Here is a 113,543-nt window from a genome sequence, read left to right on the forward strand (position 1 = left end):
TACTTCTTCTTCAGGTCTGCCGCGAGCTTGTCGCGCGCGGCGCCGGTCACCCGGCTGCCCTTCTTCAGAGTCTCGGCCACCCGTGCCTCCTCATGGGAAGTGCGCTCTGGACTCTCATGATCACCCCTACCGGGCTTCCTGGCCACCCATTCGGCAAGGTCCATAGGACAAGGATCAGCCTCAAAACAATGATCAACACAAATGGAATGATTAATTCCGATGCCTGGCCTTGTCGTGACGCACCGCAATCGGCGATAAAACCGCAGCTCAACGGGGTCGAAAGGAAACGGTTCCGGCACAGGAGGGGTTCAGCGCCGAAATCCATGGCGGACACACCGGGGTACCAGGCGATCTCACACAGATGGTGGATCACGGATCGGCCGAATGATCCATCCGCAGGGGATCAGCCGTTCGAGCGCTCCAGGGTGACGGGAACGGCAGGTCGGGCCCTGCCCGGTGACCTGGGCCACCGGGCAGGGCCCGACCTGCCGGGATTGCGCCGGACGCCGGCCGGGGCGTCGGCAGGGCGTCCGCTCAGGCCAGGGCGACCAGGTCCGCGTACCCCGCGCCCCACAGGTCCTCGACGCCGTCCGGCAGCAGGATGATCCGCTCGGGCTGGAGCGCCTGGACCGCGCCCTCGTCGTGGGTGACGAGGACGACCGCGCCGCTGTAGGTGCGCAACGCGCCGAGGATCTCCTCGCGGCTGGCCGGGTCGAGGTTGTTGGTGGGCTCGTCGAGCAGCAGCACGTTGGCGGAGGAGACCACGAGGGTGGCCAGGGCCAGCCGGGTCTTCTCGCCGCCGGAGAGCACGCCGGCCGGCTTGTCGACGTCGTCGCCGGAGAACAGGAAGGAGCCGAGGACCTTGCGCACCTGGACCAGGTCCATGTCGGGCGCGGCGGAGCGCATGTTCTCCAGTACCGTGCGCTCCGCGTCGAGGGTCTCGTGCTCCTGGGCGTAGTAGCCGAGCTTGAGGCCGTGGCCCTCGACGATCCGGCCGGTGTCGGGCTTCTCGACGCCTGCGAGCAGCCGGAGCAGGGTGGTCTTGCCCGCGCCGTTCAGCCCCAGGATCACGACCCTGGAGCCCTTGTCGATGGCGAGGTCGACGTCGGTGAAGATCTCCAGCGATCCGTAGGACTTGGACAGCCCCTCGGCGGTGAGGGGGGTCTTGCCGCAGGGCGCGGGATCGGGGAAGCGCAGCTTGGCGACCTTGTCGGACTGGCGTACGTCGTCGAGGCCGGCCAGCAGCCGCTCGGCGCGCCGGGCCATGTTCTGCGCGGCGACGGTCTTGGTGGCCTTGGCGCGCATCTTGTCGGCCTGCGCGTTCAGCGCGGCGGCCTTCTTCTCGGCGTTCTGCCGCTCGCGCCTGCGGCGCTTCTCGTCGGCCTCGCGCTGCTGCTGGTAGAGCTTCCAGCTCATGTTGTAGATGTCGATCACGGAGCGGTTGGCGTCCAGGTAGAAGACCTTGTTGACCACGGTCTCCACGAGGTCGACATCGTGCGAGATCACGATGAAGCCGCCGCGGTAGCTCTTCAGGTAGTCGCGCAGCCAGACGATCGAGTCGGCGTCGAGGTGGTTGGTGGGCTCGTCGAGCAGCAGGGTGTCGGCGTCCGAGAAGAGGATCCTGGCCAGCTCGATGCGGCGGCGCTGGCCGCCGGAGAGGGTGTGGAGCGGCTGGCCCAGCACCCGGTCGGGCAGGTTCAGCGCGGCGGCGATGGTGGCGGCCTCGGCCTCTGCGGCGTACCCGCCCTTGGTGAGGAACTCCGTCTCCTGGCGCTCGTACTGCCTGAGCGCCTTCTCCCGGGTGGCGCCCTTGCCGCTGGCGATGCGCTGCTCGTTCTCCCGCATCTTGCGGATCAGGAGGTCGAGGCCGCGGGCGGACAGCACCCGGTCACGGGCCAGCACGTCCAGGTCGCCGGTGCGCGGGTCCTGGGGGAGGTAGCCGACCTGGCCGCTGCGGCTGACGGTGCCGGAGGCGGGGATGCCCTCGCCGGCGAGCACCTTGGTGAGGGTGGTCTTGCCGGCGCCGTTACGGCCGACGAGGCCGATGCGGTCGCCCTTGGCGACGCGGAACGTGGCGGACTCGATGAGGATGCGGGCACCGGCGCGCAGCTCGATACCGGAGGCGGTGATCACGGACAGACTCCAGGGCGGGGGCGGTGAGGGGACGGCGGACGTGACGTGTCGGGCGGTGCCGCGCGCGGCTCGCCACCCGAGCGCGAGGGCGCGAAGGGCGGCGGCGACGGGCGTGCGTCACGCCGTCTAATGCGCAAGGAGAATGGCCATGCCCTGAATTCTAACGGCACCGCGCAACCGGTTCTCCTCCCTGGCCCACCGGCCGTCCGTGCCCGGGGCCCACCTCGCCCCCGCCGGTGCCCGCCGACCCGTCCCGAGAAGCTCCGCCCCTGGTCACCGCCGTCGCGTTCACCCGTTCGGCGCACTGAGGACGCCGCCGGGCACGGCGCGCACCACGATGAAGGGGCAGATGAAGGGGCAGATGAAGCGCCAGGCGTCGACAGGCCGCGCAGCCGGGCCCGCGGGCACCGCCCCGCGTGGTCGGCGGGTGCCACGCGGCCGCCGAAGGAGGCAGGGACATGACGGACACCAGGACGGGCAAGGGCGTACGGGCGAGCGTCTGCCCGACGCTGCTGTACACGGACGCGCGGGCGGCCATCCAGGAGCTCACGGAGGGCCTGGGGTTCACCGAGGTGAACGTCTACGAGGACGGCGGCGGCACGGTGATGCACGCCGAGCTGGCCCAGGGCAACGGCGCCGTGATGCTCGGCACCAGGGGCCGCGGCGGCACCTACGACCAGACGATGCAGGCCGCGGGCCCCGCGGGCGTGTACGTGGCCGTGGAGGACGTCGACGCCCACCACCGGCGGGCCGAGGAGCACGGGGTGGAGATCCTGATGCCCCCGACGGAGCGGGAGTACGGCTCGCGCGAGTACCGGGCCAGGGATCTGGAGGGCAACGTGTGGAGCTTCGGCACGTACAGCCCGGCGCTCTCCTGAGGGCGCGGGCGGCGGGCCACCGGGGCCGAGGCCCGGCCGGTGCTGCGCTCCGGGCCCGCTCCCGTGCGGCGCGCGCCGCACGGGAGCGGTCGGGGCCACCGTGCTACGCGCCCCCGCGGTGCACCTGGAAGGCCGCGCGGCGCACCACCTTGGCGAGCGCCGGGTCCGGGTGGGCGGCGGCCAGGGCGACCAGCACCTGCACGGTGCGCGGGTGGCCGATGGCCCGTACGTCTTCGAGCAGCGCCGGCACGGTGCCCTGGACAGCGGACTCCAGGTGCCGGACGAGCAGGCCGGCCTCGCCGTGGTCGGAGACGGCCGCGGCGGTGTCCACCCAGAGCCAGGTGGCCTCCTCGCGCGTGAGCGCGGTGTGGGCCTCCTCCGGGTCCACGCCGTCGTGCTCGGCGAGCCACAGCAGCGCGTAGGGCCGCAGCGAGGTCTCGTCCAGGACCGCTCTGACGTCCGGTTCGGCGGGCGCGCCGACGACGCGCAGCGCCTCGAAGGCGAGGCCGCGCAGCAGTGCGTCCTCACCGCGGGCCGCGGTCAGCAGCTCGGTGACGGCGCTGCCGACGGGGCGGGCGGCGAGCCAGGCACGGTACTCGGCGCGGGCGGCATTGGGCCGCAGTTGGGCGCAGCCGCGCAGCATGTCCTCGGCGGACTGCTCGATGTTGCCCGCCGGACTCTGGGCCGCCACGCAGATCTGCTCCAGCTTGACCCAGACCGCCCAGCTACCCAGCGGGGTGAGCGTGACCTGTTCGTCGGCGCGGGTGAGGGCGCCGACGCCGGCGAGCGCGTCCAGTGCCCACCCGAGCAGCGGTTCGAGCGGCGCGTCCGGGTCGCCGACCGGCTGGGGCTGGGGGCCGTAGGGGATCTCGCAGCGCTCGGTGCGCAGTTCGGTGACGCGCTTCTGGAGCAGGTCGAGCAGTTGCGACACGGGAACGGGGCCGGCGGAGAGCTGGAGCAGCGAGAGCAACTGCGGCATCGCCTCGATGACCTCGGCCACCGTGGCGGGCGCCAGGCCGTCGGGCGCGGTGCCGGTCAGCGACCAGGCGTCGAAGAGGGCGACCCAGCCGCGCAGGACGGCGCTGTCGTCCCGGTCCCAGGCGCGCAGCCGCCAGCCGGGGCGGGCGGTGTCCGCGTGCACCTCGACGAGGCCGGCGAGGCGTGCGGTGTCCCAGTCGGCGCGGGCCTGCTGGGGCGTCAGTCCCAGGTCGGCGGCGGCCCGTTCCGCGGTGGCGGCGGAGAGTACGCCGGACCCGTCCGGAGTGGCATCACCCCGGCCCGGGCCGAGTGCCCCGTCGGCCCAGTGCGCGATACGCACGGCGCCCGCGAGACCGCGCCGCGCCATGCGGGCCAGTTCCGCGGGCGCCGGGGTGCCTTCCGGGGGCGGGGGCGCGGGGCGCCTGGAGCGCCCGTCGGTCACTGCCCGGGAAGCGGTGGCCAGCGGTCGTGAGCGGACGAGTCGGAGTCTGGAGTCGCGCGGGGTACGGGACGTCACGGGAGCAGTCTTCCTGTTGACGGTCCGAATTCCCAAACGGAATGACCAAGACCGAAGGACAACCCGCTGGTGAAGGGGGTCACAGGCGACCAACACCACGGCTAAGCGGAAGGGACTGCGAGGGAGCCGTCCGGGCGGTGGCCGTGGGGCGGGAGGCACCGGGCGGGACCGGACGGTGCCGACGGGACGCCGGTTTCCGCGTCAACGGCAGGCCGAAACCCGTCACTCGCACCGGGCTTGCCGGGGTGCCGGTCGGCGGGGTAGCGGGCCGGGCCCGGTGCGCGCCGGTCCGGCCCACGGGCACCCCGCCGAGGAGCCCTGCCCGCGGGGTCGCCACTCCGAGGAGCCCTGCCCGCGGGGTCGCCACGCCGAGGAACCCGGCCCGAGGAACCGGAACCGGAGGCGCCCCGAGGAACCCGACCCGGGGGGCGCCACGCTGGGAACCGGACCGCCCCCGGACCCGGCCCGCACGTCCGCGTCAGTCGGGCAGTGCCGCGGTGAGATCGACCTCGATGAGCTGCCCGAGGAAGCCGAGCCGGGCGACTCCCAGCAGCGTGCTCGCCGTGCCGAACGCCGGCCCCACGGCCGAACCGGTCAGGCGCCGCCAGGCGGCGCCCAGCACCGCCGCATCGCCGCTGACCACGTAGATCACCGAGCGCACGACATGCTCCGGCCGGGCGCCCACCGCGTTAAGGGCGGTGACGGCGTTGGCCGCCACCTGGTCGATCTGGGCGTCGAGATCGCCCGGCCCCACCAGCGCCCCCGTGCGGTCCAGCGGGCACTGCCCCGCCAGGTACGCCGTCCGGCCCGCCTCCACCACGGTGATGTGGTGATACCCCGGAGTCGGATGGAGCTGGGCGGGGTTGATCCGTGTGATCCGAGCGGGTTCGCCTCGCGTGGTCTCGGCGCGCATGGCGCGAGTCTGACGGTCCGGCCCGCGCGGTGCACCGGGTTTTCAGCCCGGCCCGCCCCGGCACCGGGCACGCGGGTGCGCGAGACGGTCCGCGGGCCCGGCCACGCGTCCGTGAGGGCCTTCGGCCACCCTCTTCGGACCTCCGCGCTGCCCCGCCGGTCTCCGCTGGTCTCCACGCAGCAGCGCCAGGGTCCCTCGTTCAGGACCGGGCCGGATCGGGGGGCGGGGTGCGGTGCGTGCGGCTGCGAGGGGGAGGAGGGAGTCGCCGCGGGGCGTCGGGGACCGACGACAACGCCCCAGGCGCGCGTGCCAGGGCCCGCGAGCCCAGCGCGGTCCGAACGAAACCCCTTAGGTCAGCGGGACGAGGAAGCGCCGCAGCGCCTCCTCGTAGGCCGCCGGGTCGGCGTTCCACAGCGCGCCGTGCGGTGCGTCGCGCACGGTGTGCAGGCTGACCAGCGAGGGCAGGCGGTCGGCCAGCCGCAGTGAGGGTGCCCAGGGCGCGATGGTGTCGTCCGGACCGTGCAGCAGGAGGGACGGCACCCTGACCGCGTCGGGGGCGATGACCGGCGCTGCCCGGTCGGACGCGTGCGCCCCGCGGCCCTGGGCGGCGCGCACGGCCAGCGGCAGCAGGAGTCGCGGAGTACCGCGGGCCGCGGCGAGGGCGCGCACGGTGGCCGCCCAGTCGAGTACCGGCGAGTCGAGGACGAGGCCGACGATGCGGTCCCGCAGCGGGGAGCGGGCGGCGGTGTGCAGGGCCATGGTGGCGCCGGTGGACCAGCCGTACAGGATGACCCGCTCGGCGCCGTGCCGCACCGCGTGGCCGAGTGTCGCGTCCACGTCCCGCCACTCGGTCTCGCCGAGGTGGTTCAGCCCGTCCGGTGAGCGGGGCGCGCCGGGGTCGCCGCGGTAGGCGGGGATGAGCACGGGGAACTTGCGGCGGTGCAGGAGGTCGAGCAGGGCCAGGGGGTGTTCGCGGGTGGTGCCGAGGCCGTGCACGGCGATCACCCAGGTGTCGCGGGCCGCGGGCACGAACCAGGCGGGCAGCGGACCGAGTTCGCCGGGGATGTGGGTGTCCTCGTACTCCAGGCCGAGCGCCGAGCGCGGATCGCCGGTGTGCACCTGCGGGGTGAGCCAGACCTTCGCACCGGGTTCCAGGGAGCCCCGGGTGATGCGTTCGAGGCGGCGCACCACCGTGTCGGGGGTGTGCGGGGCGTTCTCGTCGACGGGGCCGACGACCGCGTGGGCGCCCGCCGCCGAGGCGTCGACGAGTCCGTGGACACCGGGGCGGGCGGAGGCGAGGTCGCGGGTGAGGGTGATCCGGTCGGCGGTGACGGAGTGCACGGTCAACCGGGGCTCGGTGGGCAGCGGGCGGTCGGGGCGGATCCGCAGGGCGGCGTCGCCCGCCAGGCGCCCCGCGGCGACCGCGGCCGCGCCCGCGCCCAGCACGGCGGTGACGGCGGCGGCAGCGGCCCGGGCGGCGGGCGCGGCACCCGCCGCACGCGGGCGCACGGCCCGCGCCGAGGACAGCGCCCCTGCGAGGGCGTGCGTGGTGGCGGCCCGGGACGTCCTCACCGGTGCCGAGGTCGATGTTCTTGCGGTGCGCACCGCTCCAGTGTCCGCGCCCGGACCCGCGGGGGCCAGCCGAATGCCGCGGCGGATCCGCGCACCGGGCACACGGCCCGCGCTCCCGGCCCGTGGCACGCGGGCCGTGCGGCCGCCGTCCGGCCCGGGCACGGGTCAGGGTGCCGCGCGACGGTGCTCGCGTCCCCGGGCGCACCCGGCCCCGCCGGACCCCGCGTGCGCGTCGCCGGACCCGCGGCACCAGTCCTCACCGCGACCTCATCCCTCGTGCGGCATCAGCCCTTCCGCTGGCCGTAGCCGCGCAGCTTCTCCTGGACGGCGCCCAGTTGCTCCGTGGTCAGCAGGCTCGGCGCCCGGTCCGGCAGGGCGCTCGCGGTGAGCCAGACACGGCACATCCATTCGAGCTGGGCGGTGCGGTCGTATGCCTGCTCCAGGGTGCTGCCGTAGGTGACGGTGCCGTGGTTCTGCAGCAGGCACCCCGAACGGTCCTCCAGTGCCCTGAGCATGTTCCCGGCCAGCTCGTCGGAGCCGTAGAGCGCGTACGGAGCGACCCGGACGGGACCGCCGAGCGCCGCGGACATGTAGTGGACGAGCGGCAGTTCGGGGACGAGGGTGGAGACGGCGGTGGCGTGCACCGCGTGCGTGTGCACCACGGCCGCCGCGGAGGTGGTGCGGTAGACGGCGAGGTGCATCGGCAGCTCGCTGGTGGGCGTGAGGGTGCCGAGCACCTGCCGGCCTTCCAGGTCGACGCCCACGGCGTCCTGCGGGGTCAGCCGGTCGTAGGCGACACCGCTCGGGGTGACGAGGACGGTGTCCCCGACGCGCACCGAGACATTGCCCGAGGTGCCGACGACCAGCCCGTCGGCGACGGTCCTGCGGGCCGCCGCGACGAGCTCGTCCCACGCACGGGCCAGCGCCTCGCCCGCCGCCGCCCCGGCCGCCGGGTCCGCTCCGCCACCGGTGCCGTCTGCCGGATCCTGCGTTCCCGGCCGCTGATCAGCCATCTCTGTCATGTCGTTGATCCTGCCACCGCGGGCCACCCGCGATACATACGTTCCGCAATGCTCTGCGCACGGTTTCCCGGTCGCCGGTCGGTGCCGGGCCCGCGGAACCCGCGGAACCCGAATCCGTGAGGAGCGCAACGAGTGCAGAACTCACACAGGAAGCGGACCCGGAGGAACCGAATGGGCCGAAAGAGCCGAATGGGCCGAGATGCCCGAGAGGCCCGGCAAGGAAACACTGCCCCGGGGCTGCGCACCGATATACGGGAACCCGGGAACCCGGGAACGGGGAATGGGAAACGGCGGAACGGGAAACGGGGAACGGTCGGTGGGTGAGGAGGAGAGGCGGACCAGGGCGCCGCGGCGACGGTCGAATTCACCCCGGATGCCCGGCCGCGTCCGAGCAGTACGAGCGGAAGCCGGCGATAGTCTTCCCATCATCCGACGAACACACCGCCATCGGGGGACCTATGGCTTGTGACCACCGTCCACTGCCGCGCCGCACCCGGTTTCTGACGGCGTCCGCCGCCGTCCTCGCCGCAGGTAGCCTGTCGCTCGCGCCGGCCGAGGCATCGGCCGCCGCCCGGCCCAGGGGACACGACGTCTCCTCCCACCAGGGTTCCGTCGGCTGGCCCACCGCCAGGGCCAACGGCGCACGGTTCACCTATGTCAAGGCGACCGAGGCCACCTCCTACACGAATTCCTATTTCACCCGGCAGTTCAACGGCGCGCGCAGTGCCGGAATGCTGCACGGCGCCTATCATTTCGCGCTGCCCGACCGGAGTTCGGGAAAATCCCAGGCCGCCTACTTCGTCCGGCACGGCGGGCGGTGGCGGGCGGACGGCTGGACGCTGCCGCCCGCACTCGACATCGAGCGCGATCCCTACAGCACGCGCACCTGCTACGGCCTGAGCAGATCCGGCATGGTGTCCTGGATCAGGTCCTTCAGCGACGAGGTGAACCGCAGGACGGGCCGCCGTCCCGTCATCTACACCAGCACCCGGTGGTGGAACACCTGCACCGGCGGCAGCAGGGCCTTCGCGGCGCAGCATCCGCTCTGGGTGGCCCGGTACGCGGCGTCGGCCGGGGCGCTGCCCGCGGGGTGGGCGTACTGGACCTTCTGGCAGTACGCGGACGGCGGGAGCCTGCCGGGTGACCAGGACCTCTTCAACGGCTCGATGACCCAGTTGAGGCGCCTGGCCCGCGGCTGATGGCTGTCCCGTAGTCCCCAGCGGGTTCCCGACGCCGGCCACGGCCCCTCGCCGCGTTGCCGGGACCGCCCATGTACGACCCGGTACGAGGACGACCCTCCGCCCTGCGATCGACCGCATCCGACGCCGCTCGCCGATCCACCGGGGATCACGGGGCAGCCCTCAGGACGGAAGCACCGTGAGGTCACTCCCCGGACCTGCACAGTTCATCTTCCGTTCACCCAGGTTGCCTACGGTCGACGCGCCCGTGACCCACAACAGAAGCCTGGGTAAATGGACCACTTCACGCTTCTCCTCGGGATCGTGATCGTTACCGCTCTCGCGTTCGACTTCACCAACGGTTTCCACGACACCGCCAACTCCATGGCCACCACCATCTCCACCGGTGCGCTCAAGCCCATGACGGCCGTGGCCATGGCCGCCGGGCTCGACCTGGTGGGGGCCTTCCTGTCCGTCGAGGTCGCCAAGACGATCTCCGGCGGCATCGTGCACGAGGAGGGCATCAGGACAGAGGTGATCTTCGCCGCGCTGGTCGGCGCGATCCTGTGGAACCTGCTGACCTGGCTCTTCAGCCTGCCGTCGAGTTCCTCCCACGCCCTGTTCGGCGGGTTGATCGGCGCCGCCGTGATGTCCGCGGGCTGGTCCGCCGTCAACGGCTCCACGGTCGTCACCAAGGTCCTGCTCCCGGCCGCCGCCGCGCCGGTGGTGGCGGGCCTCGGCGCGATGCTCGCCACCCGCGTCACCTACGCCGTCGGCCGGCGGGCGACCGGGGCCGGCTCCGATGCCGGCTCCCGGGCGGCGGCCGGCGCGACCTCCAAGGGCTACCGTGCCGGGCAGATCGCCTCGGCGGCGCTCGTGGCGCTGGCGCACGGCACCAACGACGCCCAGAAGACCATGGGCATCGTCACGCTCGCGCTGGTCACCCAGGGTGTCCTCGCGCCCGGCTCGGCACCGCCCACCTGGGTGATCGTCGCCGCCGGCCTGGCCATCGCGTGCGGCACCTACCTCGGCGGCTGGCGGATCATCCGCACGCTGGGCCGGGGCCTGACGGAACTGGCTCCCCAGCAGGGCTTCGCCGCGCAGACCAGCGCGGCGACCGCCATCCTCGCCTCCTCGCACCTCGGCTTCTCGCTCTCCACGACCCAGGTCTGCTCGGGTGCCGTGCTCGGCTCCGGCCTGGGCCGCAAGGGCGGTGTGGTGCACTGGTCGACGGCGACCCGGATGCTGGCCGCCTGGTGCCTGACCCTGCCCGCCGCGGGCCTGGTCGGCGCGGGCGCCGAGTTCCTCACCCGGCAGGGTGCCTGGGGCATCACCGTCACCGGTGCCCTGCTGGTCACCGGCGCGGTCGTCATCTACGCGCTGTCACGCCGCGAGCCGGTGGACCGCACCAACGTCAACGCCCCGCAGACCGGGGGCGACGCGGCGGCCACGGCACCCCGCACGGCCGCCGCCGTCACCGCGCCGCCGCCGGGCGGCCCGCTGCCGGCCGCGCTGTCCGGTCCTGCGCCCGAGCCCACCGCCGGTGCCCCGTTCACCCCCGCCGACGTCCCGTCACTCGCCACCGTGCCGGCCCCACAGGCCGAGCCCTCCAAACCCGCCGCGGTCTAGCCACCCGAACGACGCCGACGAGCACGACGGCACACCGACATACCGGCATACCGACAGAACCGCACCGGCAGACAGGAAACCAGGCACGCCATGCATATCGACTGGGCAGCACTCGGCTCCGTCTTCGGGGTCAGCCTCATGGTCACCGTGGCCCTCGTGGGCCTGTTCGCCCTCGGTATCGCCGGACTCTCCAAGGGCGAGTCGGCCACCGCCCAAGGCGGTACCGCGGCCCTCGCCGTCACGGGCGCGTACGCGTGTTTCGCGCTCTGCACGGCGGCCGTGGCCTACGGGATCTGGCTCATCGTCTCCTGACCGGACCGGCGCTCCTCGCGGGCACGGGGCGGCCGCCGCCCCGTGCCCTTCGCGCGTGTGCGGCTGCGCACACTCTCCAGCCCCTGGTCAACGGCTGGTTGACGGGGCCTGCGGGGCATGGTGGACTGCCGGGGCCAAGTACGGCGGCAGGAGAGGAAGCCGGTGCGAATCCGGCGCGGTCCCGCCACTGTCACCGGGGAGCGCTCCCCCGTATCGGACGTCACGGCCCACTGGGGCCTCCCGGGCACGGGGGGGCACGGGGGGAGGGGCTGGAAGGCCGAGGGAGCGCGGATCCGGGAGCCAGGAGACTCTCGCCGTCGTTCCGTCGAGCCAGGGCGCGGACCCTGAGTGAGGACACAGACCGATGCCGGGACGGCACATGGCCGTTTTCCGACGCGGGGTCATATCCCCCGCACTGCCGGGCGCCGTCGGCGCCACCGCAGGCCTTCTGGGCGACCTGCTCTTCTCCGACCCGCGCCGCGGGCACCCCGTCGCGGCCTTCGGCCGCGCCGCGGGCGCCGCGGAGCGGTTGCTGTGGCGCGACCACCGCGGCCGGGGCGCCCTGCACACCGCCCTGTGCGTGGGCGGCGCGGTGGGCCTGGCCCAACTCGCCGTCCACGCGGTGCGCCGCTCCCCCACCGCCTACGCCGCCCTGACCGCCGCCGCCACCTGGGCGGTGGTGGGCGGCACGTCACTGGGCCGCGAGGCTCGCGTGATCGGCGCCGCGCTGGCGGCCGGTGACGTCGAGCGGGCACGCGAGCGGCTGCCGCACCTGTGCGGGCGCGACCCCGAGGCGCTCAACGCCCCGCAGATGGCGCGCGCCGTGGTGGAGTCCGTCGCCGAGAACACCTCCGACGCCGTGGTGGGCGCCCTGCTGTGGGGCGCCGTGGCGGGTGTGCCGGGTCTGGTGGGCTTCAGGGCCGTCAACACGCTCGACGCCATGGTCGGCCACAAGTCGCCGCGCTACCGGCGCTTCGGCTGGTCCGCGGCCCGGCTCGACGATGTCGCGGGCTGGCCGGGCGCCCGGCTGACGGCGGCGCTCGCCGCGGCGCTGGGCGGCCGCCCGGCAGCGGCGGTGCGGGCGTGGCGGGCCGACGCGGGGCGGCACCCGAGCCCCAACGCGGGAGTGGTGGAGGCCTCGTTCGCCGGGGCCCTGGGAGTGCGGCTCGGCGGTGCGCTGTCCTACGGCGGACGCACGGAGCTGCGGCCCGTGCTGGGCGAGCGTGGCCGGGAGGTGGCCGTGGCCGATGTCGAGCGTGCGGTGCGGCTGTCCCGGCGGGTGAGCTGGGGAGCGCTGGCGGTGCTGGTCGTGGGGCGGCTCGCCCTGACGCGGGCGTGCCGGGCGCAGCGGCCGGCCGCGGGCGGCTCGGGCGTCCGGCCGTGGACGGTGCGGGAGGGTGCCGCATGAGCCACGGACTGCTGGTGGCCGGCACCACCTCCGATGCCGGCAAGAGCGTTGTCACCGCCGGGATCTGCCGGTGGCTGGTGCGCAAGGGCGTCAGTGTGGCGCCGTTCAAGGCGCAGAACATGTCGCTGAACTCCTTCGTCACGAACGAGGGCGCCGAGATCGGCCGTGCGCAGGCGATGCAGGCCCAGGCCGCGCGGGTGGAGCCGAGCGTGCTGATGAACCCCGTGCTGCTGAAGCCGGGCGGCGACCAGCTCAGCCAGGTGGTGCTGATGGGCCACCCGGTCGGCGAGCTGAGTGCGCGCGGGTACCACGGCGGGCGCCAGGAGCAGTTGCTCGGCACCGTGCTGAACTGCCTGGAGGAGCTGCGCGCCGCGCACGACGTGGTGATCTGCGAGGGGGCGGGGTCGCCCGCCGAGATCAACCTGCGGCGCACGGACATCGTGAACATGGGCCTGGCCCGTGCCGCGGGGCTGCCCGTCCTGGTCGTCGGCGACATCGACCGCGGCGGCGTCTTCGCGTCCTTCTTCGGCACCCTCGCCCTCCTGGACAAGGCGGACCAGTCGCTGCTGGCCGGTTTCCTGGTCAACAAGTTCCGCGGCGACGTGACCCTGCTCGACCCGGGCCTGGCCACGCTGCGTGGCCTCACCGGGCGGGCCACCTACGGGGTGCTGCCGTTCCAGCACGGCCTCGGCATCGACGAGGAGGACGGGCTGCGCATCTCGCTGCGCGGCACCGTGCGGGAGAGTTCGTCGGCCGGGCCGGTCGGCGCGGACGTGCTGCGGATCGCGGTCTGCGCGGTGCCGCTGATGTCCAACTTCACCGATGTGGACGCGCTGGCGGCGGAACCCGGCGTCGTCGTCCGGTTCGTGGACCGGGCGGAGGAGATGGCCGACGCGGACCTGGTGATCGTGCCGGGCACCCGCGGGACCGTCGGCGCACTGCGCTGGCTCGAACGCCGCGGGCTCGCGAAGGCGCTGGTGCGGCGGGCCGCCGAGGGCCGTCCCGTGCTCGGGATATGCGGCGGTTTCCAGTTGCTGGGCGAGCACATCGACGACACCGACCGCGTCGAGTCCCGCGAGGGCTCCGCCGACGGCCTCGGCCTGCTGCCCGTACGGGTGCGCTTCGTCCGGGAGAAGACCCTCGCACGCCCGCGGGGGCAGGCCCTCGGCGAGCAGGTGGACGGCTACGAGATCCACCACGGGGTCGCCGACGTGCAGGGTGGTGAGCCGTTCCTCGACGGCTGCCGGGTCGGCTCCGTGTGGGGGACGCACTGGCACGGCTCCCTGGAGTCGGACGGATTCCGGCGGGCGTTCCTGCGGGCCGTCGCGGACACCGCGGGACGGCGTTTCGTACCGGCTCCCGACACCTCGTTCGCGGCGCTGCGCGAGGAGCAGCTCGACCGGCTCGGCGACCTGATCGAGGAGCACGCCGACACCGACGCCCTGTGGCGGCTCATCGAGTCGGGCCCGCCGACGCGGCTGCCGTTCGTCCCGCCGGGAGCCCCGTGAGGACACCTGCGCGTGCGCGGGTCCTGACGAGCCCACCGCCGAGCGCGGGGCGCCCCGCGGGACCGCCCCCGGCAGCAGCCGGGGACGGCGGGAGCACCGGGCCCGGCGCAACCACCGGGAGACAAGGACGAGCCCTGCCCGTGAAACCGAACAACAGCACTTCCGCGACTGCCACACGAAGGAGCGAGCCCCGGTGAGCCCCCCCTATCCCTTCACCGCCCTCGTCGGACAGGACGGGCTCCGGCTCGCCCTGCTCCTGAACGCCCTGTCTCCGGACGTGGGCGGGGTCCTCGTCCGCGGCGAGAAGGGCACCGCGAAGAGCACCGCGGTCCGGGCGCTGGCGGCGGTGCTGCCCCAGGTACGGGTCGTCACCGGCTGCCGGTTCAGTTGCGACCCCGACGCGCCCGACCCGCGCTGCCCGGACGGCCCGCACGCGTCCGCCCCGGGCGCGGCGCGGCCCACCAGGATGGTGGAGCTGCCGGTCGGCGCCTCGGAGGACCGGGTCGTCGGCTCGCTGGACATCGAGCGGGCGCTGGCGGAGGGCGTGAAGGCCTTCGAGCCGGGCCTGCTCGCGGACGCGCACCGCGGCATCCTCTACGTGGACGAGGTCAACCTGCTGCACGACCACGTCATCGACCTGCTGCTCGACGCCGCCGCGATGGGCTCCTCGTACGTGGAGCGCGAGGGCGTCTCCGTGCGGCACGCGGCGCGGTTCCTGCTGGTCGGCACCATGAACCCGGAAGAGGGCGAGTTGCGCCCGCAGCTACTGGACCGGTTCGGCCTCACCGTGGAGGTCAGCGCCTCCAGGGAGCCTGACGAGCGCGCCGAGGTGGTGCGGCGCCGGCTCGCCTACGACGCGCAGCCGGCGGCCTTCGCGGCGCGCTGGGCGGACGAGGAGAAGCAGCTTCGCGAGCGGATAGCGGTGGCGCGCGCGCTGCTGCCGCAGGTCGTGCTCGGTGACGCCGTGCTGCGGCAGATCACGGCGACCTGCGCGGCCTTCGAGGTCGACGGGATGCGCGCGGACATCGTGATGGCCCGTACGGCAACGGCCCTGGCCGCCTGGGCGGGCCGTACCGAGGTGCTCCAGGAGGACGTGCGCACGGCGGCGCTGCTGGCGCTGCCGCACCGCCGTCGCCGCAACCCCTTCGACGCTCCCGGACTCGACGAGGACAAGCTCGACGAGACGCTGGAGCGGTACGGGCAGCAGGACGAACCCCGGGCGGAGCAGGAACAGGAGCCGCAGGGCCCCGCCGACGACGCCGGGCAGCCCGGTGACGGGGGCACGGACGACGACCCGGATCCGGGCGGGCCCGGCGGCGGGGGCGCGCCCCCCGCGGACGGCGGCCCCGCGGACGGCGGCCCGCCGCCTGCGCCGGCCGGCCAGGCCCCGTCGGAGCCGGCCGCGCAGCCGCCCGACTCCGACGCCCCCGGCGTCCCCGCGCAGTCCCCGCCGCCGGCCTCCGGCGGTGTGGAACAACCCCCGGTCCAGGCCGCAAAGCCGTTCCGCACCAGGCTGCTGACCGTCCCGGGTCTGGGCGAGGGCGCGGCGGGCCGGCGGTCGCGGGCGATCACCGAGCAGGGCCGCACCACCGGTGCGCGGCAGCCGCGCGGCGCGCTGACGAAGCTGCACCTGGCCGCCACCGTGCGCGCCGCGGCACCGCACCAGCGGGCCAGGGGCCGCTCGGGCGCCGGTCTCGTGGTGCGCCGGGCGGATCTTCGGCAGGCGGTCCGCGAGGGCCGCGAGGGCAATCTCGTGCTGTTCGTGGTCGACGCCTCGGGGTCGATGGCGGCGCGGCGCAGGATGGGCGCCGTGAAGGGCGCGGTGCTCTCGCTGCTGCTCGACGCCTACCAACGGCGGGACAAGGTGGGACTGGTGACGTTCCGTGGTGCGGCGGCGGACGTGGCGCTGCCGCCGACCTCCTCCGTGGACGCCGCCGCGGCCCGGCTGGACGCCCTGCCGACCGGCGGCCGCACTCCGCTCGCGGCCGGTCTGCTGCGCGCTCACGAGGTGCTGCGGGTGGAGCGGCTGCGGGACCCGGCGCGCCGGCCGCTGCTCGTCGTCGTCACGGACGGGCGGGCCACCGGAGGCACGGACCCGGTGGGCCGGGCGGGCCGGGCGGCGGGGCTGTTCGCCTCGGACGGCACGGCGTCCGTGGTGGTGGACTGCGAGACGGGGCCGGTGCGGCTCGGTCTCGCCGGCCGCCTGGCCGGCCGGCTCGGCGCCACCACCGTCACGCTGGAGGAGCTGCGCGCCGACGTACTGGCCGGGCTGGTCAGGGACGTCCGCGGGGCGGCGCGCACCACGGGCGGCACGGCGCCGCAGCCCCCGCACACGGCGGGCGGCAGCGGGCCGCAACCGCCGCTCACCCCGGGCGCCGTCGGCGCCGCGGGTCGTCTGCGTACCGACAGGAGGGCCGCATAGTGCCGCAGGGACAGCCTGCCGTCGTCCCGGACGACGGCCTCACCACGCGTCAGCGACGCAACCGTCCGCTGGTGCTGGTGCACACCGGCCCGGGCAAGGGCAAGTCGACCGCCGCGTTCGGGCTCGCGCTGCGCGCCTGGAACCAGGGCTGGCCGGTCGGGGTCTTCCAGTTCGTCAAGTCGGCGAAGTGGCGGGTCGGCGAGGAGAACGCCCTGCGGGTGCTGGGCGCCTCCGGGGAGGGCGGCTCGGTCGCCTGGCACAAGATGGGCGAGGGCTGGTCGTGGATCCAGCGTCCGGCCGGCGCCGACGAGTCGGGCCAGGAGAGCAACGAGGCCAAGGCCCGGGAGGGCTGGGAGCAGGTCAAGCGCGACCTGGCGGCCGAGACGTACCGGCTGTACGTGCTCGACGAGTTCACCTATCCGATGCACTGGGGCTGGATCGACACCGACGAGGTGGTCTCGGTGCTCCGGGAGCGGCCCGGCATGCAGCACGTGGTGATCACCGGCCGGAACGCCCCGGAGCCGCTGCGGGACCACGCCGACCTGGTGACCGAGATGGCCAAGGTGCGGCATCCCATGGACAGCGGCCAGAAGGGGCAGAGGGGCATCGAGTGGTGAGCGGCCTCCCGATGGCGCCCGTGGCACGGGCGGTGGCGCGGTGACGGCGGTGCCGCGGCTGGTCATCGCCGCGCCCGCCTCGGGCAGTGGCAAGACCACGGTCGCCACCGGCCTGATGGCGGCCTTCGCGGAGAGCGGCCTCGCCGTCTCCCCGCACAAGGTCGGCCCCGACTACATCGACCCGGGCTACCACGCGCTGGCCACCGGCCGCCCGGGCCGCAACCTGGACGCGTTCCTGTGCGGCACGGAGCTGGTCGCGCCGCTGTTCGCGCACGGCGCCGCGGGGTGCGACCTCGCGGTCGTCGAGGGCGTGATGGGCCTGTTCGACGGTGCGTCCGGGCGCGGTGAGCTGGCCTCCACGGCACAGGTCGCGGCCCTCCTGGAGGCGCCGGTGGTGCTCGTCGTGGACGCCTCCGCGCAGTCCCGCTCGGTGGCCGCGCTGGTGCACGGCTTCGCGTCCTGGGACCCCGGTGTGCGGATCGGGGGCGTGATCCTCAACAAGGTGGGCTCGGACCGGCACGAGGCGCTGCTGAGGGAGGCGCTCGACGCGTCCGGGGTGCCGGTGCTCGGCGCGTTGCGGCGCGCCGAGCAGGTGCGCACCCCCTCCCGGCACCTCGGCCTGGTGCCGGCGGCCGAGCGGCGTGCGGAGGCGCTCGAGGCGGTGCGGGCCATGGCCGGGCAGGTACGGGCCGGCTGCGACCTGCCCGCCCTGCTGGCCCTGGCCAGGAGCGCCGGCGATACCGCGGCCGACGCCTGGGACCCGGGCGCGGCGCTCGCCGCGGCCGGCGCGGCGCCGGGCGCCCGGCGGACCCGGCGCCCGCGGATCGCGGTGGCAGGCGGTCCGGCCTTCACGTTCTCCTACGCCGAGCACGTCGAGATGCTGACGGCGGCGGGTGCGGAGGTGGTGTTCTTCGATCCGCTGCGGGACGAGCAGTTGCCCGACGACGCGGACGGCCTGGTGATCGGCGGCGGCTTCCCGGAGGTGTACGCGCCGGAGCTGTCGGCGAACGAGCCGCTGCGCAAGGCCGTCGGTGCGCTCGCGCTGTCCGGGGCGCCGGTGGCGGCCGAGTGCGCGGGCCTGCTGTATCTGGCGCGGTCCCTGGACGGTGCGCCGATGTGCGGGGTGCTGGACGCCGACGCCCGGATGACACCGCGGCTGACGCTGGGGTACCGGGAGGCGGTGGCCGTCTCGGCGAGCACGCTGGTGGCCGCGGGCACCCGGATGCGCGGGCACGAGTTCCACCGCACGGTCCTCGAACCGGGCGCCGGCCAACGGCCCGCATGGGGTCTCGGCGGCGGCGAGCGGCGCGTCGAGGGCTTCGTCCAGCAGGGGGTGCACGCCAGCTATCTGCACACCCACTGGGCCGCCCGGCCCGAGGTGGTGCGGCGCCTCGTCGACAGTTGCGGGCGCTCGTGACCGGCCGGTGCGCGGCGCCGGCGCCCTCAGCCGGCGGCCGCGCCGATCACCACCCACATCAGCGCCGCCCCGGCGACCGTGCACAGCAGGGTCGAGCGTGCGGGGTGGCGGTGGCTGGCCTCCGGCAGGATCTCGGCGGCCGCGATGTACAGCAGCACGCCTCCGAAGAACCCCAGGTAGCAGCCGAGTGCCTGCTCCGGGATGCTGAACAGCAGCGTGGACGCGGCGCCCAGGACGGGTGCCAGCGCGTCCGCGAACAGCATCGCCACGGCACTGCGGCGCGCGTTGCCGTAGGCCCGCGTCACGGTGTACGTGTTGAAGCCGTCCGCGAAGTCGTGGGTGACGACGGCGAGTGCCACCGTCAGGCCCATGGCCTCGTCCACCTGGAAGGACGCACCGATCGCGACACCGTCGGCGATGCTGTGCCCGACCATCGCCGCGGCGGCGCCGATGCCCACCTGCGGCACCTGGTCGGGCCGGTGCGCGCCGTGCTCCGCCTGCCGCATGGCGAGCAGCCGTTCGACGACGTGTGCGACGAGGAAGCCCGTGACGAACAGCAGCAGGGCGGCCGGTACGCCGAAGACGTGCTCTCCCGCGCCCTCAAGGGCCTCCGGCAGCAGGTCGAAACCGACCACGCCGAGCATCAGGCCGCCGGCGAAGCCGAGCACGAGGTGGCGCCGGTCGGCGACGTACTGGGCCGTCCAGCCGCCGACCAGCGTCATGAGGAAGCAACCCAGTGCCACGAGCACGACCATGGTCCTTTGGTAGCCGATCGGTCCGCGCCGTGCACACGCGGGGTGCCCGAAGGGCCGCTGGTCGTCGGGGTGGGCGCCGCGACGGGCGTGTCGGGGGAGGAGGTGCTCGCTCTGGTGACCGGTGTGCTCGCGGCGGCGGGGCTGCCGCTCGCCGCGGTCGCCGAGTTGGCGACCGTCCAGGCGCGTGCGGCGGAGCCGGGGCTGCGTGCGGCGGCGGCGTTCCTCGGTGTGCCGCTCGCGGCGTATCCGGCCGGGGCGCTGGCGCGCGTGCGGGTGCCCAACCCGTCGGCCGCGGTGCGGACGGCGGTCGGCACCGCGTCGGTCGCGGAGGCCGCCGCGCTGCTGCGGGGCGGCCGGCTGCTGGTGCCCAAGAGCACTTCGGCGCGCCACCCGGCGAGGGCGACCTGTGCGGTGGCCCGCCTGCCGGTCCCCGCGCCCCGGGAGGACCGGACGGGCCGGCGGGACCGGCGGGACCTGGCCGGCCGGCGGGAGGAGGGCCTGTGAGCGGGGGCCACGACCTGCGGCACCACGGCGACGCGGAGGTGCGCGACGGCGCTTTCGTCGACCTGGCCGTGAACGTCAGGACCGGCACTCCCCCGCCGTGGCTGCGCGCCCGGCTCGCCGCGTCGCTCACCGGGCTCGCGGCGTATCCGGACGACCGTGCCGCGCGGGCGGCGGTCGCGGCCAGGCACGGCGTTCCGGCCGACCGGGTGCTGCTGACGGCCGGTGCCGCTGAGGCGTTCGTGCTGCTGGCACGGGCGCTGAAGGTGGCCAGGCCCGTGGTGGTGCATCCGCAGTTCACCGAGCCGGAGGCGGCGCTGCTGGACGCCGGGCACAGCGTCGGCAGGGTGCTCCTCGACGAACGCGACGGCTTCCGGCTGCGGCCCGCGGCGGTGCCCGAGGACGCGGATCTGGTCCTCGTCGGCAATCCGACCAATCCGACGTCCGTGCTGCACCCGGCCGCGGATGTCACCGCACTCGCGAGGCCCGGCCGGCTGCTGGTGGTGGACGAGGCGTTCATGGACGCGGTGCCGGGCGAGCCGGAGTCGCTTGCGGGGCGCACCGATGTGCCGGGGCTCGTGGTACTGCGCAGCCTGACCAAGACATGGGGCCTGGCGGGGCTGCGGATCGGCTACGTCCTGGCGGCCCCGGAGACCGTGGCGGCCCTGGCGCACGCCCAGCCACTGTGGCCGGTCTCCACGCCCGCGCTCGCCGCCGCCCTGGCCTGTGTGGAGCCGCACGCGCTCGCGGAGGCCGAGCGCGCTGCGGGTACGGCAGCGGTGGACCGGAACCACCTGGTCGCCGGGCTCACCCGGCTGGCCGAGGCGGCCGGCGGCGCCGCGCGCGGGCCGCGGGTGGTCGGGCCGGCCCGGGGCCCGTTCGTGCTGGTGCGGCTGGCCGGTGCGGAGGCGGTGCGGGCCCGGCTGCGGGAGCGGGGCTTCGCGGTGCGCCGCGGCGACACCTTCCCCGGGCTCGGGCCCGAGTGGCTGCGGATCGCGGTACGGGACCGGGCCACCACGGACCGGTTCCTGGCCGCGCTGGCCGAGGTGCTCTGAGCGCCGGGGCCCGGGTCCGTGGCGGCGCACCGCCGCCACGGGCCTGCACTGCCCTGCCGCACGCGCCCCGCGCTCCCGACCACCGCGGGTGGGACCCGCCTCCGACGGGCCTGCGGCGGGGCGCTCCCGCCCGTGCCGCGCCGCCGTCCGGGCCCCACCGCGTCCGCCCGCCGCACCGCCCCCCGCACAACCCCCGCACCGCCCGCCGAGCGGTGCCGTCAGCCGACCGCGCGGCCGTTCAGCACGATCTGCCGCGGGTCCGCGAGCACCCGTACGTCGGCCCGCGGGTCCGTGTCGTAGACGACCAGGTCGGCGGGGGCGCCCTCGTCGAGTCCCGGGCGGCCGAGCCAGGCGCGGGCGCCCCAGGTGGCGGCGGAGAGGGCCGCTACGGGCGGCAGGCCGGCGCGCACCAGCTCCAGCACCTCGCCCGCCACCAGGCCGTGCGCCAGCCCGCCCCCCGCGTCGGTGCCCGCGTAGACGGCGATCCCGGCGTCGTGGGCGGCCCGCACGGTGGCGTAGCGGCGCCTGTGGAGCCGGCGCATATGGTCCGACCAGCGCGGGTACCTGCCCTCGGCGCCGGCGGCGAGATCGGGGAAGGTGGCGATGTTGACCAGCGTCGGCACGATGGCGACGCCCCGCTCCGCGAAGAGCGGGATGGTCTCCTCGGTGAGCCCGGTGGCGTGCTCGACGCAGTCGATGCCGGCCTCCACCAGGTCGCGCAGGGACTCCTCGGCGAAGCAGTGCGCGGTGACCCGGGCGCCGAGGCGGTGTGCCTCGGCGATGGCCGCCCGAGCCGCGTCGCGCGGCCAGCACGCGGTGAGGTCGCCCTCGGCGCGGTCGATCCAGTCGCCGACGAGCTTGACCCAGCCGTCGCCGCGGCGCGCCTCCCGGGCGACGTAGGCCACGAGGTCGGGCGGCTCGATCTCGTGGGCGTAGTTGCGGATGTAGCGGCGGGTGCGGGCGATGTGCCGTCCGGCACGGATGATCTTCGGCAGGTCGTCGCGGTCGTCGATCCAGCGGGTGTCGGACGGGGAGCCGGCGTCGCGCAGCAGCAGGGCGCCCACGTCGCGCTCCGTGCGGGCCTGGCGCTCCGCGGTCTCGGCGGACACCGGGCCGTGGGCGTCCAGGCCGACGTGGCAGTGCGCGTCCACGAGGCCGGGCAGCACCCAGCCGGTGACGGTGCGCACGTCGCGGGCGGTGGCCGGCCTGTCGTAGGTGATCCGCCCGCCGACCACCCACAGTTCGTCCCGTACGTCGTCGGGCCCGGCGAGGACGCCGCCCTTCACGTGCACCACCGCGCCGTCGTGGGACGGCCCGCGGGGCGTCGGCCGGGTGCCGGGGAGCGCCTGGTGGTCCGGGAGAGCCTGATCCGTCATGCCCGCAGCTTAGGAGGCGCCGCCCGGGGGCCGGGCCGCGGAGGGGGCCTACGCTCTGACCGGCGGCCGGGCCGCGGAGCGGAGCGTGTCGCACCGGGCCGTGCCCACCGCCCGAGCCGCACCGACAGACCCGGAGGCATACCTGTGACGCATCCCTTCCTCGATCTGGCTCCCTGCACGGCGGCGCAGTTCGCCGGTGTGGAGCGGCGCCTCGCCCGGTTGCTGGCGACCGCGCACGACGTCGTGATCATGCAGGGCGAGGCGCTGCTGCCGCTGGAGGGCTGCATCCGCGGCGCCGCGGGGCCCGGCACCACCGCGCTGAACGTGATCACCGGCCCCTACGGGCAGACGTTCGGCGGCTGGCTGCGGGACTGCGGGGCGACGGTGGTGGACCTCGCCGTGCCGTTCCACACGGCGGTGACCCCGGAGCAGGTCGCCGAGGCGCTGGCCGCCCGCCCCGAGATCGACTTCGTGTCCCTGGTGCACGCCGAGGCGGCCACCGGCAACACCAACCCGGTCGCGGAGATCGGCGAGGTGGTGCGGGCGCACGGCGCGCTGTTCATGGTGGACGCCGTGGCGTCCGTGGCCGCCGAACCGCTGCTGCCGGACGTCTGGGGCGTGGACCTGTGCGTGGTCGGCGCGCAGAAGGCGATGGGCGGCCCCGCCGGGGTCTCCGCGGCGGTGGTGAGCGAGCGGGCCTGGCAGCGGATGGCCGCCAATCCCCGCGCGCCCCGCCACTCGTACCTGTCGCTGCTCGACTGGAAGGAGCGGTGGATCGACGCAGGGCGTGCGGCGCTGCCGCACGCCCCGGCGCAGCTTGAGATGCTCGCGCTGGACGCCTGCCTGGACCGCATCGAGCAGGACGGTCCCGACGCGGTGATGGCACGGCATGCCACCGCGGCGGCCGCCACCCGGGCCGGTGCGGTCGCGCTCGGCGGTGGTCTCGCACCGTTCGTGCACGAGGCGCGCGCCGCGGCCCCTGTGGCCACCACGCTGCGGGTCCCCGCTGGTCACGACGCCGCGCGGCTGGTGGCGGCGGCACTGGCCATCGATCCGGCGCTGCCGCTGGTGGCGGGCGGTGGCGCCCTTGCGCGGGAGATGATCAGGGTCAACCACTACGGTCCGAACGCGGGCCGCGGCCCGGTACTCGCCGCTCTCACCGCGCTCGGCGAGGCGCTGGCCGAATCCGGCGCCCCGGTGGACCTCGCCGGCGCCCGGGAAGCGGTGGCGCGGTCCTGGACGGGCTGAGCGCCGCGGTGCCGCACGGGCCCGGTGGAACGTGCGGCACCCCTGCCCGGAGTGGGGCGCAAGGCCCACCGCGACCACAAGGGATTACCCTCCCGCCGCTTGCGCCACGCGCGTTCCCATGGCTCCGACCCAGCTTCGACACGGCCTCTTCACGGTTCTTTATCGTGAATTTGACATGACCCGTACGGTCGAATTAAAGAATACGTTTCATCGCAGCTTCCCGTATTCTTCTGCCCCGTTTCCGCGATGCTAAACACCCCTCTTCTCAGTGCCCGGGTCATGCAATTCTGGTTGATCTCCGTTGCGTTACGCACATGTGACCAACCCCACACCACGCCCGGTTCCTCCCGAAAATACCGGGCAAAACACCCGCCTCACATGCTCGCCGAGCGGGCCTCGCGCACGCGCGATAGCATAAAAGCGGCTAGTGCGTAACCCCTCCTCGCGATGCATTTTTAGAAATTGCTCGGTAAATTCAATAACCATGACCGCCGCACAAGCAGACCTGCAAGCGCAATTCCTGGAAATGCCAGAGGGCGTGCGGCTCGACTCTCCGCGGGTAGCGGACGGAGCCACTCTCTGGCGGATCGCCAGGGATTCCAGGACCCTTGACCTCAACTCTCCGTACAGCTACCTGCTGTGGTGCCGTGACTTCGCCGGCACATCCGTCGTGGGGCGCGGCCCCGACGGTGAGCCGGTCGGCTTCATCACCGGCTACATCCGGCCGGAACGGCCCCGCACCCTGGTCGTGTGGCAGGTGGCCGTGGACGACAGCCACCGCGGCAGGGGCCTCGCCGCCGCGCTGCTGGACGGCCTGACCGCACGGGTCTCCGCCGATCGTGGCCTGATCGGACTGGAGACGACCGTCACGCCCGGCAACGTCCCCTCGGAACGGCTGTTTACCTCGTTCGCCAAGCGGCACTCGGTGCCATTGGAGCGCGAGGTCCTCTTCCCCGCAGGTGTGTTCCCGGAGGGTGACCACCATGACCCCGAGGTGCTGTACCGCATCGGCCCCCTGGACTTCTGAGCCCGCGCGTCCCCCACGCCGGGCCCCCTGCACCGAGAACCTCCCTGACACCCCTCACATCCCAGATCCCAGGAGCATGCTGTGACCATCACCCAGCCGGACCTGAGTGTCTTCGAGACCCTGGAGTCGGAGGTGCGCAGCTACTGCCGCGGCTGGCCCACCGTCTTCGACCGCGCACAGGGCAGCCGCCTGTACGACGAGGACGGCCACGAGTACCTGGACTTCTTCGCCGGAGCCGGATCGCTCAACTACGGCCACAACAACGCCGTGCTCAAACGCGCCCTCATCGACTACCTGGAGCGCGACGGGATCACCCACGGCCTGGACATGTCCACCACCGCGAAGCGCGCCTTCCTGGAGTCCTTCCAGAGCATCGTGCTGCGCCCCCGCGACCTGCCCTACAAGGTCATGTTCCCGGGCCCGACGGGCACCAACGCCGTCGAGTCGGCCCTGAAGCTGGCCCGCAAGGTCAAGGGCCGCGAGGCGATCGTCTCGTTCACCAACGCCTTCCACGGCATGTCGCTGGGCTCCCTCGCGGTCACCGGCAACGCCTTCAAGCGGGCGGGCGCCGGCATTCCGCTGGTGCACGGCACACCCATGCCGTTCGACCACTACCTGGACGGCCGGGTGCCGGACTTCCTGTGGTTCGAACGACTGCTCGAAGACCAGGGTTCCGGACTGAACCAGCCCGCCGCCGTGATCGTGGAGACGGTGCAGGGCGAGGGCGGCATCAACGTCGCGCGTCCCGAGTGGCTGCGCGGCCTCGCGGAGCTGTGCGCACGCCGCGACATGCTGCTCATCGTCGACGACATCCAGATGGGCTGCGGCCGTACGGGTGCCTTCTTCTCCTTCGAGGAGGCGGGCATCACCCCCGACATCGTCACCGTCTCGAAGTCGATCAGCGGCTACGGGCTGCCGATGTCGCTGTGCCTGTTCAAGCCGGAGCTGGACGTCTGGGAGCCCGGCGAGCACAACGGCACCTTCCGCGGCAACAACCCGGCCTTCGTCACCGCCTCCGCGGCCCTGGAGACCTACTGGACCGACGGCTTCGCCATGGAGAAGCAGACCCTCTCCCGCGGCCAGCAGGTCGCCGAGGCGCTGGGCACGATCCAGGACGAGCACCGCGGGGAGATCAAGGAGCACCGCGGCCGGGGCCTGGTGTGGGGTATGGAGTTCCACGACAAGCAGCGCGCGGGAGCGGTCGCGCGGCGCGCCTTCGAGCTGGGGCTGCTGGTCGAGACGTCGGGCCCGGAGAGCGAGGTCGTCAAGCTCCTCCCGGCCCTCACGATCACCCCCGAAGAACTGGACGAGGGGCTGCGCACCCTCGCCCGTGCGGTGCGCGAGACGGGCTGACCCGGCCGCGCGCCCGACCACGTCGAAACCACGTTCCGAAACCGGCCACCTAGATGGCAGAGCACAGAGAGAAGGCGTAGAGCCACCGTGATCGTCCGATCTTTCAAGGACATCGAGGGAACCGACCGGCACATCAAGTCGAAGTCGGGCACCTGGGAGAGCAAGCGGATCGTGCTGGCGAAGGAGAAGGTCGGCTTCTCCCTCCACGAGACCATCCTCTACGCGGGTACGGAGACGTCGATGTGGTACGCGAACCACATCGAGGCCGTGCTCTGCGTGGAGGGTGAGGCCGAGCTGACCAACGACGAGACCGGCGAGAAGCACTGGATCACACCCGGGACGATGTACCTGCTGGACGGCCACGAGCGGCACACCATGCGGCCCAAGACGGACTTCCGGTGCGTCTGCGTCTTCAACCCGCCTGTGACCGGACGGGAGGACCACGACGAGAACGGTGTGTACCCACTGCTCACGGAGGAGGCCTGAGCGATGACCGTCACCCCCGAGAAGACCAACGACCTGTACCCGAGCCGCGGCGCGACGGAGGTCTCCACCCCGCGCCAGGACCCGGTCGTCTGGAGCGATCCGGACGCCCCGGGCCCGATCGGCGCCCAGGACCTCCACTCCTACGAGCGTGACGGTTTCCTGGCCGTCGAGGAGCTCATCACCCCGGACGAGGTGGCCACCTACCGCGCCGAACTCGACCGCCTGGTGTCCGACCCCAGGATCCGCGCCGACGAGCGCTCCATCGTGGAGCCGAAGTCCCGGGAGATCCGGTCCGTCTTCGAGGTGCACAGGATCAGCGAGGTGTTCGCGGAGCTGGTGCGCGACGAGCGGGTGGTGGGGCGCGCCCGGCAGATCCTCGGCTCGGACGTGTACGTCCACCAGTCGCGGATCAACGTGAAGCCGGGCTTCGGCGCATCCGGGTTCTACTGGCACTCGGACTTCGAGACCTGGCACGCGGAGGACGGCCTGCCGCGCATGCGCGCCGTGTCCGTGTCGATCGCGCTCACCGAGAACCACGACACCAACGGCGGGCTCATGATCATGCCCGGCTCGCACCGGACGTTCCTCGGCTGCGCCGGCGAGACGCCGAAGGACAACTACAAGAAGTCGCTCCAGATGCAGGACGCGGGCACCCCGTCCAACGAGGCGCTGACCGGCTTCGCCGAGAAGCACGGCATCAAGCTCTTCACCGGCAAGGCGGGCTCGGCGACCTGGTTCGACTGCAACTGCATGCACGGGTCCGGCGACAACATCACGCCGTTCCCGCGCAGCAACGTCTTCATCGTCTTCAACAGCGTGGAGAACGAGGCGGTCGAGCCCTTCGCCGCCCCCGTCCGCCGTCCCGACTTCATCGGGGCGCGCGACTTCACGCCGGTGCGGTGACGCCGGTGCGGTTACACCGATCGGCGGCGCCGGCCGGTGGCGCCCCTTCCACACGGCCGCGCGAAGGCCCGGCGTCCTCGGGATGCCGGGCCTTCGCCGTGCGCGCCCCGCACGGCGGCGGGCGTCAGAGGGCGGGGTAGTCCGTGTAGCCCCGTGCGTCGCCGCCGTAGAAGGTGCCGCGGTCCGGGGTGTTGAACGGGCCGCCGCCGCGCAGCCGCTCGGGCAGGTCCGGATTGGCGAGGAAGAGCGCGCCGAAGGTCACGACGTCCGCCGTGCCGTCCTCGACGAGCAGGAGCGCGTCGGGTCCTGTGGGCTCGCCGCCCGTGAACGGGTTGAGCAGCAGGGCGCCGGAGAACAGGCCGCGCAGCTTCCGGGTGAGGCCGCGGCCGGCCGCGCTGGTCTCGGCGATGTGCAGGTAGGCGAGGCCGAGCTGGTCCAGCTCCTTCACCAGCGCGGTGTACGCGGGCTCGGGCTCCGGTTCGTCGATGTCGTTGAAGGTGCCGCCGGGCGTCACGCGCACGCCCGTGCGGTGGCCGCCGATCGCGGCGGCCACCGCCTTGGCGGTCTCCGCGGCGAACCGGACGCGCCCCTCCACCGAGCCGCCCCACTCGTCCGAGCGCCGGTTGGAGCCGGGGGCCAGGAACTGGTGGATGAGGTAGCCGTTGCCGCCGTGCAGTTCCACGCCGTCGAAGCCGGCGTCGACGGCGTTGCGGGCCGCGGCGGCGAAGTCGGCGATGGTCCCGCGGACCTCGGCACCGGTCAGCTCCCGCGGCGTGACGAAGTCCTTCGGGCCCTGCGGAGTGAAGACCTGCCCCTTGGCGGCGATCGGCGAGGCGCCGACGTTCACCAGTCCCTCGGGCAGCAGCACCGGGTGTCCGATGCGGCCTGAGTGCATCAACTGCGCGAAGATCCGTCCACCGCGCGCGTGCACCGCGTCGGTGACCCGCCGCCAGCCCGCGACCTGCTCCGCCCCGTGCAGACCGGGGGTGTTCGGGTACCCCTGGCCCACCGGCGAGGGCTGGATCCCCTCCGTGACGATCAGGCCGGCACCGGCCCGCTGGCCGTAGTACACGGCCGCCAGCTCCGTGGGCACCCCGTCCCCGCCCGCTCTGCTGCGGGTCATCGGTGCCATGGCGACACGGTTGGCGAGGGTCAGGCCCCCGAGGTCGACGGGATCGAACGCAGTGGTCATCGGGCACTCCCGGGGGACTCTTCTGTGATCGGCCGGTCAGCAGAACGTCACCGAGTACCGCGGTCATTCCGGCGGCGGGCCCCTGGGCGGATGTGGAAACACCGCGTTCACGTTGTCCGCGGCCGCCCGTGCGCAGGGGGCCCGTTCAAACCCGCGAAGGTGACCCGGCAGGGGGCCGGGGACCCGTCAGGAGGCCAGGGCGTCCAGGAGGCGGTCGACGTCACGGGCGGAGTTGTAGAGGTGGAAGGAGGCCCGCAGGTTGCCCGCGCGGTCGGAGACCTCTGTGCCCGCACCGCTCAGGTCCGCCTGGCGGTGCCCCAGGCCCGGCACCGAGACGATCGGTGAGCCGGGGGCGGGCAGGCTCTGGTGGCCGAGACGGGCGAGACCGGCCCGGAAGCGGTCGGCGAGGCCCAGGTCGTGGCTGCGCACGGCCTCGGTGCCCAGTTCCTCGAGCAGGGCCAGCGAGTGGCGGGCCCCCGCGTAGGCGAAGAGGCTGGGGCTCTCGTCGAACCGGCGTGCGGAGTGGGCGAGTTCCCGCACCGGGCCGTAACAGCTCTCCCAGGGGTGTTCGCCGGCCACCCAGCCCGCGAAGACGGGGGTGAGTCCGCCGTGGTCCTCGGGGACCACCAGGAAGGCCACCCCGCGCGGGCACAGGAGCCATTTGAAGGCGACGGCCGCCACGTAGTCGTACTCCTTCGCGTCCAGCGGCAGCCAGCCCGCGGCCTGCGAGGCGTCGACGAACGTACGCGCGCCGTGCGCGCGGGCGGCCTCGCGGAGGGCGGGCAGGTCGGCGATCCGGCCGTCCGCGGACTGCGCGGCGCTGACCGCCACGAGGGCGGTGCCGGGACGGACGGCCTCGGCGACGTCCTCCAGGGCAACGGTGCGCACCTTGAGGTCGGGGCGCATGTGGAAGGCGGTCACCACCGAGCTGAAGTCGTTGTCGACGGTGACGACTTCCGCGCCCTGCGGCAGGGCGGCGGCGATGAGGCCCGCGTAGACGGCGACGGAGGCACCGGCGGCGACCCGGGTGGCCGGGACGGACACCAGCCGGGCGAAGGAGGCACGGGCCCGCTCCACGTCCTGGTACAGCTCGTCGGAGGGCTCGCCCCTGGCCACGGTCTGCGCGGCGCGGTGCATGGCCTCGACGGTACGGGCCGGGAGGAGGCCGGTGCTCGCGGTGTTCAGGTAGGTGGTGCTGGGCGTGAACTCGGCGGGGGCGAGGCTCTGCGCGAAGGGCTCCATGACTCCACTGTGGGGCCTGGGCGCGCGCTGGTCCATCGACTGTCCGTGCGCAGCGGCGCAAGAGCGCGGCGCGCGCTTTCCACGCCGCCGGGTGAGGACCGCCACCGTGCACCGGCTCCCCTGGCCTCGGCGGGGCTCAGGACGCGGGGCGGGTGGGCGGGCGCACCGGCGCGCGGGGCCCTTCCGCGCCGGCCCGTCCTGGCGGGTGGGCACCCGGACGGGCGCCCACCCGGACGGGTCACCGCTCCAGGCGTCCGTCGAAGCGCCGCGGCAGCCCCAGCGGGTTGTCGTCGCGCAGCTCCGGCGGGAGCAGGGCCTCCGGCGTGCCCTGGTACGTCACGGGCCGCAGCCAGCGCTCGATGGCCGTCGCGCCCACGGAGGTGGACGTCGAGGTGGTGGCCGGGTACGGCCCGCCGTGGTGCTGGGCCGGCGCCACCGCCACGCCCGTCGGCCAGCCGTCCACCAGCACGCGCCCGGCCAGCGGCGTCAGCTCCGCGAGCAGCTCGGCACCGCGGCCGTCCTCGCCCGCCGCTTCGCCGGCCGACAGGTGCACGGTCGCCGTGAGGTTGCCGGGCAGCCGGGACAGCACCGCCGCGGCCTCGGCGTCGTCCTCGTAGCGGGCGAGGACCGTGACGGGGCCGAAGCACTCCTCCAGCAGCAGGTCGTGCGCGCCGGGCTCGGCGAGCCGGGCGGCGGGCACGGTCAGGAAGCCGGCGCTGACGGTGTGCTCGCCACCCGCGCCCGGCGTCACCGGTGCCTCCACGCCGGGCAGCGCCGCGCGCTCGGCGACCCCGGCGACGAAGTTGTCCCGCATCCGGTGGTCGAGCAGCACCCCGGCCTCGGTGTCGCTGACCGCGTCGGTGAGCGCCTTGACCAGCCGGTCGCCCCCGGCCCCGGACGGCGCGAGCACGAGCCCCGGCTTGACGCAGAACTGCCCGACGCCCAGCGTCATGGAGCCCGCGAGCCCGGCGCCGATCTGCTCGGCGCGCTCCGCGGCCGCGGACTCGGTGACCACCACGGGGTTCAGCGAGCCCAGCTCGCCGTGGAAGGGGATCGGCACGGGCCTGGCGGCCGCCGCGTCGAAGAGCGCACGGCCGCCGCGCACCGAGCCGGTGAAGCCGGCGCCGGCCACCAGGGGGTGCGTGACCAGTTCGACGCCCGCCTGGAAGCCGTGCACCAGGCCGACCACGCCCGCCGGTACGCCGTGCTGCTCCGCGGCGCGCCGCAGCAGTGCGGCGACCAGCTCGGACAGGGCCGGGTGGTCCGGGTGGGCCTTGACGACCACGGGGCAGCCCGCGGCGAGCGCGCTCGCGGTGTCACCGCCGGCCACCGAGAAGGCGAACGGGAAGTTCGAGGCCGAGTAGACGGCGATGACCCCGAGCGGGACCTTGTAGCGGCGCAGGTCGGGGATCGGCGGGGTGGCGGTGGCGTCCGGGTGGTTGATCACCACGCCCAGGAACTCGCCCTCGTCGACGACGTCGGCGAAGGCCCGCAACTGATAGGTGGTGCGGGCCAGCTCACCGGTCAGCCGGGCGGGACCGAGTGCCGTCTCGGCGTCCGCTGCCTCCACGAGCTGGTCCTTTGCGCCGTCGAGCACATCGGCGGCGGTCCGCAGGAAGGCCGCGCGCACCGCCCGGTCGGCGAGGGCGCCGCGCGCGGCGTGCGCCGCGCGGACGGCCTGGTCGACCTCCTGGGCCGTGGCCTCCACCGCAACCTGCTCGCGCTGCTTCCCGGTTCGGGGGTCGACACTCCAGACTGCTGCTGCCACCGCGGATTCCTCCAGATGTATGCGACTCATCAGGGCGGCTTGTTCAGCCTCGTTCGATATACTGAACGCTGTCTCTGATGATGAATCTGCTTCTGGAGACTATATCTTCCAGTTATCTTCCAGTTCCAGGCGAACGAAGGGGTCAAGGACGATGGCGGCAGTCGAGGCGGGCGGTGGGGCGCAGGTCAAGTCCGCGGTGCGGACGGTTGAACTGCTGGAGTACTTCGCGGGCCGCCCCGGGATGCACTCACTGGCCGCCGTCCAGGAGGCCGTCGGGTACCCGAAGTCCTCCCTGTACATGCTGCTGCGCACCCTGGTCGACCTCGGCTGGGTCGAGACGGACGCCACGGGCACACGGTACGGCATCGGGGTGCGCGCCCTGCTCGTCGGCACCTCCTACATCGACGGTGACGAGGTCGTGGCGGCGGCGCGGCCCACGCTCGACCGGCTCTCCGACGACACCACGGAGACCATCCACCTGGCCCGGCTCGACGGCACGAACGTCGTCTACCTCGCCACCCGCCAGTCCCAGCACTACCTGCGGCCCTTCACCCGGGTGGGCCGCCGGCTGCCCGCCCACTCCACCTCGCTCGGCAAGGCTCTGCTCGCCACGCACTCCGACGAACAGGTGCGCAAGATGCTGCCGGAGACGCTGCCCGCGCTCACCGAGCACACCACCACCGACCGCGAGAAGCTCATCGAGGAGCTGCACCAGGTGCGCGAGCAGGGCTTCGCGGTGGACCGCGAGGAGAACACGCTCGGGCTGCGCTGCTTCGGCGTCGCCATCCCGTACCGCACGCCCGCCAGGGACGCCATCAGTTGCTCGGTACCGGTGGCGCGGCTCACCCCGGCGCACGAGCAGATGGTCAAGGACGCCCTCTTCGACGCCCGCGACCGGCTGACGCTGGCGACCAGGAGGCTCTGACCGGCCCGGTGCCCCGGGCCGGCTCGCACCGCACCGGGCGCCCGCCGCACCCGCCGGCGCCGGACGCCCCGCCGGCGCGGCCTGCGTCAGCCCCGCGGGGACGCCCCGCGGCCTGCGTCAGCCCCGCGGGGCGTCCGGTCGCCCGGTACGCCTGCGCGGTGTGCCGCGCCACCCGGCGGACCGGGCCTCACCCCCGCTGCTCGTCCCACTCGGCCCGGGCCTTGTCGAGCTGGTCGGCGAGGGTGTCCAGGAAGTCCTTCGCGGACTCCCGGCCGAGCAGCACCTTCTGCAGGTTGGGCTCGTTGTCGGCCTTGCTGACGGTGTTCCAGTCGGGCAGGTAGTAGGGCAACTGGACGATCCTGGTGCTGCCGTCGCCCAGTGCGTCGGCGGCGAGGGCGGTGGCCTCGGACTCCCGTACCCAGGAGTCGCCCACGGCCTCGGTGTTGGCCGGGATCGCTCCCGCGGCCCGGTTCCACCTGCTGTTGGCGGCGTGCGAGAGGGCGAACTCGATGAACGTCCAGGCCGCCGCCTTGTTTTTACTCGACCGGAAGAGGCCGAGCCCGTCGACGGGGTTGGAGACCTGCACCCGGGTGCCGTCGGCCAGCGCGGGGTTGGGCAGGCCGCGGAACCTGCGGGGCCCCAGCGCCTTCAGATGCTCCTGGTAGGAGCCCAGGTTGTGGCTCAGCATGCCGATCCGGCCGCTGTCCCACTGGGCGACCATCTTCCTGAAGTCGTTGTTGACGTCGGCCTCGGGCGTGTCCTTCCCGTACAGCCCGAGGTACTTCTCCAGCGCGGCGACGTTGCGCGGGTCGTTGACGGTGGTCGTCGTCGCCCCGCCCGCGGAGGTCTTCCAGAACGAGGTGATGCCGGACTGGCCGTACATCGCGTCCAGCGCCGGCGCGATGGAGCCCTCGCCGCCGCGCAGGGTGAACCCGAACCGGTTGCGGGCCCCGTCGGTGAGCCTGTCGGCGGCCGCGTAGAACCTGTCCCAGGTGGTGGGCGCCGCAAGGCCCGCGGCCCTGAACAGGTCGGTGCGGTACCAGAGCGTGCCGTTGTTCGCGGAGGTCGGCACCGTGTAGAGGCGGTCGCCGCCGCCCGCCGACCGGACGCTGTCGAGCATGCTCCCGTTCAGCTTGCCGTCCAGGGGGCTGCCTTCGAGGCGCTCGTCCAGCGGTTCAAGCGCGCCCTGCGCCGCGATCCCGGCCAGCATCGCCGTCTGCACCCCTCCCACGTCCGGCAGTCCGCCGCCCTGGATGGCGGTGTCGTACTTGGACTGCGCGCTCTCGGCCGGGATGCCGACGTACTTCACGTGGATGTCGGGGTGCGCCTTCTCGAAGCGGGCGATGATCTCCTTCCAGACGTCGGTGCGGACCCCGCCGTTGTTGTCCCAGAAGGTGATCTCGCCCTTCCCCGTTCCCTCGGCGCCCCGGTCGCCGCCGGCGCCGCTGCCGTCGTCGCCGCAGGCGGTGGCGGTCAGCGCCAGGACCGCGGCCAGGGCGGCGGCCAGGGCGGCGCGGCTCCCGTGCCGGCCGCGCGGCGTGGGCGCCGGCCCCGGGCCGCCGCGGGTGATGCGGTGTGTGGTGCCCGTTCTGGTCATGAGCTCTCCTCTTCAGCGGTGTCGCCGTGCGGATGGGAACGCCGGGCGGGCCGGACGGGCGGGCGGTGGCGGACCCGGCGGGCGGTGGGGCGGGTCAGGCGCCCGGCGGCTGCCGCCGGGCCCAGGCCGCGCCCAGCTCGGCGTAGCCGCTGAGCCGGTCGGCGGCGGCCGCGACCAGGCCGTCGATGCCGCGCACGACGCGCCGGGGGCCGCGCGCGCCCGGCGCCGAGTACCAGGCGTCCGGCGGCAGCGGCACGGGATCGGGCGCCCGTCGAACCGCTTCAACGACCCGCATGAAGGCACCCGTCGTGTGCACGTCGGCCAGGAGGGCGGCGCGGCCCGCCAGATGGTCGACCAGGTTCTCCAGCAGGTCCGTGCGCCCGTGCAGGCGCTCCTCGGGCGGCCGCCCGGCGCGCTCCACACGGACCCGGTCCTGCTTGTACCAGAAGGTGAGGCGCCCACGGCTGCCGTGCACCGTCACATAGGGCTCCCCGGGCTCGGCGGCGCACAGCGTGGCGGCGACGGCAACCCGGCTGCCCCGGGTGGTGGTGACGCGCACCCACGAGGTGTCGTCCGATTCGATGTCGTGCGCCCGGAACAGCTCGGTCTCCACCCGCGCGACGTCGGCGGCGTGCACCGCGCCGTCCAGCGCGAGTGCCGTGGCCACGGCGTGCGCCAGCGGGTTGGTCAGCGCCCCGTCGACCACGTCCACGCCGTCGAGCCGGCGCCGGCCGGCCCAGGGCGCACGGCGGAAGTACGCCTCCTCGCGCACCCAGGCGCCGGCCGCCCCGATGCCCAGCGGTTCGCCGATCGCCCCGTCCGCGACCAGGGCCCGGATCGCCGGCAGGGCCGCTGACCCCAGCGACTGGAAGCCGATCTGGCAGGCCACCCGGGCCCCGGCCACCGCCTCGGTGAGCGTCCTGAACTGCGCGTAGGACGGGGCGGGCGGCTTTTCGAGGAGCAGGTGCACACCGTGTTCCACCGCGGTCAGGGCCAGTTCGGTGTGGGTGTGGATGGGGGTGCAGACGACGGCGGCGACGGGCGCGGTGGCGGCCAGCAGCGTCCGCAGGTCGGCGGACTGCGCCGGTGCGCCGAACCCGTCGGTCTCGGCCTCCGTCAGCGGGGTCAGCTCGCAGATGCCGACCAGCCGCACCCTGCCCAGGTCCTGCAACCGCCGGATGTTCTCCAGATGGCTGCGGCCGTGCCCGCGGGCGCCCACCAGGACCACCGGTACCGGCTGTCCCGACGGCTCCCCGCGGCCCGGCACGGGCTGCCCGCCACCGGGACCCCGTTTGGCGCTCACCCCTTCACCGCCCCGGCGCTGAAGCCCGTGACCAGCCACTTCTGGATGAAGGCGAAGACGACCACCACCGGCACCGCGGCGATCACCCCGCCCGCCGCCAGCGCCCCGAGGTCGACGCTGTCCGCACCCATCAGGGTGTTCAGGCCGACCGGGATGGTCTGCTTGTCCTGGTCGCTGAGGAACATCAGGGCGAACAGGAAGTGGTTCCAACTGTGCACGAAGGCGAAGGAGCCCACGGCGACCAGCCCGGGCCGCAGCAGCGGCAGCACCACGGCGCAGAAGGCCCGCAGGCGCCCGCAGCCGTCGACCCAGGCGGCCTCCTCCAGCGCGTACGGCACGTTCTTCACGAAACCGCTGAGCAGCATCATGGACAGCGGCAGTTGGAACACCGTCTCGGCGACCACGACGCTGCCCAGGGAGTTGATCATCCGCAGGTGGGCGAAGATCTGGAAGAGCGGCACCAGCATCAGCGCGCCCGGGATGAACTGCGAGCACAGCAGCGCGAGGGTGAAGCCGCGTTTGGCACGGAAGTCGAAGCGTGCGAGGGCATAGCCGCCGGCGAGTGCCACGAGGGTGGTCATCAGCAGCGAGCAGGCGCCGACGGCCACGCTGTTGCCGAAGTAGGTGCCGAAGCTCCGCTCGGTCCACACCTTCGCGAAGTGCTCGGACGTCAGCGGCCACGGCACCAGCGAGGTGGAGCCCGCCGGGCGCAGCGCGAAGAGCAGCATCCAGTAGAACGGGACGAGGGTGAACAGCAGGTAGAGGGCGAGCGGGAGGTAGAGCCCCCAGCGGGGCAGGTCGCCCGCCGAGCGCCGGGGGCGGAGCGCGCCCGCCGGGTGCGCGGGCCGGCCGGAGACGACCGGCCCGGCCGGCCCCGTCCCTGTCGGCCCTGCGGGTCTCGCGGGTCTCGACGGCCTGCTCATCGGGCCTCGCCCCCGAACTTGCTCAGCCGCAGGTACACCAGCGAGCCGAAGAGCAGGATCACGAAGGCCACCGTGGTCAGCGCGGAGGCGTAGCCGAAGTCGTGCGAGTCCACGGCGATGGAGGCGATCCGCAGCGGCAGGGTGGTGGTCTCGCCCGCCGGGCCGCCGCCGGTGAGGGTGTAGAGCAGGTCGACGTTGTTGAACTCCCAGACCGCGCGCAGCAGCGTGGACAGGATGATGGCGTCCTTGAGGTGCGGCAGCGTGATGTGGAGGAAGCGCCGCAGCCGGCCGGCGCCGTCCACCTCGGCCGCCTCGTAGAGGTCCCTGGGCACGGATTGGAGGTCGGCGAGGATGAGGATGGCGAAGAACGGCACCCCGCGCCAGAGCTCGGCGACCACCACCGCCGGGAAGACGGTGCCGGTGTCCGAGAGCCAGGAGGTGCCGTAGGAGCCCATGCCGAGGTCGGCCAGATAGCGGGTGACACCGGTCTGGGAGTTGTAGAGCAGCAGCCAGATGGTGGAGGTGAGCACACCGGAGACGGCCCAGGGCGAGAAGACCAGGGCGCGCGCCGGCGCCCTGCCCACGAAGCTCTGGTGGACCAGCAGGGCGAGCCCGAGGCCGAGGAGCAGTTGGAGCGCCACCTGCGCGGCGACCCACCGGAGGCTGAAGCCCAGCGTGGGGAGGAACTGCGGATCGCCGGTGAGGGCGGTGACGAAGTTGCCGAGGCCCGCGAAGCCGTTCCGCCAGGGCTTGGTGGGGTTGTGGTGCCGCAGGCTGTAGTAGAAGACGCTGAGCACCGGGTAGGCGATGAAGCCCAGCATCAGCAGCCCGGCCGGCGCGATCAGCAGGTACGGCAGGCGGCGCGGCACCGCTCCGGTGCGGCTTCGCCGGGCACGGGCCGGTGGGGGCTTGGGCACCGGGGACTTCCGTGGCACGGCGGCGGCGTGGGCCATGACTGCTCTCCGTTCTCGGATCGTCGGAACAGGGCGGTGCATGACGTGCGGTGAAGCGCTTCAACGGGGCCGGTGACACGGCCCGGCCCCGTGGCGGCCTTACGCCCGGGGCCTGCGGGTGGGCCGACGGGCTCCGTTCAGCCCGCGTACGGGTCGGGCACCGTCCCGGGCCTGGCCAGGAAGGCGAAGTCGCAGCCGGTGTCGGCCTGCGTGATCTGCTCGTTGTACAGCGCTCCGTACCCGCGTTCGAAGCGCTCGGGCGGCGGGGTCCAGGCTGCCGCGCGCCGGGCCAGCTCCTCCTCCGGCACCTCCAGCGTCAGGCTCCGCCCGGCCACGTCCAGCGTGATCGGGTCTCCGGTGCGCACCAGCGCCAGCGGGCCGCCGACGTGCGACTCCGGCGCCACGTGCAGCACACAGGTGCCGTACGAGGTGCCGCTCATCCGGGCGTCGGAGATCCGCACCATGTCTCGTACGCCCTCTTTGAGCAGGTAGTTTGGGAGCGGCAGCATGCCGTACTCGGGCATGCCGGGCCCGCCCTTGGGGCCGGAGCCGCGCAGCACGAGGACGTGGTCCGGGGTGATGCCGAGGGCCGGGTCGTCGATGGTGCGCTGGAGGGTCCTGTAGTCGTCGAAGACGACCGCGGGCCCGGTGTGCCTCAGCAGCGCCGGGTCGGCGGCGATGTGCTTGATGACGGCGCCGTCGGGGCAGAGGTTGCCGCGCAGCACGGCCACCCCGCCCTCTTCCGCGACCGGGTCGGCACGGGTGCGGATCACGTCGTCGTCGTGCACGAGGGCGCCCGCGAGCTGGTCCCCGAAGCGGTCGTGGGCGACGGTGGGCCGCTCCAGGTGCAGCAGGTCGGTGATCCGCGACAGGAAGCCCGGCAGGCCGCCGGCGAAGTGGAAGTCCTCCATGAGGTACGGGCCGCCGCCGGGCCTGACGTTGGCGAGCACCGGTACCGTGCGGGCGATCCTGTCGAAGTCGTCCAGCGTGAGCGGCACCCCCGCCCGCCCCGCCATGGCGATCAGGTGGATCACCGCGTTGGTGGAGCCGCCGAGGCCGAGCACACAGGTCACCGCGTCCTCGAAGGCCTCCCGGGTGAGCAGCGCGGAGAGCCTCAGGTCCGCGCGTATCAGGTCGACGACGCGCAACCCGGAGGCCGCCGCCATCCGCTCGTGCCCGGAGTCCACGGCCGGGATCGAGGAGGCGCCGGGCAGGGTGACGCCGAGGGCCTCCGCGGCGGCGGTGAGCGTGGAGGCGGTGCCCATGGTCATGCAGTGGCCGGGCGAGCGCGCCAGACCGCTCTCCAGCTCGGCCAGCTCGCAGTCGCCGATCGCGCCGGCCCTGTGTTCGTCCCAGTACTTCCACATGTCCGTGCCCGAGCCCAGCACCTCGCCGCGCCAGTGCCCCGGCAGCATCGGCCCGGCCGGCACGAACACGGTCGGCAGGTCGACGGAGGCGGCACCCATCAGCAGCGCGGGCGTGGACTTGTCGCAGCCGCCCAGGAGCACCGCGCCGTCGACGGGATAGGAGCGCAGCAGTTCCTCGGTCTCCATCGCGAGCAGGTTGCGGTAGAGCATCGGGGTCGGCTTCTGGAACGTCTCGGAGAGCGTGGCGACGGGGAACTCCAGCGGGAAGCCGCCGGCCTGCCACACACCGCGCTTGACGGCCTGCGCGCGGTCGCGCAGATGGACGTGGCAGGGGTTGATGTCCGACCAGGTGTTGAGGATCGCGACGACCGGCTTGCCGAGGTGCTCCTCGGGGAGGTAGCCGAGCTGGCGGGTGCGGGCGCGGTGGCTGAAGGAGCGCAGCCCCGAGGAGATCCCGCTGCCGTACCACTGGTGGCTGCGCAGTTGCCCGGAGCCGCGCGGGGCGGGGCCGGACGCGGACTGCCCGGCGTCGGCGCCCGGTCCCTTGCGGGTGTGCGGGCTCATCGCGACCACCCCGCGGCCAGCGCGGCGACCTCGGCGCGCCGGTCCTGCGGCAGGGTGCTGCTCGGCGGCCTCACGTCGCGCCGGCACAGGCCGAGCGAGGCCAGTGCCTCCTTGACCACGGTGACGTTGTGCGCGGAGCCGTCGGCGGCGCGCAGTTCCTCGAAGCGGCGGATCCGCTCCCAGACGCGCATGGCGGCCGGGTGGTCACCGCGGCGGAGCGCTTCGATCAGCGCCAGTGAGATGTGCGGCGCGACGTTCACCAGACCGGAGGTGAAGCCCGTCGCGCCCGCCGAGAAGTAGGAGGGCGCGTACGGCTCGGCGAGCCCGGCCACCCAGACGAACCGCTCCAGGCCCGCGTCCCGTGCGAAGCCCGCGAAGCGGACCGCGTCCGGCACGGCGTACTTCACTCCGATGACGTTGGGGCAGGCGTCGGCGAGTTCGGCGAGGCGGGCGCCGGGGAGCCGCGGGTTGCGCACGTAGGGCACGACGCCGAGTTCGGGGACGGCGGCCGCGACGGCGCGGTGGTAGTCGACCCAGCCCTCGGCGGAGACGTAGGGGTGGACGGGCTGGTGGACCATCACCATCGCGGCGCCGGTGTCGCGGGCGTGCCGGGCGTCGGCCACGGCGGTCGGCACGTCGTGGCCGACGCCGACCAGGATCGTGGCCTCCTCGCCCGCCTCCTCGGCCGTCAGCTCGGTGACGGCGCGCCGCTCCTCGGGGCTGAGGGCGTAGAACTCGCCGGTGTTGCCGTTCGGCGTGAGGGTGCGGACGCCGCCGTCGAGCAGGCGGCGCAGCAGGCTCCGGTGCACGGCCCGGTCGAGCGAGCCGTCCGCGGCGAACGGGGTCACGGGGATCGCCACGACGTCGGCGAGTGCGGCCCGCTGGGCTGCGAAGGTCATGCGAGGATCCCTCCTTCTGCGGCGCCCGCCGTCGTGCGGGCGCCCGGGACGCCGGTGGTGCCCGACGCACCGGTGGTGCCGGGAGTACCCGCGGTACCGGCGGGCGCGGCGGAGGCCCGCGGGTAGGCGCGCGCCACGAAGGACGCGATGTGGCAGTGCAGGGCGCCTGCCGCGCCCTGCGCGTCCCCGGCGAGCGCGAGCCGCAGGATCTCCCGGTGCTCGGCCGCCTCCCGGTCCCAGGACGGCTGGGCGGCCCAGGCGACGGCGGAGACCAGCGCGGCCTGGTCGCGCACCTCGTCGAGCATCCGGGCGAGCAGCGGATTGCCGCACGGCGTGTACAGGGCGCGGTGGAAGGCCCGGTTGGCCAGGGAGCGCTCCGCGGTGTCCCCCGCGCCGTCGGCGCTCTCCAGCGCCTCGCGCGCGGCCTCCAGCGACGCGCCTCGGCACACCGTGCGGCGCAGCGCCTCCGGCTCGAGCAGCAATCGGACGTCGTACACCTCGCGGGCCATGTCGGCGTCCACCCGGCGCACGGTGACGCCCTTGTACTGGCTCATCACCACCAGCCCGGTGCCGGCGAGCGTCTTCAGCGCCTCGCGCACCGGGGTCTTGGAGACCCCGAACTGCGCGGCCAGCTCGCTCTCCACGAGCGCCTGGCCCGGGCTCAGCAGCCCGGTGAGGATGCGGTGCTTGATCCCCTCCAGCACGAACTGCGTGCGCGAGGGGATCGGGGTCGGCACGGAGTTCATGGCCCCTCGGATCCCACCTGTCGCGTCTCATATATGACGTACGAAGTACGACGCGGTCGAAGGTAGGAGGGTCGCACCCGTTCGTCAATGGAACGTGCGCCGGGGCGTTTCGGCACCCGGTGCCGGTCCGGCCGGAAGTGGTGGGCCCGGCCGGACCTGAGGTGGCGTTCGCCGTGCGCGCCGGTGCGCGGTGCGCGGGTGTCAGTGCGGGAAGGGGCAGCCCCCGCCGCCGCCCGGTGCCGCGGCGCCCCCTCCCCCGCCTGGCGTGGGGGGCGCGGCGGGGTGCGGGGGCCGCGGCAGTGGGCGGCCCTCCGTGTCATGGGTGGCGAAGTACGTTTCGGCCGGTTTCCGGCGCCGTGCGTCGAGCACCATCCAGGTCCCCAGGACCAGTTGGACCGGAGCACGCACCACGTCCTCGCACCGGTCCCGGACCCTGAGGAAACCGCGGACCGTACGCGCCGCCGCGGACGGGAGCGGTCGCTCGCGGGGCACCAGCAGGCAGGGGGCGCGGTGCGGCAGCGAGCGAGTGTGCGAGACGGCGGTGTCCAGCGTGAAGCGGGCCAGCACCTCGCGGGTCACCGCGCGCATCACCAGCGGTGCGAGCCGCCAGGCGGGGCAGGGCCGGTTGGCGGCGACCCCGAAGGGGATGTGGTGGGCGTCCTTCGCTGACAGGGTCTCCCAGCGCTCGGGCGCGAAGGTGTCCGGGTCGGTGTATCCGGTGCTGTGGTAGTCGGGGTAGCTGAAGCAGAGCACCGACCCGGCCGGGATGGCCCTGCCTGCGCCGAGATCGATGTCGCCGGTGGTGATGCGGTGCGCGACGCCGAAGAGCGGGTAGAGGCGCAGCGTCTCGTTCATGACGTGGTCGAGGTAGCGCTCGTCCGCGGGGTCGTCCGCCAGCCGCCGCTGCACCTCGTGGTGTTCGGCAAGGACGAGCAGCAGGTGCGCCATGGCCTCGGACATCTGGACCACGGCGGTGTTGAAGAAGGTGCCCTGGAGGTAGTGGGCGCGCTGCCGCGTCGACAGGCCGCCCGGCAGCGCGTGCGGCACCTCCCCGGCCGCCACCCGGCGCACCAGGTAGCGGGTGAGGCGGGCACGCCGGTGCATACGCCGGGGGCGGGTGCACTTCAGGGCGCTGACGACGTCGTCGGCGTTGCCGGTGATCAGGTCCCGGGCCGCGGGCGGGCAGGGCTCCTTGAAGACCAGTTCGTAGAAGAACGACGCCCAGACGGGCATCATCAGATCGCGCAGCCTGACCAGCGTGGGCCGGGTCCTGGACAGTTCGTCGAGCGCCGCGGCGGCGCACCGGCCCGCGGCGCGGGTGAGGTCGCCACTGGCGCCGGCGAGCACGGCCTGGGTGCAGCGGGCCACTTCGGCGTAGCGCTCCCCGGCCTCCAGGTGCTCCTGGTGGACTTCGGGTCCGGGTGAGAGCCAGTACCAGAACAGGTCCGAGAGGGCGGCACCCCTGCTGCGGCCGTTCGCCGCGGGATGGCTGTAGATCTCCTCGAAGCGCTCGGGACCGATCTCGGCGTTCGGGAGGGTGATGCCCTCGTCGCCGTTGACCTTGGCGAAGATCTTCATCCGCAGGGCGACCACGGACCGCGGCAGCCACAGCGGGCTGGACAGGACGAGGCCGGCGGCGGCGAGCCTGGCGGCCGTGCGGTGCGCGGTGCGGTGCCCGGCGGCCTTCGCGATGCCGTGCGCGGTGCTCTTCGCCGTGCCGTGCGCGCTGCCGTTCACCATGGAGAGCCTCCGGTCCCGGCCGGGCGTCCGCGGGTGACGACCATGTCGCGGGTGAGGTCGGCCGGTGACCGTCCGCCGCAGAGCGCCAGGGTGTGGTCGAACTCGGTGTGCAGCAGATCGAGCACCTGCCGCACGCCCTTCTCGCCGTCGGCCGCGAGGCCCCACAGCACGGGCCGCCCGACGCCGACCGCGGTGGCGCCGAGGGCCAGCGCGAGGGCCGCGTCGGACCCCCTGCGCACCCCGCCGTCGAGCAGTACGGGGATGCGCCCGGCGACGGCGTCGGCGATCCTGGGCAGGGCCTCGACGGTGGCGGGCGCGGCGTCGAGCTGGCGGCCGCCGTGGTTGGAGACGATCAGCCCGTCGACGCCCTCGGCCACCGCGAGCCGGGCGTCCTCGGGATGCAGCACGCCCTTGAGCAGCACCGGCAGGGCGGTCATGGAGCGCAGCCGGCGCAGATCGTCCCAGGACGAGGCCGGGGACATCGCGATGGCGCGCAGGCCGCCCGGTCCCGTGCCGGGCAGGTCGCGCATGTTCTCGGCGGCGAGGCCGGCGGGCAGGTCGTGGAAGCCGTGGCGCTCGTCGCGCTCGCGGCGGCCGAAGACCGGCGAGTCGACGGTGACGACCAGCGCGGAACAGCCCGCCTTCTCCGCGCGCCGCACGAGGGCCTCGGTGACCTCCGGCTCCGGTTGCAGGTAGAGCTGGAACCAGACCGCGGCGTCGGGCCGTTCCGACCGGGCGGCGTCGACCACCGCCGCGACGGGCGTGGTGGCGGCCATACCGGTGGTCAGGATGGTGCCGGCCGCCGCGGTGGCGCGTGCGACGGCCCGTTCGCCCTGCGGATGGGCGAGCCGGTGGAAGGCGGTGGGCGAGACGATCACCGGCATGGCGGCCCGGTCCCCGAAGAGGGCGACCGTGGTGTCTCTGCGCTCCGCGCCCCGCAGTATCCGGGGCAGCAGCGCCAGCCGGGCGAAGGCCCGCTCGTTCTCGCCGAGCGCCCTCTCGTCGCCGGCCCCACCCGCGTAGTAGTCGTAGTGCGCCGGGTCGAGGGAGCGCCGTGCCCGCAACCGCAGTGCGCGGAGCGGCGACGTCACGCCGGGCTCACCGCCCCTTCCAGCTCACCGTCGAGGAAGGCGCGCAGCGGCTCACGGTGCACCTCCTCGCTGTCCCACTCGTTCTCCAGGTTCTCGGTGAGGTGGTGCTCGCCGATCAGCTCTCCGGCACGGAAGTGCCGTACGACCGGGTGCAGGTAGCGGCCGTCGAGGCCCGCCTCCTGCTGGGAGTTGCGGGTCAGCGTCACCTCGAACGGGTTGACCTGGTCGTGGTCGGCGCCGTACTCCAGGGTGACGGTGAAGTAGCCGGCGGCGTCTCCGAAGACACCCCGGCCGACCGCCGTGTGCAGGTGGTCGACGGGGACCTCCTCGTGGTAGCGGAGGGTGCCGTCAGCGGCGAGCACCAGCGCGTCGCCGATGAAGCCGAACTGCTGCCACAGCGCCGAGCTGCGGTTGACCCGCTCGATGACCGCGTCGGCCGCGGCCGACGCGGTGGCCGGCAGTTCCCTGGCGGGCCAGGGCCGCTCGTGGTAGCGGGTCTCCAGGATGCGGTGCAGCGCCTTCACACCGTAGCGGAACCCGTGGATGAACCCGCTGGTGGACTTCTTGAAGTCCCGCACCTGCGTGATGGTGCCCGCGAAGTACAGGTCGGGTACGTTCGTGGACTCCCAGGCGTCGGTCTGGGCCGGGAACCTGTTCTTTATCGCCAGTTCCGGCCTGCATTCCTCGGCGAATACGGAGGCGTCGAACCTGAAACCGGTCGCGATGATGACCCGGTCGTACGGTATCTCCTTGAGTACCTCGTCCACCCGGTCGAAGCTCACGGTGACGCGGTAGCCGCCGCCCGGCTGCTTCCTGATCGACCTGACATGCCCGTCGAGCAGCGCGTTCTGCGACTTCAACTGGTAGGTGTCGAGGAAGTTGTTGTTGACCGCCCGCAGATGGCCCACGAAATGCGTCTGCCAGGCCAGCCGCAGCGATCCAGGACCGGCCATGTGGATGACCGCCGCGGTCTCCACCAGATTGTCCGCCGTTTCGAACGCGGAATTTCCGCGGCCGACGATGAGTACCCGTTTCCCCGTGAATTCCGCCGGGTCGACGGACACCTCGGTGTAGTTCTCCGCGTCCTCGATGCCCTCAATGTCCGGCACATAGGGCTTGGTGACGCCCGCGGCCATGACGATGCGCCGGGCGCGGAAGGTCCGGCCGTCCTCGGCACGGGCCACGAAGTGGTCGGGACGGGTGATTTCGGTGATCCGGGTGTGGTAGGCGATGTCGATGCCGTGGCGGTCGACAAAGTCGGCCAGATAGCCGACGAAGTCGTCGGCGGCCGGGAAGTAGCGCGGCGTGACCTTGGTGAAGAGCGGTTCGTTCTCCTCGCTCAGCAGCGAGTTCCAGTCCATGCGCAGGTTCAGCTCGGGGTCGTCCCAGCCTGTGTGCACCTTGTTGGACGAGATCAGCGTCCGATGCCGCGGAAACCGTGTGAAGAAGGTGCCCGGCACCGCCCCCGATTCGACGATCCGATAGCTCCTCCCGGCTTTCTGCAGAAAATACCCCATCTGCACTCCGGCCGGGCCCGCACCCACCACAAGATAATCAAGAAGGTCGTTATCCGACATATAACTCTCCCTGTCGACCGTTATCCTCAGCAAACCCAGGAAAGACCTGACGACACGTTACTTTAGGATTCAATGACGAACCAGTACCACATCCATGTGATATAGATCACATGCAACCGCGTGAAGTGCTCGGGCTATCGTTGCCCTCGAAAATGCGGAGTGGCGGCAGCCGCCTCCCACCTGCGCAATGCGATTTTTCGCTGAATTCGGCCACCGTGCGCCACCGCCCTCTTTTCCGGTGCCGCCCAGGCCCGGGTCCGGACGTGTGCGGCGCCCCATCGGAAGCGGACGGAACGTGGACAACGACACGACACACGCGGACACCGGCGCGGCCCCGGTCTTCCCCCAGGCCCTCGTCGACGCCCTGCGCGCCGCACCCGACGCCCCCGCCTTCGAGTACGAGGGCCGGTCCGTGAGCCGGGCCGCGCTGCTCGACCTCGTCGTGGCGGGCGTCCACGGGTTGCGCGCCGCGGGGCTCGGACGCGGGCGGACGGTGGCCCTGCGCACCGGCGTCACCCCGCAGGGCTTCGCCCTGCAGATCGCCGGGCACCTGCTCGGCTGCCGGGTGATCGGCCTGCGCGCCGGCATGGCGCCCGCACAGCTCGCCCACGTGCTGGCCGGCGGGGTGCACGCCGTGGTCACCGACACCGCGCCCGGCGAGGATCCGGACCTGGTCGAGGCCGCCGCCTCGATCCCCCTGCTGCACACCGGCCATGGCCCCCTCTCCCTTGGCGGGGCGCCCGCCTCGTACCGGCAGTCACCCGAGTCACTGGTCGCACACGGCCGGCCCGAAGACATCGCGCTGGTCACGCTCACCAGCGGGAGCACCGGCACGCCCAAGGGCGTGGAGCGCACCTACGCCTCGTACACCGCGGAGTGGCCCTGGCGGCCCGCCGGGTGGACGCCGCAGGTCAAGGCGCTCGCCACGCACTACCAGCGGTTCCTGCTCTTCGGTACGCTCACGAGCGCGGTGATGTTCAAACACCTGGGCTTCTGCCTCAACAGCGGCGGCACCGCGGTGATCCCGCCGGTGCCGTTCGCCTTCCCCCAGGTCCTGGCCGACCACCGCCCCACCGCGATGCTCATGACCGTGCCCCGGCTGCACCATCTGCTCGACACGCTGCGCGCCGAGGGCGCGGAGAAGGTCGACACCAGCAGTCTGCGGGCCCTGCACGTCGCCGGCTCCCCGCTCACCCCGCACCGGTTCGCCGAGGCCGTGGAGCGGCTGGGACCGGTGGTGTACCAGGGCTACGGCCAGACCGAGGCGGGCCTGCTCACCGTGCTCACCCCCGACGACATCGCCGAACGGGGCGCGGCGGTACTGGACTCGGTGGGCCGGGCCTGGGCCGACGTACGGATCAAGGTGCTGGACGGTTCGGGCGCCCCGGTCCCCACCGGCGCCACCGGCGAGATCTGGGTGCACAGCCCCGGGGCCCTCACCCGCTACGTCGACGACGAGCGGGAGACCCGCGAGGTGCTGTCCGAGGACGGCTGGGTCCGCACCCGCGACCTCGGACACCTGGACGCGGACGGCTTCCTGCGGCTGACCGGCCGCACCCGGGACGTGGTCATCGTCAACGCCGTCCTGTACTACACGGGCCCCGTGGAACGGGTGCTCGCGGGACACCCCGACGTCGACACCGCCCATGTGGTGACCGCGCCCGACGAGCGCACCGGCGAGGCGGCACACGCCTTCGTCGTACCGGCGGGCGAGCGCCGCCCGGACACCGCCGCCCTGCGCACCCTGGTCGCCGAAGCCCTGGGCGAGTCGAGCGTGCCGGCCACCATCACCGTCGTGCCCGAGGTGCCGGTGGCCCCGAGCGGCAAGCCGGACAGGCGCGCACTGCTGGAGAAGTACGGGCCCGGCGGCCGACTCGGCGGGCCCGGGAACGACTAGTGCCTCCCCGGCCGCGTCCGGGGCTGCCGGCGCCTGGCCACCGCAGCCCCGGACGCGGCGGCCAGGCGCGCACCGGCAGGCACCGGCAGGCACCGGCAGGCGGGAGTCGACCGGCCTGCGCGCGGTGCAGGGCACGCCACGGCCCCGCCCTGCACCGCGCGGGCGGGCCACGTCGCGCGCGGGCGCGGGTGCGAGCCGGTGGGAGCGGGCCCCGGCAGCCGGACGTGCCCCGGCCGTGCCCGAAGCGGTCCCGCGCCCGGCCCTGCCCGGAACGGCCCGCCGGGTCCGGCCCGCCCGGCGCGGGTCAGCGCGGCGGGGACCAGCGCGGGTCGCGGCCGCTGAGGCCGATGACGCGGTCCAGGAGCGGCGCGTCGTCCGGCACGGGCACGGTCCGGCCGAACATGCCGCCGCGGGACGGGTCGTCGGCGGCCGGTGCGAGCAGCGCGTGCGCCGCGCCCAGGGCGGCCTCGTCGGGCACGTAGTCCTGCCCGGTGGCGCGGGCGAGGTCCCAGCCGTGCACGACGAGTTCGTCGCAGACGACGAGGCCGCCGACCGCGCCGGGCAGGTCCACGCCGCCCGCACGGGTCTGCCCCGCCCATGCCTTCGGGTCGAGCCAGGTGTCGGCCAGCTCGTCGAGCGCCTTCGGCAGCGTGGCGCGCCAGTCGGGGCCCACGTCCGGCACTGCGGCTTCCGGCGGGGTGTCGGTGAGGGGGCCGAGCTCCTTGCGTCCGGCGGCCCGGAAGGCCAGGGACAGGCCGGCGAGGTGGCCGAGCAGGTTGCGCACCGCCATCCGCGGGCATGGTGTGGGGTCGGCCAACTGCCGGTCGGTCACACGCTCCGCCAGCTCGGCCAGCAGGAGGGCCTGCGGCCGCAGGTCGACGGTGGGCACCTGGTCCCTCGTGCCGTCGGTCATGGTGTGCTCCTTGTCGGGTGGTCCCTGAGAACGTTCTCCACGGTTACGACCGCCGCCGCACGCCGAACTCATCGGCACGCCGGCACCGACCCGCCCGGGCGTGCAGCGCCGCACCGGCCCGGGCACCGTTTCTAGGGCACCTTGCCGATCCTCCAAGCAGGTCCTTAGACCCACGATGACGTGCCATGACATGGTCACTGACGCGTGTCCTGCGGGACCGCGACGCGGGGTTGTACCTGGCCGGGGTGGTGGTCTCCGGCTTCGGCACGTCGGCGATGTTCCTGGCGGGCGGGGTCTGGGTGAAGGAGCTGACCGGGTCCGACGGACTCGCGGCCCTGGTCACGTTCGCGGTGTGGGCACCGAGCCTCGCCGGGCCGCTGCTGGGCGTCCTCGCCGACCGCACCCGCCGCAGACCGCTGCTGGTCGTGCTGAACCTCTGCCTCGCCGCCCTGCTGCTCTCGCTGTTCACCGTCGACTCCGCCGGCCGCCTGTGGATCCTGTTCACGGTGCTGCTGGTGTACGGCGCGAGCGCGGTGGTGGCGGACGCCGCGGAGTCCGCCCTGGTGGTGGCGGCCGTCGACAAGGAGCTGCTGGGCGACTTCAACGGGCTGCGGATGGCCGCCCAGGAAGGCATGAAGCTGGTGGCGCCACTGGCCGGTGCGGGACTGCTCGCGGCGTACGGCGGCCCGTCGGTCGCCCTGCTCGACGCGGTCACGTTCGCGGCCGCCGCCGGGCTCTACCTGCTGCTGCGGGTGCAGGAGGAGCCTCCGCGGCCGCGGACGGCCACCTGGTGGGCGGGGACCGCCGCCGGCGCCCGCCACCTCTGGAGCCGTCCGGCGCTGCGGGGACTGGTCCTCGCCGGCGGCACGACCATGCTGCTGGCCTCGCTCGGCAGCGCGACCCTCTACGCGGTGATCGACGCCATCGGCCGCCCGCCCGAGTTCGCCGGTGTGCTCTACGCCGTGCAGGGCGTCGGGTCCGTGGTGGCGGGGGCGGCGTCGGGGCCGCTGCTGCGGCGGCTCGGCGGACGGCGCTTCGGTGCGTACGGGATCGCGCTGACCGCGGTGGCGACTGCGGCCCGCGCGCTGCCGTCCGAGGCGGTGACGCTGATCAGCAACGGGGCGATCGGGCTCGGGCTGCCGTGTGTGCTGATCGCGGCCTTCACGGCGGTCCAGCGGGAGACGCCCGACGCCCTCCTCGGCCGGGTCTCCGCCACCGCCGGCACCCTGGTGTTCGCGCCGAACGCCCTCGGTCTCGGGCTGGGCGCGGCCCTGGTGGAGACGGTCGGCCTCCGGGTGCTGCTGCCCTCCTACGGTGCGCTGGGCCTGGTCACGGCGGGGGTGCTGCTGTGGCCCGCGCGGCGAGCGCGCGCGGTGCGCGAGCCGGCGTGAACGCTCCCGCGGCGCCCTGGGGCCGGGGCTCCGCGGGCCAATGGGGCGGCCCTGCGGGCCCCGCGCACCGGGCACGGGTGCCCGCCCGGCCGGGGAACACCGGTGCTGCCGGTGGCGACCACGGACGATGCGGCCCGGGCGCCCGCGGCGGGGAGCGCCGGGCCGGGGCCGCCGGGCCCCCGTTCAGCCCAGCCCGCGCAGTCCGTCCCCTACCGCCGCCAGATCCGCGTCGGAGGCGAGACCGGCGTGGTAGAGCCGCAGTTCGGTCGCGCCGAGGTCGGCGGCGCGTGCCGCGTCCTCCGCGAGCGTGCCGGGGCTGCCGCCCATGCCGGAGACCACGGTGAGGTTCGCGGCCAGCACGCTCCGCTCCGTGCGGTGACCGGCGAAGGGGCGGAGCAGCCCCGGTCCGCCGGTGCACGGCACGACCACGCCGTCCGCCGCGGCCAGGATCCGCGCCGGTTCGACGCCGACGTTGGCCCCGCAGTGGTAGGGCACCGGGTCCGCGTGCAGCAGCACCTGGAAGCCGTCCGGTGCCGCGGCCCGCACCGCCGCCACCGCTTCCTCCTGGAGCGATCCCGCGGTCTCGGTGCGGAACGCGCGCGTGGCCTCCGCACGGTCGGTGCCGAGCAGCTTCTCGACCGTCTGCCAGCCTTCGTCGGGCGCCTCGCCGCGCCACACGGGCCGGAGGGCGGCGCGCACGGCGGCCGCGAGTGCGTCGGGGTCCTGGCCGGCGTCGGCGTATCCGGAGCGGCAGGCCGGGCAGAAGCACAGCGACATCAGGTACTGGCCCGCGTCGCCGAGCGGCACTCCCGCGATCTTGTCGTGGGCGTGCAGGTGGGCCAGGCCGTACCAGCCGAGCGACTCCAGTTCGCAGCCGCCCGCGCCCGGCCGCACCGCGGCCTCGGCCGCGAGGTCGACCAGGTATGCGCGGGTGGCGGACTGGGCGATGCAGGGCGCCCACGGGTAACGGTCGCCGTAGGCGTTCACGACGGAGGTGTCCGGGTGCTCGGCGCCCAGCCGCGAGTTGTGGGCGAGCACCACCCAGGTGTGCACGTCGAGTCCGGCGGCCGCGAGCGCCGCAGCGGCCTCGCCGTAGGCGTCGCCGGGCGCCCAGTCCCCGGCCGCGTGGGGCCGCGGCGCCCTGCCCTGCCAGTGGTCGCCTGGCGGGTAGAGCACCGCGGCGTACTCGGCGGTGACGATGCGGTGGCGCGGGTGGCGCGGGGTGAGTGCGCGGGTCGAGTGGTAGGCGGCGGCCAGGGTCACCTGCTCGACGCCGAGGGCGGCCAGGCGCCCGGCGGCGTCCGGATCGCCGACGACGTCCCAGGGGTAGACGAACGCGGAGGTCTTCACCAACGGCTCCAGGTGTGGGTCCGGCGAGGGCGGGTCAGCCGTCGGTCAGCAGGGCGTAGCCGCGCTCGATCAGCTCGGAGAGCTGCCCGACGTGCTCGGCGGTCGGCTCGTGCAGTGGCGGCCGCACCTCCCCCACGTCCAGCCCGCGCAGCCGGACACCGGCCTTGACCAGCGCGACGGCATAGCCGCGGCCCTTGGCGCGCAGCTCGACCAGCGGCCGGTAGAAGCCGTCGAGCAGCCGCTCCGCCGTGGTGTCGTCGCCGGTGTTGACGGCCTTGTGGAAGGCGAGGGCGATCTCGGGCGCGAAGCAGAAGACGGCGGACGAGTAGAGCGTCACCCCGATGCCCCGGTAGGCGAGGCCGGTGAGCTCTGCGGTGGGCAGGCCGTTGAAGTAGAGGAAGTCGCTGATGCCGGCGGAGCGCACCGCACTGATGGTGCGCTGCATCAGGTCGAGGTCGCCGAGGCCGTCCTTGAGCCCGATGATGCCGTCCGTACGGGCCAGCTCCACCACCGTCTCGGGAGTGAGGACGACGTTGTCGCGCTGGTAGACGATGACGTCCAGGGAGGTGGCGGCAGCCAGCTCGCGGTAGTGCCGCAGCAGTCCCTCCTGGCCCGCGACGACCAGGTACGGCGGCATGGCGAGCAGCCCGTCGGCGCCCGCCTCCTCGGCGAGCCGGGCGTAGCGCACGGCCAGCGCCGTGCCGTACCCGGCGCCCGCGACGACCGGCACCCGCCCGCCGGCCTCCGCCACCGCGGCGGCGACGCAGTCGCGGAACTCCTCGGGCGTGAGCGCGTGGAACTCCCCCGTGCCGCAGCAGGCGAACACGGCCGCCGCGCCCGCCTCGATGCCGTGCCGCACGTGCGTACGGTAGGTGTCGAGGTCGACGGAGCCGTCGGGGCCGTACGCGGTGACGGGGAAGAACAGCAGTCCGTCGAGTCGAGCGGCGAGGGGGACTGACGTCACGGGCTCTCCCTGAGCAGGCACGCAGGCAAGCGTGCACGTTTCTGATTCACGTCCATATTTCTGAACGATTCTACGCTATGGCGCCTCCCTGGGGCCGGTCAAGTGCAGAAATCGATGACAGACAGGCGGATTCACGCACTCCGCAGCACACTTGACGGAGTCCTGAGACGATCTCTAGGTTGTCCATGGATGTGAATGATGTGCATGAATACGTTTGTGGCGCGCCCTGAGGAGACCCGTATGCCCGCTCCCCGCACCGTTCTGCTCACCGGCGCCGCAGGCGGCCTCGGCACCCACATGCGCAGGCTGCTGCCCGAACACGGCTACACGCTGCGGCTGTTCGACGTGGTCCCGATCGAGGACGAGCCGGACGCCGTCACCGCCGACCTCGCGGACCGGGACGCGCTGCGGGAGGCGGTGCGCGGGGTCGACGCGATCGTCCACCTCGCCGGCATCTCCCTGGAGTCCACCTTCGAGAAGATCCTCAAGGCGAACATCGAGGGCACCTACAACCTCTACGAGGCCGCGCGCGAGGCGGGCGTGCCGCGCGTCCTCTTCGCCTCCTCCAACCACGCCATCGGCTACACCCCCTTCCCCCAGGGCACACCGCCGCTGCCCGCCGGGGCACTGGTCCCCGTGGCCACGCCCCGCCGCCCGGACACCTTCTACGGCCTGTCGAAGAGCTTCGGCGAGGACCTGGCACAGCTCTACTGGGACAAGCACGGCCTGGAGACCGTCTCGGTAAGGATCGGCTCCTGCTTCGAGCGGCCCAGCAACGTGCGGATGCTGTCGATCTGGATGAGCCCGGCCGACTGCGCCCGGCTGTTCGACGCCGCGCTCACCGCCGAGGGCGTCGGCCACACGGTCGTGTACGGATCCTCCGCCAACACCCGCCTGTGGTGGGACCTCTCCCCGGCGCGGGCGCTGGGGTACGAGCCGCAGGACGACTCCGAGAGGTTCGCGGCGGAGCTGCTGGCCGAACACGGCGAACTCGACCCGTCCGAGCCGGGCCAGGCGTACATCGGCGGCGGCTTCGTCACCAACCCGCCGATCTGGCCCCGCTAGTCACTTCGCCGGCCCCCTTCGGGGCCACGGGCCTACCCGGCCGGCGCGGCCGGCGCGGCACGACCCGGCAGGGCCCGCGCCGGGCCCGGCCTCCGATCCGGCCCGGTCGCACCGGATCCCGTGCCGGTGCGACCGGGCTGACCGCGCCCGGCGCGCAACAGCACCCGGCGTCCGGCGTACAGCACCCGACATCCCCGCACTCCGGCGCCTACGGCACCCGCCACCCCCGCACGGGCAGCACCCGGCGGACGGCGCGTACGGCACCCGCCATCTCGCGCGTACAGCACCCGGTGCCCTGCGCGTACAGCACCGGATGCCCGGCGCGGGCCGCTCCGATGCCCGCGCCGGGCAGAGCACGCGGGCGCGAAACGGGCGCCCGGGCGCCCAAGAACGGGCGCGGCCCCGCCCGTTTCCCGCCTGCCGTGCCAGGTCGTCCCGGCCCTCGCCCGTCGCGAACGGGCAGACACGGGCAGACACGGACCGGCAATGAGCCTGGTCAACGCCACCACCCCGCTGTAGAACATCCCCCAAGGCCCGAACGGGCAGGATGCGCGGCGAGAAGAGGTGACACCCGATGACCGCGGAGGAACGCCAGCGGCAGATCGTCCACGCCGCCCGCCGCGCGGGTTCGGTCGACGTGGCCGCGCTCGCGGCCGAGCTGGGTGTCGCCAAGGAGACCGTCCGCCGCGACCTGCGGGCCCTGGAGGACCACGGCCTGATCCGCCGCACCCACGGCGGCGCCTACCCCGTGGAGAGCGCCGGCTTCGAGACCACGCTGGCCTTCCGCACCACCATGCACGTCCCCGAGAAGCGCCGGATCGCCGCCGCGGCCGCGGAGCTGCTGGGCGACGCGGAGACCGTCTTCGTCGACGAGGGCTTCACCCCCCAGCTCATCGCACAGGCCCTGCCCAGGGACCGGCCGCTGACGGTGGTCACCGCATCACTGGCCACCGCGGGCGTGCTCGCCGAGGCCGAGAACACCACCGTGCTGCTGCTCGGCGGCCGGGTACGGCACGGCACCCTCGCCACCGTCGACCACTGGACGACGAAGATGCTGGCCGGCTTCGTCATCGACCTGGCGTACATCGGGGCCAACGGCATCTCCCGCGAGCACGGCCTGACCACGCCCGACCCCGCCGTCAGCGAGGTGAAGGCGCAGGCGATGCGGGCCGCGCGGCGCACCGTGTTCGCCGGGGTGCACACCAAGTTCGGCGCGGTGAGCTTCTGCAGGTTCGCCCGGATCGGCGACCTGGAGTCCATCGTCACGAGCAGCCAGCTACCGGCACCCGAGGCGCACCGCTACTCGCTCCAGGGGCCCCAGGTCATCAGGGTCTGAGGGCCCGCCCCCCTCCGCCGTACATCCCGCGCCCCCGCACTCCCACACCCGAGGCATTCCCCCCACCCATCCCCTCCCGCACCACCAGCCCCACGAGCCACTGCCACACACATATCGAACACCCTTTTCATCCCTATTTGATCCCTGTCTCATCCGTATTTTTTTCACCCTCACAGGAGCACTCATGCGAACCCAGAGCCGACGGAGGCCGCGCGCAGCGCTTGTCGCGGTCGCCGCAGGGGCGCTGCTCACCCCACTGCTCTCCGGCTGCTGGGCCGGGGCCGGCGGGGCGGGTTCCGGCGGCGACTCCATCAACGTCCTGATGGTCAACAACCCGCAGATGGTGGAGTTGCAGAAGCTCACCGCCTCGCACTTCACCAAGCAGACCGGCATCAAGGTGAACTTCACCGTCCTCCCGGAGAACGACGTCCGCGACAAGATCAGCCAGGACTTCGCCAACCAGGCCGGGCAGTACGACGTCGCCACCCTGAGCAACTACGAGATACCCATCTACGCCAGGAACGGCTGGCTGCACGAGATGAACTCCTACGTCGCGAAGGACCCCGGCTTCGACCAGCAGGACATCCTGCCGCCGATGCGCCAGTCCCTCACCGCGGACGACGGCAGGACCTACGGGCAGCCGTTCTACGGGGAGTCGTCCTTCCTGATGTACCGCAAGGACGTGTTCGCCGCGAAGCACCTCACCATGCCCGCCCACCCCACCTGGCAGCAGGTGGCCGACCTGGCGGCGAAGGTGGACGGCGCCCGGCCCGGGATGCGGGGCATCTGCCTGCGCGGGCTGCCCGGCTGGGGTGAGATGGCGGCGCCGCTGACCACCGTGGTGAACACCTTCGGCGGCACCTGGTTCGACAAGGACTGGAAGGCCCGTCTGACCGACAAGCCGTTCAAGGACGCCGTCCGGTTCTACGTCGGCCTGGTCAGGAAGCACGGTGAGTCCGGAGCCGCGCAGTCCGGGTTCGCCGAGTGCCTCAACACCATGACGCAGGGCAAGAGCGCCATGTGGTACGACGCCACGTCCGCCGCCGGCTCCCTGGAGGCGGCCAAGTCGCCCGTCAAGGGCAAGATCGGCTACGTGGCGGCGCCCACCGTGCGTACCAAGTCCTCCGGCTGGCTCTACACCTGGGCCTGGGGCATGCAGAAGGCATCCCGCAACCCCGACAAGGCATGGAAGTTCGTCTCCTGGGCCTCGGGCAAGGACTACGAGAAGCTGGTGGGCGAGGAGTTCGGCTGGGCCGACGTACCGGCCGGCAAGCGCGCGTCGACGTACGCCATCCCGCAGTACCGCAAGGAGGCCGCGGCCTTCGAGGACGTCACCCGGGCCGCGATCGAGAGCGCCCGCCCGCGCGATCCCGGCGTGCAGCCCCGGCCCGCGCCCGGCATCCAGTTCGTCGACATCCCCGAGTTCACCGACCTCGGCACGAAGGTCTCCCAGGAGCTCAGCGCCGCCGTGGCGGGCCGGCAGTCCGTGGCGGCGGCCCTGCAGAAGTCCCAGCAGCTCGCCGAGCCGATCTCGAAGGAGTACGAGGGACGATGACCGCCACCACGACCGCACCGCTCACCACGGCCGCGCCCCGCACCGCGCAGGGCGCCCGGCGGCTGCACGCCTGGGTCACCCGGGCGCCCCTGCTGCCCGCCCTGGTCTTCATGATCATCGTGACCCAGTTGCCGTTCGTGGCCACGCTGGTGATCTCGTTCTTCGACTGGAACGCGCTCTACCCCAGGGCCCGCCACTTCACCGGCCTCGCCAACTACTCGGACGTCCTCACCCAGGCCGACCTGCGCAAGTCCGTCCTGACCACGATCGTGCTGACGGTCGCCGTGGTGCTGGTGAGCCTGGTGATCGGCCTGGGCCTCGCCCTGCTGCTCGACCGCAGGTTCCGCGGCCGGGGGATCGTGCGGACCCTGCTGATCGCGCCGTTCCTCGTGGTGCCGGTGGCCGCCGCGCTGCTGTGGAAGCACGTGCTGTACAACCCGGAGTACGGCCTCTTCAACGGCCTGCTGCACTGGATCGGCGGCAACGGCGCACCGCAGCCCGACTGGGTCTCGAACACCCCGCTGCTCGCCGTCGAGGCCTCGCTGGTCTGGCAGTGGACGCCGTTCATGATGCTGATCCTGCTGGCCGGACTGCAGAGCCGGGACCCGGAGCTCCTGGAGGCGGCCCGCATGGACGGGGCGGGAAGCTGGCAGATATTCCGCCATATGACGCTGCCGCACCTGCGCCGCTACCTGGAGCTCGGCGTGCTGCTGGGGTCGATCTACATCGTGCAGAACTTCGACGCGGTGTTCACCATCACCTCCGGCGGCCTGGGCACCGCCAACCTTCCGTACACCGTCTACCAGACCTTCTACCAGGCCCATGAGAACGGCCTCGCCTCCGCGGCGGGTGTGCTCGTCGTCATCGGCTCGATCATCATCGCGACCCTGGCCCTGCGGGTCGTCTCGTCCCTGTTCCGCGAGGAGGTGTCCCGCGCATGACCACAGCAGCCACCGTCGCCGCAGCGCCCGCCGCGCGCGCGACCGCACAACGGCGCAAGGGTGCCGCGCTGGGCGTCGTCGCCTGGCTGGCCGGGATCCTGTTCTTCCTGCCCATCGCCTGGATGGCGCTGACGTCCTTCCACTCGGAGGCCGCCGCCGCCACCAACCCGCCGTCCCTCGCCGCGTCCCTGACGCTCGACGGCTACCGCGACTTCTTCGGCGTGGGCGGCGGCGCGAGCCCCTGGCCGTCGCTGATCAACTCCGCGGTGGCGTCCGTGGCCTCCACCCTGCTCGTCCTGGTGCTCGCGCTGCCCGCCGCCTACGCGCTCTCCATCCGCCGGGTGCGCAAGTGGACGGACGTGCTGTTCTTCTTCCTCTCCACGAAGATGCTGCCGGTCGTCGCCGGCCTGCTGCCGATCTACCTGTTCGCCAAGAACACCGGAATGCTCGACAACATCTGGCTGCTGGTCATCCTGTACACCTCGATGAACCTGCCGATCGCGGTCTGGATGATGCAGTCCTTCCTGGCCGAGGTGCCGGTCGCGGTGATCGAGGCGGCGCAGATCGACGGGGCCCGGCTGCCGGTCGTGCTCAGCCGGGTGGTGGCCCCCATCGCCGCTCCCGGTATCGCCGCCACCGCACTGATCTGCTTCATCTTCAGTTGGAACGAGCTGCTCTTCGCACGGGTGCTCACCGGAGTCGTCGCCGAGACCGCGCCCGTCTTCCTGACCGGCTTCATCACCAGCCAGGGCCTGTTCCTGGCCAAGGTGTGCGCCGCGTCGCTCGTCATCTCCCTGCCGGTGCTCGCCGCGGGGTTCGCCGCCCAGGACAAGCTGGTCCAGGGCCTGTCGCTGGGAGCCGTGAAATGAAGGCCGCCGTCATCGAGTCCGTGGGCAGCGCCGTGCTGGCCGAGGTTCCGGACCCGACGCCCGGTCCGCGCGAGGTCGTCGTCCAGGTCGCCGCGTGCGGCCTGTGCGGCACCGACCTGCACATCCTCAAGGGCGAGTTCGCGCCCAGCCTGCCGATCGTGCCCGGGCACGAGTTCGCCGGCGAGGTGGTGGGGCTGGGCAGCGAGGTCACCGAGGTCGCGCTCGGCGACCAGGTGGCCGTCGACCCCTCGCTGTACTGCTACGAGTGCCGCTACTGCCGCAGCGGCCACAACAACCTGTGCGAGCGGTGGGCCGCGATCGGGGTGACCCGGGCGGGCGGCGCCGCCCAGTACGCGGTGGCACCGGTCGCCAACTGCGTCCGGCTGCCCGAGCACATCCGCACCCAGGACGCCGCGCTCATCGAGCCGCTGTCCTGCGCGGTGCGCGGCTACGACATCCTCCAGGCACGGCTCGGCGCACACGTGCTGATCTACGGCTCGGGGACCATGGGCCTGATGATGCTGGAGCTCGCCAAGCGCACCGGCGCGGCCGGCGTGGACGTGGTGGACCTCAACCCTGAGCGCCTCGCGACCGCCCGGCAGCTCGGCGTCTCCGCCTGCGGCGCGAGCCCGGACGAGCTGGACCGGCCGCAGGGCTGGGACGTGGTGATCGACGCGACGGGCAACGCCGCGGCCATCCAGGACGGCCTCGGCCGGGTCGCCAAGGCCGGTACCTTCCTGCAGTTCGGCGTCGCCGACTACGCGACGCGGGTGACCATCGACCCGTACCGGATCTACAACCAGGAGATCACCATCACCGGCTCGATGGCCGTGCTGCACAGCTACGAGCGGGCCGCGGAGCTGTTCGCGAACGGGGTTCTCGACCCGGAGGTCTTCATCAGCGACCGGCTGCCGCTGGACGCCTATCCCCAGGCACTGGAGCAGTTCGCCGCGGGCACCGGCCGCAAGATCGTGGTGGTGCCGTAGGGGCAGGCCCCTGTCTTCCCGTCTGCCTCCGGTCCACCCCCGTCCCCCGTCCCCGTCCCCCGTCCCCTCTTCCCCCTTCCCTCCTCCCTCCTCGGCGGGTGCGTTCGGCGTCTGGCCCGGGGCGGCGGGCCGGGCGGGGCGGCTGTGGTCCGGGCCCGGAGCACCGCGTGCCCTCCGGGTCGCCGGACGCGGGGCGGCCGGGCGGGCGGGGACAGAAGCGCTCCCTGGGGTCCGTCCCGCCATTCGGGCTTGGTAAGGGAACGGTAAAGCGGGGTCGTTCGTTACGCCTGGCATGACAGCCATGAGCCCTGGTTCGAACATCCCGCTGGCCGTCGACCGCGTGACGGTCGACGTCACCGCCCCGGTGCGGCTCGACGTCTCCGGCCTGCTGCTCACCGCCGACGGCAAGGTCCGCTCCGACGCCGACTTCATCTTCTACAACCAGCCCACGGGGCCCGGCGTCGGCTACCACGCGGGCGGCGGCCGGGCACCGGACGCGATCACGGTGGACACGGCCGCGGTGCCGGCCGCCATCGAGAAGATCGTCGTCACGGCCAGCCCGGACGCCGCGGGCCAGACGTTCCAGGGCATCGAGCCCACCGCCACGCTGCGCGACGCGGACGGCTCGACCGTGCTCGCCACCTTCACCCCGCCCCGGCTGGGCACCGAGACCGCCCTGGTGGTGATGGAGATCTACCGGCGCGGCGATGCCTGGAAGGCCCGCGCGGTGGGCCAGGGGTACGCCGACGGCCTGGCGGGCATCGCCACGGACTTCGGTGTCTCGGTGGAGGAGCCCGCACCGGCCCAGGCCGCACAGGTCCCGCCCGCCCCGGTCGCTCCCCCCGCGCCCGTGCCGCCCGCGGCACCCCCCATGCCGCCGGCGCCCCCGGCGCAACCGCCGCTGTCCGCACCGGCACAGTCGGCGACCGCACCGGCCGCGGGGCCCACCTCGCCGGGCCCAGGCGCAGCCGCGGGCGCGGGCACCGGCAAGATCAACCTGGACAAGGGCAGGGTCAGCCTTCAGAAGAACCAGACCGTCTCCCTGGTCAAGGGCGGCCGCCCGCTGCTCGCCCGGGTCAGGATGGGCCTCGGCTGGGAGCCGGCGTTCCGCGGCGCCGACATCGACCTCGACGCCTCGGTCATCGCCTACGGCCCCCAGCGCAACCATCTGGACAGTTGCTACTTCGGCCGGCTCGCCATCCTGAACGGCGCCATCAAGCACTCCGGCGACAACCTCACCGGCGAGGGCGCCGGCGACGACGAGACCATCGTGGTCGACCTGGCCCGCATCCCCGAGGGGGCCACCGGACTGGTCTTCACGGTGAACTCCTTCTCCGGCCAGAAGTTCACGGACGTCGCCAAGGCCTACTGCCGCCTCCTCGACGACGCGACGGGCGCCGAACTCGTCCGCTTCGACCTCACCAACGCGGAGGCCCGCACCGGCGTCCTGATGTGCAAGCTGATCAGGCAGTACAGCGGCGAGTGGGAGATGACGGCCCTCGGCACCTTCGTCAAGGCCCGCACCGTGCGGAACATGATCGCTCCCGGCGCCCAGGCCCTGTGAGGAATGGCAGGTCAGAGGCTTGTTGCAGTCGATGAGGCCGTGTTCGGTGCACCCCCACGGCTTTCAGAGCGTTCACCGAGCCGACACGACGCCGGCCCTCTCCCGGTTCTCTCCCACTCCTGAGGCCCCGGCGGGGCGGCAGACGGGAGCGGCCGGGGCGGGTCCGCCACCTGGAGGGGTGCCCACACGGTCCACGGCGCCGGGCCCCGCGTGAAACCGCCACTGGCCCACGCCCGTGCTGCGCCGTGCCGTGCGGGATCCTGAGGCGCGTGGCCACCCATCCGGCAATCCGGGCGGGAGCGCAAGGAGTACGGCAGCGGCGCACACGAGGGTCGGGCGCCGGCTGAACAACGGGAGAGAGCCATGGGCGCCGTGAGTCTCATCGTCATCCACACCGACCGCCTGGACGAGTGCCGCCGGTTCTACGCCGACACCGGACTGCCACTGAGCAGAGAACGACACGGATCCGGCCCCGAGCACTACGCGGCCGTCCTCGACGGCGGCGTCGTCCTCGAGCTCTACCCGACCGGGCGCCGAGCTGCGACCGGCTACCTCCGTATCGGCCTCACGGTCGCAACGGAGCACTCCGCGTTCCCGCCCGGCCGGCACACCCTCACTGATCCGGACGGGCGCACGGTCGACCTGACCGTCGCCCTCAGCAGTAGCGCATGACGTCCGCTTCCCGACGGGTCCGACCGTCTCAGCCGACCGAGGCTCCGCCCGGACGAAGGCGAGTCCTGGAGCTCCCGCGCCCGCTTGCCGCGGGACAGACCCCGGGGAGGACGGGCGTCGGCACACGGATCCAAGCGCTCGCCACGTGGATGGGCGCCAGCCGACGGCGTCATCGCAACCAGGCCCCGAGCGTAGGGCCCCGAAGGCACGAAACGACGGCCCTCGGCGCATTCGTCAAGGCCCGTACCGTACGGAACAGGGTCTCACCGGCGCCCAGGCCCTGTGACGAAGGGCACCGCGGCCGCCTCGGCGTGACGGACCCCACTCGCGACCCGGCGCCCAGCGCATAGGCGTTGTCAGTGTCCCCGTCTACGCTGCCCACATGTTCGATACGCCCGACGACAAGTCGCCCGCCGCCGAGTTGAACGAGCGGATCCGCGCGCTGATGCTGCGCCCGGGCGGGCGGCTCACGGAGGACCAGCGGGCCGAGTACCAGGTGCTGCTTCAGGAGTGGGCCGCGGCGGTGCGCGGGTCCGTGGTCCGGGCCGCCTGAGATCCGGTCGTACCGGCCGGGTTTCCCGCGAGGTCCGCTTGAGCCCTGCGTCCCGCCTTGGCGCGGATCCGGACGGCCCGCGTTGGCGCCCTCACGTGGGGCCGTGGCGCCTGTCGTGGGTGGAGCCGTGCCAGGGGACCGCGAGAACACGGCCGGCATCGCGGTGACGCGTCTCCGACGCTCCCCGACCCGGCCCGCCCGTCGCGGATCGAGGGACCCGAACTGGCCCCATCGACCGGCCTGTCACCCCGGTCACGGGGAAGAAGTCCGGCATGGACACCGCCAAACTCGAACTCGCAGTGCAGCGCCAGCGCGACGCCCAGGTGGCCCTCGAAGCCGCCGGCGCCGATGTCCGGGCAGAGATCGCCGTCCTGCTGGAGAGTGCCGGAGAGCGGGAGGTGCAAGCGCAGGTCGAGCAGATCACCGGCTGGACGCCCCGGCAGCTCCGCCAGCTCATGAAGGCGGCGCGCAGACAGGCGAAGGCACGCCGCGGCTGATGAGGAACCCCGCCGCTGGTTCTGCGTACCGCGATGCTCGCCGCAGCAGTTCGCGGCATGCCTCCCCGGTGGGTGGAAGGGCTGGCTCACTGGCACGTCGGCATGAGTCAGCGGTCCGTGGTTGACCCGCGTCGGCCACGCGCCGCTCGGCAGGCCGTGCCACGCGGAAAGCCGACGAGCACTCGGGCCGGTTCGTGTGCCACGGCCCCGGCCGGTGACGGCCTGGAACTCCCGACGCCACGGCCTGGGGCAATGCGGCCATCCGTGATCAGAAGCTTCCGGTGCCCTCTCGCCGTGGTCGCGGAGCATCCGGGTGACGGTGGCCGCTGACGGGTGCCGGCCCTTCTTCTTCCCGGCGGAGTTGAAGAGCCGCTCAGCGATCTCCCGCTGGCTCAGTTCCCGGGCGCAGAGGTGGAGCGCGACGGCGGGCACGGCGTCGTCCGTGACGGGGCCCCGCCGACCGACTGCTGCCGCCCCGGTCGTCTCGTCCGAGCTGTCCGGCAGAGCGCTGAGGCCGTTCAGCACTACGGCAGCGTGCGGGGCCGAACCACCGGCCAAGGAGGCCAACGCATTGCGCGGGCAGGCCCGATGTCCTCGTCGCCTGACATGGCTGATCCGGCGCGGCCGGTGTCAGGACCAGGCGATCTCGCCATGGCGGGAGACGAAGCGTCCGCTGCCGGCGCCGGGCTCCTCGGTGGCGAGAGCGACGATCGCATCCGTGCCCTCGGTGACGGTTTGGGGGCCGCTGTGACCGTTGAGGTCGGTCGCGGTGTAGCCGGGGTCGGCAGCGTTGACGCGGATGCCCTTGAGCCCCTTGGCGTACTGCGTGGTCAACATCGTCAGCGCCGCCTTCGAGGAGGTGTACAGCGGCGCGACGACGTGCGACTCGGGCCGGCCGTGGTCGTGGGTGAGGGCGAGGGAGCCCATGCCGCTGCTGACGTTGACGATCACAGGGTCGTCCGAGCGGCGCAGTAGCGGCAAGAACGCGGTGGTGGTGCGGATGACGCCGATGACGTTGACGTCGAGGACGTCGCGGGCCTCGGCGGCGGTGAGGTCGCTGGGATCGCCGACGGGGCCGTGCACACCAGCGTTGTTGATCAGGACGTCGATCCTGCCCTCGTGTTCGGCGACATCCGCGGCCGCGGCGGCCACGGATGCGTCGTCAGTCACGTCGATGGGGACGTAGCGTGCGCCGAGCGCAGCGGCGGCCTCCTCGCCCTGTTCGCGGTTGCGTGCTCCGACGAGCACGGTGTGGCCACACTCGATCAGGCGGCGGGCGGTCTCGCGGCCGAGTCCCTTATTGGCTCCGGTGATGAAGGTGATGGTCATGCGTTCGACTCTGATCCCGACGAGGGAGGCGGACCAGGGACGCTTCGACGGTAGGAAGACCAGTACCACCCTCGCGCCCCCATGCACGACCGGGGATGCAGGAGAATGCAGTTCATGTCGGCGACACCCGGAACCGGACTGGGCGTGATGATCCGCACGTGGCGGGACCGGCTGCCCCCGTCGGCCGCCGGGCTGCCGGTGGCCCGCGGGCGCCGGGCGGCCGGGCTGCGACGCGAAGAACTGGCTGACCTGGCCGGGGTATCGGTCGACTACATCGTGCGCCTCGAACAGGGGCGGGCCACGACACCCTCAGCGTCGGTGGTGGCGTCCCTGGCGCGAGCCCTGCAGCTTTCCACCGCCGAGCGGGACCACCTGCACCGGCTTGCCCAGCTCGTACCGCCGGTGGACGGTACGATCTCTGACCATCTCCCGCCCGGCATGCAACGGGTGCTCGCCCGCCTCGGGGACGTGGCGGTGGCCGTGTTCGCCGCGGACTGGCAACTGGTGTGGTGGAACCGCGGGTGGGCCGCCCTTCTGGGCGATCCCTCCGCCTCGCCACCGCGGCTGCGCAACTTCGCCCGCGACAGGTTCCCCGTGGACGCCGGCCCCGCCCACCTCGCGCTGTGGCCAGTGACCGAGGCGGACCGCGACACCACCGACGCCGCCGTCGTCTCCGACCTGCGCCGCGCCACCGGCCGCTTCCCCCAGGACAGCCGCTTGGCCGCGCTGATCCGCGATCTGAACGCGGGCAACAGGAGGTTCGCCGAGCTATGGGCGACCGGAGAGGTGGCCGCGCACCGCGAGGACCACAAGACGATCGACCACCCGTCGGTGGGCCCGGTCACGGTGGACTGCGATGTCCTGACCGACGGCGACTCCGAGCTCAAGATCGTCATCATGACCGCCGTGCCCGGCAGTGAGGACGAGACCAAGCTCCGGCTCACCACCATCGCCGGCCCACCGGCCACCACGCACAACTGATCCCACCTACACGTCGATCGACCGGCCGCCTGTGCGTGGCGAGCGCCGAAGCACGATGCCGACCTCTACAAGGAGAGGAACACCGTCGAAGCGCCTGATCAGAAGGCTGAAAGCCTGGCGGGTATCGCCACCCGCCACGACAAGACCCCCGAGAGCTACCTCGCCGGCCTTCATCTCCGCGCCTCCATGATCTGGAGCACGGACCTCACGCGAACCACTTGATCGCGACTCGCTACGCGCTCTAGTTCTTATTCAGGGTTCGGGTCACGCCCGCGACGACGGCTGTGGTGAGCACCCAGCCGGCGGCGATCAGTACGTAGGCCAGCCACTGGGGGCCAGTGTCCGTCCAGTACCAGTCAGTGCGCTGGCCTAGACCGCCGATGGGAATCAGCAGGTCGAGGGTATAGACGAAGGACTGGAACGGGGTGCCTTCGCCCGGCTTCACCGGGGTCGGATCGTGGGTCCCGAAGACCAGCGTGCCGAGCAGGGCCAGTGCGATGAGCCACAGGCCGGCCAGCCACGGGCGGTAGCCGTAGCCAACGGTGGTATCCAGCAGATGTCCCCACACACGTCCGGCCGGGTGCAGCGTGCGGTGGCGGTGACGCTGCTTCGCCAAGAGCACCCGGCGCGCGTCGTTGTCGTGGCCGATCTGCCGGTACCAGCCCGCGAGTTGCTCGTACGGCTGCGGGGCGTAGCCGGGATTCCGACGGATCCACGCCAGGCGACGTGCCACCTCGTCCTCTGCGGGCGTCCTGTCCCCCTCGGGCATTCCGCCTTCTCCTGCAGCCCCGTCTTCCGCGGACGTCGTCTCCCCGAAACCGATGGAGCCGTACGTAAACCCTTCCAGCCGCACTTGCTCCGGCCAGCCTCGCTCGCTGTCCCGGCACCAGGCGACTTGTGCGAACCGGAGATCCACCGCTCCCGAGGGTGGTGCGGCGGGTCTGAAGTCGAAGTCCCCGACCTGCATCCCTGTGCAGACCAAGGCGGTGCCGTCCCCGTCAAGATGTGCTCCCTCGAAGGTCAGCAGGTCCTCTATGCGAGCCCTTCGCAGCCGTACGACCCCCTGCGCGGTGAACCCGTGGGAACAGTCCACGGTCGAGGTGGCCACATGGCCTGCGGCGAGTGCAACGCCACCGGGGTTCTCCAGCCGCGCGCCCTGCAGCAACAGGCCCCTGGGCAACTGGGCGCCAGGCAGCCGCAGCCCGCCCTGCGTGATAAGTCGTGCGCCGAAGAAGCCGCCTTCCATGACGAGGCCGCTCGCCCGCACCGCCACTTCGGGGCCCGAGATCCTGGCGTCCGCCAGGTGCAGATTCCCGGCCACACGGGCGTTGATGAGTATGAGAGGGCCGCCTTCCAGGACCGACCGCCTCAGGTCCAGATCACCCTCAATCCGGACGAGCTCGGCGCTGATCCCGGGAACCAGGCTGTTCGTGATCCTGATCGTCCGGGTCGTGGCCCCGTGCAGGCTCATCGCCTGCTCCAGCCGGCAGCCCTCGAGCGAGAACGTGTGGCAGATCTCCGCTCCGGACAGGTCCAGACGGCCGGTGATCCGCGCACCGGCGAGCCGCAGGGCGGCGACGGCGCCGGACCGCTGGTCGTTCGCACCAAGCAGCAGTGCCTTCACGACAGCCGCGCGAACCGAGCGTTCGGGGCCCCACTGGCCACCTGCGGCGGGTTCGTCCGCCTCGGGCATGCCCGCACGCAGCTCCACTCGACGCCCGTTGGGGAAGGCGTCCCACAGCTCGCGTTCCGGCGGGGTCAACTCGTCGTAGGACAGCACACATTCAGGGTAATGACGTGCTCGTCGACTCTACTTGCCTTGTCTCCTACCAAGCGGAGCCTGATTCATTCTGTTAGGACTTCCAAGAAGTCAACGCCGTCCCGCCCCGCGAGGAGAGTGCCGCGGTGGAGTGGATGAGGGGGCGGCAAGTCTCCTGCTCGTAGGGGTTCTGGGGATGCGGGCGGCCGCTTCCGCAGCCAGCAGGTCCGGGCCAGGTCCCGGGTGGCTGGCGCCGCGTTCCAGCAGGTGCGGCCCTGCGACCGGCAGCGCGTCCAGCCCGGCCGCAGAGTGTCACCGTCAGCTCGACACTTCCTCCCGTCGCCGGTCATCGCCGGCTGCGGCAGGGATGGCGTTGTCGATGAGGACGGCGGCGATGGCGGCGGCGGTGGGGAAGGCGTCGGCGTCAAGGACCCGGGTGCGGGCCGCGGCGCCGTCGATGAGCAGCGCGAGTTGCTCGCCGAGCTGTTCAGGGTCGGCGGCGCCGGCTTCGCGGGCGGTGTCGGCGAGCCGCGCGGCGACGGCCTTTTTGTAGTCGCGCGCGTACTGGGACGCGGGGTGTCGGGGGTCGTGGAGCTCGACGGCGGCGGCGATGTAGGGGCACAGGGGGGTGGTGGGGGGGATGTCGAAGGCGGCGAGGAGCCGTTCGCGGGGCGTGAGGTCGGTGCGGTCGAACACGCCGGGCAGAACGGAGGGGTCGAACCGGCGCAGGTACTCGGCGACGAGTTCGTCCTTGCTGGGGAAGTGCTGGTAGGCCGTGCGCTTGGACACCTCGGCCGCCGCGCAGAGCTGGTCCATGCCGGTGCGGTTGATGCCCTGCTCGCGGAACAGCCGCTGGGACGCGCTGAGGATGCGCTCGCGGGCGCCCCGGCCGCGGCGGCGGCCCGTGGGGCCCTTCTCCAACTCCGTCATGGGGTCCATGGTACCGCAGCCGGATAACGACCGGTGTACATAGTTTGCATCCCGGCCGCCCGCCACATACGGTAAGCACACCAGGCGGTGTACTTAACACCGTCATCCCAGGTGCACACGGCACCACCGACCCAAGGGAGCAACCATGGGGAAGCTTGACGGCAAGGTCGCGGTCATCACCGGCGGCACCACCGGCATGGCACTGGCCGGCGCGAAGCTGTTCGTCGACGAGGGAGCACACGTCTTCATCACCGGCCGCCGCCAGGACGCCCTGGACGAGGCCGTGAAGCAGATCGGCCGCAACGTCACCGGCGTCCAGGGCGACGCCGCCGACCTGGACGACCTGGACCGCCTGTACGACACCGTCAAGCGGGAGAAGGGCAGCCTCGACGTGCTGTGGGCCAGCGCCGGCGGCGGCGAGCCCGCCCCTCTCGGCGAGATCACCGAGGCCCAGTTCGACACCTGGTTCGGGCTCAACGCCCGCGGCACCCTGTTCACCGTCCAGAAGGCCCTCCCGCTCTTCAACGACGGCGGCTCCATCCTCATGACCGGCTCCAACGCCTCCCTCGGCGCCTTCCCCGGCTGGAGCGTCTACGCCGGCAGCAAGGCCGTCCAGCAGGCCTGGGCCCGGATCTGGCTCAACGAGCTCAAGGACCGCCGCATCCGCGTCAACGTCCTGACCCCCGGCCAGGTCGCCACCGCCAAGCAGGAAGAACTCTTCGACGAGGCCACCAAGCGCCAGTTCGAGTCCCTCATCCCCCGCGGCCAGATGGGACGCCCCGACGAGATCGCCACCGCCGCCCTCTTCCTCGCCTCCGACGACTCCAGCTACGTCAACGGCATGGAACTCGTCGCCGACGGCGGCACCACCGCCATCTGAACCGGACAACACACAACCAGGACAGGACATCTCATGAGCAACATCAGCATCATCGGCACCGGGAACATGGCCCGCACCATCGGCGCGCGGGCGATAGCGGGCGGCAACACCGTCGAGGTCATGGGCCGCAATCAGCCCAAGGCCGCCGACCTGGCCAAGGCTCTCGGCGGCGGCGCCACGACGGGAGAATGGGGCACCGCCCCGGCCGGGGACATCGTCATCGTGGCCCTGTTGCACGACGGTGTCGTGCCGGCCGTCGCCCAGTACGGAGACGCTCTCGCGGGCAAGGTCATCGTCGACATCAGCAACCCCTTCAATTCCACGTTCGACGGACTGGCCCACCGCGAGCAGACCTCGATCGCGCAGGAAGTCGCCAAGGCCGCCCCGGCCGGCGCCAGCGTGGTGAAGGCGTTCAACACCATCTTCCGCCATGTCCTGGAGAAGGGTCGGCCCGACGTCTTCCTCGCCGGCGACAATGCGCAGGCCAAGGCACGTGTGGAGGCGTTCGTCGAGAGCCTCGGGCTGCGCCCGCTGGATGTCGGCGGCCTGAGGATGGCGCACTGGCTGGAAGGCGCGGGCGTGGTCACGGTGGGCCTCGCCAACCACGGGGTGGGGAACCTGGACTTCGCCCTCGGCATCACCGAGCTTCCCGTCTCCGAGTAAACGGTTGACGGATCACCTAGAGGACTCGTCATGAAGCTTGGTTTCACACTTCCCATCATCGGGCCCGCCATCAGCAGCGCCGCTGGCCTGAGCGCCTTTTGCCGCGGAATCGAGGACCTCGGCTACGACACGCTGTGGGTCGGCGATCGCCTGGTTCAGCCGGTCGATATGCACAGCATCTATCCGGGCAGGGAGCAGCCGTACCCGCCGCAGATGAAGCGCTATCTCGACCCGGTGCTGCTGTGGACCGTCGCCGCGACGGCGACCAGCCGGGTGCGGCTGAATGCCAGCACGCTCAGCACCTTCTACTGGGAGCCGCCGCACCTGGCCCGGATGCTGACCACGCTCGACGTGCTCAGCGACGGCCGTCTCGAAGTCGGCGTGGGACTCGGGTGGATGAAGGACGAGCACGACATCTCCCGCAGCGCGGACTGGCGCCGGCGCGGGCGGATGCTCGATGACCTGCTGGCGTTCCTGCACGAGTGGTGGACGACCAACCCGGTCTCCTGGGACAGCGAGTTCTTCTCGCTGCCGCCGGTCCACGCCGACCTGCGCCCGGTGCAAGCGGGCGGGCCGCCCATCTGGATCGGCGGCGCCAGCGAGGCCGCGATGCGCCGGGTCGGCCGCAGGGCCACCGGCTGGCTCGGGGTCGATTTCCTCCCGGACGAGGTCGCCGACCACTTGTGGTCGCTCGCGCGCCAGGCGGCGCAGGAGGCCGGCCGCGATCCCGACGCGCTGAAGAAGGCCATACGTATCAACCTCGAACCGGGCACGACCGTTGATTCGCTGGCCGACAAGCTCAAGCGCTTCGCCGAATCCGGTGCGGACGAGGCGTTCGTGGACGCCTTCGCACCGTTCCCCGGCCTTGACCAGATGCTTGACTTCGCCGGCCAGGTGATCGCGCGCACCGGTCGGTTGTGACCACCCAGGAACCGGACGACCAGGGACGTCCTCGCCTGCTCGTCCGCCGACAACGCGGTGCCGAACAGCCCGCTCGGCGATGAGCCGCTCCTCAGCCGTGAGTCCGTCGTGGAAGCCGGACGGACTGTCCACGGACTGGCGGACCTCACCTACAAGGAAGGAGATGCTCAGCAGCGAGATCGCGGCAGGCGATGACCGGTCCCGACCGACCGTCCGAGTTCTTCGGTCGCAGGGGTTCGAGGCCGTGACCGGGGCGTGTACCGGCGGTTCTGGATATCGGTGAGGGCCTCTCCCCGGCCTCGGAGGGGCCTCACCCGGTCATTCGGTCAGATCCGTCCCGGCTCCGTCCGTCGGGTTCGAGGCGGCGGGGGATGCCGGTCAGAGGTCGGTCGGCGGCGGGCCTCTCATCGGACCGTTGCTCGTTAGGCTGATCACATGGCCCTCACACTCTCCCTGAACTATCCCGCCGCGATAGCCGTGGGACACAAGATCGAGGTCACCGAGTTCGCCGACACACGGCCGGAGAAGAAGAGGCACAAGCGCCTGACCTGGGCCGACGCTTGCTTGTACCCGGTCGTTCGCGACCTGGACACCGGCATCCGCTACATGAGCCACGTGCACGCCAGCCGGGGGGAGAACGGCGGGCTCATCATCGACCCGTATCCGCTGGCGCCCCGCAGCGACCTGCCGGTGAGCCGCGTCTACCACGCAGTGGTGAAGGCGTGCACGCTCGTGCTGGTGGACGCCTTCGACAACCAGTACACGACCCTGCTCGTGGAACCGGTGGAGTGATTCCCGGCAGCGTGGTCCTCGTTGAGCGCCCCCCGGGGCCGGGAGCACGGCGCACCCGCTCCCCCGGACGGCCGGTTGCGCCCGCGGCGTCGCCGGCCGCCCCGTGCGGCCTCCGCCGTGCTCACGCCCTCGCGGCAGGCGGCACCCGCGAGCCCGAGATGGACGAGCGGCACGGCCGGGCGTGCCGCCCGGGCCCAAGTCTCGTGGTGGGGCGCAGGAAAGCTGTCGCGGCGGGAGTAGGTATGCGGCCCTGCCCGGATGGGCGCTCCCCTCGCCAGTGAGCGTGCAAGCGGTGGACCGGGGAGCCAGCCCGCGGAGAACCACCCCGCCGTGCCGCGTACCCGGCCGCGGCGGCGGGGCCCGTCCCCCCCGCCGGCGCCGGGCGGCCGACCGCCCGGCGCCGGTCCGGCATTCCTCCTCCGCCGGTGACGCATATCTGATGCCGCGAGAGGAGAAAAAGCGACCCGCTCGGCAGAGTGCCGGGACACCCGCAAAACCGGGAAGTGGGTGCCGCGCGCGATCACCCGCCCTGTGCTACCGTTAATGTCAGTTGCAGTTGTGGTTCCCAGGAGCTTCAAGTGCTCTCACTGGTCCATCCGTACCGGTGGGGGTGCTTTTGTTTTTTCGGGTCAGTGCTTTCCGGTTTTTCCGGTGCTCTCCGGACGGGGCAATCATCACGGCGACGCTGAGCTCGCACAGTGCGCGCCCAGGACACCACCCCCGTTAGGAGACTGACATGGCTACCGGTACCGTGAAGTGGTTCAACGCGGAAAAGGGCTTCGGCTTCATCGAGCAGGACGGCGGCGGCGCCGACGTGTTCGCCCACTACTCGAACATCGCCACCCAGGGCTTCCGCGAGCTGCGTGAGGGCCAGAAGGTGACCTTCGACGTCACCCAGGGCCAGAAGGGCCCGCAGGCGGAGAACATCATCCCCGCCTGACGCTGGCGCGTACGACGTAGCTGGGGCCCGCACCTGAAGGGTGCGGGCCCCAGCTCGTTTGCTTCCTCCGGTTCCCTGTGTGTCGGTTCCTTCTGACACAACGGCAGGACGCATTCTGTTTGAATTTTGTTTTCCCGGCTCGTACCTGCAATTCTCCATGCGGCACACCGCTGCCCGGGAATTCCTCGTCACGTGCCGCATCGAGGAAGGTTCTGCATGAACCGCACAGGTCGCGCGAAAGACCGCCACTCCCGCGGCGGCGGCTCCGCCGGGTCCGCACACGGCGGCGGCTTCCGCTCACGCTCCCCCCGCCGCTCGGCCGCGGGCCGTTCCGAGGGCCCCGGCCGTTCCGGTGGACACGGGCGCCGCCCCGCACGCCCGGCCGAATTCGCACTGCCGGTCACTTCCACCCCCGCGCTGCCCGCGGTGGCGGCGTTCGACGAGCTGGACATACCAGCGTCCCTGCTGGCGGCCCTCGGCGCAGAAGGCGTGGCCGTACCGTTCCCGATCCAGGCGGCAACCCTCCCGAACGCGCTGGCCGGGCGGGACGTACTGGGCCGCGGACGCACCGGCTCCGGCAAGACGCTGGCCTTCGGGCTCGCGCTGCTGGCCCGCCTGGCCGGCCGCCGCGCCGAGCCCCGCCAGCCGCTCGCACTGATCCTGGTGCCCACCCGGGAGCTGGCCCAGCAGGTCACCGACGCGCTCGCCCCGTACGCCCGGCCGCTGAGGCTGCGGACGGCCACCGTGGTCGGCGGTCTGTCGATCAGCCGTCAGGCCGGGGCCCTGCGCAGCGGGGCGGAGGTCGTCGTCGCCACCCCGGGACGGCTGAAGGACCTCATCACACGCGGCGACTGCCGCCTCGACCAGGTCGACATCACCGTGCTCGACGAGGCCGACCAGATGGCCGACATGGGCTTCATGCCGCAGGTCACCGCGCTCCTCGACCAGGTGCGCCCCGGCGGTCAGCGCATGCTGTTCTCCGCCACCCTGGACCGCAACGTCGACCTCCTGGTACGCCGCTACCTGACCGACCCGGTGGTCCACTCCGTCGATCCCCCGGCAGGGGCGGTCACCACGATGGAGCACCATGTGCTGTACGTCCAGGAGACCGACAAGCAGGCCGTCACCATCGAGATCGGTGCCCGCGACGCCAGCGTGATCATGTTCCTGGACACCAAGCGCTCCGTGGACCGCCTGACCAAGGCCCTGCTGCACAACGGCGTCCGCGCCGCCGGACTGCACGGGGGCAAGTCGCAGTCCCAGCGGACCCGGACCCTGGAGCAGTTCAGGACCGGGCACGTCACCGTGCTGGTGGCCACGAACGTCGCCGCCCGCGGCATCCACGTCGACCACCTCGACCTGGTGGTCAACGTCGACCCGCCGAGCGACCACAAGGACTACCTGCACCGAGGCGGACGCACCGCCCGCGCCGGTGCGTCCGGCAGCGTCGTCACCCTGGTGATGCCCCACCAGCGCCGCGACATGACCCGGCTGATGTCCGACGCGGGCATCACCCCGGGGACCGCGCAGGTGAGCTCCGGTGCGGCCGAGCTGAGCCGCATCACCGGTGCGCAGGCCCCGTCGGGCGTTCCCGTCACCATCACCGCACCGGTCGTCGAGCGTGCCAAGCCCCGGACGCCTTCGCAGCGCAGCCGTCGCGGCCGCACCGCACAGACCCGCCGGTCCACCGGCTCGACCCGGACGCCACGCGGTACGGACGGACGGTAGCCCGCCCCGGGCACGGCCCGCCGGATGCCGTGTACCCGGCGACGACGGGCCGGTGCCCCGTGGAAACGGGTTGCGGCGCCGGGGGCGGCCCGGCTTCACTCGGGTCCATGACCGCTCCGGGGACGGAACCAGCGGACCGCACCGATTCGTACTTCGTCTGCGGCACCCCGCGCACCGGCAGCTCGCTGCTGCTCGGACTGCTGGAGTCCACCGGTGTCGCGGGGCACCCGCAGGCGTACTTCCGTGCACCGGACGAACCGCTGTGGGCCGAGCGCTGGGGAATCCGGCGCGGCGCCGGGGGCCGCTTCGACTACGCGGAGTTCGTGCGGGCCGCGCCGGCCGCGGGCCGGACCGGGAACGGCGTCTTCGGGGCCAAGCTGATGTGGGGCACGCTGGACGAGGTGGTCGCCAAGCTCGGTGCGGTCCACCCCGGCCTTGCCGGCCGGGACACCGCACTGCTGGAGCGGGCGTTCGGGCGGACGCGGTTCGTGTACCTGCGGCGCGTCGCACAGGCCGTGTCCTGGCTCCGCGCGGAGCAGACCGGCGTCTGGTACCTCGGCGGCGGCGGCGAGATCGGCGGCGCCGCGGGCAGCGGCCGACCGCCCCGCTTCGACCGGAACCGCATCGACGAACTGGTCCGGGTGATCGGTGAGCACAATGCGGCCTGGGAGGCGTGGTTCCACACCTGGGGCGTCCGGCCCCACCCGGTCCGCTACGAGGACCTGGACGCCGACATGGCCGGTGTCACGGCGGGCGTCCTCGACTTCCTCGGCCTTCCCCTGCCCGACCCGGACGCCGTCGCGCCCCGGCACGACCGTCAGGCCGACGCGCTCAACGCCTCCTGGCTCGACCGCTTGAGGACAGCATCCCCCGGGCCGTGCCCACCGGACAGCCCCGCGGCGCGCCCCGGGCACCCACCACCGCCTTCCGCACCGGCCCCCTCCGCACCAGCCGCACCCCTCTCCGCGGCGCAGGACTCACGCCCTTCCACCACGGAGGGGTGACGGAACGCCTCGGGGCGGCGCGGGGTCCGTCCTCGACCAGCCGCGGATCCGGCATACCCGCTCTTCCGCGCACGCGTTGACGCGCGCAAGTCGAAGCACGACGGAGCACACCGGCACCGGCGGCGTCGTCCGGGCCCATGGGCCCCGGGCGCACGCGCGGGCTGCGCCGCGGCCCGGGCCGTCGCGGACGGCCGGGGCCGCGGTGCGCGTGCGTGGCGTCAGTTCGTGCGCAGGCGCTTCCAGGGGCCCGTGATCGCCAGCATGATGCCGGGCGTCTGGATGTTGGTGTACAGCGTCCTGCCGTCCGGGGAGAAGGTCACGCCGGTGAACTCGCTGTACTCCGGCTCCTCGGCGGTGCCGATGTTCAGTTCGTTGCGCGCGATCGGGTAGGTGCTGCCGCTCTCGGTGGCTCCGAAGAGGTGCTGCACGCCCTCGCCGTCCTCCGCGATGACCAGGCCCCCGTACGGCGAGACGGTGATGTTGTCGGGGCCGTCGAAGGCGCCGTCGACCGACGGGTCGGGGTTCACGGCCAGCAGCACCTTCAGGGTGAGGGTGCGGCGGCGCGGGTCGTAGAACCAGACCTGCCCGTCGTGCTGGACCGGGCTCTCCGCACGGGCGTAGGAGGAGACGATGTACGCGCCGCCGTCCGCCCACCACATGCCCTCCAGCTTGCGGGCCCGGGTGATCTCACCGTCCGCGAACTGCTTGCGCACCGAGACCGTGGTGGCGTCCCGGTCGGGCACGTCCACCCAGTCGACGCCGTAGACCGTGCCTGTCCGGGTGGCGCGGGACAGGTCGTCCACGAACCGGCCGCCGGCGTCGTAGCACTTGGGCGCCTGGAGCACACCGGCGTCGTCGGCGAGGGTGCGCAGCCGGCCGCGGCCGTGCCGGAAGCCGTGCGGCGGGGTCCAGCGGTACAGCAGGCCGTTGGGGCCGGCTGCGTCCTCGGTGAGGTAGAGGTGGCCGCGCGCCGGGTCGACGACGACGGCCTCGTGGGCGTAGCGGCCGAGGGCCTTGATGGGCTTGGGGGCCCGGTTGGCGCGGCGGTCGGCCGGGTCCACCTCGAAGACGTAGCCGTGGTCCTTGGTCATCTCGTTCTGACCGGCCCGGTCCTCGGTCTCCTCGCAGCTCAGCCAGGTGTCCCAGGGGGTACGGCCGCCCGCGCAGTTGGTGCTGGTGCCGGCGAGGCCGACCCATTCCGCGACCTGGCCGCCGGGCCGCACCTCGACGACCGTGCAGCCGCCCGCGGCGCCCGGGTCGTACACCAGGTCCTCGGTGAGCGGCACCGGGTGGGGCCAGTCGGAGCGGGGGCCCGCGAGCTCGTGGTTGTTGACCAGCAGGGTGGTGCCGCGGGGACCGGCGAAGGTGGCGGTGCCGTCGTGGTTCGACGGGGTCGACTCGCCGGATTCGAGCGTGGTCACCCCGGTGCGGGTGATGACGCGGTACGAGAAACCGGCCGGCAGCGCGAGCAGGCCCGCCGGGTCGTCCGCCAGGGGGCCGTAGCCGACTCCGCCGCCGTGGCCGCCGTGGCCGTCCTGGCCGTGGTCGCCGTGCTCCGTCTCCTGCGCGGCCAGGGCACCGGGGGCGGTGGCGAGCACTCCGGCGCTGCCGACCAGGGCGACTCCGGCTCCGGTGATCGCGGAACGTCTGGCGAATTCCCTGCGGGTGAGCGACATGCCTTCTCCTGAGAAGTCAAGGCCGTAGGCCGTGAGGTGAACCGTGGGAAGAGAACCGTGAGGGGCGGCGCTGTGAAACGGATTCGGCACACGGTTACGCGCTCGGGCGAACGCCGGTTGAACGGCCGTCGACGGGCAGGGGCCGTACGAAGGGCGTTCGCTATACGATTGCTTTACCCCCGATTGACTCCGCTTGTACCCAGGATCGGGAAAACGGGTCGCCGGTCTCAGGGCCGGTGCTGGGAGCGCGCCTTGAAGGCCGCCTTGCGGGCCTCCTTGGCGATGCGCTTGTCCGGGTGCAGCCGGCCCATGGCTTCCAGGACCCTGGTGGTGGCGGGGTGGTCGACGCGCCAGGCGGTGTCGAAGAAACCGCTGTGCTGCCGCGCCAGCCCCTCCACCAAACCCTGCAACTCCTCGGAGTTGCCCTCGGCGGCGAGCTGGGCCGCGAGGGTGTCGATGGTCAGCCAGAAGATCAACGACTCGGTGGGAGCCGGCACGTGGGCCGCGCCCTTCTCGGTGAGCCACACCCGTGCCAGGCCCCCGAGTTCGGGGTCGTCGAGCACCTCCCGCAGGGCGGGCTCGGCCTCGGTGCCGACCAGGGACAGCGCCTGCTGACAGCGCAACCGCCGCAGGGGCGCGCCGTCGTCGTCGCCGCGCGCCGCGGCCAGCAGCTCGCGCGCGCCTGCGAGGGGCTCATGGCGCGCGAGCCACTGCTCGATCTCCTCCTGGGCCGCGGCCTGCGGGAAGGCCGCCGTGCCGTGCAGCAGCGCGTCGGCTCCCTTGCCCGCGAGGTCGCCGACGACGGGTGCCTGGAAGCCGGCGTCCAGGAGGCGGGTGCGCAGTCCGAAGCGGCCCAGCGCGGTGAGGCGGACCAGGCCGTACCGGGTGACGTCGGTGTCGTCCGGCTCACCGGCCCGTTCCGTGTCCTGCCCGTCGCCGCCCGCCGTCCCGCCCTCGGCCATCAGCGCCTCGTCGACCGGCCGGAACTCCACCAGCCCCACCGGCTCCAGCATCCGGAACTGCTCGTCGAGCCGCATCATCGCCTCCGACACCTGCTCCAGGACGTCGTCGGTCGGCTCGGGCATGTCATCGGGCACGATCATGGACGCGGCGAGCGCCGGCAGTGGCACCGGACCGTCCTCGCTCACCGAGAGCAGATACAGATTGCCCAGCACGCCGTCGAGGAACTCGGCCTCGGCGGCCCGCTCCGCGCCGCCGGCCGCCGGTTCGGCGAAGCCCTCGTCGCCGTCCAGGTCGAGCACGCCCGCCTCGGCGATCACGCTCTCCATCGCGCCCAGCCACAGCCGCAGGACGTCCTTCGGCGACCCGGAGGTCAGCAGGGCGAGCTCGGCGCCCGCTCCGACGCCGTCCGCCCCGTCCCCGATCTCCACGAGACCGGTGGCCACGGCGACGCGCCATGCCTCGTCGGCGAGGGCGACACCCTCCGTGTCCGCGTCGAGTCCCAGCTCCGCCGCCGCGGCGGGGAGTTGCTCGTCGAGCAGTTCGCCACCCGCGCCCACGCGCGTACCGGGTCCCGCCCAGCGGGCGAGCCGTGCCGCGCGGGTCAGCACCGGGGCGGCCAGCGCGTCCCGCGCCAGCTCCGCTTCCGTGTGCAGCCGTACCGGGGGCAGGGGGGAGCGGTCTGACATCGGCTGGATCTCCTCGGAAGGTGCGGGTCGCCCCGCTCAGCCTAGACGGCTCAGGCACCTTCTCGGGCACGCACCGCCTCCACCGCAGGCACCGCCTGCACCGCACGCGCCGACGCACGCACGGGGACCGGGCCGGCCACTGGTCCACCGGTCCACCGGGGCCCCTTCGGCCGGTTCACGGTCCCGTCGGCGTCCGTACATCGGGCACACCTTGACAACTCCCCGGCGACAGAAGAGATTGACGCGCGTAGACGCTCGTCTGTTCCCGTTCCGCGACTCCGTCCGCGTCCCGACCGCCGTCTCCCCGCCCGCCGCAGCACCTCCCGCATGCACGCCCTCCCGGCCCTCCGGCCCCCGGCGTGCCACCCCCGACCTCGTACCCGAACCGTCCCACCTCCCCGGAGGCATCCCTTGCCCAGCAGGAAGTCGTCGCGGCTCGCCGCGCTCACCGTCGCCGCCGTCTGCTCCACCGTGACCTGCGCGGTCCTCGCCCCGCCCGCCGGCGCGACGCCGTCCGCGGCGGACGGGCCCCTCGCGGACCAGGTCCGCATCCACGACGTGCAGGGCGGCACGCGCATATCCCCGCTCGCGGGTGAGCAGGTCACGAACGTGCCCGGTGTGGTGACCGGGGTGCGGACGTACGGCTCGTCCAAGGGGTTCTGGTTCCAGGACCCGCAGCCGGACGGCGACCCGGCCACCAGCGAGGGCGTCTTCGTCTACACCGGCGGGGCCCCGAAGGTCGCCGTCGGCGACGCGGTGCAGGTCTCCGGGACCGTCTCGGAGTACGTGCCGGGCGGCACCTCGTCGGGGAACCAGTCGGTCACCGAGATCGGCAAGCCGGTGGTGACCGTGGTGTCCGCCGGCAATCCGCTGCCCGAGGCGGTCACCCTCGACGCGCGCACGGTGCCCGACGCCTACGCGCCGGCCGGCGACCCGGCCGCCCAGGGCTCCGTCAACGCCCTGCCGCTGCGGCCGACGCGGTACGCGCTCGACCGCTACGAGTCGCTGGAGGGCATGAACGTCCGGATCGGCTCCTCACGCGTGGTCACGGGTACCGACCCGTACGCCGAGCTGTGGGTGACGGTCAAGCCGCACGAGCACCCCGACCCGCGTGGCGGCACGGTCTACGGCTCGTACACGGCGCAGAACACCGGCCGGCTGCAGATCCAGTCCCTGATCCCCACCGCCCAGCAGCCCTTCCCCACCGCCGACGTGGGCCAGACCCTGAGCGGCACGAGCGCGGGTCCCCTGGACTACAACGAGTTCGGCGGCTACACGCTGGCGGCCCGGACCCTGGGAACGGTCACCGGTGCCGCACCCGCCCGTGAGGTCACCCGCAAGCAGCGCACCGGCGAGCTGGCCGTGGCCACGTACAACGTGGAGAACCTGGCCGCGACCGACCCGCAGGAGAAGTTCGACCGGCTCGCGGACGGCGTGGTGGCGCACCTGTCGTCGCCGGACGTGGTGGCGCTGGAGGAGATCCAGGACAACAACGGGGCCACCGACGACGGCACGGTGGCCGCCGACCGGACGGTGCGCAGGTTCCTCGACGCGGTGGTGGCCGCGGGCGGGCCGCACTACGAGTGGCGCTCCATCGACCCCGTCGACAAGGCCGACGGCGGCGAGCCGGGCGGCAACATCCGCCAGGGCTTCCTCTTCAACCCCGCGCGCGTCTCGTTCACGGACCGGCCCGGCGGCGACGCGACCACCCCGGTCGAGGTGACGAGGACGGCCGGCGGTGCGCCCGCGCTGAGCGCCTCCCCCGGCCGCATCGACCCCGCGAGCGGCGCCTGGCAGGACAGCCGCAAGCCGCTCGCGGGCGAGTTCGTCTTCCACGGCCGCACGGTCTTCGTGATCGCCAACCACTTCACCTCCAAGGGCGGGGACCAGGCGCTGAGCTCGCAGTACCAGCCGCCGTCGCGCAGCTCGGAGACCGAGCGCCACCAGCAGGCTGACGAGGTGAACGCCTTCGTCAAGCGCATCCTCGCGATCCGGAAGGACGCGGACGTACTGGCGCTCGGCGACATCAACGACTTCGAGTTCTCCGGCACCGCGCACCGCCTCGAAGCGGACGGCGCGCTCTGGTCGGCGATCAAGTCCCTGCCGAAGCGGGAGCGTTACACCTACGACTACCAGGGCAACAGCCAGGTGCTCGACCAGATCCTGGTGAGCCCCGCGGTGCGCAGGGGTGCGTTCTCCTACGACAGCGTGCACATCAACGCGGAGTTCGCGGACCAGAACAGCGACCACGACCCGCAGGTGCTGCGCTTCCGCCCCTGAGACCGAACGCCGCGCGGCCGCCCCATCAGACGGTGCGGCCGCCCGACGGGTGGCCGGGGCGGCCGGGCGGCGGCCCTCCCGCCCCGCGGCGCGAAAGGGCGCGGCTCATGCGAAGGCCCGGGCGAGCCACTCCTCCCAAGCGGCGCCGTTGCGCTCGCCGTCCGCTCCGGGCGCGAAGTCGTGGACGCTGACGCCGACCGGAGCACCCCACCGGTTGCGTCCGAAGAAGCGGTAGAGGGCCGTGCCGGTGCGCAGTCCGATGAAGTGCGGGGTGCGGTAGTCGACCACGGCGTCGAGGGGTTCGGGGCCCCGGGCACGGACCTCGGTGCCCTCCCCCGCGTCCTCGGCGAGGCCCAGCGCGCGGCCGACGGCCGTGAAGGCGTCCGGCGCGGCGGACGCCCCCGGGCCCTGCACCGTGGCGAACGCGACGGGGCGGCCGGAGAAGTGGGCCAGGTACTGGCGCAGCGTGTGGAGGTAGAAGTCGGTGTGCTGGTTCGCGCCGTCGTACTGGTTGTCCCAGTCGTCGGTGAAGATGCCGCTGTGCACGTAGCGCACCCAGGCGCGGCGGCCGTCGTCGCGCGCCTCGATGGTGTTGTCCAGCTCGTTCAGCGTCTGGCCGCCGACGCCTTCGGGGTTCTCGACCCGGCTGGTGAGCCGGTGCCCGGGTTCCCAGCGCGTGACGGTGCCGCCGAACGGCGCGGCGCCGCCCTCGCGCGGCTCGTACTCCATCGGCCACAGCCAGCCGCCGGTGCCGGTGGTGATGGCCTCCCAGACCTGTTCGGGTGAGGCGTCCACCTCGAATGCGCGGACGATCTCGAATTCCTTCGCCATGATGACGCTCCTTGCGATCGGCTTGTGGTCGGCGGGTGGACGGGGCACGGGTCAGTCCCGCTCCTCCTGAGGGGCCGGCGCGTCGGTGTCCCGGGCCGCCGGGAGCCGTCCGGCGGCCGGACCCCCCTCGCCCGAGGTGTCCTCCACCGTGCCGGTGCCCCTGCCGACGACGGCGGTGTCCTCCTTGACGGAGGGGTGCAGGGCGACGACGACCCGGTGGTCGCGGCCGGCTGCCGCGCCGCCGTCGTGGTACTTGCGCACGAGCGCGCCGACCCCGCGGGTCAGCTCCTCGACGAAGGCGGCCCGGTCGGCGGCGGAGGCGAACCGCACCTCGGCGTCGAGCGCGAAGGTCGCGAGCGGTCTGCGGGCCCTGCCCGCGCCCACGATGAGCGCTCCGACATCCCGGACCAGCCGGGCGGCGAGGGAGAGCAGCCAGCGCGCGGAGAGCTGGTCGCGGGCGCGGCCCGGGTCCGGCTGCACGGCGCCGAGGGCGGTCGGCGAGATCACGTACGACGCGGCGGTGGCCCGCATCAGCCGCTCGGTGACGTTGCCCTTGCGGCGCTCCCCCGCCAGCTCCACCAGGCCGTGCCGCTCCAACGTCTTCAGGTGGTAGTTCACCTTCTGCCGGGGCACGCCGACCCGACCGGCGAGCATGGCGGCCGAGGCGGGCCCGGCCGCAAGCTCGGCCAGCAGCCGCAGCCGCGTCGGGTCGAGCGAGGCAGCCGCGGCCGCGGGATCCTCGATCACTGTCACATCCCACATGCCTCCACGGTCTCACCGAAAAGAATTTTTGTCCAGGACGATTGTGTTGTCGGAACGGGTGTGTCGTCCGCGAGTCGCCGGGCGCACCGGCCTGGCGCCCGGCTCCCGGCTGGCGGCAGCTACCGCTGTTCGCGCAGAGCCCCCGTGACTACAGCCGGCTCGCCCTGACCGACGCCGACTTGATCAGCCCGTGGCTGACCTGGGCGAAGTACCTCGCACACCGGCTCGCCGAGACCCGCGGCTGAGGCCGCAACATCCGCTTCGCCGTCAACCGCGGCCTGACCCTCGTCCTCACCGGCTACGTCGAGGACGACGTCATCCGGCACAGGGAGATCTTCGCCCCGCTGCGGGCCCTGGACCTACCGGTTGGCCACACCGTCGCGGTCCTGGACCAGATGGGGATCTTCGAGGATGACAGCGAACCCCTGCTTCGAGCGATGGCTCGCCGAGAGGCTGGAGGGGCTCGCACCCGGCATCCGCTCGGAGGCCGAGCGCTGGACCCGCATCCTGCGCGACGGCGGCCCGCGCAGCCTCCCGCGACGGGTGGGTACGGTCTGGCTCTACTTCAACCGAGTCCGCCCGGCCCTGCTGGAATGGTCGAACCCCTACGACCATCTGCGGGAGGTGACCCGCGTCGACGTTCTCACCTACACCAAGGCACTCCACGGCCACAAGCGGCGTGACCAACTCGTCGCCCTGCGCTCGCTGTTCACCTGGGCCAGAAGGAACGGTCTGATCTTCCGCAACCCGACCAGCCGGATCAAGGTCGGGCAATACGAGTACGCCGTGTTGCAACCACTCGTCCCAGCGCAGGTCCGCCGCTCCGTCGCGGCGGCCACCACCCCGGCGACGCGGCTCATCCTCGCCCTCGCAGCGGTCCAGGCCGCCCGGGTCGCTCGGATCGCCAACCTCATGCTCGACGACCTCGACATCGGCAACCGCCGGCTGACCATCGCCGGACGCGCCCGCCCCCTTGACGCCCTCACCTTGAAGCTGGTGCTGGACTGGCTGGAGTACCGGCGCCGTCGATGGTCGAACACCGCGAACCTCCACCTCCTGATCAACAACCAGACCGCCACGAAGACCAGCCGCGCCGGCAACCACTGGATCAGCGCCGCGATGCGCGGGCAGGACGCCACGCTGGAACGGCTCCGCGTCGATCGACAACTCGAAGAGGCCCTGACCCACGGGCCAGACCCGCTCCACCTCGCCGAGGTGTTCGGGCTCGACGAGAAAACCGCAATGCGCTACGCGGACTCCGCACGAGCACTGCTGGAACAGGCCGCTGAACAGCACCTTCGACGAAACCTGCTCGACCGCGACGCACCATGAAGGGAATCATGAGCGAGTGACGTCGACCGAAGCAGCAGCAATCGCTCTACAAGACCATGCCGCCCTCTGGAGCACGGGAGAAATCCGTGCGAGCGACGTCGTCGATGCCGCCTGTGATGCGCTCGTCGCCGGACTCGACACCCCCGGCCTTCGAGTCCTCGCTGCCTGCACACGAGCCGAGGCGGACTACGAGGTCCACGTGCTGCTTCCCGCAGCACTCGACGAACTCGGCCTCACCTTCTATCCAGTCGCCAGTGATGCCGGCCAAGAGGCCGGCGCCCGAGCGCTCGCACGCCGCATGCTCACCGGCGAGCTGACACCTCGGGAGTTCACAATCCGTATCCACCAGCGCTGCGGGCATGAGCTGCCACTGACCGAGCGGCTCGCCGAACTCGATGACGAGTACGACGTCCTCGAATACGGCGACAGAACTGCGGACCAGGTCGATGCCGAGGTCACGGCCGAAGCCCGACGCCTCGCAGCCCACCCCGCGGTTCCCGCCGCACCCACGGACACGCTCAGCTGATGCACACGGAGCGACCCGTGGGTTCCCGCTGCACAGGCTTCGGTTTCCCTGAACCCGTGGGGCTCCAGGGGGTCGAGCAGGAACCAGGCAGCGAGTGCGGCTGGGCGCCACATGAGTTGCCACCTTGGGGTGAGGATCACCGAGGCTGGTCGGGGTCCTGTTCTCAGCCCTCATAAGCATCGCGACGGTCCGCCCGGCGCCCTCGGCGTCGGGCGGGGTCGGGCTCCGCATGCCGCGGGGCCGCCCGCCCAAGGCCGCAAAGGCAGCCCGGTGCACCCGCGCCACCGACGGGTGCCGCGGTCCACCGGGTCCCGGTCCCGGGCACCCCCACGTCTCAGACAGCGCCCAGTGCCGCCGCCACCGCGTCCCTGACCGCGCGGTCGGTGGGCACCGGTCGGCCCTGCGCCGCGGCCAGCTCGGCGAGCGACGTCATGGCCACGTCCGGCAGCCCGCAGGCCGTGAACTTCCTGAACTCGGCGAGGTCCGAGGTGACGTTCAGCGCGAAGCCGTGGCTGGTGACACCGCCGCGGATGCGCATGCCGATGGACACCAGCTTCGCGTCCCCGGGCGTCCACACCCCGACCAGGCTCTGCGCGCCCTTCGGCGTGTCCCGCCGCACCGTCTCGAAACCGAGCGCGGCGCAGGCGTTCATCAGACCGTTCTCCAGCCAGCGCACGATGTCGGCCGGGCCGCGCTCGCGCAGGTTCAGCACCAGGTAGCCGATCAGTTGACCGGGGCCGTGGTAGGTGGCCTGCCCGCCGCGGTCCACCGGGACCAGGGGGACGGGCGAACCGACGGGCAGCTCGGCGGGCGGCGTCCGGGCACCGTAGGTGATCACGGGCGGGTGGGTGAGCAGCACCAGCCGGTCACCGATCTCCCCGGCCCGCCGCCGCGCCACCCATTCCCCCATCGCGTCGACGGCCTCGGTGTACGGCACCTCGCCCAGGTCGATGCGCTCGATCCCGGGGGGCCCGGGGGTCCTGGGGATCCCGGGCGCCCCGGCGATCCCGGGGATCTCAGGTGGCTCGGGGATTCCGGGGGCCCCATCGATTCCGGAGAACCCGGGGCTGTCGGGGGCCCCAGAAGCCCCGGAGCCCCCGGGGGCCGCCGCGGCCACGTCCCGACGTCCGGTCCGCGTCCGTTCGAGGCGCCCGCCCTGCCGTGCTCCGCTGCGGGGCTCCGCCTGCCGGACCCCGCCGAGAGGGTCGGCCTGCCGCTCTCCGCCGGTGCGGTCAGCCTGCCGGGTGCCGTCGTGCAAGCGCGTCTCGCTCATCCCGCTGCCCTCTGCCTTCGTCGGGGCCCGTCCGGGCCTTCCCTGGGCGTGCGCAGGACGGCCGCCCGCACAGGGCAACTCCCCGGGCGCGCGACGCATTCCACGGGTCCCCGCACCCACCGCACCCACGGCGTTCGGGGAAGGGGCCCGGGTTCGCGAACCCGGGCCCCTTCCCCGAACGCCGTGGCGCTCTCCGGTCACCACCCGCGCAGGACGCGATGATCGAAACGACGACGGCAGCGGGCCTGCCCGGCACGGACAGCCAAGGGCCTGCCGGGCACGGTCACCGCCAAGGCCCTGCCCGGCGCCCCGGCCCGCCCTCGCGGGACCGGTGCTTCCACCGCTGCTGCCCCGCGGGACACGGGCCCCTGGACGCGCCGCCGCAGGCCGCCTACGCGGTGCCCGTGCGGCGCGGCACCCGGAGGCGGCACGTCGTGCCCGGCCCGCGGTGCCCGGCCCGCGGCGGCCTCCTGACGGGGCGTCCTCGGTGCGGCGGGCCGGACACACGGATATTCGGAGGCGGCGAGCGCCCGCGCATTGGTACGGTCCGCGCATGGCTGACGCGCATGGAGCAACGGACGGGCCCGTCACCGCGACCGACGTGGAGCTGGCCGTGCGGCTGGCCCTCCGGACGCTGGGCGAGGTGCGGGACCGGGACTGGAGCACACGCGCAGGCTCCCTGCGCTGGGACTGCTGGGAGACCGTGGAGCACCTGGCCGACGACCTGTTCTACTACGCCACCCAGTTGGGCCCCGAGACCCCTTCCCCGTCGGCCCCCATACCCTGGGCCTGGTACGAGCGGCGGGCCGGCGGACCGATGAACCTCGTCTTCGCGGACCGCGCGGCCGGGCCCGCCGGGCTGCTCCAGGTGCTGGAGGCCAGTGCGGCGCTGATGGTGGCGATGGCCCGCACCACCGCTCCCGGGAAGCGGGCGTACCACATCTACGGCGTCGCGGACCCCGAGGGCTTCGCGGCGATGAGCGTGGTCGAGATCCTGGTCCACATGTACGACATAGCCGAGGGATTCGGCATCCCGTGGGCACCGCCGGCCGAGTTGTGCGCCCGCGTCCTGGCCCGGCTCTTCCCGCACGTCCCGGCCGACACGGCCGAGCCCTGGCCCGCCATGCTCTGGGCCACCGGCCGCCTCGCCCTCCCGGACCGCCCCCGCCTCGACGAGTGGCGGTGGTACTCGGCACCGGCTGCCGAGCGCGAGGCCGTCGCGGACCCGGGCCTGCCCGGCTGATCCTGACCGGTCCCGCCGGCCGGGCTCGCCCCAGGCGCGTGACCCGCGGGCCGCGGTGGTCGTGGTGCGGCTCACCCCGGACGTCCGGTCCCCCACCACCGCCCGGGACGACCTCGCACACGTCCTCGTCGAGATGGTCGACGGCCGCGGCCGACCCGTCCCCTACGCGGTGGTCAAGGTGGCCTTCGAGGTCGAGGGTGCCGGCGTACGCTCCGCCGTCGGCAACGGCAACCCGCACAACGTCGACAGCTTCCGGCGTCCGCGCCGCCGCACCTGGCACGGCAAGGCCCTGGCGGTCCCGCGGCCCGCGAAGCGGACCGGCAGCCTCGCGCTGACCGCCACGGCCCCCGGTCCACGGCCGGCGACGCTGATGCTGGACGTCACGCACGAGCACGGCCGAGGCGGTCGCGGCCGGCACACGGCACCCGCCCGGGGGCGAGGCGGTCGGCCGCCTCGCCCCCGGGCCGCCGGGCCGCGGGCACCGCTAGTTGTGCTGGTGCAGGACCTCGTTCAGGCCGCCCCAGACGGCGTTGTTGGGACGGGCCTCGATGGCGCCGGTGACCGAGTGGCGGCGGAAGAGGATGTTGGAGGCGCCGGAGAGTTCCCGTGCCTTGACGATCTGGCCGTCGGGCAGGCTGACCCGGGTTCCCGCGGTGACGTAGAGGCCGGCCTCGATCACGCACTCGTCGCCGAGCGCGATACCGACGCCCGCCTCGGCACCGATGAGGCAGCGCTCGCCGATGGTGATGACCACGTTGCCGCCACCGGAGAGGGTGCCCATGGTGGAGGCGCCGCCGCCGATGTCCGAGCCGTCGCCGACCACGACACCCGCGGCGATACGGCCCTCGACCATGGAGGAGCCGAGCGTGCCGGCGTTGAAGTTCACGAAGCCCTCGTGCATCACCGTGGTGCCCTCGGCGAGGTGCGCGCCGAGCCGCACCCGGTCGGCGTCACCGATGCGCACGCCCTTCGGCGCCACGTAGTCCGTCATCCGGGGGAACTTGTCGACCGAGGTGACCTGGAGGTGCAGGCCCTCGGCGCGGGCGTTCAGGCGGACCCTCTCCAGGTCGTCGACCGCGACCGGGCCGAGCGAGGTCCAGGCGACGTTGGCGAGCAGGCCGAAGATCCCCTCCAGGTTCTGCCCGTGCGGCCTGACCAGCCGGTGGCTCAGCAGGTGCAGCCGCAGGTACAGGTCATGGGTGTCCAGCGGCTTGTCGTCCAGTGAGGTGATGACCGTGCGGACGGCGACGACCTCCACCCCGCGGCGGACGTCCGGCCCGAGGGCCTTGGCCGCCCCGGCGCCCAGCAGTTCCACGGCACGCTCGGCGCCGAGCCGCTCCGTACCGGCCGGGCCCGGCTCCGCGGCCAGCTCGGGGGCGGGGTACCAGGTGTCGAGGACGGTGCCATCGGCGGTGACGGTGGCCAGGCCAGCGGCAACGGCGCCCGTGGTGCGAGGAGCAGTCGTGTCGGTCATGGTGGCAACTTAGCCCGTGCGGCGCCCGGGAGGCGAACCCACGCACCGGGCGTCTCAGGGTCCGGGCAGCGGCCGCCGAGGACCTGCCGCGGCGGCCCTGCGGGTCAGGACCGCGGGTCAGCACCGTCGGGGCAGGACCGCGGGTCAGGACCGCCGGGGCAGGAGTCTGCCGAGCGCGGTGCGTGCGTACGCCTCGTCGAAGGGCCGGTCGGTCAGCAGGACCTGGAGGCAGATGCCCTCCATGAGGGCGGTCAGCGCACGGGCGGTGAGCGGGTCGGTGCGCCGGGCGAGGAGGTCGGCGAAGCCCTCGCACCATTCGGCGGCGACCGGGCGCAGCGCAGGGCGGCGCAGGGCGGCCAGGTACAGCTCGTACTCCAGTTCCGCTCCCGCACGATCGCCGGCCAGCCACTCCCCCATCATCCCGGCGAGCTCGTCGGCGAGGTCGGTGCGCGGGTCCTGCAGGGCGCCCCGGCTGCGCAGCACCTTCACGAAGCCCTCGTTGGTCTGCCGCAGAGCGGCGACGAGCAGTTCGTCGAGGGTCCCGAAGTGGTAGGTGGTGGAGCCGAGCGGCACGTCGGCCTCGGCCGCGGCGGTCCGGTGGGTCAGCCCGGCGATGCCCTTCCTGCCCACCACCCGGATCGCGGCGTCGATGATGCGCTGCCTGCGCTCGGGGTCGTGGCGCCTGGTCCTCAGTGCGCACCTCCCGTGTTGAGCAGCACGACACCGGCGATGACCAGGACGATCCCGGCGAGCTTGGCCGCGTTCACGGCCTCGCCCAGGAACGCCATGCCGATCGAGGCGATCGCCGCCGTGCCGATCCCGGCCCAGATCGCGTAGGCGGTGCCCATCTCCACGGTTTTCAGGGTCCTGGCGAGCAGGTAGAAGGCGACGAGATAGCCGACGACCGTGACGAGTGAGGGTCCGAGCCTGGTGAAGCCCGCGTTGTACTTCATCGCGGTCGTGCCCGCCACCTCGGCGGCTATGGCCCCTGTGAGCAGCAGATATCCCATGTGTACGAGCGTACACAGCAAGCGCGCGCAAAGGGCGCGGAGTACCGCGCGACCATCCCCACCGGCTGCGAGCCACCTGCGGTTGCCGCAGATGGCTCGCAGCCGGTGGTCCGCCACAGGCGCGTGGCGGCTGCTCGCGCGGTTCCCCGCGCCCTTCGGGCGCGCTCGGCTCAGACGTTGAAGCCCAGGGCCCGCAACTGCTCCCGGCCGTCGTCCGTGATCTTGTCGGGTCCCCACGGCGGCATCCAGACCCAGTTGATCTTCAGTTCGCTGACGATGCCGTCGGTGGCCGCCTGCGCCTGGTCCTCGATGACGTCCGTCAGCGGACACGCCGCCGACGTCAGGGTCATGTCGACGGTGGCGACGTTCGCTTCGTCGACGTGGATGCCGTAGATCAGGCCGAGATTGACGACGTCGATGCCCAGCTCGGGGTCGACGACGTCCATCAGCGCCTCGCGGAGTTCCTCCTCCGAGGCCGGCTTGGCCAGTGTGTCGTTCTCACTCATGCGGTCTTCGCCTCCTCCGCGAAGGCCTGGGCCGTCGCGTCCTTCCATGCCATCCAGCTCAGCAGTGCGCACTTCACCCGGGCCGGGTACTTGGAGACACCGGCGAACGCGACCGCGTCCTCCAGCGCCTCCTCCATCGCGTCGTCCGGCTCGATCCGGCCCTTGGACTGCATCAGCTCCAGGAAGAGCCCCTGGATCTTCTGGGCCTCGGCCAGGTCCTTGCCGACCAGCAGGTCGTTGAGCACCGAGGCGCTGGCCTGGCTGATGGAGCAGCCCTGGCCCTCGTACGACACGTCGGCGATGCGCTCGCCCTCGTACTTCACACGGAGCGTGATCTCGTCACCGCACGTCGGATTGACGTGGTGGACCTCGGCGTCACCGTCCCGCAGACCACGCCCGTGCGGGTTCTTGTAGTGGTCCAGGATGACGTCCTGGTACATGGAATCCAGCTTCACCGTGGCAGCCAGCCTCTCAGCCGAAGAAGTTCCGAACGTGCTCCAGGCCGTCGACCAGCGCGTCGATCTCCGCCGGCGTGGAGTACAGATAGAACGACGCTCGTGTGGTCGCAGGAATTCCGTACCGCAGGCACACGGGGCGGGCGCAGTGGTGCCCCACCCGGACCGCGATGCCCAGTTCGTCGAGGACCTGGCCCACGTCATGCGGGTGGATGTCGCCGAGCGTGAAGGAGATCGCGGCGCCGCGGTCCTCGGCCGTGTCGGGCCCGATGATCCTGAGGTCGGGGACCTCCCGGAGCCGTTCGACCGCGTACCTGGTCAGGACGTGCTCGTGCTGGGCGATCTTGTCCATGCCGATCGCGTTCAGGTAGTCCACCGCCGCGCCCAGACCCACGGCCTGCGAGATCGGGGGCGTGCCCGCCTCGAACTTGTGCGGGGCGGGGGCGTATGTGGACGAGTGCATCGAAACGGTCTCGATCATCTCGCCGCCGCCGAGGAACGGGGGCAGGTCCTCCAGGAGCTCCTGGCGGCCCCAGAGCACCCCGATGCCCGTCGGGCCCAGCATCTTGTGGCCGGTGAAGGCGACGAAGTCGGCGCCCAGCGCCTGGACGTCCAGCGGCATGTGCGGGGCGGCCTGCGAGGCGTCGATGAGGACCAGCGCGCCGACCTCCTGGGCGCGGCGCACGATCTGCTCGACCGGGTTGGCCGTGCCCAGGATGTTGGAGACCAGGACGAAGGAGACGATCTTCGTCTTCTCCGTGATGACCTCGTCGATCGAGGAGAGGTCGAGACGGCCGTCGTCGGTCAGGCCGAACCACTTCAGCTTCGCTCCGGTGCGCTGCGACAGCAACTGCCACGGGACGATGTTGGAGTGGTGCTCCATCTCGGTGATGACGACCTCGGTGTCCTGGTCGACGCGGTAGGGCTCGTCGGCCCAGCCGAGCATGTTGGCGACCAGGTTCAGCGACTCCGAGGCGTTCTTGGTGAAGATCACCTCGTCGCGGCTGGGGGCGTTGATGAACGCGGCGATCTTGTCGCGGGCGCCCTCGTAGAGCGCCGTGGCCTCCTCGGCCAGGACGTGCACACCGCGGTGGACGTTGGCGTTGTGCTGCTCGTAGTACTCGGCGAGCACGTCGAGCACCTGGCGAGGGGTCTGCGAGGTCGCGGCGTTGTCCAGGTAGACGAGCTTCCGGTCGTCGTGGACCAGACGTTCCAGGACGGGGAAGTCCTTGCGGATCGCCTCGGTGTCAAGGAGGCCGGTGAGCCCCTGACGGGCCGCTGTCACGCGGATACGCCTCCCTTCACGTAGGCCTCGTAACCCTCGTTCTCCAGCTTGTCGGCCAGCTCGGCGCCGCCCGACTCCACGATCCGCCCGGCTGCGAAGACGTGCACGTGATCGGGCTTGATGTAGCGCAGAATGCGGGTGTAGTGGGTGATCAGCAGGGTGCCCACCGCGCCGGTCTCGCGGACGCGGTTGACGCCCTCGGAGACCACGCGCAGCGCGTCGACGTCCAGGCCGGAGTCGGTCTCGTCGAGGATCGCGATCTGCGGCTTGAGCAGTTCGAGCTGGAGGATCTCGTGCCGCTTCTTCTCACCGCCGGAGAAGCCCTCGTTGACGTTGCGCTCGGCGAAGGCGGGGTCGATCTGGAGCCGCTCCATGGCCTCCTTGACCTCCTTCACCCAGGTGCGCAGCTTGGGCGCCTCGCCGCGGATGGCGGACGCGGAGGTGCGCAGGAAGTTGGACACGGAGACGCCGGGGACCTCGACGGGGTACTGCATCGCCAGGAACAGTCCGGCGCGGGCGCGCTCGTCGACGGACATCGCGAGCACGTCCTCGCCGTCCAGGGTGACGGTGCCGCCGGTGACGGTGTACTTGGGGTGGCCCGCGAGCGAGTAGGCGAGGGTGGACTTGCCTGAGCCGTTCGGGCCCATGATGGCGTGCGTCTCGCCCTGCTTCACGGTGAGGTCGACGCCCTTGAGGATCTCCTTCGTGGCGTTCTCGGCCTCGACGGTGACGTGCAGGTCTCGGATTTCAAGCGTTGCCATGGGCTCAGGACTCCTGGGTGAGGGAGACGAGCACAGCGGCAGCTTCGCCGTCTCCTTCGATCTTGACGGGATAGACGGGGACGGGGCGGGTGGCGGGCAGGCTGGAGGGTTTGCCGGTACGCAGGTCGAAACAGGAGCCGTGCAGCCAGCACTCGATCTGGCCGTCCTCCACCTCGCCCTCGGCGAGCGAGACGTTCGCGTGCGAGCAGATGTCGTAGATGGCGAACACCTCGTCCTCGGTGCGGACGAGGGAGACCGGGGTGCCCTCGATCTCCACCCGTTTGGCGGTGTCGACCTCCAGGTCACCCAGCTCACAGACTCGTACGTACTCGGTCATGCGACAGACGCCTCCAGCTCCTCTTCGATCCGGGCGATCAGGCGCTCCTCGACGTCCGGCAGGCCGATCTGCTGGACCAGCTCGGCGAAGAAGCCGCGCACCACCAGTCGCCGCGCCTCGTGCTCCGGGATGCCGCGCGCCATCAGGTAGAACAGCTGCTCGTCGTCGAAGCGGCCGGTCGCGGACGCGTGTCCGGCTCCGACGATCTCGCCGGTCTCGATCTCCAGGTTGGGCACGGAGTCGACACGGGCGCCGTCCGTGAGGACGAGGTTGCGGTTCATCTCGTAGGTGTCGGTGCCCTCGGCGCCGGCCTCGATGAGGACGTCGCCGATCCAGACGGCGTGTGCGTCCTCGCCCTGCAGTGCGCCCTTGTAGACCACGTTGGACTTGCAGTGCGGGGTGTTGTGGTCGACGAAGAGGCGGTGCTCCTGGTGCTGGCCCTGGTCGGTGAAGTAGAGGCCGAACAGCTCGGCCTCGCCGCCGGGGCCCGCGTAGGCCACCCGGGGGTTCAGCCGGACCAGGTCGCCGCCGAAGGTGACGGCGACGGACTTGAAGGAGGCGTCCCGGCCGACGAGCGCGTTGTGCTGGCCTACGTGCACCGCCTTGTCGTCCCAGTCCTGGACCGACACCACGGTGAGCTTCGCGCCGTCGCCGAGGATGTAGTCGACGTTGGCGGCGAGTACCGCGTCACCGGTGTGGTCGACGACGACGACCGCCTCCGCGAAGGCGCCCAGCTCGACGACGAGCTGGCCGTAGACGGTGGCCGCCGCACCGTCCAGGGGCTCGCCGTGGACGGTGATGCGCACCGGGGTGTCGAGCACGGTCTCCTTGGGGACCGTCACGACGGATGCCTTCTCGAAGGAGGAGTAGGCCTGCGCCGCGACCCGGTCCACCGGGACGCCCGCCCTGCCGAGCCGTTCGTCGTCCCGGCCCACGGTCTCCACGGTCACCCCGTCCGGCGCGCTGACCTCGACCTTGACGCCCTGCCCCGTGGCGACGGCCGTGCCGTCGTGCAGTCCGCGCAGCCGGTCGAGCGGGGTGAAGCGCCATTCCTCCTCGCGGCCGTGCGGCACGGGGAAGTCCGCCACGTCGAAGGACGGGCTCGCGCTCATCCGGGTGGCGACGGTCGATTCCGCCGCCACCGCGATGGCACCGGTCGTGGTGGAGCCCACCGGTGGGGTGCTTCCCTGGACCGGGGCCTGTCGCAGGTCCTTGGAGTTCTGGGCCTCAGCCATGGCTGTCGTCATGCTCGCTTTCTGCCTCGTCGTGCTCGTCCGCCGGGGGGCGGCTGCCTGAGCGGCGACGCCGCAGGGCGCCCTCCGGTCAGGGCCGCCCCTGTGCGGCGCTCGCGGGGCCCAGCGACTGAGCCCGTGGTGTGTGTCGGTGCCGCGGGCGCGTCAGCCCACCGCACCTTCCATCTGCAGCTCGATCAGCCGGTTGAGCTCCAGCGCGTATTCCATGGGCAGCTCCTTGGCGATCGGCTCGACGAAGCCGCGCACGATCATCGCCATCGCCTCGTCCTCGGAGAGGCCGCGGCTCATCAGGTAGAAGAGCTGGTCCTCGGAGACCTTGGAGACCGTCGCCTCGTGGCCCATGGAGACGTCGTCCTCGCGGACGTCGACGTAGGGGTAGGTGTCCGAGCGGGAGATCGTGTCGACGAGCAGGGCGTCGCAGAGCACGTTGGACTTCGCGCCCGGTGCGCCCTCTCCGATCTCGATCAGACCGCGGTACGAGGTGCGCCCGCCGCCCCGCGCCACCGACTTGGAGACGATGTTCGAGGAGGTGTTCGGGGCCATGTGGACCATCTTGGCGCCGGCGTCCTGGTGCTGGCCCTCGCCCGCGAAGGCGATGGACAGCGTCTCGCCCTTGGCGTGCTCGCCCATCAGGTAGACCGCGGGGTACTTCATGGTGACCTTGGAGCCGATGTTGCCGTCGACCCACTCCATGGTCGCGCCCTCGTAGGCCACGGCGCGCTTGGTGACCAGGTTGTAGACGTTGTTCGACCAGTTCTGGATGGTCGTGTACCGGCAGCGGGCGCCCTTCTTCACGATGATCTCGACGACCGCGGAGTGCAGGGAGTCCGACTTGTAGATCGGCGCGGTGCAGCCCTCGACGTAGTGGACGTAGGCGTCCTCGTCGACGATGATCAGCGTCCGCTCGAACTGGCCCATGTTCTCGGTGTTGATGCGGAAGTACGCCTGGAGCGGGATCTCCACGTGCACGCCCTTCGGCACGTAGATGAAGGAGCCGCCGGACCAGACCGCCGTGTTGAGCGCGGCGAACTTGTTGTCGCCGGCCGGGATGACGGTGCCGAAGTACTCCTTGAAGAGGTCCGGGTGCTCCCGCAGGGCGGTGTCCGTGTCCAGGAAGATGACGCCCTGCTCCTCCAGGTCCTCGCGGATCTGGTGGTAGACGACCTCCGACTCGTACTGGGCGGCGACGCCGGCGACCAGGCGCTGCTTCTCCGCCTCGGGGATGCCCAGCTTGTCGTAGGTGGCCTTGATGTCCTCGGGCAGGTCCTCCCAGGACTCGGCCTGCTTCTCGGTGGACCGCACGAAGTACTTGATGTTGTCGAAGTCGATGCCCGAGAGGTCGGAGCCCCAGTTCGGCATGGGCTTCTTCTCGAAGAGCCGCAGGCCCTTGAGGCGGAGCTTGGTCATCCACTCGGGCTCCGACTTCTTGCCGGAGATGTCCCGGACGACGTCCTCGTTCAGGCCTCGCTTGGCCGCGGCGCCGGCTACGTCGGAGTCGGCCCAGCCGTATTCGTACTTGCCCAGGCCTTCCAGCTCAGGGTGGGCGGTCTCCGTGGGGAGAGTCATGCGGGGTTCCTCCCGGCCGTGCTGTCGGATGAGTGGTCGTGTGTCTCTGATGGGCGGGGCGGCGGGCCGGGATCGCCCGGGATGAACGTCGTACAGACGCCGTCGCCGTGGGCGATGGTGGCCAGCCGCTGCACGTGAGTACCCAGCAGACGCGAGAAGATCTCGGTCTCCGCCTCGCACAGTTGCGGGTACTGCTCCGCCACATGGGCGACGGGGCAGTGGTGCTGGCACAGTTGCTCGCCCTGGCTCCGACCGGGTGCGCTACGCGCGGTAGCAGCGTACCCGTCGGCGCTCAGGGCCTTGGCCAACGCCTCGGTGCGCTCTTCCGGCGCGGCGGCCTCGACGGCCGAGCGGTACGCCTGCGCCAGGGTCTCGATGCGGTCGCGCGCGAAGGCGGCCACGGCGGCCTCGCCGGCCTTCCCGCCGCCCGCGCTGCGCGCGATCCAGCGCAGGGCTTCCGCGGCGAGCTTGTCGTAGGACTGGTCGAAGGCATCCCGGCCGTAGTCGGTCAGCGCGAAGACCTTGGCGGGCCGGCCGCGGCCGCGCGCGCCGTACACCCGCTGCTCGCGGGGCTTGACGACCTCGTCCGCCACCAGTGCGTCCAGGTGCCTGCGGACGGCCGCCTGGGTCAGGCCCAGACGGCTCGCGAGGTCGGCCACGGTCGACGGGCCGTGGTCCAGGATGGAGCGCGCGACTCGGTCGCGTGTGGAGCGGTCCGCACGCAACCCAGCCGCGAGCTCCTCCTGCGGGGCCTCGTCGACTTTTTTCACAACGCCATTGTTGCGTAATTCTTGAGAAGCTGACAAGCCGGTGTTCGACTGTGGGGGGTGCCCTGCATCACTTAGGCGGACCTAACCCGAAGGGGCGGCCCACCTGCGGGAACGGCCCGGGGACGCCCCGGGGGCCGCCCGAGCGTCCGCCGGCGCACACCCCGGCGCACTGCCTCGGGAGCCGCCCCGCCGGTTCCGTGTCCGGGTACCGTCCCTAGACTTCCGCCATGCGAAGCGAGCCGGTGGTCCACGTGCACGGCCTGGTCAAGCGCTACGGCACCAGGACCGCGGTCGACGGCCTCGACCTCACCGCCGCGCAGGGCGTCACCGCCGTCCTCGGCCCCAACGGGGCCGGCAAGACCACCACCATCGAGAGCTGCGAGGGCTACCGCAGGCCGGATGCCGGCACCGTGCGCGTCCTCGGCCTCGACCCGCGCCGCCAGGCCCGCGAGCTGCGGCCCCGGATGGGAGTGATGCTGCAGTCCGGCGGCGTCTACTCGGGGGCCCGCGCGGAGGAGATGCTGCGCCATGTCGCCGGACTGCACGCGCACCCGCTGGACGTCGGCGCGCTCATCGAACGCCTCGGGCTCGGTAGCTGCGGCCGCACCGCCTACCGGCGGCTCTCCGGCGGGCAGCAGCAGCGCCTGGCGCTCGCCATGGCCGTCGTCGGCCGCCCCGAGCTGGTCTTCCTCGACGAGCCCACGGCGGGCCTGGACCCGCAGGCCCGGCACGCCACCTGGGACCTGGTCCGCGAGCTGCGCGCCGACGGGGTGAGCGTCATCCTCACCACGCACTACATGGACGAGGCCGAGCAGCTCGCCGACGACGTCGCGATCATCGACGCCGGACGGGTGATAGCGCACGGCTCCCCCGACGAGCTGTGCCGCGGCGGCGCCGAGAACACGCTGCGCTTCACCGGGCGCCCCGGTCTCGACGTGGCGTCCCTGCTCAAGGCCCTGCCCACCGACTCGGCCGCCGACGAGCTGGTCCCCGGCTCGTACCGGGTGAGCGGCAAGGTCAACCCCCAACTGCTGGCCACCGTCACCTCCTGGTGCGCCCAGCACGGCGTCATGCCGGAGAGGATCTCCGTGGAGCGCCACACCTTGGAGGACGTCTTTCTGGAGCTGACGGGCAGGGAGCTGCGCGGATGAGTGCGGGTACGTACACGCCGATGACCGGGGCGGCGCCGCTGCCGCGGATGATCGTCTCGCAGGCGGCACTGGAGACCAGGATGCTGCTGCGCAACGGCGAGCAGCTACTGCTGACCGTGGTGATCCCCACCCTGCTGCTGGTGCTCTTCAGCTCGGTCGACATCGTGGACACCGGCGCGGGCAGGTCCGTGGACTTCCTCGCGCCCGGCATCCTCGCGCTCGCGGTGCTGTCCACCGCGTTCACCGGACAGGCCATCGCCACCGGCTTCGAGCGGCGCTACGGCGTGCTGAAGCGGCTGGCCACCTCTCCGCTGCCCCGCTGGGGCCTGATGACCGCCAAGACGCTGTCGGTGCTGGTCACCGAGGTGCTCCAGGTGGTCCTGCTCACGGTCATCGCCCTGGCGCTGGGCTGGTCGCCGCACGGGAACCCGGCCGCCGTCGTCCTGCTGCTGGTCCTGGGCACCGCGGCCTGCTCCGGGCTCGGCCTGCTGATGGCGGGCACCCTGAAGGCGGAGGCCACGCTGGCCGCGGCCAACCTGGTCTTCCTGCTGCTGCTGGTGGGCGGCGGCGTCCTCGTACCGCTCGACAGGTTCCCCGACTGGGCACAGACGGTACTGGGCCTGCTGCCGCTGTCAGCGCTCGCCGACGGGCTGCGGGACGTGCTCCAGCACGGTGCCGCCGTGCCGTGGGGCGACCTCGGGATCCTCGCGGTGTGGGCCGTGCTGGGACTGGGCGCCGCGGCGGCCTTCTTCCGCTGGGAGTGAGGCCGCGGCCGTCCGGCGGGAGTGACGCCCGGAAGTGGCACGGGTGGAGCGGGGCGCCGCCGGCGACGGGCGGAAAGCCGCGCAGGGAACCAGGGCCCTCGTGAAGCCGTGCACAAGCGGCACCCTACGATGGGCTCCGTGCCCCAAGTGACCCGAGACGACGCCCTTCGTGCCGTGCGCAGTCCGCTCGCCCTCATCGCCGAGCGCTGGACCCCGTCCCCCAGGACCGTGCAGCGTGCGGCCCTCGCCGCCCTCGTCATGACGGTGGTCATCGTGTGCACGGGCGGCGCGGTACGACTGACGGGCTCCGGCCTGGGCTGCCCGACGTGGCCCGAGTGCACCGACGGGTCGCTGACGACCACGCGCGCGATGGGCTTCCACGGTGCGGTGGAGTTCGGCAACCGCATGCTGACGTACGTGCTGTGCGCCGCCGTCGGCTGGGCGATCATCGCCGCGCGCTCCCACAAGCCCTGGCGGCGGAGCCTGACCCGGCTGGGCTGGGCCCAGTTCTGGCTGGTGATGGGCAACGCGGTGCTCGGCGGCATCGTCGTGCTCGTCGGCCTCAACCCCTACACGGTCGCCTGCCACTTCCTGCTCACCTCGGCCCTGCTCGCGGTGGCGACGGTGATGTGGCAGCGCACCCGCGAGGGCGACGGGGCACCGCGTCCGCTGGTCGGCGGGTCCGTGGTGCAGCTCGTGTGGGTACTGGTCGCCGCGGCGGTGCTGCTGATCGCGGTGGGCACGGTGGTGACCGGCGCGGGCCCGCACGCCGGTGACTCCAGCGACGTGGCCCGGATGCCGGTGAGCTGGGAGAGCGTCAGCAAACTGCACGCGGTCCTGGCCTGGATCGTGGTGACGCTGACCTTCGCGCTCTGGTTCGTCCTGAAGGCGGTCGACGCGCCCGCCGGGCCGCTGCACCGCACCCGTGACCTGTTCGTGGTGCTGCTCGCACAGGGCGTGATCGGCTACACGCAGTACTTCCTCGACCTGCCGGAGGCCCTGGTGGGCCTGCACATGCTCGGGTCCGCGCTGGTGTGGATCGCGGTGCTGCGGGTCCTGCTGTCGATGCGCGAGCGCCCAGCGACCGTGCCGGGCGTGCCGGCCCAGGCGGACGCGCGGCTCTCGACCGTGTGAGGACCCGCTCCGCGCACGGCCCCGCGCCGTCCGCCGGCGCCGGCCAGACAGTGCCCGCCGTGGCACATCGCGCGCGTGCCCGTGCCCGTGCCCAGGGGCTCCCCGGCCGAGCGTGAGGCGACCGTGTCCTCGGCACCGCCCGCCCGCCCGTGGCCGCAACGGGCGGGAGCCGTGTCTCAGGCCCGTGACGCCCCGCCGCCCCGCCCGCCGAGCTGGATCCCGGCCATCCGGGACCACTCGTAGGGGCCCGTGCTCAGCCGGGCCGCCAGGTCGCCGTCCAGGGTCTCGTGGACGGTGATGCCGGCCTTCTCCGCGGCCCGCAGTGCCGGCTCGTGACCGGGCGCCACCAGATCGCCCCAGCGGCCGTCCGCGCCCACCAGCACGATGCGGGCGCCCTTGCGGCCCAGGTAGGCGATCTGCCCCTCGGCTCCGCCGTGCGCATCAGCGAAGGCCCGGATCTCCCTGGCCAGCCGGGCCACCCGGCGCTCGTCCCTGGCGGCCCGCAGTGCCTCGGCGCTCCAGCGCCCGCCGACCCGGCCCCCGCTCGGACCGCCGCCTGCGCCGTCGTCCGTCGCGCCGTCGTCCGCTCCGCCGTCGTCCATCTGCTGCGTCTCTGCCATGGCCAGGATGCTACCGGCGGGTTAACCAACGGGCGACGGGCGGGGCCCCGGGGCCGGTCCGCCCCGAGGCCCCGCCCGTACCGAACGCCGGGGGGTGCCGCGCTACCGCAGGAAGGGGTCCACCGCCACGGCCACGAAGAGCAGCGAGACATAGGTGATCGACCAGTGGAACAGCCGCATCTCCTTGAGCTTGGCGCCCACCGCGCCGTCCTTCGCCCGGTGGTGCAGGCCGTGCGCCTCCCAGAGCCACAGGCCGCCGGTGACCAGGGCCACCGAGGTGTAGAACCAGCCCGTGTAACCGAGCGGCGTCAGCAGGAGCGAGACGAGCACCATCACCCAGCTATAGAGGACGATCTGCCGCGCGACGACCCGGTTGGAGGCGAGCACGGGGAGCATCGGCACGCCCACGCGCGCGTAGTCGTCCTTCACCCGCATCGACAGCGGCCAGTAGTGCGGCGGAGTCCAGAAGAACATCACCAGGAAGAGGACGACGGCCGCCCAGGAGAGCGAGTCCGTCACCGACGACCAGCCGATGAAGACGGGCATGCAGCCCGCGATGCCGCCCCACACGATGTTCTGCGAGGTGCGCCGCTTGAGGATCATCGTGTAGACGACGACGTAGAAGAGCAGCGCGCCCAGCGCCAGCCAGGCCGAGAGCCAGTTGACGAGGAGCCCGAACCACAGGGTCGACACCACGGCGAGCGAGAGGCCGAAGACCAGGCCCTCGCGGGGCGAGACCATGCCGGTGACCAGCGGACGCTGTGCCGTGCGTGTCATCAGCGCGTCGATGTCGCGGTCGATGTACATATTGAGGGCGTTGGCGCCGCCCGCGGAGAGGTAGCCGCCGACGCAGGTCACCAGCACGAGCCGGAGGTCGGGCACGCCCTGCGCGGCGAGGAACATCACCGGGACCGTGGTGATCAGGAGAAGCTCGATGATCCGTGGCTTGGTCAGTGCCACGAAGCCCTTGGCCCGGGCCCCGAACGGCCGGTGGACCGGAGTCGTCCCGAGCTCCCCCGCAACCCTCGCGGCGTGGGAGGTGCCCCCACCCGGCGAACGGGATTCAACGGCCGTCACGCACACCCCTGACAGAGACGTCCCAGCAAGCCCCTGGGTTGTGATGTCCCGGTGAAGGCTCGCGCGTACCACGCCACTGTAGACGTTGCCCCTCCTCCGCCCTTCGCGGGGGTCGGTCGTGTTGACGGGGCGACGACCACCGCGGACGGCACGCGCCCGCGTGCCGTCAGGCGCACCTCGCGCCCCGCGGGCGGGCCGCCGCGCACCGCGCACCGCACCGGGGCCGGCACTCACCGCACGGTGCGCCGGGCGCCCCGCGCACCATCGCGGTACCGGGCCCGGCGGGCCGGTATGGGGCGAAAAGGCGGCCTCCCGCAGGGGTAGGCTCGACTGCGGCCGGTGCGTGTGACAAGGGCCGGCACTCGACATGTGGAGAGGAGCCCTGACCCAGGGTGAGCAGCAAGCCGACCACCACAGACCTCGACTGGACCGAGGTGGACCAACGAGCCGTGGACACCGCACGTGTCCTGGCTGCCGACGCCGTACAGAAGGTCGGCAACGGCCATCCTGGTACGGCGATGAGCCTGGCTCCGGCCGCGTACACCCTCTTCCAGAAGGTGATGCGGCACGACCCGGCGGATCCGGCCTGGACCGGCCGCGACCGCTTCGTACTGTCCGCGGGCCACTCGTCCCTGACCCTCTACATCCAGCTCTACCTGGCCGGGTTCGGCGTGGAGCTTGACGACCTCAAGGCGTTCCGCACCTGGGGCTCCAAGACCCCGGGGCACCCGGAGTACGGGCACACGGCCGGTGTGGAGACGACCACGGGGCCGCTGGGCCAGGGTGTCGCCAACGCCGTGGGCATGGCGATGGCCGCCCGCTACGAGCGCGGCCTGTTCGACCCCGAGGCCGCCGCCGGCACCTCCCCGTTCGACCACCACGTCTTCGTGGTCGCCGGTGACGGCTGCCTCCAGGAGGGCATCTCCGCCGAGGCATCCTCGCTCGCGGGCCACCAGAAGCTGGGCAACCTGGTCCTCCTGTGGGACGACAACCACATCTCCATCGAGGGCGACACCGAGGCCGCGGTCTCCGAGGACACCGTCAAGCGGTACGAGGCCTACGGCTGGCACGTGCAGCGCGTCGCCCCGAAGGAGAACGGCGACCTCGACCCGCAGGCCCTGTACGCGGCGATCCAGGCCGCCAAGGCGGAGACCGGGCGGCCGTCGTTCATCGCGATGCGCTCGATCATCGCCTGGCCCGCGCCGAACGCGCAGAACACCGAGGCGGCGCACGGCTCCGCGCTCGGCGCCGACGAGGTCGCCGCCACCAAGCGGGTGCTGGGGTTCGACCCTGAGCAGTCCTTCGAGGTCTCCGAGGAGGTCATCGCGCACACCCGGCGCGCCCTCGACCGCGGCCGTGAGGCCAGGGCCGCGTGGGACAAGCGCCTGGCCGCCTGGCGCACCGCCGACCCCGAGCGCGCAGCCGCGTTCGACCGGGTGGCCGCGGGCGAGCTGCCGGCCGGCTGGGAGGCGAGCCTGCCCGTCTTCGAGCCGGGCAAGGCGGTGGCCACCCGTGCCGCGTCCGGCAAGGTGCTGCAGGAGCTGGGCGCCGTCATCCCCGAGCTGTGGGGCGGCTCCGCCGACCTCGCCGGGTCGAACAACACGACGATCGACAAGAACTCCTCGTTCCTGCCCGAGGGCAACCCGCTGCCGGGTGCCGACCCGTACGGCCGCACCGTCCACTTCGGCATCCGCGAGCACGCCATGGCCGCGGCGATGAACGGCATCGCGCTGCACGGCAACACCCGCATCTACGGCGGCACCTTCCTGGTGTTCTCCGACTACATGCGCAACGCGGTGCGGCTCTCCGCCCTGATGCACCTGCCGGTGACGTACGTGTGGACGCACGACTCCATCGGCCTCGGCGAGGACGGCCCCACCCACCAGCCGGTGGAGCACCTCGCGTCGCTGCGTGCCATCCCCGGCCTGAACGTGGTGCGGCCCGCCGACGCCAACGAGACCGCGATCGCATGGCGCGAGATCCTGCGCCGGTACACCAAGGTGTTCGGCAAGGCGGCACCGCACGGCCTGGCCCTGACCCGCCAGGGCGTGCCGGTCTTCGAGCCGAACGAGGACGCGGCGCGCGGCGGCTACGTGCTGCTGGACGCCGAGGGCGGCGCACCGCAGGTGATCCTGATCGGCACCGGCTCCGAGGTGCAGCTCGCCGTGGCGGCGCGTGAGGAGCTGCAGGCCGCGGGCGTGCCGACCCGGGTCGTCTCGATGCCCTGCGTCGAGTGGTTCGAAGAGCAGGACCAGGGGTACCGGGACACGGTGCTGCCGTCGTCGGTGAAGGCGCGAGTGGCCGTGGAGGCCGGCATAGGTCTCACCTGGCACCGCTACGTCGGTGACGCGGGGCGGATCGTCTCGCTGGAGCACTTCGGTGCCTCGGCGGACGCGAAGGTCCTCTACCGCGAGTTCGGGTTCACGGCCGAGGCGGTGGCCGCTGCGGCACGGGAATCCCTTGCCGCCGCCCAGCGCTGACGCTGGTGTACGACGAGATATCGCAGAGTTCCAGAAGCAGGAGATGCAAATTCCATGACAGACGCACTCAAGCGCCTCTCCGACGAAGGCGTGGCGATCTGGCTGGACGACCTGTCGCGCCAGCGCATCACGTCCGGCAACCTCGCCGAGCTGATTGATCAGCAGCATGTCGTGGGCGTCACCACGAACCCGACGATCTTCCAGAAGGCGATCTCGTCCGGCGACGGCTACGAGCAGCAGCTCGCGGACCTAGCGGTACGGCGGGTCACCGTGGAGGAGGCCGTCCGGATGATCACCACGGCGGACGTCCGGGACGCCGCCGACATCCTGCGGCCCGTCTTCGACGCGACCGGCGGCCAGGACGGCCGGGTCTCGATCGAGGTGGACCCGCGGCTCGCGCACAACACCCCGGCCACCATCGCCGAGGCCAAGCAGCTCGCCTGGCTGGTGGACCGGCCGAACACCTTCATCAAGATCCCGGCGACCGAGGCGGGCCTCCCGGCGATCACCGAGGTCATCGGCCTCGGCATCAGCGTCAACGTCACGCTGATCTTCTCGCTGGAGCGCTACCGCGCCGTGATGGACGCCTTCCTCGCGGGCCTGGAGAAGGCCAAGGCCGCCGGCCTCGACCTGGCCAAGATCCGTTCGGTGGCGTCCTTCTTCGTGTCCCGGGTGGACTCCGAGATCGACAAGCGGCTGGACAAGATCGGCACCGACGAGGCCAAGGCGCTGCGCGGCAAGGCCGCCGTCGCCAACGCCCGGCTGGCCTACGAGGCATACGAGGAGGTCTTCGGTTCCGACCGCTGGGCCGCCCTGGAGCAGGCCGGTGCCCACCGCCAGCGTCCGCTGTGGGCCTCCACCGGCGTGAAGAACCCGGACTACAAGGACACCCTGTACGTGGCCGGCCTCGTCGCGCCCGGCACGGTGAACACCATGCCCGAGGCCACGCTGAACGCGACCGCCCACCACGGCGACGAGATCGTCGGCAACACCATCGCCGGCGCCTACGACCAGGCCCGCGCCGACCTCGACGCGCTGGCCGCGGCGGGCATCTCGTACGACGACGTGGTCCAGGTCCTGGAGGACGAGGGCGTCGAGAAGTTCGCCACGTCCTGGAACGACCTGCTCAAGTCCACGCAGGCGGAGCTCGACCGCCTCACCCCCGCGGAGGGCTGAGCCGGTGGCCAGCCCTTCCGACACCTTCGTCACCGGGGCCAATCCGCTCCGTGACCCGGCCGACCGGCGGCTGCCGCGCATCGCGGGGCCGTCCGGCCTGGTCATCTTCGGCGTCACGGGTGACCTGTCCCGCAAGAAGCTGATGCCGGCCGTCTACGACCTGGCCAACCGCGGACTGCTGCCGCCGGGTTTCTCGCTCGTGGGCTTCGCCCGCCGCGAGTGGCAGCACGAGGACTTCGCCCAGGAGGTCCACGACGCGGTCAAGGAGCACTCCCGCACACCGTTCCGCGAGGAGGTCTGGCAGCAGCTCATCCAGGGCATGCGCTTCGTCCAGGGCACCTTCGACGACGACGCGGCCTTCGAGCAACTGCGGGACACCATCAAGGAGCTCGACGAGGCCCAGGGCACCGGCGGCAACTTCGCCTTCTACCTCTCGGTGCCGCCGAAGTTCTTCCCCAAGGTCGTCCAGCAGCTCAAGAAGCACGGTCTGGCCGACCAGGCCGACGGGGCGTGGCGGCGGGCCGTCATCGAGAAGCCCTTCGGGCACGACCTGGTCTCCGCCAAGGAACTCAACGCCATCGTGCACGAGGTCTTCGCACCCGACCAGGTCTTCCGCATCGACCACTACCTGGGCAAGGAGACCGTCCAGAACATCCTGGCGCTCCGCTTCGCCAACACCCTCTTCGAGCCGATCTGGAACCGCTCGTACGTCGACCACGTGCAGATCACCATGGCCGAGGACATCGGCATCGGTGGCCGCGCGGGCTACTACGACGGCATCGGCGCCGCCCGCGACGTCATCCAGAACCACCTGCTCCAGTTGCTGGCGCTGACCGCGATGGAGGAGCCCGCCTCCTTCGACGCGGATGCGCTCGCCGCGGAGAAGACCAAGGTGCTGGGGGCCGTGCGGCTGCCCGAGGACCTCGGCAAGGGCACGGTGCTCGCCCAGTACGCCGGGGGCTGGCAGGGCGGCGAGAAGGTGATCGGGTACCTCCAGGAAGAGGGCATCGACCCCCACTCGAAGACCGACACGTACGCCGCGGTCAAGCTGAGGATCGACAACCGCCGCTGGGCGGGCGTGCCGTTCTACCTGCGCACAGGAAAGCGCCTGGGCCGCCGTGTCACGGAGATCGCCGTGGTCTTCCAGCGCGCCCCGCACTCGCCCTTCGACCACACCGCCACGGAGGAGCTGGGGCAGAACGCCCTGGTCATCCGGGTGCAGCCGGACGAGGGTGTGACGCTGCGGTTCGGCTCCAAGGTCCCGGGCACCTCGATGGAGGTACGGGACGTCTCGATGGACTTCGCCTACGGCGAGTCCTTCACGGAGTCCAGCCCGGAGGCGTACGAGCGGCTCATCCTCGACGTCCTGCTCGGCGACGCCAACCTCTTCCCGCGCACCGAGGAGGTCGAGCTCTCCTGGAAGATCCTCGACCCGATCGAGCAGTACTGGGAGAAGAACGGCAAGCCGCCGCAGTACTCCGCGGGCACGTGGGGACCCGTCGAGGCGGACGAAATGCTCGAACGAGACGGACGGAGCTGGCGTCGGCCATGAACATCGACCTGACGAACACCACGGCGAGCGAGATCAACAAAGCCCTGGTGCAGGGCCGCCGCGCCATCGGCAGTCCGGCCGTCGGCATGGTGCTCACCCTGGTCATCGTCACCGACGAGGAGAACGCCTACGACTCGCTGAAGGCGGCGAGCGAGGCGTCCCGCGAGCACCCGTCCCGCACGCTCGTCGTCGTCAAGCGCGTCTCGCGCTCGCCCCGCGACCGTACGACCTCCCGCCTCGACGCGGAGGTCAGGGTGGGCGCGGACGCGGGCACCGGCGAGACGGTCGTGCTGCGGCTGTACGGCGAGGTGGTCAACCACGCGCAGTCGGTGGTGCTGCCGCTGCTGCTGCCGGACGCCCCCGTGGTCGTCTGGTGGCCGGTGAACGCGCCGCTCGACCCCGCCAAGGACCCGCTGGGCGCACTGGCCCAGCGCCGGGTCACCGACACCTATGCCGCCGAGGCCCCCCTGGAGGAGCTCGGCGCGCGTGCCGAGGCGTACACGCCGGGGGACACGGATCTGTCCTGGACCCGCATCACGCCCTGGCGCTCGATGCTGGCCGCGGCCCTGGACCAGGTCTCGTGCCGGGTCACCGCCGCCGAGGTGGAGGGCGAGGAGTTCAACCCGAGCGTGGACCTGCTGGCCATGTGGCTGGCCGATCGGCTCTCGGTGCCGGTGCAGCGCTCGCTCTCCACAGGCCCCGGTCTGACGGCCGTCCGGATGGAGACGACCAGCGGACCGGTCGTGCTCGACCGTGCCGACGGCTCACTGGCGACCCTGTCCATCCACGGCCAGCCCGACCGCGCGGTGGCACTCCAGCGGCGCGAGACGTCTGAGCTCATCGCCGAGGAGCTGCGCCGGCTCGACCCGGACGACATCTACGCCTCGGCACTGCGCTACGGCGTGGAGCGACTGGGCGAGCCGCGGGAGAACCCCGGCGGCAACCCGGGTTCCGCATCTGGGGACTCCTCGGGCGACTCCTCCCCGCAGGGCGGGGACGACGGGGCGAACGCCGACGCGCCGGCCAAGGGAGCGGCGAAGAAGACGGCCAAGAAGGCACCCGCCAAGAAGGCGGCCGCCAAGTGAGCACGGCCCCCCAGCTCGTCGTGCACCGCGACAAGGAGCTGATGGCCCAGGCCGCCGCCGCCCGTCTGATCACCCGGATCGTGGACGCCCAGTCCGCCCGTGGCACGGCTTCGGTCGTGCTCACGGGCGGGCGCAACGGCAACGGCCTGCTGGCCGCGCTCGCCGCCGCGCCCGCCCGTGACGCGGTGGACTGGGGCCGTCTCGACCTGTGGTGGGGCGACGAGCGGTTCCTGCCGGAAGGCGATCCGGAGCGCAATGTCACGCAGGCCCGCGAGGCGCTGCTGGACTCGCTGCCGCTGGATCCGTCGCGGCTGCACGCCATGCCCGCGTCCGACGGGTCGTGGGGCCAGGACGCCGACACGGCCGCCGGGGCCTACGCCGAGGAGCTGGCCGCCGCGGCAGGCCCCGAGGACCACGGCCCGGTGCCGCGTTTCGACGTCCTGATGCTCGGGGTCGGTCCCGACACGCATGTGGCGTCCCTCTTCCCGGAGCTGCCCGCGGTCCGCGAGACGGAGCGCACGGTGGTCGCCGTGCACGGCGCGCCCAAGCCGCCGCCCACCCGCATCACCCTGACCCTGCCCGCCATCCGGGCGGCACGCGAGGTCTGGCTGCTCGCGGCGGGCGAGGACAAGGCGCGGGCCGCGGAGATCGCCCTGTCCGGCGCGGGCGAGGTGCAGGCTCCTGCGGCGGGCGCGTACGGCAGGTCCCGCACGCTGTGGCTGCTGGACAGGGCCGCTGCGGCCAAGTTGCCGCGGAGCCTGTATCCGCCGGCTTCGGCCTGACGGCAGGGCGGTCCCGGGCGGCCAGAAGGTGCCCGCGCCCCAAGGGGCGTGTACCCGAAGGGGCGTGCGCCCGAAGGCTCCGGCACCCGAGTGGGCGTGCGGTGGGGCTGCGCGCCCTCCGCACCGAGGCCCGCAGCGGACGGGACGGCCGACCGGGCCCACCGGCCCCGCCACCCCGCCGCCCCCGCGGCATCGCGTGGCCCAGCCCTCGCCGCACCGTGCGGGACATGAGGGGTCGTCGCAGGGGCGGTGCGCCGGGCGCACCGCCCCTGCGGCGTACTCGGGCGCACCCGGGTCAGCCCCCCGCGGTGCCGCTGCTCCCGGTGGCGAAGTAGGGCTTGCCGACCATGCCGTCGTAGTCGATGGCGATCTCCAGCACCCGAGTGCCGTCCGTGGAGGGCAGCAGCGCGGAACTGTAGTTGGGGCAGTGGTCGACGGTGGTCGAGCCGACCGCCACCGGAGCGGCCACCTCCTGCCAGGGCCCGGTGCCGCCCCGGCTGTTGGCCCAGATCGTGCGTCCGCTGCCGGCCGCCACCGTGCCGTCCCGGTTGTACATCACCTGACCCACCAGCAGCAGCCTTCCCCGGGGATTGCCCGCCTCGGGTGCCCAGGCGAGCGTCGGCGCGTGCTTGCAGTACCTGCCGTCCGCCGTCTGCGGTCCGAGCCGAGGTCACTGGCCACGGTGTCGTGGTGCCCGCTCCAGGTGAGGCCGTCCGACGACCGGGCGGCGACGAGCTTCTGGCTGTGCACCCCGTCGGTCTCGTCCGAGTAGTGGCAGACCAGGTTGCCCCGGGCGTCGAGGGAGAACTCCGGCTCCCACAGCCCCCGGTCGTTCGATGCCGTGGCGACGGTGGAGAGATAGGACCAGCGGCGTCCCTGGTCGGTGCTCCTGAAGACGCGGATGGCCATCCGGCGGTCGGGGGCGTCCTGCCCGACCGACGCGGCCCACAGGAGCGTGCCGGCCGCAAGGCCGCCGACCCGCCGCGGGAGCTCGTACAACGTGGCACAGCACAGGCCCAGGCCGCCGGACGCGGCCGGGTCACCGACCGTCCCGACCTGGTGGAAGGACCCGCCGTCGTCGGTGCTCTCGTAGACCGCGCCGAGGCCGTCGCCACCGTCGAAGGTGACGACGGCCGCGAGGATCCGACCGTCGGCGGCACCGCTGTGCTCCAGCCGCACGGCCCGTGGGTACAGCCCGGTGCCGTCCCTCAGAGGATTGCCAGGTGCGGTGTCCGCGCGGCCGCGGCGCGGCGCCCGACGCGGCGCCCGAGGCGGGTTCCGGAGTGCCTGCGGTGGCTGCGGTGCCGGGGCTGTCGGGGCTCCTGCCGGAAATCCCGCCGGGCCGGGCCGGTAAGGACGGCAGGACAGCAGGGAAACACCACACGGGAAAAGCGGAATGCGATTCGGAACGGCACCCTTCCATTCGCTCCCACCACGCTCACGGGATTCGGCGCGGCGGACCACAAGGACGACAACACCCTCGCCCCACCGATACGCGTGGCACCGGCGACGCGGCCGACGGCCGAAAGGTCTCCGCCGAGATCTGCGCGTCCCACCCGACTTCCCCGGACCGCGGGACCCGCGAGGAGGAACTCGCCGCAAGGGCCGGCAGATCGCCGGGAAACCGCCGCCACCAGCCCCGACAAGCACCTGGACGGCACGGCAGGCAAGGGCGCGAGGGCGTTGCCGAGGTCCGTCCGGGCCGATGCGCGGGGGTCCGCACACCCCCGGAATCATCAAGACACCCGAGACGTAGAAAGGGTTGTGCAGAAATCAGAACTATTGCCGAGCCACAGCATTCGGCACGAATACGTGGCACAACGAGGGCCGTTCACCGAGTTCGGACGTGATAGTTTTTCAATCAGCCGTTCGAAACAGTACGAACGCATGGGTAAACGGGGTACGGAGATTCACGCCATGTTCAGCAACCGCATAATCCGCAGGGCCGCCCTCACCGTCGCTGTCACCGCGGCAGTCCTGCCGCTCGCCGCCGCAGGGCCCGCACTGGCCGCCGGCAGCAGCGCACACCACGCCCCGGCCGGCGTGGCCGCGGCGCACAGCACCACGCTGGGTGCCGTGCAGCGCGTCGACACGTTCTACAACGCCTACATCGACGCCGTGCGTGTGGACGACTTCGCCACCGCCGACAAGCTGCGTGCCGAGTACCTCTCCAGCGCCGCGCAGGCGGACGTCGAGAGCTGGGAGGAGGCCAACCACGCGAACGGCATCCTGCACGCACAGGACGTGCCGGACGGCGCCACGGCCGTCTACGAGGAGACCGCGGCGGGCACCGTCTACCTCCACGTCGACCTGAAGTGGGGCAGCGACACCAGCACCGTCCTGGTGCGCTACAGCAACGTCGACCAGGTCATCACCGGTATCTCGGACCCGAGCTGACGCCCTCGACGGCACCCGGCGGGCACGGCCCGGAGCGCTTCCCCGCTCCGGGCCGTGCCCGTGTTGCCGGCTCCGCCCCGAGGGGGGAAGTGCCACGGGTGGTTCCGGCTTGCGGTTTCCGCTGCGTCAGCTTCTACCGTCTTCGGTGGGGCCGGAGAGACCGGCCCGGCGACGGGAGGCGGGGCGATGGCCTGGTCGATCGCTGAGGTGGCCCGGATGTCCGGGGTGACGTCCCGGACGCTGCGGCATTACGACGAGATCGGCCTGCTGCCACCGGCGTGGATCGGGAGCAACGGGCACCGCTACTACGAGGAGGCCGGTCTGCTGCGGCTGCAGCAGATCCTGCTGATGCGGGAGCTGGGCCTGGGGCTGCGCGAGATCCGGGCGGTCCTGGACAGCCAGGTGGACCGACTGGCCGCGCTCCGCGAGCACCACCGACGACTTCTCGCGGAACGCGACCGGCTGGGGACGCTCGCCCGCACGGTCGGCCGCACCATCGCCGAACTGGAGGAAGGCAGGGGCAGCAGCGACATGGCAAAGATCAGCAGGCCAGGGAACCTGTTCGAGGGATTCGAACCAGGCCGCCACGAGGCGGAGGCGCGCGAGCGGTGGCCACGGCAGTGGGAACAGTCCCAGCAAGCCATCGCGGGGATGACCGCCGAGGGTATGGAGCAGTGGCAGCGCGAGGTGACCGCGCAGATGATCCGCATGGCGGAGTTCATGGTGGCCGGCACACCCGTCGCCGATCCCGCGGTGCAGACCGAGGTGGACGCCCACTACCAGGGCGTGTGCCGGTTCTGGACCCCGTGCGCGGCCGCGTACAAGGGGCTGGGCCGGACCTACGTCGACGATCCCCGGTTCCGTACGAACTTCGACGGGATCGCCGACGGACTGGCCGCCTACCAGCGCGACGCGATGGCCGTCTACGCCGACGCGCGGCTGAGCTGACCGACCGCTCGCACTGCCGTGGCCGCAGGGTCCGGCGGGGCGCCCGGCGGACGCCACCCGCGCCACCGGACGACCGGAGCCGGTCGGCGGCGTCCGCCGGGCCCGGAGGCGGGGCGCGGCGGGAGCTCCCGGCGCAGCCGGTCCCCCACCCACCGCGGCCGGGCCGGAGCGCCGTCCCTATGCCCTCGCCGACGAGGTGGCCGTGCTCGTCCACGCCCGTCGCACGGGTGCCGCCGGGCGCCGTGGCACCGGGGTTCATGGCCGGGGGCGGCCCCGCGTACCGGGCCGCCCCCGGGCGCTCAGCACCCGCCCGGGGGCGAGGCCCGCGGTCGGAGGCTCCGGGCGCCCCGCGGGACTCGGCACCCCGCGGGACTCGGCACCCCGCGGGGCTCAGCGCCCCCGCAGCTCCCGGTACCTGCCGACCAGCGCCTTGGTGGACGGGTCCAGGCCCGGTACGTCGACGCCCTCCGTGAGCGCGGGCTCCACCCGCTTGGCGAGCACCTTGCCCAGTTCCACGCCCCACTGGTCGAAGGAGTCGATGTTCCAGACCGCCCCCTGCACGAACACCTTGTGTTCGTAGAGCGCGATCAGTTGTCCGAGGACGGACGGCGTCAGCTCCTTCGCCAGGATGGTCGTCGTCGGGTGGTTGCCCTTGAAGGTCTTGTGCGGCACCAGGTCCTCGGGAACGCCCTCGGCGCGCACCTCCTCGGGGGTTTTGCCGAAGGCCAGCGCCTGGGTCTGGGCGAAGAAGTTGGCCATCAGCAGGTCGTGCTGGGCGGCCAGGGCGGGGGCCAGCTCGGGCACCGGCCGGGCGAAGCCGACGAAGTCGGCCGGGATCAGCTTGGTGCCCTGGTGGATCAACTGGTAGTAGGCGTGCTGCCCGTTCGTGCCGGGCGTGCCCCAGACGACGGGGCCGGTCTGCCACTCCACCTCGTTGCCGTCACGGTCCACGTGCTTGCCGTTGGACTCCATGTCCAACTGCTGGAGGTAGGCGGTGAACTTGGACAGGTAGTGCGAGTAGGGCAGCACGGCGTGGGACTGCGCCCCGTGGAAGTTGCCGTACCAGATGCCCAGCAGGCCCAGCAGGAACGGGGCGTTGTGCTCGGGCGGGGCGGCGTGGAAGTGCCGGTCGACCAGGTGGAAGCCGTCCAGCATCTCCCGGAAGCGCTCGGGGCCGATGGCGATCATCAGGGAGAGGCCGATGGCCGAGTCGTAGGAGTAACGGCCGCCGACCCAGTCCCAGAACTCGAACATGTTCTCGGTGTCGATGCCGAACTCGGCGACCTTGCCGGCATTGGTCGACAGCGCCACGAAGTGCTTGGCCACGGCCTCCTGACCGGCACTCAGCCCGGACAGCAGCCACTCGCGGGCCGAGGTCGCGTTGGTGATCGTCTCGATGGTGGTGAAGGTCTTCGAGGCGATGATGAACAAGGTCTCGGCGGCGTCCAGGTCCCGCACCGCCTCGTGCAGGTCCGCGCCGTCGACGTTCGACACGAAGCGGATTGTGAGGTCCCGGTCGGTGAAGGACCGCAACGCCTCGTACGCCATGGCCGGGCCGAGGTCGGAGCCGCCGATGCCGATGTTGACGACGTTCCTGATGCGCTTTCCGGTATGGCCTGCCCACTCACCGGAGCGGACACGGTCGCTGAAGGCCGTCATCCTGTCCAGCACGGCGTGCACCTTGGGGACCACGTTCTCCCCGTCGACCTCGATCACCGTGTCGCTCGGCGCGCGCAGCGCGAGGTGCAGCACGGCGCGGTCCTCGGTGGTGTTGATCTTCCCACCGCGGAACATGGCGTCGCGCAGCCCGGCCACGTCGGTGGCGGCGGCCAGCGCCTGCAGCAGCCGCAGGGTCCCGTCGGTCACAAGGTGCTTGGAGTAGTCGATGTGCAGATCGCCGACCTGGAGGGTGTACCTGGTGGCGCGGTCCGGGTCCGCGTCGAACAACTCACGCAGCCGCACCTCCCCCAGTTCCTCCCGGTGCTTGCCCAGAGCCGTCCACTCGGGCATCTGGTTCAGCCTGGCTCGGCTATCAGCGTTCATGTCGGACTTCAGCCTTCTCTCGTACAGCCGTACGTACCTTGCCCCGCCCGCCCGGGACTCCATCGCCGCCCCGCCGCCCCTCCGGGCCAAAACACTATAGGTGTCACAGGTGGCGCAATCGGTACGCGGCGTGGCACAGACAGCCCTTGGACATGCACGCCGGGCCTGACCCGCGCAGGAACACCGCCTTGGGGACGCCCGAACACAGGGAGCGGGCAATTGGTCTAGTCCTAATGTGGTACGGACTATTGACGTGGCATCAGGCCGCGGGCTACTCCCTTGTTCGTCCCTGCCTGTCACACGGGCTCGACGGCTTTGGTCACCTCACACCTAGGACGGTCATGAGACGTATCCGATCGCTCAGATCCCTGCTCACCGCGGCCGCGGTGGCCGTGGCCGGCGCGGGCCTGACCGCGCTGGGCACAGGCCCCGCCCAGGCGGCGACCCCGCTGCCCGCCCACGTCTTCGCCCCCTACTTCGAGGCGTGGACCGGCGACAGCCCCGCCGCGCTCAGCGCGCAGTCCGGTGCCGAACACCTGACGATGGCGTTCATCCAGACGGAGGCCGCGGGGTCCTGCACCCCGTACTGGAACGGCGACAGCGGCTCGCCGATCTCCTCGGCCACCTTCGGGGACGACATCAGGACCATCCAGGGCCGGGGTGGTGACGTCATCCCCTCCTTCGGCGGGTACACCGCGGACACCACCGGCACCGAGATAGCCGACAGTTGTACCGATGTCGGCAAGATCGCCGCCGCCTACGAGAAGGTCATCACGACCTACGACATCACCCGGCTCGACATGGACGTCGAGGTCGACTCGCTGGACAACACCGCCGGGATCGACCGGCGGAACAAGGCGATCAAGCAGGTGCAGGACTGGGCGGCGGCGGGCGGCCGCACGCTCCAGGTCTCCTACACCCTCCCGACGACGACCTCGGGGCTCGCCTCCAACAGCCTTGCGGTGCTGCGCAACGCCGTGCAGAACGGTGCGCGCGTGGACGTCGCGAACCTCATGACGTTCGACTACTACGACGGCGCCGACCCGCACGACATGGCGAAGGACACGCAGACCGCGGCCCAGGGGCTGTACAACCAGCTCGCCGGCCTCTACCCGGGCAAGTCGCCCGCCCAGCTCTGGGCCATGATCGGCATCACGGAGATGCCAGGCGTCGACGACTACGGTCCGGCCGAGACGTTCACACTGGCCGACGCCACCCAGGTCTACAACTGGGCCGTGTCCAAGGGCATCAACACCCTCTCCTTCTGGGCGCTGCAGCGCGACAACGGAGGCTGCCCGGGCGGCGGCGCGGGGGACGGCTGCTCCGGGATCGAGCAGGGGACCTGGGCCTTCTCGCACATCTTCGAGCCGTTCACCAGCGGGACCACGGCGCCGCCCAGCAACGACTTCTCCCTGGGCCTCTCCCCCGCATCCGGTTCGGTGACCGCGGGCAACTCGACGACTGCCAGGGTGAGCACCGCGGTGACGGCCGGATCCGCCCAGACGGTGAACCTGTCGGTCAGCGGCGCGCCCTCCGGTGTCACCGCCTCCCTCAGCCCGACCTCGGTGACGGCCGGCGGCTCGGCCACGCTCACCCTGCGCACCTCCGCGAGCGCCGCTTCGGGTACCTACACCCTCACGGTCAGCGGCGCCGGCGACAAGGCCGGTCACACGGCCACGTACACCCTGACGATCACCGGGGGCAGCGGCTCCCAGTGCACCGCGGCACCATGGGACGCGAGTGCGGTCTACGTCGGCGGTGACCAGGTGT

Annotated in this window: 101 protein-coding genes, 2 pseudogenes and 1 riboswitch (2 of these 104 cut by a window edge); of the genes and pseudogenes, 55 read left to right on the top strand and 48 right to left on the bottom strand. The window is 72.6% G+C overall.

The annotated features are described in order from the left end of the window. Positions 1 to 80: the beginning of a helix-turn-helix domain-containing protein gene (locus IE313_RS06050; protein WP_189929893.1), read on the bottom strand. It extends 142 nt beyond the left edge of the window; the window shows 80 of its 222 coding nt (coding positions 1-80); it begins with the start codon at positions 78 to 80; the stop codon falls past the left edge of the window. Positions 81 to 534: 454 nt separating this feature from the next. Next, positions 535 to 2,133 carry an ABC-F family ATP-binding cassette domain-containing protein gene (locus tag IE313_RS06055; RefSeq protein ID WP_189929894.1) on the bottom strand — a complete coding sequence of 533 codons (1,599 nt, stop codon included), beginning with the start codon at positions 2,131 to 2,133 and terminating at the stop codon, positions 535 to 537. A 458-nt stretch (positions 2,134 to 2,591) separates the two neighbouring features. Here IE313_RS06055 and IE313_RS06060 point away from each other — a divergent pair, with 458 nt between their 5' ends. Continuing rightward, a complete protein-coding gene (locus tag IE313_RS06060) occupies positions 2,592 to 3,011 on the top strand; it encodes a VOC family protein (protein WP_189929895.1) in 420 nt (139 codons plus the stop codon). Between the two features lie 103 nt (positions 3,012 to 3,114). Here IE313_RS06060 and IE313_RS06065 read toward each other — a convergent pair whose 3' ends face one another. The 4 genes from IE313_RS06065 to IE313_RS06080 all read right to left on the bottom strand — a co-directional run bounded on the left by IE313_RS06065 (position 3,115) and on the right by IE313_RS06080 (position 8,004). Further along, complete coding sequence (locus IE313_RS06065; protein ID WP_189929896.1) at positions 3,115 to 4,506, bottom strand: hypothetical protein; 1,392 nt, start codon at positions 4,504 to 4,506, stop codon at positions 3,115 to 3,117. A gap of 478 nt (positions 4,507 to 4,984) precedes the next feature. After that, on the bottom strand, positions 4,985 to 5,419 hold the full coding sequence (locus IE313_RS06070) for a RidA family protein (RefSeq protein WP_189929897.1): 435 nt from the start codon (positions 5,417 to 5,419) through the stop codon (positions 4,985 to 4,987). 348 nt (positions 5,420 to 5,767) lie between these two features. Then, positions 5,768 to 6,946, bottom strand: coding sequence for an alpha/beta hydrolase family protein (locus IE313_RS06075; protein ID WP_373316942.1), 1,179 nt, complete (start codon positions 6,944 to 6,946; stop codon positions 5,768 to 5,770). 329 nt (positions 6,947 to 7,275) lie between these two features. Then, entirely contained in the window at positions 7,276 to 8,004 is a 729-nt protein-coding gene (locus IE313_RS06080) for a class II aldolase/adducin family protein (protein ID WP_189930257.1), read from the bottom strand. Positions 8,005 to 8,471: 467 nt separating this feature from the next. On the opposite strand from IE313_RS06080, the gene IE313_RS06085 reads away from it, so the two are divergent. The 8 genes from IE313_RS06085 (at position 8,472) to IE313_RS06120 (ending at position 18,504) form a co-directional block, all read left to right on the top strand. Beyond that, a complete protein-coding gene (locus tag IE313_RS06085; protein ID WP_189929898.1) occupies positions 8,472 to 9,212 on the top strand; it encodes a lysozyme in 741 nt (246 codons plus the stop codon). Positions 9,213 to 9,485: 273 nt separating this feature from the next. Beyond that, positions 9,486 to 10,820, top strand: coding sequence for an inorganic phosphate transporter (locus IE313_RS06090; RefSeq protein WP_189929899.1), 1,335 nt, complete (start codon positions 9,486 to 9,488; stop codon positions 10,818 to 10,820). Between the two features lie 90 nt (positions 10,821 to 10,910). Further along, a complete protein-coding gene (locus IE313_RS06095; protein ID WP_189929900.1) occupies positions 10,911 to 11,132 on the top strand; it encodes a hypothetical protein in 222 nt (73 codons plus the stop codon). A 153-nt stretch (positions 11,133 to 11,285) separates the two neighbouring features. Then, positions 11,286 to 11,442, top strand: a riboswitch (cobalamin riboswitch). A gap of 69 nt (positions 11,443 to 11,511) precedes the next feature. Continuing rightward, positions 11,512 to 12,540 (top strand): cobalamin biosynthesis protein, encoded by a 1,029-nt coding sequence (locus IE313_RS06100; protein WP_189929901.1) that lies wholly within the window; start codon positions 11,512 to 11,514, stop codon positions 12,538 to 12,540. Beyond that, on the top strand, positions 12,537 to 14,048 hold the full coding sequence (locus IE313_RS06105) for a cobyric acid synthase (protein WP_189929902.1): 1,512 nt from the start codon (positions 12,537 to 12,539) through the stop codon (positions 14,046 to 14,048). The genes IE313_RS06100 and IE313_RS06105 overlap by 4 nt, the downstream gene beginning before the upstream one ends. A 193-nt stretch (positions 14,049 to 14,241) precedes the next feature. Further along, positions 14,242 to 16,470 (top strand): putative cobaltochelatase, encoded by a 2,229-nt coding sequence (locus IE313_RS06110; RefSeq protein ID WP_189929903.1) that lies wholly within the window; start codon positions 14,242 to 14,244, stop codon positions 16,468 to 16,470. After that, positions 16,470 to 17,087 (top strand): cob(I)yrinic acid a,c-diamide adenosyltransferase, encoded by a 618-nt coding sequence (gene cobO / locus IE313_RS06115; RefSeq protein WP_189929904.1) that lies wholly within the window; start codon positions 16,470 to 16,472, stop codon positions 17,085 to 17,087. The genes IE313_RS06110 and cobO overlap by 1 nt, the downstream gene beginning before the upstream one ends. Positions 17,088 to 17,127: 40 nt before the next feature. Then, the gene (locus tag IE313_RS06120) at positions 17,128 to 18,504 is read left to right on the top strand and encodes a cobyrinic acid a,c-diamide synthase CobB (protein WP_189929905.1); all 1,377 of its coding nucleotides are present in this window, start codon (positions 17,128 to 17,130) and stop codon (positions 18,502 to 18,504) included. A 26-nt stretch (positions 18,505 to 18,530) separates the two neighbouring features. Here IE313_RS06120 and IE313_RS06125 read toward each other — a convergent pair whose 3' ends face one another. Continuing rightward, positions 18,531 to 19,259 (bottom strand): ZIP family metal transporter, encoded by a 729-nt coding sequence (locus IE313_RS06125; RefSeq protein ID WP_189929906.1) that lies wholly within the window; start codon positions 19,257 to 19,259, stop codon positions 18,531 to 18,533. Positions 19,260 to 19,301: 42 nt separating this feature from the next. Here IE313_RS06125 and IE313_RS34985 point away from each other — a divergent pair, with 42 nt between their 5' ends. Then, the gene (locus IE313_RS34985) at positions 19,302 to 19,763 is read left to right on the top strand and encodes a cobalamin biosynthesis protein (RefSeq protein ID WP_308439144.1); all 462 of its coding nucleotides are present in this window, start codon (positions 19,302 to 19,304) and stop codon (positions 19,761 to 19,763) included. Continuing rightward, a complete protein-coding gene (gene cobC, locus IE313_RS06135; protein WP_189929908.1) occupies positions 19,760 to 20,815 on the top strand; it encodes an Rv2231c family histidinol phosphate aminotransferase CobC in 1,056 nt (351 codons plus the stop codon). The genes IE313_RS34985 and cobC overlap by 4 nt, the downstream gene beginning before the upstream one ends. Positions 20,816 to 21,033: 218 nt before the next feature. Here cobC and IE313_RS06140 read toward each other — a convergent pair whose 3' ends face one another. Beyond that, positions 21,034 to 22,110, bottom strand: coding sequence for an amidohydrolase family protein (locus IE313_RS06140; protein ID WP_229924457.1), 1,077 nt, complete (start codon positions 22,108 to 22,110; stop codon positions 21,034 to 21,036). A gap of 225 nt (positions 22,111 to 22,335) precedes the next feature. On the opposite strand from IE313_RS06140, the gene IE313_RS06145 reads away from it, so the two are divergent. The 5 genes from IE313_RS06145 (at position 22,336) to thpD (ending at position 27,208) form a co-directional block, all read left to right on the top strand. Continuing rightward, entirely contained in the window at positions 22,336 to 23,439 is a 1,104-nt protein-coding gene (locus tag IE313_RS06145; protein ID WP_189929910.1) for a pyridoxal-phosphate-dependent aminotransferase family protein, read from the top strand. Positions 23,440 to 23,923: 484 nt separating this feature from the next. After that, entirely contained in the window at positions 23,924 to 24,466 is a 543-nt protein-coding gene (gene ectA / locus IE313_RS06150; RefSeq protein WP_189929911.1) for a diaminobutyrate acetyltransferase, read from the top strand. 81 nt (positions 24,467 to 24,547) lie between these two features. After that, on the top strand, positions 24,548 to 25,819 hold the full coding sequence (ectB, locus tag IE313_RS06155; RefSeq protein WP_189929912.1) for a diaminobutyrate--2-oxoglutarate transaminase: 1,272 nt from the start codon (positions 24,548 to 24,550) through the stop codon (positions 25,817 to 25,819). 87 nt (positions 25,820 to 25,906) lie between these two features. Beyond that, on the top strand, positions 25,907 to 26,305 hold the full coding sequence (locus IE313_RS06160) for an ectoine synthase (protein WP_189929913.1): 399 nt from the start codon (positions 25,907 to 25,909) through the stop codon (positions 26,303 to 26,305). 3 nt (positions 26,306 to 26,308) lie between these two features. Then, complete coding sequence (thpD, locus tag IE313_RS06165) at positions 26,309 to 27,208, top strand: ectoine hydroxylase (protein ID WP_189929914.1); 900 nt, start codon at positions 26,309 to 26,311, stop codon at positions 27,206 to 27,208. A gap of 124 nt (positions 27,209 to 27,332) precedes the next feature. On the opposite strand, the gene IE313_RS06170 is transcribed toward thpD, so the two are convergent. The 3 genes from IE313_RS06170 to IE313_RS06180 all read right to left on the bottom strand — a co-directional run bounded on the left by IE313_RS06170 (position 27,333) and on the right by IE313_RS06180 (position 31,440). Beyond that, positions 27,333 to 28,400 carry an alkene reductase gene (locus tag IE313_RS06170; protein ID WP_189929915.1) on the bottom strand — a complete coding sequence of 356 codons (1,068 nt, stop codon included), beginning with the start codon at positions 28,398 to 28,400 and terminating at the stop codon, positions 27,333 to 27,335. A gap of 186 nt (positions 28,401 to 28,586) precedes the next feature. Continuing rightward, positions 28,587 to 29,642: an aminotransferase class V-fold PLP-dependent enzyme gene (locus tag IE313_RS06175; RefSeq protein ID WP_189929916.1), complete on the bottom strand. Its 1,056-nt coding sequence runs from the start codon at positions 29,640 to 29,642 to the stop codon at positions 28,587 to 28,589. Between the two features lie 238 nt (positions 29,643 to 29,880). Beyond that, the gene (locus IE313_RS06180; protein ID WP_189929917.1) at positions 29,881 to 31,440 is read right to left on the bottom strand and encodes an aldehyde dehydrogenase (NADP(+)); all 1,560 of its coding nucleotides are present in this window, start codon (positions 31,438 to 31,440) and stop codon (positions 29,881 to 29,883) included. A 121-nt stretch (positions 31,441 to 31,561) separates the two neighbouring features. On the opposite strand from IE313_RS06180, the gene IE313_RS06185 reads away from it, so the two are divergent. Continuing rightward, positions 31,562 to 32,335 carry an IclR family transcriptional regulator gene (locus IE313_RS06185; RefSeq protein WP_189929918.1) on the top strand — a complete coding sequence of 258 codons (774 nt, stop codon included), beginning with the start codon at positions 31,562 to 31,564 and terminating at the stop codon, positions 32,333 to 32,335. Between the two features lie 187 nt (positions 32,336 to 32,522). On the opposite strand, the gene IE313_RS06190 is transcribed toward IE313_RS06185, so the two are convergent. The 10 genes from IE313_RS06190 to IE313_RS06235 all read right to left on the bottom strand — a co-directional run bounded on the left by IE313_RS06190 (position 32,523) and on the right by IE313_RS06235 (position 45,095). Beyond that, on the bottom strand, positions 32,523 to 33,932 hold the full coding sequence (locus IE313_RS06190) for an ABC transporter substrate-binding protein (protein ID WP_189929919.1): 1,410 nt from the start codon (positions 33,930 to 33,932) through the stop codon (positions 32,523 to 32,525). 94 nt (positions 33,933 to 34,026) lie between these two features. Next, positions 34,027 to 35,199, bottom strand: coding sequence for a Gfo/Idh/MocA family protein (locus tag IE313_RS06195; RefSeq protein ID WP_229924459.1), 1,173 nt, complete (start codon positions 35,197 to 35,199; stop codon positions 34,027 to 34,029). A 32-nt stretch (positions 35,200 to 35,231) separates the two neighbouring features. Beyond that, complete coding sequence (locus tag IE313_RS06200; protein ID WP_189929921.1) at positions 35,232 to 36,158, bottom strand: carbohydrate ABC transporter permease; 927 nt, start codon at positions 36,156 to 36,158, stop codon at positions 35,232 to 35,234. Beyond that, positions 36,155 to 37,111: a carbohydrate ABC transporter permease gene (locus IE313_RS06205; protein ID WP_189929922.1), complete on the bottom strand. Its 957-nt coding sequence runs from the start codon at positions 37,109 to 37,111 to the stop codon at positions 36,155 to 36,157. The genes IE313_RS06200 and IE313_RS06205 overlap by 4 nt, the downstream gene beginning before the upstream one ends. Positions 37,112 to 37,248: 137 nt before the next feature. Continuing rightward, on the bottom strand, positions 37,249 to 39,042 hold the full coding sequence (gene araD, locus IE313_RS06210; RefSeq protein ID WP_189929923.1) for an L-arabinonate dehydratase: 1,794 nt from the start codon (positions 39,040 to 39,042) through the stop codon (positions 37,249 to 37,251). Continuing rightward, the gene (locus IE313_RS06215; RefSeq protein WP_189929924.1) at positions 39,039 to 39,941 is read right to left on the bottom strand and encodes a dihydrodipicolinate synthase family protein; all 903 of its coding nucleotides are present in this window, start codon (positions 39,939 to 39,941) and stop codon (positions 39,039 to 39,041) included. The genes araD and IE313_RS06215 overlap by 4 nt, the downstream gene beginning before the upstream one ends. After that, positions 39,938 to 40,687 carry a GntR family transcriptional regulator gene (locus IE313_RS06220; RefSeq protein ID WP_189929925.1) on the bottom strand — a complete coding sequence of 250 codons (750 nt, stop codon included), beginning with the start codon at positions 40,685 to 40,687 and terminating at the stop codon, positions 39,938 to 39,940. The genes IE313_RS06215 and IE313_RS06220 overlap by 4 nt, the downstream gene beginning before the upstream one ends. A 201-nt stretch (positions 40,688 to 40,888) precedes the next feature. Next, complete coding sequence (locus IE313_RS06225) at positions 40,889 to 42,265, bottom strand: cytochrome P450 (RefSeq protein ID WP_229924460.1); 1,377 nt, start codon at positions 42,263 to 42,265, stop codon at positions 40,889 to 40,891. A gap of 155 nt (positions 42,266 to 42,420) precedes the next feature. Continuing rightward, positions 42,421 to 43,518: an alpha-hydroxy acid oxidase gene (locus tag IE313_RS06230; RefSeq protein ID WP_189929927.1), complete on the bottom strand. Its 1,098-nt coding sequence runs from the start codon at positions 43,516 to 43,518 to the stop codon at positions 42,421 to 42,423. Then, positions 43,515 to 45,095, bottom strand: a complete 1,581-nt coding sequence (locus IE313_RS06235; RefSeq protein WP_189929928.1) for an NAD(P)-binding domain-containing protein — start codon at positions 45,093 to 45,095, stop codon at positions 43,515 to 43,517. The genes IE313_RS06230 and IE313_RS06235 overlap by 4 nt, the downstream gene beginning before the upstream one ends. A gap of 295 nt (positions 45,096 to 45,390) precedes the next feature. Between IE313_RS06235 and IE313_RS06240 the strand changes: the two genes are divergently transcribed. Next, positions 45,391 to 46,992, top strand: a complete 1,602-nt coding sequence (locus IE313_RS06240; protein ID WP_229924423.1) for a class I adenylate-forming enzyme family protein — start codon at positions 45,391 to 45,393, stop codon at positions 46,990 to 46,992. A 304-nt stretch (positions 46,993 to 47,296) separates the two neighbouring features. Here IE313_RS06240 and IE313_RS06245 read toward each other — a convergent pair whose 3' ends face one another. Continuing rightward, entirely contained in the window at positions 47,297 to 47,905 is a 609-nt protein-coding gene (locus IE313_RS06245; RefSeq protein WP_189929930.1) for a TIGR03086 family metal-binding protein, read from the bottom strand. Positions 47,906 to 48,090: 185 nt separating this feature from the next. Between IE313_RS06245 and IE313_RS06250 the strand changes: the two genes are divergently transcribed. Next, the gene (locus IE313_RS06250; protein ID WP_189929931.1) at positions 48,091 to 49,296 is read left to right on the top strand and encodes an MFS transporter; all 1,206 of its coding nucleotides are present in this window, start codon (positions 48,091 to 48,093) and stop codon (positions 49,294 to 49,296) included. Positions 49,297 to 49,479: 183 nt separating this feature from the next. Here IE313_RS06250 and IE313_RS06255 read toward each other — a convergent pair whose 3' ends face one another. Continuing rightward, entirely contained in the window at positions 49,480 to 50,646 is a 1,167-nt protein-coding gene (locus tag IE313_RS06255) for a hypothetical protein (protein ID WP_189929932.1), read from the bottom strand. A 34-nt stretch (positions 50,647 to 50,680) separates the two neighbouring features. Continuing rightward, on the bottom strand, positions 50,681 to 51,610 hold the full coding sequence (locus IE313_RS06260) for a 5-dehydro-4-deoxyglucarate dehydratase (RefSeq protein ID WP_189929933.1): 930 nt from the start codon (positions 51,608 to 51,610) through the stop codon (positions 50,681 to 50,683). 240 nt (positions 51,611 to 51,850) lie between these two features. On the opposite strand from IE313_RS06260, the gene IE313_RS06265 reads away from it, so the two are divergent. From IE313_RS06265 to IE313_RS06310, 10 genes are all read left to right on the top strand, one after another. Further along, a complete protein-coding gene (locus IE313_RS06265; protein WP_189929934.1) occupies positions 51,851 to 52,675 on the top strand; it encodes an NAD-dependent epimerase/dehydratase family protein in 825 nt (274 codons plus the stop codon). A 574-nt stretch (positions 52,676 to 53,249) separates the two neighbouring features. Continuing rightward, positions 53,250 to 54,011 (top strand): DeoR/GlpR family DNA-binding transcription regulator, encoded by a 762-nt coding sequence (locus IE313_RS06270; RefSeq protein ID WP_189929935.1) that lies wholly within the window; start codon positions 53,250 to 53,252, stop codon positions 54,009 to 54,011. Positions 54,012 to 54,195: 184 nt separating this feature from the next. After that, positions 54,196 to 55,566, top strand: a complete 1,371-nt coding sequence (locus IE313_RS06275; protein ID WP_189929936.1) for an ABC transporter substrate-binding protein — start codon at positions 54,196 to 54,198, stop codon at positions 55,564 to 55,566. After that, complete coding sequence (locus tag IE313_RS06280) at positions 55,563 to 56,507, top strand: carbohydrate ABC transporter permease (RefSeq protein ID WP_189929937.1); 945 nt, start codon at positions 55,563 to 55,565, stop codon at positions 56,505 to 56,507. The genes IE313_RS06275 and IE313_RS06280 overlap by 4 nt, the downstream gene beginning before the upstream one ends. Continuing rightward, positions 56,504 to 57,376, top strand: a complete 873-nt coding sequence (locus IE313_RS06285; RefSeq protein WP_189929938.1) for a carbohydrate ABC transporter permease — start codon at positions 56,504 to 56,506, stop codon at positions 57,374 to 57,376. Before IE313_RS06280 ends, IE313_RS06285 begins: the two co-directional genes overlap by 4 nt. Continuing rightward, the gene (locus IE313_RS06290; protein ID WP_189929939.1) at positions 57,373 to 58,362 is read left to right on the top strand and encodes a zinc-dependent alcohol dehydrogenase family protein; all 990 of its coding nucleotides are present in this window, start codon (positions 57,373 to 57,375) and stop codon (positions 58,360 to 58,362) included. Before IE313_RS06285 ends, IE313_RS06290 begins: the two co-directional genes overlap by 4 nt. A gap of 301 nt (positions 58,363 to 58,663) precedes the next feature. Then, positions 58,664 to 59,926 carry a TerD family protein gene (locus IE313_RS06295; protein ID WP_189929940.1) on the top strand — a complete coding sequence of 421 codons (1,263 nt, stop codon included), beginning with the start codon at positions 58,664 to 58,666 and terminating at the stop codon, positions 59,924 to 59,926. 363 nt (positions 59,927 to 60,289) lie between these two features. Then, positions 60,290 to 60,598: a VOC family protein gene (locus tag IE313_RS06300; RefSeq protein WP_189929941.1), complete on the top strand. Its 309-nt coding sequence runs from the start codon at positions 60,290 to 60,292 to the stop codon at positions 60,596 to 60,598. Positions 60,599 to 60,980: 382 nt separating this feature from the next. Further along, positions 60,981 to 61,151 carry a hypothetical protein gene (locus IE313_RS06305; protein ID WP_189929942.1) on the top strand — a complete coding sequence of 57 codons (171 nt, stop codon included), beginning with the start codon at positions 60,981 to 60,983 and terminating at the stop codon, positions 61,149 to 61,151. Between the two features lie 272 nt (positions 61,152 to 61,423). Beyond that, positions 61,424 to 61,648, top strand: a complete 225-nt coding sequence (locus tag IE313_RS06310; RefSeq protein WP_189929943.1) for a hypothetical protein — start codon at positions 61,424 to 61,426, stop codon at positions 61,646 to 61,648. 630 nt (positions 61,649 to 62,278) lie between these two features. Here the strand turns inward: IE313_RS06310 and IE313_RS06315 are convergent. Next, positions 62,279 to 62,977 carry an SDR family NAD(P)-dependent oxidoreductase gene (locus IE313_RS06315; RefSeq protein ID WP_189929944.1) on the bottom strand — a complete coding sequence of 233 codons (699 nt, stop codon included), beginning with the start codon at positions 62,975 to 62,977 and terminating at the stop codon, positions 62,279 to 62,281. Positions 62,978 to 63,091: 114 nt separating this feature from the next. On the opposite strand from IE313_RS06315, the gene IE313_RS06320 reads away from it, so the two are divergent. Further along, the gene (locus IE313_RS06320; RefSeq protein WP_189929945.1) at positions 63,092 to 63,958 is read left to right on the top strand and encodes a helix-turn-helix transcriptional regulator; all 867 of its coding nucleotides are present in this window, start codon (positions 63,092 to 63,094) and stop codon (positions 63,956 to 63,958) included. Between the two features lie 39 nt (positions 63,959 to 63,997). Then, positions 63,998 to 64,180 (top strand): annotated as a pseudogene (locus IE313_RS06325) (hypothetical protein); the annotation flags it as partial. A gap of 19 nt (positions 64,181 to 64,199) precedes the next feature. Here the strand turns inward: IE313_RS06325 and IE313_RS06330 are convergent. Both IE313_RS06330 and IE313_RS06335 read right to left on the bottom strand, forming a co-directional pair. Next, positions 64,200 to 65,738 carry an oxidoreductase gene (locus IE313_RS06330; protein ID WP_189929946.1) on the bottom strand — a complete coding sequence of 513 codons (1,539 nt, stop codon included), beginning with the start codon at positions 65,736 to 65,738 and terminating at the stop codon, positions 64,200 to 64,202. A gap of 297 nt (positions 65,739 to 66,035) precedes the next feature. Further along, positions 66,036 to 66,647, bottom strand: a complete 612-nt coding sequence (locus IE313_RS06335) for a TetR/AcrR family transcriptional regulator (protein ID WP_189929947.1) — start codon at positions 66,645 to 66,647, stop codon at positions 66,036 to 66,038. Positions 66,648 to 66,792: 145 nt separating this feature from the next. On the opposite strand from IE313_RS06335, the gene IE313_RS06340 reads away from it, so the two are divergent. The 7 genes from IE313_RS06340 (at position 66,793) to IE313_RS06370 (ending at position 73,575) form a co-directional block, all read left to right on the top strand. After that, complete coding sequence (locus IE313_RS06340) at positions 66,793 to 67,527, top strand: SDR family NAD(P)-dependent oxidoreductase (RefSeq protein WP_037738440.1); 735 nt, start codon at positions 66,793 to 66,795, stop codon at positions 67,525 to 67,527. A 33-nt stretch (positions 67,528 to 67,560) separates the two neighbouring features. Then, positions 67,561 to 68,190, top strand: coding sequence for an NADPH-dependent F420 reductase (locus IE313_RS06345; RefSeq protein WP_189929948.1), 630 nt, complete (start codon positions 67,561 to 67,563; stop codon positions 68,188 to 68,190). A gap of 30 nt (positions 68,191 to 68,220) precedes the next feature. Further along, complete coding sequence (locus tag IE313_RS06350) at positions 68,221 to 69,111, top strand: TIGR03619 family F420-dependent LLM class oxidoreductase (protein ID WP_189929949.1); 891 nt, start codon at positions 68,221 to 68,223, stop codon at positions 69,109 to 69,111. Between the two features lie 435 nt (positions 69,112 to 69,546). Continuing rightward, positions 69,547 to 69,903, top strand: a complete 357-nt coding sequence (locus IE313_RS06355; RefSeq protein WP_189929950.1) for a hypothetical protein — start codon at positions 69,547 to 69,549, stop codon at positions 69,901 to 69,903. Positions 69,904 to 70,639: 736 nt separating this feature from the next. Beyond that, positions 70,640 to 70,843 (top strand): cold-shock protein, encoded by a 204-nt coding sequence (locus tag IE313_RS06360; protein WP_189929951.1) that lies wholly within the window; start codon positions 70,640 to 70,642, stop codon positions 70,841 to 70,843. Between the two features lie 216 nt (positions 70,844 to 71,059). Then, on the top strand, positions 71,060 to 72,571 hold the full coding sequence (locus IE313_RS06365; protein WP_189929952.1) for a DEAD/DEAH box helicase: 1,512 nt from the start codon (positions 71,060 to 71,062) through the stop codon (positions 72,569 to 72,571). 107 nt (positions 72,572 to 72,678) lie between these two features. Next, a complete protein-coding gene (locus IE313_RS06370; protein ID WP_189929953.1) occupies positions 72,679 to 73,575 on the top strand; it encodes a Stf0 family sulfotransferase in 897 nt (298 codons plus the stop codon). Positions 73,576 to 73,793: 218 nt separating this feature from the next. On the opposite strand, the gene IE313_RS06375 is transcribed toward IE313_RS06370, so the two are convergent. Further along, on the bottom strand, positions 73,794 to 75,251 hold the full coding sequence (locus IE313_RS06375) for an alkaline phosphatase PhoX (RefSeq protein WP_189929954.1): 1,458 nt from the start codon (positions 75,249 to 75,251) through the stop codon (positions 73,794 to 73,796). Between the two features lie 227 nt (positions 75,252 to 75,478). Continuing rightward, on the bottom strand, positions 75,479 to 76,900 hold the full coding sequence (locus tag IE313_RS06380) for a hypothetical protein (RefSeq protein ID WP_189929955.1): 1,422 nt from the start codon (positions 76,898 to 76,900) through the stop codon (positions 75,479 to 75,481). 411 nt (positions 76,901 to 77,311) lie between these two features. On the opposite strand from IE313_RS06380, the gene IE313_RS06385 reads away from it, so the two are divergent. Further along, the gene (locus IE313_RS06385; RefSeq protein ID WP_189929956.1) at positions 77,312 to 79,180 is read left to right on the top strand and encodes a DUF8508 domain-containing protein; all 1,869 of its coding nucleotides are present in this window, start codon (positions 77,312 to 77,314) and stop codon (positions 79,178 to 79,180) included. Between the two features lie 105 nt (positions 79,181 to 79,285). On the opposite strand, the gene IE313_RS06390 is transcribed toward IE313_RS06385, so the two are convergent. Both IE313_RS06390 and IE313_RS06395 read right to left on the bottom strand, forming a co-directional pair. After that, on the bottom strand, positions 79,286 to 80,011 hold the full coding sequence (locus IE313_RS06390; protein ID WP_189929957.1) for an SRPBCC family protein: 726 nt from the start codon (positions 80,009 to 80,011) through the stop codon (positions 79,286 to 79,288). Between the two features lie 51 nt (positions 80,012 to 80,062). Next, complete coding sequence (locus tag IE313_RS06395; RefSeq protein WP_189929958.1) at positions 80,063 to 80,773, bottom strand: ArsR/SmtB family transcription factor; 711 nt, start codon at positions 80,771 to 80,773, stop codon at positions 80,063 to 80,065. A gap of 41 nt (positions 80,774 to 80,814) precedes the next feature. Here IE313_RS06395 and IE313_RS34990 point away from each other — a divergent pair, with 41 nt between their 5' ends. The 3 genes from IE313_RS34990 to IE313_RS06405 all read left to right on the top strand — a co-directional run bounded on the left by IE313_RS34990 (position 80,815) and on the right by IE313_RS06405 (position 82,631). Then, positions 80,815 to 81,018, top strand: coding sequence for a hypothetical protein (locus IE313_RS34990; RefSeq protein WP_229924424.1), 204 nt, complete (start codon positions 80,815 to 80,817; stop codon positions 81,016 to 81,018). A 166-nt stretch (positions 81,019 to 81,184) separates the two neighbouring features. Then, a complete protein-coding gene (locus IE313_RS06400) occupies positions 81,185 to 82,105 on the top strand; it encodes a site-specific integrase (RefSeq protein WP_229924425.1) in 921 nt (306 codons plus the stop codon). A gap of 16 nt (positions 82,106 to 82,121) precedes the next feature. After that, complete coding sequence (locus IE313_RS06405; protein WP_189929959.1) at positions 82,122 to 82,631, top strand: hypothetical protein; 510 nt, start codon at positions 82,122 to 82,124, stop codon at positions 82,629 to 82,631. 334 nt (positions 82,632 to 82,965) lie between these two features. Here the strand turns inward: IE313_RS06405 and lipB are convergent, their stop codons facing one another. Further along, positions 82,966 to 83,904, bottom strand: coding sequence for a lipoyl(octanoyl) transferase LipB (gene lipB, locus IE313_RS34995; RefSeq protein WP_229924426.1), 939 nt, complete (start codon positions 83,902 to 83,904; stop codon positions 82,966 to 82,968). A gap of 553 nt (positions 83,905 to 84,457) precedes the next feature. Here lipB and IE313_RS06415 point away from each other — a divergent pair. Next, complete coding sequence (locus IE313_RS06415; RefSeq protein ID WP_189929960.1) at positions 84,458 to 85,147, top strand: maleylpyruvate isomerase N-terminal domain-containing protein; 690 nt, start codon at positions 84,458 to 84,460, stop codon at positions 85,145 to 85,147. Positions 85,148 to 85,211: 64 nt separating this feature from the next. Then, positions 85,212 to 85,505: pseudogene (locus IE313_RS36325) on the top strand (hypothetical protein); the annotation flags it as partial. Positions 85,506 to 85,631: 126 nt separating this feature from the next. On the opposite strand, the gene dapD reads toward IE313_RS36325, so the two are convergent. The 11 genes from dapD to IE313_RS06475 all read right to left on the bottom strand — a co-directional run bounded on the left by dapD (position 85,632) and on the right by IE313_RS06475 (position 94,564). Beyond that, positions 85,632 to 86,621, bottom strand: a complete 990-nt coding sequence (dapD, locus tag IE313_RS06425; protein ID WP_189929961.1) for a 2,3,4,5-tetrahydropyridine-2,6-dicarboxylate N-succinyltransferase — start codon at positions 86,619 to 86,621, stop codon at positions 85,632 to 85,634. A gap of 144 nt (positions 86,622 to 86,765) precedes the next feature. After that, complete coding sequence (locus tag IE313_RS06430) at positions 86,766 to 87,314, bottom strand: TetR/AcrR family transcriptional regulator (protein WP_189930259.1); 549 nt, start codon at positions 87,312 to 87,314, stop codon at positions 86,766 to 86,768. Then, entirely contained in the window at positions 87,311 to 87,631 is a 321-nt protein-coding gene (locus tag IE313_RS06435) for a DMT family transporter (RefSeq protein WP_189930260.1), read from the bottom strand. Before IE313_RS06435 ends, IE313_RS06430 begins: the two co-directional genes overlap by 4 nt. Positions 87,632 to 87,801: 170 nt before the next feature. Next, complete coding sequence (locus tag IE313_RS06440) at positions 87,802 to 88,137, bottom strand: metal-sulfur cluster assembly factor (RefSeq protein WP_189929962.1); 336 nt, start codon at positions 88,135 to 88,137, stop codon at positions 87,802 to 87,804. Continuing rightward, a complete protein-coding gene (gene sufU / locus IE313_RS06445; protein ID WP_189929963.1) occupies positions 88,134 to 88,592 on the bottom strand; it encodes a Fe-S cluster assembly sulfur transfer protein SufU in 459 nt (152 codons plus the stop codon). Before sufU ends, IE313_RS06440 begins: the two co-directional genes overlap by 4 nt. Before the next feature lie 16 nt (positions 88,593 to 88,608). Continuing rightward, a complete protein-coding gene (locus IE313_RS06450) occupies positions 88,609 to 89,877 on the bottom strand; it encodes a cysteine desulfurase (protein WP_189929964.1) in 1,269 nt (422 codons plus the stop codon). Then, complete coding sequence (gene sufC, locus IE313_RS06455; protein ID WP_189929965.1) at positions 89,874 to 90,638, bottom strand: Fe-S cluster assembly ATPase SufC; 765 nt, start codon at positions 90,636 to 90,638, stop codon at positions 89,874 to 89,876. The genes IE313_RS06450 and sufC overlap by 4 nt, the downstream gene beginning before the upstream one ends. Positions 90,639 to 90,642: 4 nt before the next feature. Further along, a complete protein-coding gene (locus IE313_RS06460) occupies positions 90,643 to 90,975 on the bottom strand; it encodes a non-heme iron oxygenase ferredoxin subunit (RefSeq protein ID WP_189929966.1) in 333 nt (110 codons plus the stop codon). Further along, positions 90,972 to 92,210 (bottom strand): Fe-S cluster assembly protein SufD, encoded by a 1,239-nt coding sequence (sufD, locus tag IE313_RS06465; RefSeq protein ID WP_189930261.1) that lies wholly within the window; start codon positions 92,208 to 92,210, stop codon positions 90,972 to 90,974. The genes IE313_RS06460 and sufD overlap by 4 nt, the downstream gene beginning before the upstream one ends. A gap of 162 nt (positions 92,211 to 92,372) precedes the next feature. Beyond that, the gene (gene sufB, locus IE313_RS06470; protein WP_189929967.1) at positions 92,373 to 93,794 is read right to left on the bottom strand and encodes a Fe-S cluster assembly protein SufB; all 1,422 of its coding nucleotides are present in this window, start codon (positions 93,792 to 93,794) and stop codon (positions 92,373 to 92,375) included. Beyond that, entirely contained in the window at positions 93,791 to 94,564 is a 774-nt protein-coding gene (locus IE313_RS06475) for a helix-turn-helix transcriptional regulator (RefSeq protein WP_189929968.1), read from the bottom strand. Before IE313_RS06475 ends, sufB begins: the two co-directional genes overlap by 4 nt. 227 nt (positions 94,565 to 94,791) lie before the next feature. Between IE313_RS06475 and IE313_RS06480 the strand changes: the two genes are divergently transcribed. From IE313_RS06480 to IE313_RS06490, 3 genes are all read left to right on the top strand, one after another. Continuing rightward, entirely contained in the window at positions 94,792 to 95,715 is a 924-nt protein-coding gene (locus IE313_RS06480; RefSeq protein WP_189929969.1) for an ABC transporter ATP-binding protein, read from the top strand. After that, positions 95,712 to 96,479: an ABC transporter permease gene (locus IE313_RS06485; protein WP_189929970.1), complete on the top strand. Its 768-nt coding sequence runs from the start codon at positions 95,712 to 95,714 to the stop codon at positions 96,477 to 96,479. Before IE313_RS06480 ends, IE313_RS06485 begins: the two co-directional genes overlap by 4 nt. 129 nt (positions 96,480 to 96,608) lie before the next feature. Then, the gene (locus IE313_RS06490; RefSeq protein WP_189929971.1) at positions 96,609 to 97,613 is read left to right on the top strand and encodes a COX15/CtaA family protein; all 1,005 of its coding nucleotides are present in this window, start codon (positions 96,609 to 96,611) and stop codon (positions 97,611 to 97,613) included. Between the two features lie 176 nt (positions 97,614 to 97,789). Here the strand turns inward: IE313_RS06490 and IE313_RS06495 are convergent, their stop codons facing one another. After that, complete coding sequence (locus tag IE313_RS06495; RefSeq protein WP_229924427.1) at positions 97,790 to 98,233, bottom strand: hypothetical protein; 444 nt, start codon at positions 98,231 to 98,233, stop codon at positions 97,790 to 97,792. Positions 98,234 to 98,335: 102 nt separating this feature from the next. Next, positions 98,336 to 99,316, bottom strand: a complete 981-nt coding sequence (locus tag IE313_RS06500; protein ID WP_189929972.1) for a heme o synthase — start codon at positions 99,314 to 99,316, stop codon at positions 98,336 to 98,338. A gap of 386 nt (positions 99,317 to 99,702) precedes the next feature. Here IE313_RS06500 and tkt point away from each other — a divergent pair, with 386 nt between their 5' ends. Genes tkt through pgl form a run of 5 tightly spaced genes read left to right on the top strand, consistent with a single transcriptional unit; the run spans position 99,703 to position 106,385 of the window. Continuing rightward, on the top strand, positions 99,703 to 101,790 hold the full coding sequence (gene tkt / locus IE313_RS06505) for a transketolase (RefSeq protein WP_189929973.1): 2,088 nt from the start codon (positions 99,703 to 99,705) through the stop codon (positions 101,788 to 101,790). A gap of 54 nt (positions 101,791 to 101,844) precedes the next feature. Then, the gene (gene tal, locus IE313_RS06510; RefSeq protein WP_189929974.1) at positions 101,845 to 102,966 is read left to right on the top strand and encodes a transaldolase; all 1,122 of its coding nucleotides are present in this window, start codon (positions 101,845 to 101,847) and stop codon (positions 102,964 to 102,966) included. 4 nt (positions 102,967 to 102,970) lie between these two features. Beyond that, positions 102,971 to 104,518 carry a glucose-6-phosphate dehydrogenase gene (zwf, locus tag IE313_RS06515; protein ID WP_189929975.1) on the top strand — a complete coding sequence of 516 codons (1,548 nt, stop codon included), beginning with the start codon at positions 102,971 to 102,973 and terminating at the stop codon, positions 104,516 to 104,518. Continuing rightward, positions 104,515 to 105,603, top strand: coding sequence for a glucose-6-phosphate dehydrogenase assembly protein OpcA (opcA, locus tag IE313_RS06520; RefSeq protein WP_189929976.1), 1,089 nt, complete (start codon positions 104,515 to 104,517; stop codon positions 105,601 to 105,603). Before zwf ends, opcA begins: the two co-directional genes overlap by 4 nt. After that, positions 105,600 to 106,385 (top strand): 6-phosphogluconolactonase, encoded by a 786-nt coding sequence (pgl, locus tag IE313_RS06525; protein ID WP_189929977.1) that lies wholly within the window; start codon positions 105,600 to 105,602, stop codon positions 106,383 to 106,385. The genes opcA and pgl overlap by 4 nt, the downstream gene beginning before the upstream one ends. Positions 106,386 to 106,680: 295 nt before the next feature. On the opposite strand, the gene IE313_RS06530 is transcribed toward pgl, so the two are convergent. Further along, positions 106,681 to 106,953 (bottom strand): hypothetical protein, encoded by a 273-nt coding sequence (locus tag IE313_RS06530; RefSeq protein ID WP_189929978.1) that lies wholly within the window; start codon positions 106,951 to 106,953, stop codon positions 106,681 to 106,683. After that, entirely contained in the window at positions 106,941 to 107,564 is a 624-nt protein-coding gene (locus tag IE313_RS06535; protein ID WP_189929979.1) for a hypothetical protein, read from the bottom strand. Before IE313_RS06535 ends, IE313_RS06530 begins: the two co-directional genes overlap by 13 nt. A 738-nt stretch (positions 107,565 to 108,302) precedes the next feature. On the opposite strand from IE313_RS06535, the gene IE313_RS06540 reads away from it, so the two are divergent. Together IE313_RS06540 and IE313_RS06545 are read left to right on the top strand one after the other, a co-directional pair. Next, positions 108,303 to 108,782: a hypothetical protein gene (locus IE313_RS06540; protein ID WP_189929980.1), complete on the top strand. Its 480-nt coding sequence runs from the start codon at positions 108,303 to 108,305 to the stop codon at positions 108,780 to 108,782. 186 nt (positions 108,783 to 108,968) lie between these two features. Beyond that, complete coding sequence (locus IE313_RS06545) at positions 108,969 to 109,730, top strand: MerR family transcriptional regulator (RefSeq protein WP_189929981.1); 762 nt, start codon at positions 108,969 to 108,971, stop codon at positions 109,728 to 109,730. Between the two features lie 390 nt (positions 109,731 to 110,120). On the opposite strand, the gene pgi is transcribed toward IE313_RS06545, so the two are convergent. Next, entirely contained in the window at positions 110,121 to 111,773 is a 1,653-nt protein-coding gene (pgi, locus tag IE313_RS06550) for a glucose-6-phosphate isomerase (protein ID WP_189929982.1), read from the bottom strand. A 341-nt stretch (positions 111,774 to 112,114) separates the two neighbouring features. Here pgi and IE313_RS06555 point away from each other — a divergent pair, with 341 nt between their 5' ends. Beyond that, positions 112,115 to 113,543: the 5' portion of a chitinase gene (locus IE313_RS06555; RefSeq protein ID WP_189929983.1), read on the top strand. It continues 101 nt past the right edge of the window; 1,429 of the gene's 1,530 nt are visible here — the first part of the coding sequence; it begins with the start codon at positions 112,115 to 112,117; the stop codon falls past the right edge of the window.

This window comes from Streptomyces sulfonofaciens, from assembly GCF_014656295.1.
Classification (GTDB): domain Bacteria; phylum Actinomycetota; class Actinomycetes; order Streptomycetales; family Streptomycetaceae; genus Streptomyces; species Streptomyces sulfonofaciens.

What these genes read in the sequence shown, in the direction of transcription:
- araD (WP_189929923.1), bottom strand. Translation starts at nt 39,042, where the DNA reads ATGAGCCCGCACACCCGCAAGGGACCGGGCGCCGACGCCGGGCAGTCC.
- IE313_RS06180 (WP_189929917.1), bottom strand. Translation starts at nt 31,440, where the DNA reads ATGAGTCGCATACATCTGGAGGAATCCGCGGTGGCAGCAGCAGTCTGG.
- IE313_RS06545 (WP_189929981.1), top strand. Translation starts at nt 108,969, where the DNA reads ATGGCCTGGTCGATCGCTGAGGTGGCCCGGATGTCCGGGGTGACGTCC.
- IE313_RS06440 (WP_189929962.1), bottom strand. Translation starts at nt 88,137, where the DNA reads ATGAGTGAGAACGACACACTGGCCAAGCCGGCCTCGGAGGAGGAACTC.
- tal (WP_189929974.1), top strand. Translation starts at nt 101,845, where the DNA reads ATGACAGACGCACTCAAGCGCCTCTCCGACGAAGGCGTGGCGATCTGG.
- IE313_RS06400 (WP_229924425.1), top strand. Translation starts at nt 81,185, where the DNA reads ATGACAGCGAACCCCTGCTTCGAGCGATGGCTCGCCGAGAGGCTGGAG.
- IE313_RS06335 (WP_189929947.1), bottom strand. Translation starts at nt 66,647, where the DNA reads ATGACGGAGTTGGAGAAGGGCCCCACGGGCCGCCGCCGCGGCCGGGGC.
- IE313_RS06220 (WP_189929925.1), bottom strand. Translation starts at nt 40,687, where the DNA reads ATGAACTCCGTGCCGACCCCGATCCCCTCGCGCACGCAGTTCGTGCTG.
- IE313_RS06295 (WP_189929940.1), top strand. Translation starts at nt 58,664, where the DNA reads ATGAGCCCTGGTTCGAACATCCCGCTGGCCGTCGACCGCGTGACGGTC.
- IE313_RS06205 (WP_189929922.1), bottom strand. Translation starts at nt 37,111, where the DNA reads ATGGCCCACGCCGCCGCCGTGCCACGGAAGTCCCCGGTGCCCAAGCCC.
- IE313_RS06090 (WP_189929899.1), top strand. Translation starts at nt 9,486, where the DNA reads ATGGACCACTTCACGCTTCTCCTCGGGATCGTGATCGTTACCGCTCTC.
- IE313_RS06315 (WP_189929944.1), bottom strand. Translation starts at nt 62,977, where the DNA reads ATGACCATCACCTTCATCACCGGAGCCAATAAGGGACTCGGCCGCGAG.
- IE313_RS06495 (WP_229924427.1), bottom strand. Translation starts at nt 98,233, where the DNA reads ATGGCAGAGACGCAGCAGATGGACGACGGCGGAGCGGACGACGGCGCG.
- IE313_RS06225 (WP_229924460.1), bottom strand. Translation starts at nt 42,265, where the DNA reads ATGAAGATCTTCGCCAAGGTCAACGGCGACGAGGGCATCACCCTCCCG.
- IE313_RS06280 (WP_189929937.1), top strand. Translation starts at nt 55,563, where the DNA reads ATGACCGCCACCACGACCGCACCGCTCACCACGGCCGCGCCCCGCACC.
- IE313_RS06190 (WP_189929919.1), bottom strand. Translation starts at nt 33,932, where the DNA reads ATGACCAGAACGGGCACCACACACCGCATCACCCGCGGCGGCCCGGGG.
- sufD (WP_189930261.1), bottom strand. Translation starts at nt 92,210, where the DNA reads ATGGCTGAGGCCCAGAACTCCAAGGACCTGCGACAGGCCCCGGTCCAG.
- IE313_RS06235 (WP_189929928.1), bottom strand. Translation starts at nt 45,095, where the DNA reads ATGTCGGATAACGACCTTCTTGATTATCTTGTGGTGGGTGCGGGCCCG.
- IE313_RS06305 (WP_189929942.1), top strand. Translation starts at nt 60,981, where the DNA reads ATGTTCGATACGCCCGACGACAAGTCGCCCGCCGCCGAGTTGAACGAG.
- IE313_RS06340 (WP_037738440.1), top strand. Translation starts at nt 66,793, where the DNA reads ATGGGGAAGCTTGACGGCAAGGTCGCGGTCATCACCGGCGGCACCACC.
- IE313_RS06285 (WP_189929938.1), top strand. Translation starts at nt 56,504, where the DNA reads ATGACCACAGCAGCCACCGTCGCCGCAGCGCCCGCCGCGCGCGCGACC.
- IE313_RS06185 (WP_189929918.1), top strand. Translation starts at nt 31,562, where the DNA reads ATGGCGGCAGTCGAGGCGGGCGGTGGGGCGCAGGTCAAGTCCGCGGTG.
- opcA (WP_189929976.1), top strand. Translation starts at nt 104,515, where the DNA reads ATGAACATCGACCTGACGAACACCACGGCGAGCGAGATCAACAAAGCC.
- IE313_RS06350 (WP_189929949.1), top strand. Translation starts at nt 68,221, where the DNA reads ATGAAGCTTGGTTTCACACTTCCCATCATCGGGCCCGCCATCAGCAGC.
- IE313_RS06355 (WP_189929950.1), top strand. Translation starts at nt 69,547, where the DNA reads ATGGCCCTCACACTCTCCCTGAACTATCCCGCCGCGATAGCCGTGGGA.
- IE313_RS06365 (WP_189929952.1), top strand. Translation starts at nt 71,060, where the DNA reads ATGAACCGCACAGGTCGCGCGAAAGACCGCCACTCCCGCGGCGGCGGC.
- pgi (WP_189929982.1), bottom strand. Translation starts at nt 111,773, where the DNA reads ATGAACGCTGATAGCCGAGCCAGGCTGAACCAGATGCCCGAGTGGACG.
- IE313_RS06095 (WP_189929900.1), top strand. Translation starts at nt 10,911, where the DNA reads ATGCATATCGACTGGGCAGCACTCGGCTCCGTCTTCGGGGTCAGCCTC.
- IE313_RS06380 (WP_189929955.1), bottom strand. Translation starts at nt 76,900, where the DNA reads ATGTCAGACCGCTCCCCCCTGCCCCCGGTACGGCTGCACACGGAAGCG.
- thpD (WP_189929914.1), top strand. Translation starts at nt 26,309, where the DNA reads ATGACCGTCACCCCCGAGAAGACCAACGACCTGTACCCGAGCCGCGGC.
- sufB (WP_189929967.1), bottom strand. Translation starts at nt 93,794, where the DNA reads ATGACTCTCCCCACGGAGACCGCCCACCCTGAGCTGGAAGGCCTGGGC.
- IE313_RS06060 (WP_189929895.1), top strand. Translation starts at nt 2,592, where the DNA reads ATGACGGACACCAGGACGGGCAAGGGCGTACGGGCGAGCGTCTGCCCG.
- IE313_RS06460 (WP_189929966.1), bottom strand. Translation starts at nt 90,975, where the DNA reads ATGACCGAGTACGTACGAGTCTGTGAGCTGGGTGACCTGGAGGTCGAC.
- IE313_RS06435 (WP_189930260.1), bottom strand. Translation starts at nt 87,631, where the DNA reads ATGGGATATCTGCTGCTCACAGGGGCCATAGCCGCCGAGGTGGCGGGC.
- IE313_RS06080 (WP_189930257.1), bottom strand. Translation starts at nt 8,004, where the DNA reads ATGGCTGATCAGCGGCCGGGAACGCAGGATCCGGCAGACGGCACCGGT.
- IE313_RS06390 (WP_189929957.1), bottom strand. Translation starts at nt 80,011, where the DNA reads ATGGCGAAGGAATTCGAGATCGTCCGCGCATTCGAGGTGGACGCCTCA.
- IE313_RS06490 (WP_189929971.1), top strand. Translation starts at nt 96,609, where the DNA reads ATGGGCTCCGTGCCCCAAGTGACCCGAGACGACGCCCTTCGTGCCGTG.
- IE313_RS06275 (WP_189929936.1), top strand. Translation starts at nt 54,196, where the DNA reads ATGCGAACCCAGAGCCGACGGAGGCCGCGCGCAGCGCTTGTCGCGGTC.
- IE313_RS06215 (WP_189929924.1), bottom strand. Translation starts at nt 39,941, where the DNA reads ATGACCTTCGCAGCCCAGCGGGCCGCACTCGCCGACGTCGTGGCGATC.
- lipB (WP_229924426.1), bottom strand. Translation starts at nt 83,904, where the DNA reads ATGAGCGAGACGCGCTTGCACGACGGCACCCGGCAGGCTGACCGCACC.
- IE313_RS06310 (WP_189929943.1), top strand. Translation starts at nt 61,424, where the DNA reads ATGGACACCGCCAAACTCGAACTCGCAGTGCAGCGCCAGCGCGACGCC.
- IE313_RS06395 (WP_189929958.1), bottom strand. Translation starts at nt 80,773, where the DNA reads ATGTGGGATGTGACAGTGATCGAGGATCCCGCGGCCGCGGCTGCCTCG.
- sufC (WP_189929965.1), bottom strand. Translation starts at nt 90,638, where the DNA reads ATGGCAACGCTTGAAATCCGAGACCTGCACGTCACCGTCGAGGCCGAG.
- IE313_RS06270 (WP_189929935.1), top strand. Translation starts at nt 53,250, where the DNA reads ATGACCGCGGAGGAACGCCAGCGGCAGATCGTCCACGCCGCCCGCCGC.
- IE313_RS06320 (WP_189929945.1), top strand. Translation starts at nt 63,092, where the DNA reads ATGTCGGCGACACCCGGAACCGGACTGGGCGTGATGATCCGCACGTGG.
- ectA (WP_189929911.1), top strand. Translation starts at nt 23,924, where the DNA reads ATGACCGCCGCACAAGCAGACCTGCAAGCGCAATTCCTGGAAATGCCA.
- IE313_RS06250 (WP_189929931.1), top strand. Translation starts at nt 48,091, where the DNA reads ATGACATGGTCACTGACGCGTGTCCTGCGGGACCGCGACGCGGGGTTG.
- IE313_RS06415 (WP_189929960.1), top strand. Translation starts at nt 84,458, where the DNA reads ATGGCTGACGCGCATGGAGCAACGGACGGGCCCGTCACCGCGACCGAC.
- IE313_RS06345 (WP_189929948.1), top strand. Translation starts at nt 67,561, where the DNA reads ATGAGCAACATCAGCATCATCGGCACCGGGAACATGGCCCGCACCATC.
- IE313_RS06245 (WP_189929930.1), bottom strand. Translation starts at nt 47,905, where the DNA reads ATGACCGACGGCACGAGGGACCAGGTGCCCACCGTCGACCTGCGGCCG.
- IE313_RS06540 (WP_189929980.1), top strand. Translation starts at nt 108,303, where the DNA reads ATGTTCAGCAACCGCATAATCCGCAGGGCCGCCCTCACCGTCGCTGTC.
- IE313_RS06290 (WP_189929939.1), top strand. Translation starts at nt 57,373, where the DNA reads ATGAAGGCCGCCGTCATCGAGTCCGTGGGCAGCGCCGTGCTGGCCGAG.
- IE313_RS06170 (WP_189929915.1), bottom strand. Translation starts at nt 28,400, where the DNA reads ATGACCACTGCGTTCGATCCCGTCGACCTCGGGGGCCTGACCCTCGCC.
- IE313_RS06125 (WP_189929906.1), bottom strand. Translation starts at nt 19,259, where the DNA reads ATGGTCGTGCTCGTGGCACTGGGTTGCTTCCTCATGACGCTGGTCGGC.
- IE313_RS06375 (WP_189929954.1), bottom strand. Translation starts at nt 75,251, where the DNA reads ATGTCGCTCACCCGCAGGGAATTCGCCAGACGTTCCGCGATCACCGGA.
- IE313_RS06485 (WP_189929970.1), top strand. Translation starts at nt 95,712, where the DNA reads ATGAGTGCGGGTACGTACACGCCGATGACCGGGGCGGCGCCGCTGCCG.
- IE313_RS06200 (WP_189929921.1), bottom strand. Translation starts at nt 36,158, where the DNA reads ATGAGCAGGCCGTCGAGACCCGCGAGACCCGCAGGGCCGACAGGGACG.
- IE313_RS06175 (WP_189929916.1), bottom strand. Translation starts at nt 29,642, where the DNA reads ATGGAGCCCTTCGCGCAGAGCCTCGCCCCCGCCGAGTTCACGCCCAGC.
- IE313_RS06105 (WP_189929902.1), top strand. Translation starts at nt 12,537, where the DNA reads ATGAGCCACGGACTGCTGGTGGCCGGCACCACCTCCGATGCCGGCAAG.
- IE313_RS06085 (WP_189929898.1), top strand. Translation starts at nt 8,472, where the DNA reads ATGGCTTGTGACCACCGTCCACTGCCGCGCCGCACCCGGTTTCTGACG.
- IE313_RS06300 (WP_189929941.1), top strand. Translation starts at nt 60,290, where the DNA reads ATGGGCGCCGTGAGTCTCATCGTCATCCACACCGACCGCCTGGACGAG.
- dapD (WP_189929961.1), bottom strand. Translation starts at nt 86,621, where the DNA reads ATGACCGACACGACTGCTCCTCGCACCACGGGCGCCGTTGCCGCTGGC.
- IE313_RS06360 (WP_189929951.1), top strand. Translation starts at nt 70,640, where the DNA reads ATGGCTACCGGTACCGTGAAGTGGTTCAACGCGGAAAAGGGCTTCGGC.
- IE313_RS06480 (WP_189929969.1), top strand. Translation starts at nt 94,792, where the DNA reads ATGCGAAGCGAGCCGGTGGTCCACGTGCACGGCCTGGTCAAGCGCTAC.
- IE313_RS06070 (WP_189929897.1), bottom strand. Translation starts at nt 5,419, where the DNA reads ATGCGCGCCGAGACCACGCGAGGCGAACCCGCTCGGATCACACGGATC.
- IE313_RS06100 (WP_189929901.1), top strand. Translation starts at nt 11,512, where the DNA reads ATGGCCGTTTTCCGACGCGGGGTCATATCCCCCGCACTGCCGGGCGCC.
- IE313_RS06265 (WP_189929934.1), top strand. Translation starts at nt 51,851, where the DNA reads ATGCCCGCTCCCCGCACCGTTCTGCTCACCGGCGCCGCAGGCGGCCTC.
- IE313_RS06370 (WP_189929953.1), top strand. Translation starts at nt 72,679, where the DNA reads ATGACCGCTCCGGGGACGGAACCAGCGGACCGCACCGATTCGTACTTC.